We start from the raw sequence: 111,702 nt of genomic DNA, 5'->3' as shown, positions 1-111,702 counted from the left end.
AAATGATCAAACCCGCTTTTCTAGGCACGCTGATGGTACCGGCTTTCATGTTCGCAGCAAGCGCTAATGCGCAGTCGAACGACATGGACGCTACTTACATGACAGCCGCACCGCAGGGTACCTTTCATGCTGACTCGCTGACCGGCAATTCGGTACACAGCACCGTTGAAGACGACGATGAAATCGGCAGCATCAATGATCTGATCATTGATCAGGACGGACAGATCCAAGCGGTCGTAGTAGGTGTTGGCGGTTTCCTTGGTATGGGCGAGAAAGACGTCGCCATCGAATGGGATTCTCTTGACCTTACCCGTGAAGACGACGGCGACGATTACGTGATTCGCGTAAACGCTACTCAGGAAGCGCTCGAAGAAGCCGAAGAGTATGACCGCGACGCTAACCGTAACGATGGTATGAATAACGATACCAACACGAACGGCGATATGGATCGTGACACCGACACGGATAACGATCTGGACACCTAATAGTTATCTATTAGTGTGATCAAGGGCCCTGGTTTTTACCAGGGCTTTTTTGTGGCTATCGTTTGAGCGTTTAAACTCCATGGCATCTAATTAATTCAAACGGGCATGCAGTTCAGACAGGTATTGGTGGTCACCCCCTCACCTCTTGTTTCACTATCGCTTTTTCCTAATGCTTTCTCGTTAACGCTTTCCTCTTACTCTTACTCCTACTACTCTGCCTTTACCAGGCAGCATCTACCAATTAACATCGATGGCCGCTGCTACTTGAATGGATCCCAATAAAAAAGCGCTGTCGAAGACAGCGCTTTAATCAAACTATTCGATCAGACCGACCTTTAAGGCCGGGTAAAAGAACTAGCCCTTGAGCTTCGCCGACATGGTGATTTCGGCTTTCAATACCTTGGATACCGGGCAGTTGGCCTTGGCGGTTTCTGCAGCTTCTTTGAAAGTCGCTTCGTCGGCACCGCTAACGGTTGCTTCGACTTCAAGATGGATTTTAGAGATATCGAATCCACCGCTGCCTTGCGAAAGCGTTACCGTTGCCTGAGTGTCGATCGCATCGGCGGTATAGCCTTTATCGCCCAGGACCATTGAAAGCGCCATTGAAAAACAGCTGGCGTGAGCGGCGCCGATCAGCTCTTCCGGGTTGGTGCCCTTCTCGCCTTCAAAACGCTGCTTGAAGGAGTAGCCGGCGTCCAGCACACCGCTTTCCGTAGCGATTTTGCCCTTGCCGTCTTTTAAGCCGCCTTCCCAATGTGCATTCGCTTTACTATCCATGGAATACTCCTGTTGCAATCATTTGCCTGGTTACTCAAAGGGCTCGGAAGAGACCTCCCGATGCCACACCCACAAGCGTAGCTCATTTTTAAAACCGTGCCGAGCGCCTTAACACCCCGCTAGCGCTCATCGATGACCCGAACCTCATCACCCAAGGCCAGTGTCGCCCCCAGCCCCTGGGCAATCGTGACGTTTTGGCAAAAATAGGCCCCCTTGAGCGCAGGTTGCGTTTTAAGCTTGACCAGCGTCGCCAGTGGCTCGCCAGGCACAGGGATTTGCCCCGTTTGCTGGTCGGTGGTGACTATTTTACATCGCTGGCAGGGCTTGCACGGCGAAAGATGAATCACGTCATTAGCGGTACTGAGCGTGCGCCAGGCATTTTCCGCCCAAGGGGTGGGGCAGTCGATCACGATATTGGGCCGGAAGCGTTCCATGGGCACCGGCGTCTGCTGGTTCTCACGCAGCGCCTCGTTAAGCGCGTCAAGCGAGCCGGTGGTCCCAATGGTCAGCGGATAGCCATCCGCAAAGTACGTGGGCGCCGTTGCACCGTCGATAGCGCGAGCCGGGCGCTCGAACTCGGTAGCAAAGCGCATCAGCCGAACTCCGGCCGCCTGCTCGCCCACCGCGCTTACCAGCCAGCGGGTCACGTCTTCACTTTCGGGCAAGGCCTTGCAGGCATCTCCCCACACCGTGACCACACGCAACGGGCTTTGGGGCCTTTCGAGCGAAATCTCGATCGAGCCCGCCTCGGGATGGGAAAGCACCAGCGCGTGCTCGGTCAACGCCACCGAAATCAAGGCAAGCGCCGGGATCTCGCGCTGGGTGACAAATGATTGCTGCTCATTGACCAACATCCAGTGCCGGTCCCAGGCCAGCCCCTGACGGGTGAGCGTTGCCTGCTCCAGGTCGATGCCTTTGAACGACTTTACCGGGTAGACGGTTAATTTTGTAATCTTCAAAAAGAGCCCCGCTTTTTCCTGAATGGTGGCCGTCTACTTTAGCGAATACAGGAGTTTACCACCACGTTTTAAAGCGTTTGCCCCGTCTCGATGGTGTATCCCAAATCGATAACGCTGGCGGCGGACTCTTTTTGCCCCTGAATGCGCGCGATTAGCGCCTTCGCCGCCGTCTCGCCAATCGCCTGGCGTGGTGTGATCACGCTGGCGAGCCGGGGCGTCATCGCTTGGCCGACATCGTGACCGTGAAAGCCCGCGATCGCCAGCGCCTCGGGCACGCGAAGCCCCTGGCGCAGACACTCGAAGTAAGCGCCTACCGCCACGTCGTCGTTGGTGCAAAAAATGCCGTCGGCCTCGGGGTGTTGCGCGATGATGTCGCGCATTAGCTCGGCGCCTACGCTGTAAGAGGAACGCGTGGTACTTTGCAGCGTCACCGGCGCCAGGCCGTGGCGGGTCATGGCGTTGGTATAGCCCTGCTCGCGCTGGCGAGTGCGCTCATCGAGGCGAACCGCCAGGTAGATGACCCGACGCCGGCCCCGACGAATCATCTCGCTGACCATATCATCGGCGGCCTGCACGTTGTCGTAGCCTACCGCCAGTTCCAAAGGAGTGCGGTAGGTATCCATGATTTCGACGATGGGGATGCCCGCGGTTTCCAGCATACGCAGGCTTCTGGGGGTGTGCTCGTGGTCGGAAAGAATCACGCCGTCCACGTTATAGGAGAGCAGCGACGCTAGGCTCTGCTCCTCGAGCGCCGGGCTGTAGCCGTAGTGCGACAGCATCAGGTGAAAACCCGCCGGCTCGGCGCACGCCTCGATCCCCACGATGACGTCGGCAAACACCTGGTTGGTAAGCGAGGGCACCAGTACGCCGATCGAGTGGCTCCTGGCGCGGGATAAAAGCTCCGGGGCGCGGTTGGGTATATAGCCCACCTGCTCCGCGGCATGAAAAATACGTTCGCGAAGCCCCTCGGACACGGTTTGCGGATTGCGCAGGCAGCGGCTGACGGTCATTTTCGTGGCGCCAACGCGCTCGGCGATGTCCTGTAACGTAGGGCGTTTTTTCTTCACACTGGCGGGCCTTGTAAGCGTTGGTCTGGCGCGTTCACTGATCCAGCATACGACGCCACCCCGCGTGTGAAAACCGCCAATATCAGGCCGGCTCGACCAAACGGCTGATGAACCCCTCGACGATCGCCCCCGGCGCCAGCGTGATCGATAGGGTGACGGCTTCATCCTCTCCCGGCGCTTCCAAATCGGCCAGTTGGCTTGCCAGCATGTTATCACCCTTGAAGAAGTGGCCCTCGCGGGTTTCCAAGCGCTCGCGCAAAAGCGCTTGGCTGCCTTCCAAAAACAGAATGTTGAGCCCCGGGTCGCCCTCGCGTAAAAGCTCCCGGTAGCGCTTTTTGAGCCCGGAGCAGGCGATGACCACGCTTTCATCTTGCTGGCGATACTTGGCAAATAGCTTTGAAAGCGTCGTCAGCCACCCCTGACGGTCACTGTCATCGAGGGGCGTACCGTTGGACATCTTGGCCACGTTGGCAGGCGGATGATAGTCGTCGCCGTCGATAAACCGCGCCCCTAACGAGGCGGCTACGTGCTGGCCGACCAGGGACTTACCACACCCGGAGGCCCCCATGACCAGAATACGATACGAAGTAGCGGGCATTGGTTTCTCTCCAGGTGCACACTCCCTGCTTTAAAGCTCTACCGCTTCAAAGCCGGAGGAGTAGCGGATTGATGAATAGGGGATTCGGTGTATCGACGACAACTGTTACCGGTAACATCGGTTTTTTGAAAGGCTAACGACCCGGTTCGGCGGTGTCAAAGCAATAAAGGCCGCTTGCGACTAACGTCCAGGGCCTGGCGGTTTACTCTTCGAGCGCCCAGGCCACCGCTTTTTGCGCATGCAGTGCGGTCGTATCAAACAGCGGCACGGGGGTGTGCGTCTGGTCGACCAGCAGCGCAATCTCGGTACACCCCAGCACCACGGCCTCGGCACCCTGCGCCTTTAAAGTATCGATGATTTCGAGATAGCGTTGGCGGGACGCATCAAAGATCTTGCCGCGGCAGAGCTCTTCGAAAATCACCCGGTGAACGCTTTCGCGCTGACCTTCATCGGGAATCACCACGTCGATACCGTAGCGCTGTTTGAGGCGCGCCTTATAAAAATCCTGCTCCATGGTAAAGCGCGTGCCCAAAAGCCCTACGCGGCTGATGCCGCCCTTTTGACACTGCTCGCCGGTGGCGTCCGCTATGTGCAGAAGCGGAATTCGAATCGCCTGTTCGATAGCCGGGGCGACTTTGTGCATGGTGTTGGTGGCCAACAGCAAACAGCCTGCTCCGGCCCCCTCTACCCGTTTGGCCGCCTCGGCCAGGTGCTTGCCTGCACCGTCCCAATCGCCTGCGCGCTGAAGCGCCTCGATCTCGGCAAAGTCGACGCTCAACATGGCGATCGAGGCGGAGTGTAAGCCCCCAAGCGCCTCGTTGACCCCCTCGTTCAGCGCTTTGTAATAACTTTGGGTGGATTCCCAGCTCATACCGCCCAGCACACCGATCGTTCGCATATCGCCTCTCCCGCCGTTGAAATGGATCTGTTGTATTGGATCATTTGGCTGCAAATTAATTAAGCATATACGTCCTATAGCGGGTTTTCACTAGCTTCATGATGGGTGAGGGACTACGTTTAGAGCATGTTAATATTCGAGAGCGCCATTCCTTAAAAAGGTGGCGCTAAAGACGATTGTTAAGACCAGGAGCCGTTTTGATGAGCGATAGCTACACACCGCCACGTGTTTGGGAGTGGGAACCCGGTAACGGGGGCAAATTCGCGAATATCAACCGCCCGACGGCGGGCGCCCGGGAGGAAAAACCGCTGCCAGTTGGCAAGCATGCGCTCCAGCTTTATTCGCTGGCCACGCCCAACGGCGTCAAGGTGACCATTCTTCTCGAGGAGCTTCTAGAAAAGGGCATCAAGGCAGCCGATTATGACGCCCACCTCATTCAGATTGGCGAGGGCGATCAGTTCGGCAGCGGTTTCGTGGAGGTGAATCCGAACTCCAAGATTCCGGCGATGATGGATCACAGCGTTACCCCGCCCCAGCGGGTATTCGAGTCGGGCTCGATTTTGCTGTACCTGGCCGAGAAGTTCGGCGCCTTTTTGCCGACTGACCCGGCCAAGCGTACCGAAACACTCTCCTGGCTTTTCTGGCAGATGGGCAGCGCACCGCTTCTAGGCGGCGGCTTCGGCCACTTTTACGCCTACGCGCCGGAAAGCTATCAGTACCCGATCGACCGCTACACCATGGAAGTGAAGCGCCAGCTCGACGTACTCGACCGCCACCTGGCGGACAACCGCTACATGGCCGGTGACGAGTACACCATCGCCGACATGGCGATTTACCCCTGGTACGGGGCACTGGTGAAAAACCGGGTCTACGAAGCGGCGGAATTCCTCCAGGCGCACACTTACAAAAACGTGATTCGCTGGACCGAGGAGCTCGACGAGCGCCCGGCGGTCAAGCGTGGCCGCATGGTCAACAAGACCTGGGGCGATGAGAGCGAGCAGCTTCACGAGCGCCACGACGCCAGCGACTTCGAGCACAAGACCCAGGACAAAGTGTAAGGATCGACCGCTTACCCATCGCACAGCAAAACGGCCCTCGAGAGGGCCGTTTTGCGTTGAGAACCCACCAAAATGTTAGCGCCTTTAGTGCGGACCGCGAACGTCTTGAAGGCTCGTGCGCTCGCCGGGGCTTTGGCTAGTCACCACCGAGAGCGAACCATCGGTTTCCAGCACGACCGCCGCGGCCTCGTTCATGTGGGCAAGCCCACTTGCGCGCACCGCCGAGCGTACTTCGTCGGCGGTCACCCGGGCCTTGTAGAGCGCGTCTACCAAAAGCTCGCCTTGATAGAGCAGCATCAGCGGCTCGCCGGTCACCGCTCGCTTGACCCAGCCCACCCGCACGCTGAGCCAGGTAATCAGGTACTGAAGCGCAATCAGCAAGGCCAGGGCCAGCGTGCCTTCGGCCAGTGCCACGTCCTTGGAGAGCAGCACCGTGGCAAGGGTCGAACCCAGCGCGACCGTCACGATCATGTCGAAGGCGTTCATCTTGGAGAGCGTACGATTACCCGAAATACGCAAAAAGACGATCAGCACGAAGTAAGCCAGTACACCGACCACCAGCGTGCGTACCAGGCTTTCCCAACCGCTAAAAAACATCATGTCCATACGTAATACGCCGCCGTTTTCGATTCATGGACGTTGAGTGTAGTCACTCGATCCAGGACCGTCAGTGGGGATTACTTCGGACTCATTGTGGGTCGGCCTGGCGCTTTTGGTACTCACTCCACCACTCGGCGTAGGAACTGTTTTTAGGGGCGCACTCGTTCTCGTCCGGCGCACCGTCGTCCCACCAGACCGGGCCGCGTTCGCCCAGCGCCTCTTTGGCGCTTTGCACGTCGGCCCGGGCTTTTTTCAACGCCTGCTCGTCGTCCTGGTCCTTGGCGGTTTTGACCGCGCGACGCGCCTTCATCAAGGCGTTGACGTGCTTTTGCTCTTCGTCCTCGTCCAGGCGCGGGTCGGTACAGCGCCAAAGCCGGTTTTTGGCCACGAAGTAGCGGCCATCCGGGGTATGAGGAAACGGCGCTTTTGGCATACAACGGCCCTCGTCAGATACGGCGTTGGCGACGCTTCAACGACCTAGAAACGCTTGGTCAGCGTGATCGAACCAATGGTGTCGTGGCTGTCCTGCCCGTCGAACTCCCGGGTCCGCTTGAGCGCGGTGTAGTTGACCTGCCAATCGTCGTAAGCCAGCGCCAGCCCGGCGGAGGCGTCGGCTACCCACTCCTTGCGATCGACCGAGTGGCTCGACGAGAAAACGTTGCCGTCTAGGGTCAGGTTATGCGCCATGTAGTAGCCGTCCACGTTGGCGAACAGGTACCACTGCCAGCCGTGGGTGCTTTCAAACTGCCCGCGATTGCCGGGGTTAGGCGTAATCGTGGGCACGCCACTGGCATCATCGCCCCAGCGCACGCCGTAGCCCGCACTTGCATAGGTATAAAGGTTACCCAGCGCCGCGCCCAGGCTCGGGCCGTGGGCGAACTGTTTGCCGGCCAGCGGCATGTCGATCCACCACTGGCGACGCAGGGTCGCGTTGGCGATCGGCTCATCGCTTAGCTGGTTGTCCCAGCCCCGCGGCCGGTCGCTATCGGTGATGCTATGCACTTCGCGCTGAATGCTATCGGCCTGGGAGGACGGCCCTACCAGGCCTACGTCCAGGTGCAGATCCGTAGCCCGGGTAATGTTCTGGGTAATGGGTGTGTCTTCGTAAAACGACATGCCACCAAATACCAAACCGGCATAAGGCCGGTCATCCTCGATCAGCGTGGGTACTTCGATCAGTTCCGGCGTATAGATCTGATGCACCAGCCGAAACGCCACCTGGTCGGCCTGGCCGATGACGGCATCGGGCAAGGCGGTGGCCATGCGCTGAGTCCAGCTTTCGTTGCCCGGGGCGTAACCGTAGTTGAGCTCGAAACCGCTGGTAAAATGGTTGTCGTCGCTACTGGCGAGGCCGTCGTTTTCGATCTTGAGCGTTAAGGCGCTGTCGCTGGCCGCGGCGAGCGGTGAGAGCAGCAAAAGCGAACCGGCAATAGCAAAGGCGTTCCGCCGTTTGGCAGAAGATACGTTCATGTTTCGTTCCTTGAGGCGTTCGGGGACCCGGTAAGCGTAGACGCTTATATACATTTTTGGCTGTATGCTACTAAAAATTTATTTAGCGCGCGCACTTTTCCCTTCGACGGTTTCAGGCCCGCGTCAATCCATTGAGCATGATAGCGATACAAGCGGCGTCTTAGGCTCTGTCTGAAAAGTGCCTGCGCTCGTCGACTTTTCAGACAGACCCTAGCGCTCGCGAATCAGCCAGTTCGGGGTGACTTCGTGCTGCCCGGCATCGTTGGTCACAAATAGTGAGCCATCACTGATCATTATAGCCCAGTTGATCGCTCGGGGAAGGTCGGTGGCCACGGCCGCAAGGGCCGACTCGGGCAGGGTTGCCACGTGTAGATTCTTGAGCGAGGCGACGCCTGGCAGGACCTTTGCCTCCCACTGGTCCGTTCGCCCGTAGGCGAGTAGCGAAACGCGCTCGGCGCGGCGCGAACACCAGGTCAGGCGCTCGGCGTCGGGCTGGCCTACCTCGATCCAGTGAAGCACGCGGCCATCCAGACTTTTCTCCCAAAGCGCCGGTTCGTCTACGTCGGAAAGCCCGCGACCAAAACCGAGCGCTTCGCTATACCAGAGAACAAAGGCCAAAAGGCGCGCACACAGGCGCTCTTCGGTTTCGGAAGGATGCCGGGCCACGGTGAAACGCAGCGTTTCGAATACGTTGCGGTCCAGGTCGGTCAGGTTCAGATCCACTTTATAGGGGGTCGCGCTTAAAGCCATTGAGGTCGTCCGGTTTAATGTGGCCGTTAGTGTAACGGATTTGCGCCGCCCTCGCGCCGCTTCCAGGCATGGCGCGCGCAAACCATGGGTCGCTTTATACGGGAGGTATTAAACCAAGGTCGAGTGTTTCGTGTCCGGGGTCATGCTCTACCATGCAAACACCACAATGTTACCGATAACATTTACCTGCCGATGGCCCAATACAACTGACCCTGGAGCAAGCTCATGGATGGATGGACGCAAACGATGTCGGCGGGCCCCTTGCTGGGAATTGCCGCAGTAGCCGTTTTGCTGCTTCTGCTGCTGATCATCAGGTTCAAGGTACACGCCTTTTTGGCCTTGATCGTCATCAGCTTTCTCACCGCCCTTGCGACCAACATCCCATTTGATGCCATCGTGCCCACCCTGGTCGACAGCTTCGGGGGAACGCTTGGCGCCGTGGCGTTGCTGGTGGGCCTTGGCGCCATGCTTGGCAAGCTGGTGGAGCACTCTGGCGGGGCGCGCGTGCTGGCCGACAAGATGATCGAGCTGTTCGGCGAGCAGCGCGCTCCCTTGGCGCTGGGCGTCGCATCGCTGCTGATGGGGTTTCCGATTTTCTTCGATGCCGGCTTGATCGTCATGCTGCCAATCATCTTCGCCGTCGCGCGTAAACTGGGCGGTCCAATTCTACTTTACGCCATGCCCGCCGCCGCGGCGTTTTCGGTGATGCACGTGTTCCTCCCCCCGCACCCGGGCCCGGTCAGCGCCGCCGAGTACTACAACGCCAATCTGGGGCTTTTGATGCTTACCGGGGTGGTCATCGCCTTGCCGCTATGGTGGGTGTCCGGCTATATGTGGGGCAAAATCGTTGCCAAACGTCACCCTTTCCCGCTAGGCAAGGCGCTGTTTGGGGAGGTCAAGGATGAAGAGATCACCAACCCGCCGGCGGTAGGCACGATCCTCTTCATGCTGCTGCTGCCGCTACTGCTGATCTTCATGAATACCGGCCTCGACTTCCTGCGCTCACTCGGCGCGGTCGACAGCGGCCAGGCGTGGTTTCAGCTATTACGCGCCCTGGGCAGCACGCCCGTGGCGCTTTTGATCTCGACGCTGGTCGCCATGCTGGTACTGGGGCACCGCCGCGGCGTGGAGGGCAATGCGCTCGAAAAAGTGCTGGATTCGTCGCTGGGGCCGATCTGCTCGGTGGTGCTCATCACCGGGGCTGGCGGCATGTTCGGCGGCGTTCTGCGCGCCTCAGGCATTGGCGATGCGCTCTCCGGCTCGCTCAGTGACCTGGGGCTGCCGGTGATCGTGGCGGCCTACGTAATCGCCGTCATCATGCGCCTGGCGCAGGGCTCGGCCACGGTCGCACTGGTCACCGCGGCGGGTCTGATGGCCCCCGCTGTCATCGGAGGAGGCTTCACGGATATGCAGGTCGTCGCCATCACCATCGCCACCGCGGCGGGCTCGGTGTTTGCCGGCCACGTCAACGACTCGGGCTTCTGGCTGGTCGGTCGACTGCTGGGTATGGATGTCAAAACCACGCTCAAGACCTGGACGGTCCAGCAAGCACTTGAATCGCTGGTCGGCTTTATTCTCGCCTACCTGATTTTCCTGTTGTTTTAAAACCATTTGCCTACCAGAGGCGAGCCGCTGCCCGCCTCTTCATCATGTCTTGCTACGCTCATCGTTTAATAAAGTGGCGTTCGCAAGTGTGGCTTTCTCATGATTCGGCTCGCGCCAAGCTTCCGCTAACGCCCCTTCATACCAGGCCCGCATGGCGGGAAGCGCCAGCAATCGATCGACGTATCCGCGCGAGCGCTCGCTTAGCGGTAATCCGAATGTCTGTACGCGAAACGCGACCGGGGCGAAGAAAGCATCGACGCCGCTAAACTGCTCACTGGCTAAAAAGGGGCCGCCAAAACGCTCGAGTCCCTCTTGCCACAGCGCATCCAGGCGCGTCAGATCCTTTTCCAACGCCGCTGAAAAAACGTTTGGCTTAACGCGCACCCCACAGTTCATCGGGCACTCGCCGCGCAGCGCACCAAAGCCGCTGTGCATTTCAGCGCTTGCCGAACGTGCCCAGGCGCGGGCGGCGCGGTTTTCCGGCCACACGCCAGGATGAACCTCCGCCAAATACTCGATAATCGCCAGCGAGTCCCACACCGGGCCCGCCTCGTCATCAGCGGTCACCAGGCAAGGCACCATTGCCGAGGGCGAGAAGCGAATGAAACTGTCGTGGCTCTCCCCCGCACCGCCTTCAAACGGCGTAACGTGTTCGTTAAAGGGGATGTTCAGGGCCGTCATTAACACCCAAGGGCGAAGCGACCAGGAGGAGTAGTTTTTATTGGCGATATGAAGATCGTACATCGCAGCACCACGCATTTAATGAGAAAGCCTTCGAGCATAAAAGAGGGGTGACCCTTGGGCCACCCCTTAATAACGGTGCGAGCGTTAATGAAATTAAAACAGTGAAATTAGAACAATGTAATTAGAACTTTGCGGGGCGTTTTTCGACGAAGGCGCTCATGCCTTCTTGTTGCTCGGCGCCGGCAAAGCAGAGGGCGAACAGGCTGGTTTCCAGCGCCAGGGCGCTGTCCAGGTCCTGATCCATGCCGTCGTGCACCGCCTGTTTGGCGGCGCGCACCGCCTGGCGGCCGTTGCCCTTGAGCTGTTGGGTGAGCTCTTCGGCGTAGTTTGCAAGCTCCGCCTGGGGCATGACGCGATTGACCAGGCCGATACGCAGCGCTTCCTGGGCGTCGATCTTGCGCCCGGTGGTGACCAGGTCCATCGCCAGGGCGGGGCCGACCCGACGCGGCAGGCGCTGGGTGCCGCCAAAGCCTGGAATCACGCCCAGTAATACCTCGGGCTGGCCGAACACGGCGTTATCGCTTGCCACCGCCCAGTCGCAGGCCAGCGCCAACTCGCAGCCGCCGCCCAAACAGAACCCGTTGACCAGCGCCACGACCGGTACCGGCAGCGTTTCAAGGCGCTTGATGGTCCCCAGCGCCTGTTTGGCGAACGCGCGCGCCTGCTCCGGGTTCTTGTCGCGCATCTCGGTAATATCCGCCCCGGCTACGAAGGACTTCTCCCCGGCGCCGGTGAGCAGCACCAGGCGAAGGTTGGTCTGGCGCTCGAGGGCGTCAAGATGCGTTGCAAGCGCTTCGAGCACCTCGCCATTGAGCGCGTTCAGCGCCTTGGGCCGGTTGATCCTCAGCGTTACGACGCCGTCGTTGTCGTTTTTTTCAATTACCTGTTCGCTCATGTTGGCTCCTTTTTATTAGGGATCAGGATGGGTCGCCATCGACATCCATCAGGCAATCGAAACCCGCTTCGATCACCGCGCGCTGGGCCCGACCGACCGGCAGCCATTGGGTAATGACGAAATGCGCGCTGGCAAGTTTGGCCTTATAGAACGCATCGCTACTTTGCGCGCGGGTAGCAGCAAGCGCCGCCTCGCCCATCTGCCAGGCGCAGAAGACGTGCCCGGCCAGGTTCAGAAACGGCGTGGCGTAGGCCTGAACCGCATCGACACCGCGCTCAAAATCCTTGCCCTGCTCGAGCACGATGGCCATCGCCACGCGCAGATCCTGGGCGCCCTGGCCGAGCGCTTCACCCAGATGCGCCAGGCTCGCGTCATCGCCCAGGGCGCTGGCGGTTTGCTCGACGCGCTCGATCAGGCGCGTAAGCGCTGCGCCGTCGTCGCGCTGGAGCTTGCGCCCGGCCAGGTCCAGCGCCTGAATACCGTTGGTGCCTTCGTAAATGGGCGCGATGCGCACGTCGCGCAAAAGCTGGGCCGCCCCGGTCTCCTCCACGTAGCCCATGCCGCCGTGCACCTGAATGCCCAGGGAAGCGATATCCACCGCCTGGTCGGTCGAGAAGCTTTTGACGATGGGAATCAAAACGTCGATCAGCGCCTGGGCGGACTCGCGCTCGGCGGGCGTATCGCTGCGGCGTGCAATATCGAGCTGGCCGGCGCAGTAAAGTGCCAACGCCCTTAGCGCATCGGTACGCGCGCGCATGGAGAGCAGCATGCGCTTGACGTCCAGGTGCTCGCTAATCGTGGACTCCTTGCCGCCGCGGGCGCTGGAAAGGCGCCCCTGAACGCGTTCCTGGGCGTAATCCGCGGCGTGTTGGCAGGCACGTTCTGCCACGCCAATGCCCTGAATGCCGACCTTGTGGCGCGCTTCGTTCATCATGGTGAACATATGGTTGAGCCCGCGCCCCTCTTCACCCACCAGGTAGCCAATCGCCCCGCCCTGCTCGCCGAAGCTGAGCGTGCAGGTCGGCGAGCCGTGAATGCCGAGCTTGTGCTCGATGGAGGCGCAGGTGACGTCGTTACGCTCACCGAGCGAGCCATCGTCATTAACGAGAAATTTGGGCACCAAAAACAGTGAAATGCCCTTGTTGCCTTCCGGCGCATCGGGTTTGCGGGCCAGCACCAGGTGAATGATGTTTTCCGCGGCGTCGTGCTCACCCCAGGTGATGTAGATTTTCTGGCCGCTGATACGGTAGTGATCGCCTTCGGGAACGGCTTTGGTGCGCACCTTGGAAAGATCCGACCCGGCCTGGGACTCGGTCAGGTTCATCGTGCCGGTCCAGCGCCCTTCGACCAGGTGGGGCAGGTAGGTCACCTTGAGCGCGTCGCTTCCGTGGTGGGCCAGGGCCTCGATCGCGCCAGCGGTGAGCATGGGGCATAGACCCAGTGCCATATTGGCGCCGTGAAGCATTTCCTGCACCGCACTGGCCACGACTTCAGGCAGGTTCTGCCCGCCTAAAGCCTCGGAGACGCCGATGCCGTTCCAGCCACCTTCAACGTAGGCCTGGTAGGCGCTGGCAAAGCCTTCAGGCGTGGTGACACTGCCGTCCGATTGGCGCGTGGCGCCCTGCTGGTCGCCTACGCGATTTAGTGGGCCCCAGACATCGCCGGCCAGTTTAGCGGCCTCTTCGAGGACGGCTTCGACCAGATCCGGCGTGGCCTCTTCAAAGCCGGGCAACGCCAGCGAACGATGCGCCAGCATCTCTTCAAGTACAAAGCGCAGATCGCGAACCGGCGCGACATAATCCTTCATGGCAACCCCTCAACCCAGGTGAAGTAACGTTTGAAAACGCGTAATCGTTAATTACAGCATGGTAGTCAAACGAGCGTTTGCACACTATTCGCCCAAGGTATCACACACTCTGGATTCACCGGTGCCCTTTACTGGCTTAAAGCGTCGGCACCTGGGGGCGATGAACGCTCTCGACATCGTCGTAGTAGGTAATGTGCGCTTCGTCCTCGGCCGGCGGGCCCACCATCGGCTCCGCCACGCCCACCTCCGGAACGACCTGGGAGAGGTCCTCCAGGTGCTCGTGCTCCAGCGCCCCTTGAACCAACTCCTCGGTGACGATCAGCTCGGCGCCAGCGCTGGACATCGGCGCTGTTGCGGTAAACGGCGCCACCGGTAGCGGTGCCGGGCGCACGCTTCGCCGCCAGCCAAAGAACAGCAAAAAGAACAGGCTCATGGCGCCGAACGCCCAGAAAAGCCCGGCGTCGCCAACAGACGTCATCACCGGGGAAATCAGTAGCGGGCTCAAGGTCGCGCCGATGGAGTTGATCAGCAAAAGCCCTTGGCTCATACGCACCAAAGCGCCGGCGGGCGCCCGGTCGGCGGCGTGGCTCACGGCCACCGGGTAGAAGGCGAACACACCACCGCCGAGCAAAAACAACAATACGGCTAGCACAGGGGTCGAAAGCGTCAGCCAGAGCATCGCACCGGAAATCACGATACAGAACGCGCTGATACCGATCAGCACCATTTGCCGGTCGTGGCGGTCGGACCAGCGGCCAATGGGATATTGAAGCAGCATCGCTCCGAGGATCAACACGGCCATCATCTGGCCGACCTGGCCCACACTCATGCCGATGCGTTGCAGGTAAAGCGGTAAAAGCGAGTAGGCAGCGGCCACCACCATGCCCGAGCCAAGGCTACCCACCACGCCCGTGGGGGTCATGGTAATCAGCCGGTGCGGCGGCAGCGGTTCGGCGTGTTCGATCAAGGGGGAGACGCGGGGAATCATCGCCATGGGCAACACCGAAAGCGACGCCAGCATACCGATCACCATGAAGGGCGCAGTCACGCCCATGGCATTGGTCACACCTAACAGAAGCTGGCCCACTACCCCGGCGGCGTAGAGCGAAATCATATAAAGGGCGAGTAGCCGGCCGCGCACCTTTTGATCGCCAGCGGTCAAAAGCCAGCTCTCGATGACCAGATAGACGCCCACCGTGGCCCAGCCGCCGATCAAACGCAGTACGAACCATGCCCAGGGGTCGAAGAAAAGCCCTTGCAGCAAAACGGTCACGGCGACCAGCGAGGCGAAGCTGCCATAAGCGCGAATATGGCCAATGCGCACCAGCAGCCGGTCGTTGAACATGGCGCCAAACGCCAGGCCGATGAAGTAGGCCGACGACACGACACCGATCAGCGTCGCGGATTCGCCCGCCGCGTCCAGGCGAAGGGTGATCAGCGTGGCCAAAAAGCCGTTGCCGATCCCCAGAATGAAAAGCCCCAATAACGGCGCAAGCGCCATAGCCAACAGTTGCCGCGACATGCCCACCTCACCTTGCCTTGCCATAATGGTATTGAGTACCGTACCGGCCGTTTCTTTGCCGGTACACACACAGGGCAAGAAAACGGGCGCGCAATTATTGCGCTCGGCGCTTTAAAGTCAACGCTTTTTATATCGCATGTTAACTATCGGCTGAGAGAGCACGTCCTTTATCCACTCCGACGCGGCGTTTACGGTAATATTGCAAGGGTGCAAGTACTACCTGGCTCGCCGGCCAATGATTAACTGACACTCAGCGACCAGGCTGGCGTATCATCCTGGGTACTGATCAAGAAAGCCCTGGATCACGATAATCTTTTCAGGAACGTATTAAGGAAGGTGGCATGCTGACAGGCCTGGACCATTTAGTAGTAACCGTAACCGACATGGGCCGCGCCGTGGATTTCTACTCCCGCGTGCTCGGGCTCGACGTGCGCTACCGCGACGCCCAGCGGGTGGACCTGATGCTGGGCGATACCGCGCTTCGCCTGCATCAAACGGATACCGATATCGCGCCGATTTCCGCTACGCCCACGCCGGGCAGCCTGGACTTGTGCCTGCGCTGCCAACTGCCGCTGGAGGAGTTCATCGACCACCTCGAGGCGCTTTCCGTCGAGATAGAGCTTGGCCCGGTACAGCGCCAGGGAGCGAGTAGCACGATCGAGTCGGTGTATCTGCGCGATCCGGACGGCAACCTGCTGGAAATCTGCCGCCCGCTGGGACGTTGAACCGAGAAGGCTAAGAAAAAGTTACTCTCCACCGATGATACCGGTTGTCATTCGCGCTATCATAGCGCCTTCAAACCACATCGCCGAGATGCTGGACACCATTGTTTGTAACAACATTTGTAACAACAGGAGTACCCATGCAAGATGACAACACCCCACTGAACGGCGATGTCGTAGGCAGCGAAGCACAGACAGGCAGCGTCGCCAAGAAGCCCGACACCACCTTCGTCATGGTGAACTATGCCCTTTATCTCGCCGGTTACGTCACCGGTGGTTTTACGATGCTGGTGGGGCTGATCATCGCTTATGTCTATCGCGGCAAAGGCCCCGAATGGCTCGATGAACACTACCGCTATCAAATCCGTACCTTCTGGATCGGCATGGTTTACAGTGTCATCTCATTATTCTTGTTCTTATTTGTCATCGGCATACTCATGTTAGTACTACTCGCGGTCTGGATGATCGTCCGCATTGTCGTCGGTTTCAAGGCGCTGCAGGAAGGACGCGCGCCTTCCAATGTCGATACCTGGCTCATCTGATCCATGCAGGACGAGGATCGCGGTACGCGGCGCGGGGCGCTACAGGCGCGCGTGATCGCTTGGCTATGGAAGACTCTTTCCCGGCGGCGCTTGACGACGCTCTGGCGCGTGGCGTCGCTGCTCGGCCCTCAGGTTTACCGTTTTAGCAAGCGTGAGCGCCGCGTCACCGAGCTCAACCTCAACGAGGTCTACCCTTCTGCTACGGCCAAAGAGCAAAAGCACCTCGCCAAACAGAGTCTCAAGCACTCCACGGCCACCATGCTGGAGCTTGGCTTCGCGTGGATGGCCGCGCCGGAAAGAGTCGCCGCATCGATCGTCGAGGTGCACGGCCGCGACAAGCTGGACAGTGCCCGAGCCGAGGGGCGTGGCGTAATCGTACTCGCCCCCCACTTTGGCAACTGGGAAGTGCTCAACTTCTGGCTCTCCAGCCACTTTCCCTTCACTGCCATGTACGAGCCCCCCAAGATCAACGATCTGGAGCCGATCATTCGCCACGGCCGCGAGCGCATGGGCGCAAGCCTGGTACCCACTAACCCGCGCGGCGTGGCGGCCCTATTGAAGGCACTCAAACGCAGCGAGGCGATCGGTATCCTGCCCGACCAGGAGCCCAACTGGGGCAGCGGCGTTTTCGCGCCGTTTTTCGGCCGGCCGGCCTATACCGCGACCCTGCTACCCAAGCTCGTTGCCCGCACCCAAGCGCGCGTCGTCACCGGCGTAGCACTTCGCGTGCCGGGCAAGGGCTTCGTGATCCACTTTTTGGATGCCGACGAGCGCGTCTACAGTGAAGAGGACGTCACATCGGCCACCGGCGTCAACGCAAGTGTCGAAGCCTCGATTGCGCTCGCCCCGGAGCAGTACCAGTGGGAGTACAAGCGTTATCGCAAGGTCGTCGAAGAGGCCCAGGGCCTTAAAAACGTCAAACAATATCGCCTTTACTGATACCCGCCACACCCGCTAACCCTGCTCAAGGCGCCGGCGCGCCGAAATCTTCCTGCAACCAGTGACGCAGCTCGCTCATTCGCGGCGCGCTATGGGGATCGTCAAGTGGCGGAAGCGTGCCATCGATAAAGCCGCGGGCACGGAAGGCGTCCAGCAGCGCCGGATCCTTGCTGAAAACGTGCACCGGCACCGCCGCACTTGCCTCTTCACCGGTGATCAGCGGCGCCGGCTGGTGGTCACCGAGAACGATCAAGAGCGTGTCGTCGTCCACCACGCGCTCGGCAAAGCGCCCGGTGGTTTTGACCGAATAATCCACCGACCAGCCGTAGTGGTCGCGAATACGCTCCAGATCCTGCCAGAGCACCTCGGGCGGGTCGGCGGCCTTTTCCCAAGGGGTGAAAATCCCACCGTCGCCAATCATCGACCAGTTCTCGAGCACGGGTAGTATCGGCGTCCAGGGGGCATGGCTCGAAATGAGCGTGATCTGGGCAAAAAGCGGGGCATCGTCGAGCTGTGTGCGGGCAACGTAATCCAGGGTGAACTGATCGGGCATGGTCACCCAGTTGAGCATCGGCCCGGCGTAGGGAATATTGCGCGCGGTTTTGATCTCTTCGAACCCGTAGGCGACGCCCTCGGGCCAGGCAAGCGTAATGGCGGGCATGACGGTGAGCGAGCGCTGGCCGGTCGCGTGGAAATCGTCCACCAGGGTGGAGTGGCCGCTATCCAGCATGAGCCGGTACCAGAGCTGGTTATCGATCCACCGCCCGCTCAATACGCTGGCGTGAGCAAGCCAGGACTGGCCGCCACGGATCGGCGCCTCTAAAAGACCGGAGACCACGCCGATATCACCCGCCTGCAAGCGCTCCTCCATTTCCTCGAGCGTTGCTTGAATGAGCACGCCATAGCGCGGGTCGTCGAGCGCCGTCACCCCGTAGGATTCGATGAACGTTAGCAGCACGTTACGCCCGGAAAGACCCGGCAGTGGCTGCGCCTCGAGCGGCGCCTGCTCGAGCTGGTCTTCGAAGGCCTGCCGCGCCCGATGCGTGGCGGCTATCTGCTCGGCCTGAAAACGCGTGACATCGACCATCGGCAGCGCTGAATTCGCCAGCACCCGGTGGCCGTTATACGCCAATACGCCGAGCACGAGCGCGCCTGCCCCAACCCCCAGGACAAGAAGCCCCGGCAGGCGCCGTGACGTAAGCGAACGCCTGGGTGAAAGCAACCAGCCCACCAAAACGAGCACGCCCAAAAAGACGAACCCGCCCAGCAGCATTATGAAAACTGCGGCCAACTGGCCTACATTACCTACTAGCAGATGATAAATAGAGCGTAGCAGCGGAACATCGAGATACAGGTTGAGCGAGCGGCCAAACGCCGTATGGGTAGCGGCGCCGCCCAGGTTGGCAGCGCTGACAAGCCCCGCCCAGCCGACGATGAGCACCATCAGCAAGCGGCGCACGCGCCCTACCGGCATCAGCATCAGTAGCGGGGCCAGAACCCACGCTTCTAGCGCAATGAGCACTACGCCGGAAGCCTCGAAACGCCACCACAGGGGCGCGACGAGCAGAAAATTAAGCGCTAGAGCTGCGATTAAAAAGCGGAGCATGAATAGGTCGACACCCTGAAAAAACCTTTTAGGCGAGAAAGGCCGTAACACCGTATAGTTAACGCTGCGTTGACCGGACGGACATTAATCGTCAATCTAATATAGAGGTTTGAAATTCAAGGATAACGGAACTGTGCCTGGCAAAATAGTGGTAGTCAAAACACCAGGCCCTCCTATAGCAATAAAATACATTTAAAGCCTGGCTTTCGATTAATCAGGCCTTTATACGAAGGGAACTCACTCATGAAAGGTCGCCTTGGCGCGAAATGGATCGTGGCGTTGGGCGTGGTTAATGCCCCGCTTGTTCAAGCAAGCGACGCCCTGTTCGACGATGTGATCGCACGCGCTGAAACCCTGGCCGCAGCGCCTTACGAGCCGCCGAAGCCGCGCCTCTCCAGTGCCTTGAAGAACCTGAGCTACGATGCCTACCGCCAGATTCGCTTTGATCCCGAGCGTGCCTACTGGCGCGGAAACGATTCATTTTCACTACAGCTTTTTCATAGCGGATTTTTGTTTTTACATCCAGTGAAACTCAACGTCATCGACGGTGACAACGTCGAGCGGCTGCGCTTTACCAGTGACGATTATATCTACGAGGGTGAAGCTCAAGCACTGTTGGAAGACGACCTGTCCGGTAGCGACCACGCGGGGTTTCGCCTGCATTACCCGCTCAATAGCGAAGCGTATCACGATGAGGTCGCGGTCTTTTTGGGCGCCAGCTATTTTCGCCTGGCAGGGCGAGATCAGGCCTATGGGCTATCGGCGCGAGGGCTTGCCATCGATACCGGCGCCGGTGAACAGGAGGAGTTTCCCGAGTTTCGCGAATTCTGGTTCTTCAAACCCGATGACGGCGACACGACCCTGACCTTTTTAGCGCTGATGGATAGCCCTTCGCTAAGCGGCGCCTATCGCTTTACGCTCACCCCGGGGGAGCGCACGAACCTGGAGGTCGAGGCCGAGCTTTTCGCCCGCGACGATATCGATAAACTCGGCATTGCCCCGCTCACCAGCATGTTCGCCTTCGGCGACGTCACATCGAACCCGCCCGACGACTTTCGCCCCCAGGTACACGACTCCGATGGCCTTTTACTGCATACCGGGGGCGACGAGTGGATATGGCGCCCGCTCAGCAACCCGGACACGCTACGCCTTTCCCGGTTTAGCGACGAAGACCCGGAAGGCTTTGGCCTGATGCAGCGCGAGCGCGACTTCGACCGCTACCTGGACATGGAGACGCAGTACCACCGCCGCCCGAGCCAGTGGGTGGAGCCGCTGCAAGCGTGGGGCGCGGGCCACGTGGAGCTGGTCGAGATCTCGACCGAGGATGAAACCCACGACAATATCGTTGCTTACTGGGTGGCGGACGAAGCCTTGAACGCCGGGGAATCGCGAACGCTTCACTACCGCACCTACACCCTCGACGACGTCCCCGAAGCCAACACCCAAGCCCACGTGTTTCGCACCCGCCAGGGCCGGGTAGGGATCACAAGCGCTAGCGACTTGCGCGATGAACGCCAGTTCATCGTGGATTTCGAAGGCGGCGCGCTCGATGGCTTGAGTGAGGACGCAGACATCGACTTGACTATCGAGACCAGCACCGGCGATGTGCGTGAAGCGCACGTGTTGGCGCTGTCGGCTAACCGGTGGCGCGCCAGCTTCCGTATCCCGACCGATGCCGCCACCGACATCCGTTTACGGCTTGAATTGAACGGCGAACCGATTAGCGAAACCTGGAATTACGTGTGGTACCCCGATGTCTGAACAACTCAATACCGATGTTCGTATCCCCTGGCTTGGAAGCCGCCGCGCCTTTTACGCCTTCGCGGTGCTTGGCTCGAGTGCGCTAGGTTTTTTAGCGATGGCACGGGTCGTGGCCGATTTAGCCCTGGGCTGGCAAATCGCGCTGCTGACACTGTTCGTGCTCACCTTTGGCTGGATCGCGATGGCGTTTTGGGGGGCGGTGTGTGGCTTCGTCATCTGCGCGCTTCGCCTGGACCCGCTAACACTTCGCCGCCAGCGCCCGGCCCCGCCGAACGCCTACCGGCTGGTCAGTAAAACCGCCCTGGTGATGCCGATCTACGCCGAGCCGCCGATTCCGACCATTGCCGGTCTCGAGGCCACCTGTCGCTCGCTTTTGGGTCAAGCCAACGCCCAGGACGCAACACCTGATGAAAGCGGCGAAAACAAGCTTCATCCACACTTCGACGTCTTCATTTTAAGCGATACGCGAGATCCGTCCCAGGCCGAGGAAGAAGCGGCCCACGTTGCGGCGTTACAGCAACGCCTGGCCGGTCAAATCAACGTCTACTACCGCCGCCGCGAAAACAATGAAGGGCGCAAGGCGGGCAACATCGCCGAGTTCTGCCGGCGCTGGGGGCGACGCTATGACTTCATGGTGGTGCTCGATGCCGACAGCCTGATGAGTGGCGCCACGCTTTTGCACATGGTGCACCGCATGCAGCGTGAGCCCAATGTCGGGCTCATTCAGACGGTTCCCATTCCCGTTGGCCAGCACACGCTGTTTGGCCGATGCTTACAGTTGGCCTCGGCCCTTTACAGCCCGATGCTGGCCGCCGGACAAAGCTTTTGGCAAGGGGACGCGGCCAACTACTGGGGGCATAACGCCATCATCCGCACCCGCGCCTTCATGGCGCATGCGGGGCTGCCGGCCCTGCCGGGCAAGGCGCCCCTGGGGGGCGAGCTATTGAGCCACGATTTCGTGGAAGCCGCGCTTTTGAAGCGCGGCGGCTGGAAAGTACTGCTGGATACCGGCGCGACCACCGCCGTCTCGTCCCAGGCGCCGCCTACTGGTGCCAATCACAACAGCTTCGAGGCGATGCCCAGTAACCTTTTAGACTTTGCCAAACGCGACCGACGTTGGCTCCAGGGCAATTTGCAGCACCTTCGCCTGTTGACCGGCGCCGGCTTTCACCCGATCAGCCGCCTGCATTTTCTATTCGGCGCCTTCGCCTATCTCTCCTCGGTGGTGTGGTTGGGGCTTTTGGTGTGCACCAGCCTTTTGGTATGCGTTCAGGCCATGACCGCCACCCCGGGCCATGCCCTGCCCACGCCCCTCTCGCTCGGGCTTTTATCGGTCACGCTTTTCATGCTGCTCGCTCCCAAGCTTTTGGGATTACTGCTGACCCTCGTGCAGTCTCCCAGGGCCTTTGGTGGGCGCTTCAAGCTCGTCGCCAGCGTGCTGGTCGAGCTGCTCTTCGCCGCCCTCATCGCACCGCTAATGATGGCCTGGCACAGCCTTTTCATCTTCAATGTACTGCTGGGCCGCTCCGTTGACTGGCAAACCCAGCATCGGGGTGAGCGCTCACTAGCCTGGCGCGAGGCCTGGTGGCATACCGGCTGGATGACGGTATGCGGTGTCGCCTGGGCCGGGGTGATGTATCTCTTCTCGCCTCATGCGTTTGCCTGGCTGGCCCCGGCCTGGTTTGGCTTGATCGCCGCCGCGCCGATCGTCAAGTATTCAAGCAGCGGTACCTGGGGCGGGGTCATCAGCCACCGCCTGGGCCTTTTGAAAACCCCCAGCATTACCTTCAAGCCCGCGCTTTTGAACGACTTCGCCGCCCTAGGCGCGCGAAGCGGCGATGAGTACGCCCAAGAGACGCCGCTCGAGGGTGCCACGTATCCCCTGCCTGGCGAGCTTTTGGGGGATATGCCCCGCCAGTCGTTTCGTCGATTCGACAAGCAGCCAATCGTCGACGCCTCGGCCAAAGAGCCCCATTGATGGCGCACTCGCTGCTGCAAAGGCTCAAAAGCACCGGCGGCGTGGCGCGTTCACTAATCGTCTACTGGCGCCCTGGCCGTCAAAAAGGGCTAAGGCGCCTCTATCGCCCGTTCATAACGCCAGGCGAGGTGGCGTTTGATATCGGCGCGCACCTGGGGGATCGCAGCGCGGCGTTTCGAGCGCTGGGCGCCAGGGTCGTGGCCCTCGAGCCTCAGCCAGCACTGGCCAAGTGGTTTCGGCGCGTACTCAAACATGACGATATCACCTTGCTGTCGCTGGCCGCCGGCCCCGAGGCGGGCCACGCGGATATCGCGATCAGCGCCGCTAACCCCACGCTCTCTACCCTGGCCCATGAGTGGCGCAGCCAAATAGGCACGCATAACCCGGGCTTTCAGCGCATCGCCTGGGAGCAGACGCTGCGCGTCGAGGTGACCACGATGGACCAGCTCATCGCGCGTTTTGGGCTGCCCTGCTTTATCAAGATCGATGTCGAAGGCTTCGAAGCCGAGGTACTCAAAGGCCTTAACCACCCGGTGGCGGCGCTTTCGGTGGAATTCGTGGCCGGTGTATTGCAGGTCAGCCACGCCTGCGTCGGGGAGATCGAGCGCCTGGGGGACTACCGCTTCAATGCCGTGGCCGGCGAGCAGCGCGATTTTCGCTTTGCCGAGTGGCAAACGGCCGCAGCGGTGCGCCAATGGCTCGACGAAGGCGCCGACGGGCTCGCCTCTGGCGATCTATACGCCTGCCGAGCGGACCACCCATTGATGACCTCAAACGTCTAACAACACACAAGGAGCGGCATGATTGTTCACTGGCAGGCGCTTACCGCGCCAAAGCTCAAAGAGATCGCCGCCCGCGACCCGGTGGCGGTTTTGACCCTGGGCGCTATCGAGCAGCACGGCACGCACCTGCCGCTGGCCACCGACCTGATCATTGGCGAGGGACTTCAAAGCGCCATGCTGGACGTGCTGGATTCGGCCGTAGACGTCATTTGCCTGCCGCCGATCGCCGTGGGCGCCAGCGACGAGCATAGCCACTTTGCCGGCACGCTGAGCCTGCCCCACACGACGGCAATCGCCACCCTCGAAGCCTACGGGGAAAGCGTCGCGCGCGCGGGGATCAAGAAAATGGTCTGGATCAATAGTCACGGCGGTAACAAGGCGGTCATGGACCTGGCGGCGCTGACGCTGCGCAAGCGCTTTGCGATGCGCGTGGTGAAAGCCACCTATACGCGCCTTCCCCCGCTCGAGGCCGCCATCGACCCTGACGAGCTGCGCTACGGCTTGCACGGCGGCCTGCTGGAGACGGCCATGATGCTTTACCTGGCGCCGTCGCTCGTACATTTAGAAGACTACGCGCCCGCCCCGCCAGCGCAGCCTAAAGAGCCCGAGCATTTGCTCGGCCCCGAGGGGGCAGCGGCATTTGCCTGGCTGGGGGAGGATTTGAGCGAGCACGGCGTAGCCGGCGATGCTACCGGCGCCGAGGCGGCACTGGGTCAGCGCCTGGTGGAGCACTACGCGGCCAAACTCGCCCAGGTCGTCGCGGAAACCGCCACGCTTCCTGCTTTTCAAAAGGCGCATTAAAAAGCCGCCAGCGGTATTTACTGGCGGCCAGTGCAAGCGCTTACTTTCGTTAGCGGCCGCGGCCTTCCAGCACGTCGTCGAGCAAATGGCCCGCCCGGTTGGCCTTGGCGCTCAGGTAGCGGTGGTTTTGATCCGTCACGCTGCCGTAAAGGGCCTGGCGCGAGACGACTTCGACCCCGCCGTCCGTCAACGCCTGAATTTTAAGCGGGTTGTTGGTCAGAAGCTGTACCTTGTCGATCGAGAGCGCGCGGAGCATATCCACCGCCACGGCGTATTGGCGCTCGTCATCGCCAAAGCCGAGCACCTGGTCGGCGTCGACGGTGTCGAGCCCGCCATCCTGCAGGGTGTAGGCGCGCAGTTTGTTGGCAAGGCCAATGCCACGCCCTTCTTGCGCCAGGTACAAGAGCACTCCGCCGCCCATGGCCTCGATACCCGCCACGGCATTTCTGAGCTGCTCGCCGCAATCGCAGCGCAGGCTGCCGAACAGGTCGCCGGTCAGGCAGGCCGAGTGCAGGCGAAGTGGCACCGCGCCTTCGATTTTTTCGAGATCACCAATCACGACGGCCACGTGCTCGCGCAGCCCGTCCGGCTCGCGAAACAGCACGAAACGGCTCTCCACCGCATCCTCCAGAGGAATGTGCGCTTCACTGATCCGCTTGAGCATGCCCGGGGCGCCGGCCAGGCACTGTTCGGCTTCCTCGGCGTCGACCTCCAAAAGCTTGCCTTGCACGAGCTGCTCGTCGATGACGCTGGCCTGAGCCTCGCTCACCTCGGCGCAGAGCGCGGCGGGGATGAGCAGCGCCCGGCGCATCAGGTTGACCGCGGCGCGCTCGCCCACCCCGGCCGGCTTTAACCCGGTCAACAGGCTTGAAGCGCTCTCCTCGCCCTTGGCCACCGCAAGACGATGAAGATCCCTTTCGCTTACCTGCTCGGCCAGGGGCAGGCACGCCGCCTCGGCCTTGAGCGACATGCCCATGGCTTCGAGGCGGTGGCGCGTCAATATCATGGCCGGCCGCGAGCCGGAAAGCGTGGATAACGTATCGACTGAAACGCTGCCCTCCAGTGCCTGCACCAGCAAGCGTTGACCACCGGTCTTCAACACCACGGGCAAGCCGCGGCGAATGTCGAAAATAGCGCGTTCAATGTGATACATGTAGGCCTCCTGGTTGCCTGGTAATGCGAGCAAGGTACGCTTGCGTTGGGCGCGTGGCCCCGGCATGATTCAACGTTGATTTTTCCTGGGAGGCGTCATGCCCGACTCCGATGGTTTGATAGGCCTTGCGCCGGCTGGCCCCGTTATCGACGTCGATAACGCTTGGCAGTGGCTGCTCGCCACGCGTAACGACGCTACAAGTGACATCCCCATCATGCTTTCCGGCGAAGGCGGGTGGCACTGCCCGGACGGCGTTCGCGTCACCGCCGAGGCCGAAACGCTTCTGACCTGCCTGACGCCGCTGGCCAGGCAAAAGACATGGACGCTGGCCCAGCTGGGACAAAGCCTGGATGGGCGTATCGCCACCGAAAGCGGTCATTCGCACTATATCAATGGCTTCGAAAGCCTGGTTCACCTGCACCGGCTTCGGGCGCTGGCGGACGCCGTGGTCGTGGGCGCAGGCACCGCCGCCGCCGATAACCCCCAGCTCACCGTGCGCCACGTGAGCGGCGCGCACCCGGTACGCGTGATCATCGACCCGCGCGGGCGCGTGCCCGCGACGCTGGGTCTTCTGCAAAGCGAAGCGCCTCCCACGCTGCACATCATCGGCGCCGGGGGCGAGCGGCGCCCCACCCGTGCTACCCAGTGCGAGCTGCCCTTGAACGCGAACGGTCAGTTCGACCCCACGGATGTCGTGACGCTTCTGCGGGGGCAGGGCTATCGTCGCATTCTGGTCGAAGGCGGTGGCATCACCATTTCCAGATTCATCGAAGCCGGCACGATTGGCTATTTGCATCTTCTGGTGGCTCCCCTGTTGATTGGCTCGGGCCGGCCGGGTCTTCAAATGACGCCGATCGACACGTTGGAGAGCGCGCTGCGCCCGCGTATGCGCACCTTCCCCTGCGGGGACGACACGCTCTTTGACATCTGCCTGGCCAGCAGCGCTACCTGACGGCGTCGCCTGGCCGCGCTGACCAAGGGCCACCCAAATGCCTGGCAGGCTCGAAAGCAGGACCAGCACCCCGTAGGCCAGCGAAATGGCCACGCCCTGGGCCGAAGGCAGCCCGACCCACAGCCAGACCGCCGCCGCCGTTCCCTCGCGAAGCCCCCAGCCGGCGATGGAGAGCGGCACCAGCATGGCAAGCAGCAGCGGGGGCGTCAGGGCCAGAATGCTCCAGGTGCTCTGCTCGATACCGATCGCGCGTGCAGCGCACACCATGACCAAACCGTAGCTGATAACAATGGCAAGGGATGACGCCAGCTGCCAGTACCAAACGCCTCGTTTGAGCAAGCTGCGGCGCATATCGCGCCCGAAGGTAGCGCACCAGGCGGGCAGCTCGAAGGTGCGGGTTTGGCGCAGCCAAAACGCGCCCCCCCCTCCACCAAGCGCTATCGTGATCACGCCCCCCACCAACAGCAAAAACCCGGTGGCGCCCAGCGCCCGATGCCAAAGCGGCGAAGCGCACAGCGCCAGTATGACCAAAAGCGCCACAGCGCCCTGGCCCGAGGCGCGCTCGAGGAGCACCGCGCGCCAGGCGCCGCCTTTGGAGGCAGACTGGGTCGCGTGGCGGTGGGCACGCCCGGCGTCGCCCAGCACGCCGCCCGGCAGCAGCTGATTGACCAAAAGCGCCAGGTAGTACTCACGCAGCGCGTAACCATAGCGCAGCGGTACCCCCACCAAATCCGCGGTGAACTTCCAGCGCCAGGCGCTTAGCATGACCTGCAAAACGCTAATCGCCAGCGCCAGCGCCATCCACATCGGTGATAACCGCTGGACCTCCCGGGCCACCTCGCCCGGGTTTACCCAAAGCGCCACCGCGCCCAACAGTGCCGCGCTGATGAGCCCGCGCTGCACCCAAGGGGTTTTAAGCCACGCCATTACGCCCATGCGTTACGCCTTTACGGGCGGTAAGGCGAGCACATCCTGGTGCCCGACCCAGATACCCAGCTCACCAGCTCTGACCATGGCTAGGCGCGCATCGCGCCACTGCGCGATGCGGCTTGCCTCTACGGGGGCTTGCTCGGTCATCGCCTCGGCCCAGCCCTCGAGCAGCGAACACATCATGGGAGCGAATTCAGGGTCCCCGGCCCTAAGCTGCCAAGGGGTAGCGGCCTGCTCTACATGGAAGCCGTGGGCGTTCAAGGCCTCGACGAGCTCGGCCTGGGCCGCGCCACCCAGTGCGCTACCAAGGCCCTTGTCGCGAAGCTGGTGGGCGTTGAACAGCGCCAGCGCCCAGCGATCCTCATCGTTTTCGAGCATCTCGCCGGCCGGGTCGACGAAACACCACTGACCGGTGACGCTAAGCGCTACTAAAAGCGCTTGCTTTTGCGCCGCGCATCGCTTGGCCAGCGCTTCGATCCACTCTTTGGAGACCAGGTCCAAAAGCGCCGAGGCGGTGACGAGTTTTGCCGCCGCCAGCGCTTCGTGGTCCAGATCACTGAGCGAGGCACAGTGAATACACGCTTTGACGGCTTCGCCGCTAGCGCTCGTTAGCGCCTCGGCCCGACGTTGGGCCTCTCTTAACAGGCGCTCGTCGTGATCCAGTAATTGCCAGCTTTGCGCGCCGGGAAGCCGTGGCGCCAGAAACTGCATGCTGCTGCCGCGCCCGCAGCCCAGATCGGCTATCACCGGCTCGCCGGGTTGCTTCTGAAGCCACTGCCCCGCCTGGTTGGCAAGCTCGGCGCTGCGCGCCTTGAAATCCGCGCTTTCCCGAAGCGTGAGCCAATCGGCACCAAATTCGCTGCCCGCCGAAAGCGCAGCCGGGCGGCCAAGCGCGTCTGCAAAGGCCTGCCCCGCCGCCTGCCAGTCGCCAAGCGCATCCCGCGCGGCGAGTGCCCCCTGGCGCAGGCGCGCGCGCAGCTCTTCATCGCTTAAAAAGCCCTCGAGCGCTTCATTAAGCGCTGCGACATTGCCAGGTTCTACGCTCATACCCGCATTGGCGGGTAAGGTGTCGGCTAGCGCCCCGCCGGTAGTAGTGATCACGGGCAGGCCGTGGGCCAGGGCCTCGGTGACCACCATGCCGTAGCCTTCGTACCAGGAGGGCAGCACCAGGGCGTGGGCGTGCTGGTAGGCGGTCTCGAGGGTGGCGGCGTCGCACTCGCCGTGCAGGGTTATCTGGTTCAATCCGTGACGCTCGATCAGCGCCTCGACCTCGGCGGTAAAAGCCGAGTCGCGCTTGCCGCCATAAAGATCGCACTGCCACTGGGTAGCGCTGACGCCGGCCAGCGCCTTGACCAGTACGTCCTGGCCTTTGCGTGGGGTCAGGGTGGCCACGCACAAAAGGCGCAGCGGCTCACCGCTTGCAGGCGTCGGGCTAGCGGGAGCGGGCTCGACCCCGGGCTCGACGGCGGTAACGGGGGCGCGCAAGGGCAAATCGTATTCATCCGCCAGCGTTTCGAGACGGCGCTTTGTAAAGCGGCTGGTGACGATAATACGGGCCACGCTTTGCAGGCCCTGAAGCTCGCTCGCGTGTAGCCGCCTTTGCGCCGCGTCGTCCAGGCCCTGCTCATCGCCCAGCGGGTGGTGCACAAGGGCCGTGATATCCAGCCGTGCACCGTGGCTTGCCACGATATCCGGAAGGCTGCCCATCGCCAGGCCGTCGATAATCACCCGCTCGCCATCGCCCAGTGCACCCAGCGCTTGGGCGAGTTCGCCCGCGGCCTCGTCGCAGGCGTCCGGGAAGCGCCCGGCAAGCTCGGCCACGTTTACCTCGCAGCCCTGCTCGCGAAGCGCAGCTACCATTCGGGCGTCGTACATATAGCCCCCGGTACGCTGATCGAGCGAGCCCGCTACGACCAGGGTAAAGCGCTCTCTCATAAGGCGCCTTCGTAGCTTGCCCAGGCCACATGGGATTCGTGAAGCGTCACTTCCATATGGGTAATACCTTGGGCGGTAGTGCCCATCTTGCCCTCTTTGATGCTTTTGGCCAACGCATTGAAAATCACCCCGGCCATGAATTCGGTGGTGGTGTTTTTGCCTTTGAACTCGGGGACTTCGTCGAGGTTTTGCATGTTGTAAGCGGCCAGCACCTCTTTCACGGTGTCACTTGCCAGGCCGATATCGATCACCAGCCCGTCGCTATCCAGCTCCGGGCGCTTGAAGGCCACGTCGACCACGTAGGTAGCCCCGTGGGTGCGCTGGGCCGGGCCGAAAATCTCGCCCTTGAAGCTATGGGCAATCATGAAATGGTCGCGAACGCATAAACGGTACATGGAAGTTCCTTTTCTAAAATGTGCGGGCCAAGGATTGAACGCGTCAAGCGATCAATCGATTAGGTATAGTGAATACGGTGGCAAAGCGCCTGACTTTCGGGTCCGAAAAGTGTGGGCGCCAATGCGGGAAACTCCTCGAACGAGCATTCACCGCTGATCAGGTGGTCAAGCCGGGCATCCGCGAGCAGGGAAAGCGCAAGCGTTAGCCGCCGGCGATAATCCCAGCGCGGTTTGAGCGCAGCGGGTAGCTGCCCTACCTGGCTTGCCTTGATGGAAAGCCGCTGGGAGTGGAAGGCGCCGCCGAGGGCAAGCGATGTCTCACCTTCACCGAACCAACTCATTTCGATCAAGCGTCCTTCACTACCCAAAAGGCCAAGCCCCAAGCGCAATCCTTCGCCGTGCCCACTGGCATGAATCACGCAATCCTGGTCGGCCGGCGCGTCTTCCGGGGTGCAAAAATCGACACCCAGCGCCTTTGCAAGTACGCGGCGCTCCGGGTTGATGTCGATAAGGTGCACCGTCACACCCGGGATCTGCGCGCACAGATAAGCCACTAACGCCCCCACTACCCCTGCGCCCACGACGCAAAGCTTCTCGCCCAGCCGGGGGTTGGCATCCCACACCCCGTTGATGGCGGTTTCCATGTTCGAGGTGAGGACCGCGCGCGAAGGCGGGATGGCGTCGGGCAGGGGCAGGACCGCCTTTGAAGGCACGACATAACGGGTTTGGTGCGGGTAAAGGCAGAAGACGGTTTGATCCAGCAACGACTCGGGGCCCTTTTCGACCACGCCGATGTTGCAATAGCCATATTTGACCGGCGTTGGAAAATCCCCGGACTGGAAGGGCGCGCGCATCCGGGCGTATTCGCTCTCGGGCACCCGCGCGTTGAAGACCAACGACTCCGTTCCCCGGCTTACGCCGCTATAAAGCGTGCGCACCTGAACCTGGTCTTCGCTCAAGGGGGCGAGGTGTTCAGACTGAATTTGGCCCACGCCGGGGCGCTTGATCCAAAAGGCATCCGCCGTTTCCATCAGCGCCATAGATTCGATTCCCTGTGAAGAATGCGTTTTATCGTCCAACGCTTAAGCATTGCCAGGTTTTCATCACTTTTCAACGTCATGAGTTCTTTTCATTAACCTTAGCCTGGCTTAGTTTAGATGACGACAAGCCGGACAAATCACGCCGGTCTTTCATCAACATACCCTTTATACAGGTATAGACAAAGCCAAAAACTTATACAAAGATCATATTTTCAAAATATAAACATACAACATAGAACACAACATAGAACACAACATAGAACACAACATAGAACATAGATGCGGCCTTGCCCGCTTTGTGAGTTGCCATGCCACTTTTGACCGATACCCTCGCAGCAGGGCTATTCAAACGCCTTTACAGCGCGTTCGAACTGGCCCTGGGGGCATTACTTCTCGTCGTGATCGGTACGTGCTTCCCCCTTTTGTTGCCGTCGCTAGCAACCTGGGGGCTGACCGCAGCGATATATAGCGTGATCACCGGTTTGACCCTGTATTTCTGGCGGTGCGGACCGCTTGGCTGGGCCAATCGGGTCACACTGGTGCGGGGTGTTTTAGTGGCGATCATTGCCGGCGCGCTGGCGGGTGACGCCTTCATCGAGGCTATCTGGCTGTGGCTTGCGGTGGCCGTGGCCTCGTTGATGCTCGACGGTGTCGATGGGTTCGTGGCCCGCAAAACCGACAGCCACTCGCACTTTGGCGCCCGCTTTGACATGGAGCTCGATGCGCTTATGATTTTGCTGCTGTGCATCGGCCTTTTGCAGCTCGAATCCCTCGGCGCTTGGGTACTGCTCATTGGCGGTATGCGCTATCTGTTCGTGCTGGCAGGCCGAGGATTCGAGTGGCTCAAGGCGCCGCTTTTTGCGAGCTTTCGGCGTAAAGCGGTATGCGTTTGGCAGGTCCTGGCGCTGTTACTCGCGCTTACACCGCTCACCTCCCACGTGACGGCGAGCCTTCTGGCGCTCAGCGCGTTGATCGCCTCCGCCTACTCCTTCGGGTACGACACCTGGTGGCTTTATAGGCAGCCGCGCCACTAAGCCGCCTTGTTGGCAAGCCTACTCTACCCTGGCCCGGGCGGCTGCTACACTGGCGAGGTTGCGTTTTTCCGGAGCCGACTGTGACCCGCACCCACCACCCCGCCCCCACCTTTCAACTGCGCCTGGCGCTGCACCGCGATGTCATCATCGGGCCCGGCAAGGTGAGCCTTCTGGAGGCCGTCGACCAAACGGGGTCGATCTCCGCCGCCGGGCGCGAACTCGATATGAGCTATAAAAAAGCGTGGCAGTTGATCGATACCATGAACGCGCATTTTACCGGCCCTCTGGTGGCCACCCACGCCGGCGGTAGCGAGCGCGGGGGTGCCCAACTCACCGAGCTCGGCACGCTGGTGATTCGCCACTACCGCGCGCTCGAGCGGGCCACCGAGCACTGCGAAGATGCCCAGGCACTGCTGGCACTTCTAGCACCTCCCGGTGAGGAGGGCTAACCGATAGGGCGTGCTCTCGATCGAACGGACTGGCTTGATCCTGACCGTTATTGCCGCTACTCTCCGCTATATCCAAACGGAAATAGCGGGAGCAGATCACGATGAAACCTCTTCTTGCACGCCCGTCGCTGGCCGCGCCGCTGCTTCTCTTGTTTGCGCTGTCGGCCGAGGCGGCGGACAACGTTCATGTGGCCGCCGCGGCTTCGCTCACCGATGCCATGGATGAGGCCATCGCCGCCTTCGAGGCCGACCACGACATTACCGTCACCCCGGTCTACGCTTCATCGTCGACGCTGGCGCGCCAGATCGCCAACGGCAGTCCCGCCCAAGTGTTTCTCTCCGCCAACGTCGACTGGATGGACTGGCTGGAAGAGCAAGGCGTCGGCCTCACCGAGCGCCGGGACCTGCTGCACAACCGTTTGGCGCTGGTGACCGGCAACGAGAACCAGGCCGCCTTCACGCCCGGCGAGGATGGCACTATCGATACCCTGCTGGCGGACAACGAGCGGTTATCCGTCGGCGACCCGGATCACGTACCCGCGGGTATCTATACTCGGCAGGCCCTCGAAGCGCTGGGTGAATGGGAAGCGCTGGCGCCCCGGCTGGCGCGGGGAAGCGACGTACGCGCCGCGCTTGCTCTGGTGGAGCGCCAGGAGGCGCCGGTGGGCGTGGTGTACCAGACGGATGCGCTGGCAAGCCCCCGGGTACATACCCTGGGACTGTTTCCCGCCGATACCCACGAGCCCATCACCTACCCCGTCGCGCTCATCGGCGCCGACGATGCCTCGAAAGACGCGACCGCCGCGCAAACGCTACGGACCTGGCTCGAAAGCGACGAGGCGCTGGCCATCTTTGGCGAATACGGTTTCGCGACCGACACCGACACGCCATGAGCCTGACGCCCGCCGAGTGGGAAGCGATACGGCTTAGCCTGTTGATCGGCGGGGCGGCGGTGGCGTGGATTTTGCCGCCGGGTATCGCCGTGGCCTGGTGGCTGGCCCGCTTCGAGTTCCGCGGCAAGGCGTTAGTGGATGGTCTCATTCACCTCCCCCTGGTGCTGCCCCCCGTGGTAGTGGGTTACCTGCTGCTGGTCACGCTGGGCCGCCAAGGGGTGGTCGGCGCGTGGTTATATGCCACGCTGGGGGTGTCGCTGCCGTTCACCTGGCAAGGAGCCGCCGTGGCCAGCGGCGTCATGGCGTTTCCCCTGCTGGTCCGGGCGCTCAGGCTCTCCCTTGAGGCGGTAGACCCCAAGCTCGAGGCCGCCGCCAGCACGCTGGGCGCCAGCCGCCTGCGGGTTTTCAGCACCATTACGCTGCCGCTGGCCGTGCCGGGGCTTCTGACCGGCACCGTGCTGGCCTTCGCTCGGGCGCTTTCCGAGTTCGGCGCCACGATCACCTTCGCCTCGAACATTCCCGGCGAAACGCGCACGTTGCCGCTGGCGCTCTATACGCTGATTCAATCCGCCGGCCAGGAGGGCGCCGCGGCGCGGCTCTGCCTGATCTCGATCGTGATCGCCCTGGCCTCATTGATCGCCTCGGAGTGGCTGGCCCGGCGCACCCGACAACGCTTGCAACAACGTGATGGCTAATCCGATGTCCACGAACCCCGCCAGGCGGCTAAGGCTCAGCGTCGCCAAAACGCTGGGCGAATTCGAGCTCGACGCCACCCTGGACTTACCTGCCAACGGGGTCAGCGGCATTTTTGGCCCCTCTGGCAGCGGCAAAACCAGCCTGCTACGCCTGATCGCGGGGCTGGACCGCCCCAGGTCGGGAACGATCACCCTGGGCGAGCAGACACTGCTGGATACCCGGCAACGCCGCTGTACGCCCGTTCACCGACGGCGTATCGGCGTGGTGTTTCAGGAAGCGCGGCTTTTCCCCCACTACCGGGTGCGGGGCAACCTCACCTACGCCATGCCCCGCTCGGCGCCGGAGCGCTTCGATGACGTCGTCGAGCTTCTGGGCATCGAGGCGCTGTTGGAGCGTATGCCCGGCACGCTCTCCGGTGGCGAGGCGCGCCGGGTTGCTATCGGCCGGGCGCTTCTGAGCGAGCCGCAGCTTCTATTGATGGACGAGCCGCTGACCGGGCTCGACGGCGCGCGCAAGGACGAGCTTCTGCGCTATATCGCTAGGCTCACCCGCCAGGTCGACATTCCGGTGGTCTACGTTAGCCACGACGCCGATGAGATCGCCGCCATTGCCGACCACCTGGTGGTCATGAACGCCGGGCGCGTGGTGGCAAGCGACACGCTGGACACGCTGCTACAGCGCTTCGATTTGACCTCGCTACTCGGCGGCTTCGATGCGGCCTCGCTGCTGGAAGGTACCGTCGAATCCGTCGATCATGCTTACGGCTTGACCTGCCTGGCACTGGACGAACAGCACCGCTTGATGCTGCCCGGCGACGCCGCCCCGGTGGGTAGCCGCGTGCGCGTGCGCATTCCCGCCCGCGACATCGCCCTGGCCCTGACGCCGCCGGCCGACACCAGCTTTCGCAACCAGCTGCCAGCCATCATCGAGGACACCGCGACGCTACCCGAGACGCCCCACTCGGTCGAGCTTCTCTTGCGCCTTGGCCGCTTTGGCCTGCGCGCCCGGCTCACCCGCCACGCCTTCGAGGCGCTTGGGTTGAAAAAAGGCATGGCGGTGACGGCGCTCATTCGTAGCGTCTCCTTCAATGCGCTCCAGCGCTAAGCCCAGTTGCTGCCGTGAGGAGCACATTAGAACGCACTGGCTATGGTTGCGCTTCCCAATTACCCCGTCCATCCCTTTGTCGATAAACCCGACACGATGGACCCAGCGCTGACCGAGCCCGCGAGCGTTGGACTGGCGGCTTGCGCCAGGCTTAATTGCCGCTGCCGCCGTCCGCACCACCGCCTCCTCCGTCGCCACTGTCGAATGAACCGACGTCGCCCATCGCGCCACCGCTAAAGCTTGCGCTGGCAGCAATAATGCTCGAGCAGTTGAAATCCGTGCTACCGGATAAGTAATCGTTCCCTACCTCCGCCCGCAGGGTTTCGTAACTTGCGTCCCCCCGGTCGTGGTCTCGAAAAGCCATAAACTCTGGCTCTCGGGTATACATCGCCATGGCATACTGCTGGTAATGATTATTAAGCCCTGACCGCTCGATACTGCGCTGTACCTGGAGATGGGTATAGTACGGCTGACGCCCATAATCATTGGCCAGGGTCGTCGGTAATCGCTGAATATAGGATTCAATGGCCCTCTTTTTTCTGATCCTCTCGAAAAATCGCATAATCAAGCTCTCTTAAGATAACGCTCGAAGACAGGATGCCCCACCGCCCGCTAGCCAAGCACCATGTGTAGTAGCGGGTAAGGTTTGCCCAGCCCATCAACCGGTGAGCGCCCCACCACCTCAAAGCCCAGCCGCTGGTAAAACCCCAGCGCCTGCACGTTCTGCTCATTTACATCGACCTTGTCGACGCCCTGCTCTTGAACGGCGTGCTCGACCAGCGCTTTGCCGATGCCCTGGCCTCGCGCGTCGGGGGCGATGAACAGCATTTCGAGCTTGCCATCGCTTACGCCGCTGAATCCCAGGATCTCGCCGCCGGGCGCGCGTGTCATTTGCAGCGTTACCGTATCGAAAAACTGCTCGAAAATGAGCGGTTTGAGCATCAACAGATCGTCTTCGGCGAGAAAATCATGGGTGGCGCGCACGGAGGCTTCCCACACGGCAATCAGCGCCGAGTAGTGGGCTTTATCGGCTTTTTCTATCTTCATCGTTTTTCTCGATTAACGGCGTAGTGTTTACGGCGGCGTTACCTCGATAAACCATGCCGGGTGCATGGCCTCGAAGTCGGTGCGTACATTGGTGGGCAGGTAGCTGGCGGAATCCAGCACCACGGCTTGGCCCTCTTCACGCTTGAACACGACCCAGTGCCAGAAGGGCTTGCCGCCCCTTTGGTGCGGTTTAACCGCCAATAACGCCAAATCCGGTAATGCTTGCCAGCAATCAAACGGGATTTCCTGCGGCGAGGTCGTAACCCCCGCTTGCGCCAGCATTCGCCGAACGTACTGAGTGTCGGACCAGAGCGACTCGTCTTCGGCGTGAATGCCCATCGCATTGGCGGTGGCTTTCATCTCCGGGTAGGTTTTGCCCAAAATGTTAGCAACGGAGGCAATGCCGCAGCCGGTAGTTTCTTCCTGTATGACAGACGTTATCAAACTCGTATTCCTTTTACTTACATGCGATGAACACGCTTTACCAAAACCGCCGCCCAGGTAGCGCTGCGTTGGGAGCATCAACTGGGCGATATACCGCTGACGCGCTCCACCAAAACGACGCGCATTCCTGAAAACCTGTCGCCCAAGTGGGATTGAGCCGCGAAGCGGGCGTTTGAATATTACTCGCCTAATCCAACGCTTTAAGTCGCTATAGGGTGCCGGCAACGCGCGTGGGTTTAGGCCCGACGTCGGCCATCGCTAAAATCTCATTGGTGGGTACGCTCACCAGTGCCGCCGCGGATTTACCGCTGGCGCGAATCGCGCGTTCGGCAATCCAGGTGCCCGCGCGATAGCCGATCCAGCGCCGGCCGTCATCGTGTTGAATCATCCACTGGAAATAGGGCGCGGTCACGGGCAGTGCCAGCAGTTCCTCGACCCACACGTTGACGTTAGCCGGGTAGTCGCCCCAGGGCGTGCGCCGCCCGCCTACGTCACGCTCGAACACGGTGGCCAGCCCTTCGCTGACCACGCCCTCCATGAACGTCGTGCGCGGCTCGTCACGATGGATCACCCAGCCCCGGGCCAAGTGATGAAGCTCATGAAACAACGTATAGCCAAGCTCTTGGCGGGCGATATCGGCCACGCCTTGCGGGCGCTCACCATCGACGGTCCAGCCGACTCGCGTGGCAGAAATCGCCAGCCCCATTTCGCCGGTCTCGGGAATCACCGCCTTGCCGGTCTGGCAGGCGAGCTCGATGTCATCGACAAGCACCGGTAAGTGCGCCCGAACCTTGGGCTCGACCTCGAAGCAAACCCGCTCGATAGCGTCGCGGGCGTCGATTGAAAAATGGCGGCCATCGCGGGTATCGAGGAATAGCGGGGTAATCATTAACTCTCTCCACTGACATTTTGCCCAGGTGGCATTACTTTCGTCGCATCGCCATCTCGTGGTAATTCATCCTATAAGTCATGAAGGCAAGAAGAATCGCCCCCACCGCATCAACAACGATCGCTACTGGCGAAAAGCCCGCTACGATAAAATTTTGATCCTGAATTCAAGATCTAAGGGCCATGAATACCGTATGACACCGCAAAGAGCGCATAAAGCGGTATCACGACCGCTATCGTCGCTGCATCGAAGGCTATGGCGACAGGTGTTGCAATCACACGGCCGGCAGTATCGAGGGGAGTAGTGGGCATTTTCATGTGCACCGGGTACTCGTTTTCGAGTTTTTGAAGTGGTAAATCACCTTCAATGATATACCTTTCGCCTTTTAACGAACTCATCAACTGATAGTGATCGCCCGCCTCATCCAGCGTAAAGCCAATCGCAGTCAATTGATCGATAAGCTCATCTGAGGGGATCTCTTCGCGAAGCGTAAGCGCTACGCTGCCGGTAACCGCGTTTGAACTCGTAAGGGTGAAATAGCTGAATCCGGGTTCAAACTCGACCTCTCGACTGAGCAGCAGCGCCTGGCCAAGCTGTTGTTGTCCGGAAAACAAATAGGCTTCTCGACGAGTCGTGATCACCACATCGTTCGTTTCCGTGTTCACGTAGAAGCCGTTGACATTAACGACCCGCTCCGGTTCTTCATTCCAGAGCTTCGCGGTACAACCCGCAAGTAACATACAAACGAGTACTATCAGCCACCGATACATGGTCCACTCCCACATTTAAAGTATAATTTAAACAGACCATACACGAACAGTGTTCGATAATTCTAGAGGACAGGCTCAAAAATGGACATATCACCTTACATTTGCCCAATCGTCATCGTCTAAAGTGATGTAGCGATCGTTACCAAGCCCCTACCTTTTGCGTAGGTAAAGCGACATTGAATCAGCCGCCACTCAAGGGCCGGAACCGCCATTACCTCCGCCACCGCACCCCTCTCCCATATCGCTACCGCCGTCGCTTCCTCCCGCAACACTGCTGTCGTCATTCGAATAGAACTTCGCGATATCGCTGGCGCTAAAATCGGCATTGCCGTTGAAGTAGCGGTCACCGACTTCCTGACGTAACGTGTGGTAATCAAACCCTATCGCCATCGCAGGCTGACCATGCCAGAACTTGAACGGATCTGCGTATATGGCAAGCGCATAGTGCACGTATTGAGCGTTCAATCCCGAGCGCTCGATACTGCGTCTGATCTGCTCTGGGTTGCACCCTCCAGAGCGGCCATAATCATTCAACAGTATGTTGGGCAGCTGCTTGATGTACGAATCGAGAGCGCGCTTTTTCCTGAATTTTTCCCATATCCACACAGAAACCTCCCAGTTTTGGGTTAACGCTTGATAGCATGTGCAACGTACGGAGAAATGAGCAATAGAACGAAGCAGGCTCGTCCAGGCATCACTCCCCTCAATGAGATTATGCGTCTTTTGACGAAGCTCGTAATACTCTTGATCCGCCCCAAGGTATTCCTCGCTTTGCCACTGTTCGCCTGAGCATGGCTGAAAGGGACGAGCGCTAGCGCGTCAGCGCAATACGAGGCGAGGCGTCAGATACTTCATGAAGATTGTGTGTATGACATCAGCGACATTTTGTATAAACCGTTTTAAATGCAGGGTTGCCCTCGATACATGAAATCTTGTTAATATAATCTTCTGCGCAGTTCATAAGCACTATCAGTTTCAAACCACTATCAGCTTCAAACCACAATATCAAGGTAATACCCATGGATGAGAATCAGGACAAATACTCGATAGATGCCTTTCCTATAGAATTCGAAGCAACTGATGAAAGCGCTTCGCTCTCCGCTGCGGCTAATACGATCTTCATCATAGCGGGATGCGTATTTGCCATCGCAGCGTGTATTATCATTTTCGGGCCGAGCTCCATCAAAGTCTCCTATTCCGGACCTACTTTTACGCAGTTCTGGCTCCTGTACCCCGGACCGATCGCGACCCTGGCCGGCTTGGCGATCTTTGGTGGCCAGCAGTTAAAAAACAAGGCGATCAATGAAAGAAATACAACGCTCGAACGCCATATCACTGAGATTGCGGGAGCCAATCTGGAAAAACTACCGGATGGCTATACTTTGAGCCTGAATAAACAAGGTAGCGACACTTATCAGCTGAATGTAGTACCGGTAGAAGAGATGCCCGACTCGACACAGGAAGAACATCTTTCGCAAGCACCTGACACGTCCGCGAAAAGAGAAGAAAACGTATAATCCACGTACGGTTATCCGTCAACACTAGACAACCACCACTCCATGACATCTATCGAGCCGAGCCCACCATGTTTCACATCTTGAAAGAACTCTATTGGCTGCGCTCATCACACGAGCCCCGCCTTGATAGACACCGTTACTGGCTGGCTGTTTATCTACTCTTGTTATTGCAGTATGGCAGCATCATGGTTAACGCATTAATAGTCATATTTTACAACAATATCAACACAGCCACTGGGCCAGAGTGGATATTAGACATTTATTTAGCGCCACAGATGCTGGAGGGCCTCGTAGTAATGCTCCTGCATCTACTAGTAGGGATCAATGCATTTGGTCGTTTCTATGGCGTCTTGGCTGGCATAGGCACCTATTCTCTGGGCGTTCTTGGCAGACTACTATTGGCACTCGCGAATTCATACGACCCATCACGACTCATTGGGCATACTACGTTCGTGCTGCTGGGACTAGCCGCTATCGGTATCCTGGCGTTGGCGATGGGTTGCAAGCTCCGTCCTCTGCGCGATATCGCTCCGGAACATGCACTCCTGCGCAAGCGAGAAACACTACCTTACGTCAAGCAACTGGATTGCATCGAATTTCTAGGTCGTTTTCTACGCGCTCAATTGGTCCTGCTCATAGTGGCTGTACTGCTTGCCTGGCCTTTTAGCTGGAGCCTTGATCATCCAGACAAGATCGCGAAAATGCTCACGAGCGATAAATTCCATTTCTGGCTGCGAACTGCTGGAATTATTATGGTGATTGGCGGTTTATGGTGGATAAAACGCCTCGTAGTCTACCTTGATGAAATCAAGAAAGGCGGCTTGGCACTGTGCTACTGTCTACTCACGCTCCTCATTGGCGTCGCTGTTGCCGTCGCAGTACGCCTGATGGTTTGGTCTTCTACCAGAACAAACCACTCATTTTACATCAGTTATGCAGACGCAACTCAATATACACTGATGGCCGGTGGTTTTTGCCTGCTATTGCTTACATTTGGCGGGGCCATCTGGCTAACCGTCCTGATCGCCAAGCGGCTCAATACACTTACCAATGTCGCCATTCCCATTGTTTTAGGCGGACTGGCGCTGATGGCTGTCATCGCATTCGGCTCCCTATTTCTGGCCAAGCACGATTTTTACGACAATGCCTGGCTATATGTACTGGCCAAGTCAGCGATCACCAATCTGGTGATAGCCAGCATTGGCGCACAAATTTACCTGATCACCCAACCTGCGGCCAAACCCTCTAAAGATAAGGCGGAAAAACCGACTCTAGAGCCTCAGCCTACCGCAGCAGCCGACACTTGATTTTCACCCCATGTTCGATAGTAAGCCGTACATGGGGCAACAAGCGTCATCAAGGAGAGATTCCTGAGTCGCTCTTCTTGCAGACTTCAGACTACGGTTGACGCAGCCCCTCAAGCAGCACTTCATGGTAGCGCTCGGGCGCCTGAATCTACGGCGAGTGGCCAAGCTCGGGAAACGCGATCAGCGTGGCCTGGGGAATCGCATCGCGGGTTTGCTCGCCCAACTCGTCGTAGTGGCCCAGGGCCTCCTGCACGTCTTCCGGCGCGCGGCCTTTACCAATGGCGGTATTGTCCTGCTCGCCGATCAACAGCAGCGTGGGCACCTCGAGCTCGCCGAACTCTTGCACCACCGGCTGGGTGAAAACCATGTCCGAGGTCAGCGCTTGGTTCCAGGCGACCAACTCGCCGTCTTCGCCTTCGTACATGCCCGCCAGCATTTCGACCCAGCGGTCGTACTCCGGCTCCCAATTGTCCACGTAGTAGGTGCTTTGCTGGTAGTCGCGAATGCCCTCCGCAGTGGTTTCGAGCTCGCTTTCATAGCCCTCATCGATGCTTTGATACGGTACGCCCAGCGCTTTCCAGTCTTCCAGGCCAATCGAGTTTACAAGCACCAGCTGCTCGGTTTGATACGGGCACATCAGCGCAAAGCGCGTAGCCAGCATGCCGCCTATGGAGTGGCCCCTGACGATGACGGTCTTGCCACCTCGTTCATAGAGCAGTGCCCGGGTCTTGTGCGCCAACTGCTGAGAGCTGAACTCGAACCGAACTACCGGGTAGGCGTTATTGATGTCAGAGAGCTCACCATCAAATACCGGTATTTCCTCGGCGGCGGCGCTGCCAACCGCGCTGATGGCGAGTGCCGTGCCAATAGCGCTTGTCAGCAGCGTGAGGGAAAATGTGCCGCTTGCCCCCGGATGAACAAGGCGTTTCAGGAAGACAAAAAGCCCTCTTTATCACTCAAGAGGGCTTTTGCGTTTAAATCCATTTTGGAGCGTTACAACGGCCCATCAAGGTGGCTTGAATGGGTCATGCTCAGAAATTATACAACCGAATAACCGCCATCGACCGGAATGATGGCGCCTGATACAAAAGAGGCGGCGGGCGAGCACAAAAAGGCTACCACTTGCGCAATCTCTTCGGGCTCACCAAAGCGATGCATCGGCGTACGTGCTTTCGTCGATTTCTGCGCTTCCTCGGGTAGCGCGTTCATCAGTGAGGTTGCCACCTACCCCGGCGCAACCGCGTTGACGCGAATGCCGTCCTGGGCGTATTTCGCCGCCAGCGACTTGGTGACCTGATCCACGGCGCCTTTACTGGCGCTATAGGCAGGGAACGCATCCGAGCCGAATATCGCATACATGGAGGAGGTATTGACGATACTCCCCAGGTCAGAGGCCTTCAAAAGCGGCTGGGCGAGCGTGCTGAGATGAAACGCCGAGTTGACGTTGATGTCCATGATCTTCTTGTACAGCGCATAATCGTATTGCTCGGACGGGCAAATACCCGCCGCATTGAACAGGATATCCAACTGATCCAGCTTGGCGAAGAAGCTTTCTACTTTCTCTTCATCGGTCACATCCATTTCAAAGGCGGAAACATCCAGCCCGGCGGGCACCTCGAGCTTGTCGGCCTCCAGTCCCAGCGCGTACACCTTCGCGCCCAGGTTCGCCAGGTAGAAGGCGGATGCGGCGCCCAGTCCTTCGTTGGTGGTGGCACCGGTCACCACGGCGACGCGGCCTTTTAACAGGTCACTTTGAAACGTTGCTGCCATTTTGATTACCTCTCGATTTACCAGACGACTCCACTTTGACTTGTTTATTACAAACTAAAGAAAATCATCGACAATGAATTAAAACAAGCCGTTACCACGCTTCAAACGTATACCTTTTAGCTGAAAAATCCAATTCATGAGGGCACGTTCATAGATCTATTACCCTTGTGACCTTTTAGTTCCGACCCTTCACATGATGTTATTTCAGCAAGATAAAGGGGTCGGTATCCAGAAGTAGAGCATGAGCAAAAGTCGCTCCCAGTAAGGCGTGGGAGGCTGATAACTTCGTCGGCAACGCGCGGCGGTAATACAACAGTGCCCAGCGCCTCGATTTCAACGACCCAAGCCAGTGGACCATCTAACGATAACCCGCCTTCTATGCGTTCGCTTTTTCTCCTGTTTTGCTCTTTGCCCTTCCATGGCGACAACCCACACACCCCAAACTCGCTCGTCATTCAATCGTCACATTGGCGGGGCACTCTTATTGAACCTTATATCATAAAACCCTTACATATAGAGACCCTTGCCATGTTACCGACTCCTTTACGCCTTGCTGTCGCCAGTGCCACGCTTCTCCTTTCCAACGCGGGTTTCGCCCAGGCGTCGGATTCACCAGCGGAGGCTTCCGCGCTGATGCAGCGCCAAGCGCAGGGCGAGCTGAACCAGCACGGCGGCGCTCGCCGCCTAAGCGGCGATATCACCGACGAGCTGCGCGACGCGATTGCTGGCGGTACGGCCAAGAATGTCATTCTGCTGATTGGCGACGGCATGGGCGATTCCGAAATCACCGTCGCGCGTAACTACGCGCTCGGCGCCGGCGGCTTTTTCGAGGGCATCGACGCCCTGCCCTTCACCGGCCAGTACACCCACTACGCGCTGGATAGAGACACCGGCAAGCCGGACTACGTAACCGACTCGGCGGCCTCCGGCAGCGCCTGGGCGACCGGCACCAAAACCTATAACGGCGCGATCAGTGTCGATATCGACGGCAACCCGCAGACCACACTGCTGGAACTTGCCAAGCGTGCGGGCAAGGCCACCGGCGATGTCTCGAGCGCCGAAATACAGGATGCCACGCCGGCGGTGCTCTTCGCCCATGTGAGCGCGCGCAAATGCTATGGCCCGGTCCGTACACTGGAAGAGTGCCCCGATAACGCCCTGGAAAATGGCGGCGCGGGGTCGATCACCGAGCAGCTACTCGACACCCGCCCGGACGTAACCCTGGGCGGCGGCGCCGAAACCTTCGACGAAGTGGCCGGCGCCGGCGAGTGGGAAGGACAAACCCTGCGCGAGCAGGCCGAAGCCCGCGGCTACCAAATGGTCAGTAACATGGAGGAGCTTTCCGCCGTCAGCGCCGCCAACCAGGATCAGCCGCTGCTGGGCCTGTTTGCCCCGGGCAATATGCCGGTGCGCTGGACTGGCCCCCAAGCGAGCTACCACGGCAACCTCGACAACCCGGCGGTGATCTGCGAGGTCAACCCGGAGCGTAACGATACGATCCCGACACTTGCGAACATGACCGCCATGGCCATTGACCTGCTCAAGGAGAACGACGAAGGCTTTTTCCTGCAGGTAGAAGGCGCGTCGATCGACAAAGAGGCGCATGCGGCCAACCCTTGCGGCCAGATTGGTGAAACCGTGGATCTCGACGAAGCCGTGCAACAAGCGCTGGCCTTTGCCCGCGAAGACGGCAACACGCTGGTCGTGGTCACCGCCGACCACGCCCACTCCAGCCAGATCGTCTACCCGGACGCCGAAGCGCCTGGCCTGACGCTGGCGCTTAATACCGAAGACGACGCGGTGATGGCCGTCAGCTACGGCAACTCCGAACTCGACTCCCAGGGCCACACCGGCGCGCAGCTGCGTATTGCCGCCTACGGCCCGCAAGCTGCCAACGTGACCGGACTAACGGATCAGACCGATCTGTTCTTCACGCTGCGTAATGCCATGGAGCTCGAGGCTGAAGGCGAGGTTGAATAACCCCATATAGCACCCCCCCAACACGGCTTTAGCGCCGTGTTGGGGGATGTCCGTTTTCCATGCCTTCGTTAGCGGTATCCAAGCCGCCTCGACAAGCAATGGCCCACCAGTAGACGCCGCTAGCCCTCTTTATCCTGGCAGCCGAGCGCTTTTGTAAAGACCTTCTGCTCCTTGGCCACGGTGAAGTTTGCCGAAAGATAGAAGCCGTGGGCTTCGTGTCGAGTGACATTGGCGCGAATGCGCATTGTGTTGACCCGCTCACTCAGCCACTCCTGAGCATGCGCTAACAGTTGGTGGCCAACTCCCTGCCCGCGATGATCAGCGGAGACCACCAAACTCGCCACCTCGCCGCATTTCCCCTCCGCCAGCCGCACATCCACGATGACATTGATACAGCCGACGACCGTGCCGTGCGTTACCGCGACAAACACTTCACCCTCCCGACTGCGTATCTCGGCGATCATGGGTACCAGGGCCGACTCATCGAAGGAATAGCCCAGTTGCGCCAACAGTAAACATACTGCGGGGATATCGCTTGAGCTGGCAGGCCGACACTGAATCGTCATGGTTCAAGCTCCTCGATGGGATAAAGCTTTACAGAGACTCGAAGCGCCAGCGCATGTCAGCACTGGCGCCAACGCTAACGGTTACGGTTACGGTTACGGCTGATTCAACCCTTCGAGCAGCGCGTCATGAAAGCGCTCGGGCGCCTGAATCTGGGGCGAATGGCCAAGCTCGGGGAATTCGACCAGGGTTGCCTGCGGGATCGCATCGCGGGCCTGCTCGCCCAGCACGTCGTAATGGCCCAGTGTTTCCTGAACCTCTTCAGTGGCGCGTCCTTTACCAATGGCGGTGTTGTCCTGCTCGCCGATCAGCAAAAGCGTGGGCACCTCGAGTTCGCCAAATTCGTGCACGACCGGCTGGGTGAAGACCATGTCCGACGTCAGTGCCTGGTTCCAGGCGACCAATTCGCCGTCTTCGCCTTCGTACATGCCCGCCAGCATCTCGACCCAGCGGTCGTATTCCGGCTCCCAGGTATCCACGTAGTAGGTGCTTTGCTGATACTCACGAATACCCTCCGCAGTGGTTTCGAGCTCGCTTTCATACCCGTCATCGATGCTTTGATACGGCACGCCGAGGGCTTTCCAGTCTTCCAGACCAATCGGGTTGACCAGCACCAGCTGCTCGGTTTGATCCGGATACATCAGCGCAAAGCGCGTCGCCAGCATGCCGCCCATGGAGTGCCCCATGGCGGTGGCTTTATCTACGCCCAGCTCTTCAAGCAGTGCATGGGTATTGGCCGCTAGCTGATGAAAGCTGAACTGGTAGTGTTCGGGCTTGGTCGATTTGCAAAAGCCGACCTGGTCCGGGGCGATAACCCGATACCCTTCGTCCACCAGCGCTTCGATGGTGGCCTCCCACGTACCCGCGCAGAAGTTCTTGCCGTGCATCAGCACCATGGTGCGACCGTTGGCGCTGCCCTCTTCAGGCTGAACATCGAGGTAGGCCATTTGCATCTCCTGGCCCTGGGATTCGAACTCGAACCGCTCGACCGGGTAGGCGTATTCGAAACCGGAGAGCTCGCCGTCGAATTTCGGTGCGTCCTCGGCGGCGGCACTGCCTATCGTGCCAATGGCCAATGCCGTGCCAATGGCGCTTGCCAGCAGCGTGCGTGTAAATAGTGGGCGTACCATTGTGTCGCTCCTCTCGTCCATGGATTCAGTGACCCGGAAGAGTATGGCAGCAATTTTCGGGCATACTACTTCAAGCCAGTACTTTAAAGAGACGTTGTGTGAGTGCAATTGTTACGCACCTTATCCATCAACGCTTCATAGCACGAGTTTGAACCCTTCATGGGTGGCTTTAAAGCCAATCTTCTCATAGAACCGGATGGCATCAGGGCGCTGCTTGTCGCTGGCGAGCTGAAGGACATGACAACCCTTCTCTTTGGCCAGCGCGATGGCATGCGCGAACATCTTCTCGCCGTACCCTTGCCCCCTAAACGCTTCATGAATTCTGACGCCTTCGATTGAAGCGCGCCAACCGCCTTGATGCGTCAGATAGGGAGTAAACGTCAGTTGGAGCATACCGGCCAACCGCCCGTCGAGCTCCGCTATGAGCAGAAGATTGTTTGGATCGGCCTCAATGGCCTTGAACGCCTCGATGTAAGACTCGTTCAGGGGCATGGATACATCTTCTCGCTGGCTTCCCAACGGGTCGGCAGCGAGCAAGGCGACTAGACCTTCCAGATCATCGAGACTTGCCAAGCGGTAATGCAATGCCATTGACGGCTCCTTGTTTTGATCGTTACCTCATACTTGCACCAACAGGACTGGCAACCTTAAATCACCCAGAAACTCAGCCCACCGGTTTATGTCACGATTACGCCTGGTTCAGAACATAACAGAGCGTATTACCCCCTGAACGTATCGATATACAGCGCTTCCACTTTATCGCGTGCCCACTGCGTTTTACGTAGAAACTTGAGTGAGGACTTGATGGAGGGATCATTATAAAAGCAGTTGATACGGATTTTTTCGTACAGGCCTTCCCAGCCGTAGCGCTCGACCAAGCGGGTCACTATCGTTTCAAGGGTCAAGCCGTGCAAGGGGTTGTTGGGTTGCGGATGGTTCATCAAATCATTCCCAGTGTTTATTCCAAACGCCTTATCCGAAGCTGCCACAGGCGACCAATAACCTATTTTAACAGAGTAGCCTTTCGAACTTACGAAAGCTGAGCTTGTTGATTAATGCGAAGCGTTGCCGGTGAATGGTAGGCGACAAAGCCACGCGTTATTGACCATGGCCGAGCCCCGCCCCGCTGCATTACCATTGGAGCCGTTTCTCCAACTTCAGCAGGCAATTCCATGCGCGCACTTACCCGCAATCAACAGATCAAGGGCCTCATCGGCTGGCTGGTACTGGCGTATATCGCTGCGGCCATCGCCGCCGTAGCCTCTATCAATGCGGCCGACTTTTACGAATCGCTCCAGCAACCCGCCTGGGCGCCGCCGGCCTGGCTGTTCGGACCGATGTGGACGACGCTTTACGGCCTGATGGGCATCGCCGCCTGGCTTGCCTGGCGCGAACCCCGCCACCGCCCGGCCCTAACGATGTTCCTGGTACAACTGGCGCTCAACGCCCTTTGGACCTGGCTCTACTTCGTGTGGCAGTTGGGCATGATCGCGTTTATTGGCGTCGTGGCGCTGTGGGTACTGATTTTGATCACGCTGGTAAAGTTCTGGCGCCTTCAGCCACTGGCCGGGGTGTTGCTGGTGCCTTATCTGGCTTGGGTGGGGCTCGCCTGCGCCTTGACCTGGAGTACCTGGCAGTTGAATCCGCAGATTTTGGGATAATCGCCGGCGGGGCCTGGGCCGCTCACTTCAGTGGTAGTGATTCTTTCTACGCTGTCGGTTTGGCCCTACCTGGTTCCAAAAGCTATCCTGAAGGCTGATTCACAAACGCATAGCCCTGACTGGCCAAGCCTCTTACGCGCGCCATTAATGCGGCGGTGTTTTAATGCGTCAATGCATTCCCGTATGCGTTATTCGTCTGTATCACGCCGTTCAGCATGCGGGTCACGTATTTCGTAGCCAAGGCTCTACCTTCTCTACTGCGTTCCAACAATATCGCTACTTGGTAAACCATCGTTATGGCTCACCTCCTGCAAACTCCGATACAATAGTGGGTATTTTCAAACGAATACAAAATTAAAAACGATATTCCTTTTCATTCACTTTCCCAACGGTACTCTCGCGCATCCTCCTGTTTGCCATTGAGAACAGTATAATTATCAAGATATAAAGCAGGACGAAATGAATTATTTTCGAGCGCTTTCGCCGAACCTGGGTTGACCATTAAAACGATTGCTTTTAATGACGTTATAGCCTTATTCGAGGAAACGTACTGCTGCATTATTTTTATAGCCTGGGTCGCCACGCCCCGACGAGTAAACGCTTTTCCTACCCTATACCCGATAAACCCTGCTTCGGGTTCATCATCGTCGATACGCAGATTCACGCGGCCACATATTCGACCGTCGGGTGTTTTTAGCAACATGGGAACCATGGTGTCACTTTGATACTTGATCAAAAACTCTGTTATTTGAGACTGCACCCCCGATAATGAATAGAACTCATTTTCTCGGGGTGCGATGAACTGCTCAAACCACGCTCTATTGTCCAGCTCGAATTCCAGCAACTCACGGGCGTCCGATAGTTTGAGTATTTCTGCCTGTACTTCCACACTCCCTCCAAAACCATACTACACAAGCTCGTTTCTATACTGAGCGACGCATAACGAGAGCCAAGGTGATGATTATGGACACACACCCTAATGAACGTACACGCTTTACCATCGAGGCTATAAAGCCATCTAAAATAAACCTACCCCAGGAATTCATCAGCGCGCAAAGAAAACATTGGCAGCCTATTCTGTGCTCCCGTGCCAGGTGATTTTTATTTCAAGTACTGCCGAGAATCTCGTGTTTCAGGCGCAACGCCACTCAAGAGTGCTTGGACCGGCGGTGGCTTGCCTGAATTCCTCGGTGGACGCTTCAACAGCCTGGGTCAAGCCATGGTGAGATGCAGGGAGCGTGGCGCGACACCTCATCGAGCTTGTCGCTGAAGCCGACAACCGCCGCTGGGTGCACACGCTAGCTTTCTTGTCTCTGTCCAATCATGAATCGGTAACGGTAAACATCTCTGTATTCCCCAGCCAACTGCGGCGCCTTGTAAACGCTCTCGTCGCTTTCAGTAAACACGAACCCGGCTTTAACCAAAGCGCGTTGTGCGGCAGCGTTTTCCATGTCCGTAAAAGAAGTAATGCTTTTTGCCTGCCCGGTCATGAGAAAGTAGCGAGCGGCGAGTGACAGCGTCTGTGTTGCATACCCCTTGCTTCTGAACGGGGCGCCGATACCGAAGTGAAGTTCCATACTCTCATCACGCTGTATGGCCGTTAACAATCCTATCGGCTTTTCTTCTTCGGCCTCCTCGATCACCCAAATACATTTACCTGTCAACGTCAGGCTCTGCGGGGTTGAAAGCCGCTGCAGCATTTGTTCGGTTTGCTCGGGACTAGCATGGGGCTGCCTCGCAAGATATTTTGCTGACTCAGGGTCGCCCGTATAGTTTGCGAAAATCGAAGCGATATCTTCGGGACCAAAGTGTCGCAATATCAGCTTTTCTGAAGCAGTTATCCTCGTCATGCTCAGCCCAGGTTGCACCATTTTTTTCGGTCATGCTTATTTCTATTAAGTATGTTAACACTGGAGGCAAAACCTGCGCGAAGCAAAGCTTCTGGCATACCGATCAAACTGCACGACACTCAACCATTAAAACAGCGATAGAGATTCCTCGCTTTTGTGCGGCCACCTTCAGCTTTGCAAACATCATGCTTTGCGTGCTAACAATAAAAAGAAGTACAACGACAGGACGCTATCGCATGGACGCCCTCATTTCGCTACTCCCACCCATTGCTGCCGTGGCGTTGGCCCTCGCTACCCGCCGGGTGAATGTTTCGCTGTTCGTTAGTATCTGGATTGGCGGCTGGCTGGTGGCGGGCAACCCCATCGCCGCCGTGGGCCAGACCTTCGACTGGTTCGCCGAGGTGATGACCGACGAATGGAACGCCCGCTTTCTGGTGCTGGTCGCCCTGCTGGGAGCCGGTGCGGCGTTTATGCACCGCACTGGCGGCTCCCAGGCGCTGGCCCGCGCGCTTGCCAAGCGCATTCACTCCGGCCGTGCCTCACTGCTGCTCACCTGGGCGCTGGGCGTGGTGATATTTTTCAACGATTACGTGAACTCGGTGATCGTGGGCAACGCCACCCGGGATTTGACCGCGCGCCAGCGCCAGTCCCGGGAGAAGCTCGCTTGGGTGATGGACGCGACCTCCGCCCCCATGGCCACCCTGGGCCCGGTGTCTGACTGGATTGGTTATCAGGTCTCACTAATTGCCGGTGCTTTGGTGGGCTTGAGCTTTGCCTCGGCGGAGCCCTACCGCCTCTTTCTACTGTCGATTCCCTGGAATTTCTACGCCCTGCTCTGCCTGGCCTCCGTGCCGATGATTCTGCTGGCCGGGGATTTCGGCCCCATGGCGAAAGCCCAGCGCCGCGCCGAGGAGACCGGTGATTTGGTCGCCCCCGGCGATACGCCGCTTTCCAACGTGGATGCGGACCTGGGCGAGGTGCCGGAAGGCCGCGGGCGGCTCTGGCACTTTCTGCTGTCGCTGGTGGTGCTGATTAGCGTTGCCTGCTGGGGGCTTTGGTACACCGGCGGCGGCGCCGAAGGCGCCACACTCATGGACGCGCTGGAAGAGACCGACGTGAGCGTGGCGCTTTCCTGGGCGGCGTTCGCCATGGTAATGACCGGTATGATCATGGCGCTTTTCCAGCGCCAGACGCTAAAAGACTGCGAAGAGACGCTGCTGGCCGGGTTTCGTACCATGCTGCCGGCGCTGGTGATCATGGTACTGGCCTGGAGCATCGGCACCGTGACCGGGGCGCTGGGCACCGGCGAGCATGTGATAGACGCGACTCGCGACTGGCTATCGCCCGCGCTGCTGCCGCTATTGATTTTCTTGATCGCTATGGTGATCTCGTTCGCGACCGGTAGCTCCTGGGGCGCGATGGCGATTCTCACGCCGATTGCCGTGCCCTTGGCGTTCGAGCTTTCCGGCGGCGACGTGGCGCTGGTCAGCATGGCCATCGGCGCGATCTTCTCCGGCTCGATCTTCGGCGACCACTGCTCGCCCATTTCCGATACCACGGTGATGGCCTCGATCTTCGCGGGCTCGGATCATATCGCCCACGTGCGCACGCAAATTCCCTACGCACTGGTACCTGCCAGCATCAGCGGGCTGCTTTATGTAGCCTCGATGATGGTGGAATCGGTGTGGGTCCTGTTGGTCGCGGGGCTGGTGGTGCAGTTTGGAGTGTTGATGATGTTGGGGCGGTTGGGACAGCGCCAGTACAGAGGATAACCCCTACTCCGGGCGTTTGTGGATCAAACGCCCGGAGCAAGATCCAATCTGTAAAAGCCGCAAAGCGTTAGAGAAATATTCGGCAACATCGTCTGATGATTCATTATTCGTAGTGGCTCCAAAGCCTTAGCACTTTGATCACTCGCTCATCTTCAAGCACCTGGTAGACCAAACGATGCTGAATATTAATGCGGCGCGAATACGCCCCAGCAAGATCACCAACGAGTTTCTCGAATGGGGGCGGTTTGCGGTAGGGATCTTCCGCTATCAATGCTAGAAGTTCCTGGGCTTTAGGCTTGAGGCCGCTAGAAGCCAGCTTTTTGGCATCCTTCTGCGCCTGCTTGGTGTAAACCAACCTCCATGTCACAAGTTCAGTTCCTCATCGCATTCATCCACCGGAGTGTCCATCCCCTCACGAATCGACTCCCGCATACCCGGCACGGAGAGCAGGTACAGTGTTTCCTGAATGGCCGACCAATCCTCTTCCGATACCAGCACGGCATTGTTTCGCTTACCCGTAATCGCGATGGGCTGGTGGGACTCGGCGGTCTCGTCGATCAACCGGTAAAGATTACTGCGCGCCTCAGTGGCGGTAATTGCGGTCATGACGCACCTCCTAATATGTTGCCTCATGGGAAGTGTACGCCTTAAAGTACGTACGTCAAGACGAACGCTCCGTATAATGCCTCAAACACCGGCTTGGTGAAGTTGGCGGATTTTTTGCGCAAGCGAAAAAGGTGACAGCTTTACCAAGTCCGCGTGCTTTGACTTGTTACATGTTTTCTTGTTGATAGGCCACAAAGCGCTTAGCATCTTCTCGCAAGCTATTTGGAAAAGCAGTATTAGTTGCTATTTCTTTAAGTATTTCCAATACCGGCCTACCATCAATTGCTTGAATGCCGCCGTTTAACATCCGATTGAGCATAAGCACGCTCATTTCATGAGGCTTACTTAATACAGAGGCTGCCAGTTCAGTTTCGTAACCACCCAAGCCTTCTAGCCCATGAACAATTGACCAAAATACACCGTAGCCATCATGATCTTGGTTGCGCTCAAACAACCCAAGTAAAGGCTTAAAAACCCTTCGATCATTTGCATTGCAGGCTTCATCTATCAGCTCATCAAGAGACTCCCACTCGTCATTGACTGGTGCATACTCTTCGATGTCTTTAATTATTGCTTCGATATTTCTCATGATTCGCACATGTAACGCCCAACTCAGCGGGCAAATTAAGCGCAGCGAAATTTGATCCGCTGCAGTTGTTTGTTATATGAGCTGTTTTGCGAGTCGTCGGATAAACTGAATACCTTCACTATTTATACCATTATCGAAAAAACCATGACGTTCCAAATCCTCTATATATTGGTGTGGAGCCTTGTTCAAAATGTCATCTACCATTCTACGGATTCGGCTAGGAGGTGATCTAACTATTCGATCAGGCTCTAATTCACGAATGATAAAATCTTTTGTAAACTCTTCCATTCCGGAGTCGATTTCGCGCTCTTCTCTCTTCCTCAGTCGCTCGATAAATAACTTCCTATTCATTCTGGATAGTTCTTTCTGCGAAGCTTCAAGTTCTTGCTCTTTTTCTGCTAACTGTAGCGCTACAGCTTCTTTTTCTTCTTCTTGTAATTGAGATTGCTCAAGAAGTTTTCGGAAGATTTGGTTTCTTTCTTCTACAACCTTTTCGATTTCTTGCTTTTCACCCGCGATCTTTTGCTTGGTATCATCAATATCATTAGAGGAGGAAGAGCTATTTTGTATATAATCCCGAACTGATGAATAACCTTCATCTAAGTTTCTTAATTTTTCTCCAAATCCACTTTCAATTTTGGCTAATAGCTGCGCGATATCTTTGGTGAAATTGTAAGTGTTGTCATAAAAGGTATTGCTAGTCTCAGTGGCTTTAAAGTAGAAAAGGGCTGCTAACCCGACTGAAAACAATGCCAGAAGTAAAGATAGTAAAGTTGGGAAATCAACTGTTAAGGCTATTGGTGTTAAATATATTTTGTAGCAAGTAACGCCTACAACAACAAGTGTACATATAGCTTTTACCCAATCCCACAATGTGGCTTTCTCAATTTTCTTTGAATTATCTGACAATGTAAGATCCTCTATTGCTCATATAACGCTTGCAGTTGCGGCAGGTACGGAGCGCAGCGTAGTACCTGTCCGACAACCTGCACTTGTTAACTATTATTTCCAGAACTGCCACCATCTTTGAGTTTCTAGTTTTCTGGAAGCTCATTGTTACCAAAGTATGCTTTATCTGCTTGGGGATCAAATACGATAAGCTCATGCCGCTCGAGCAAGGCCCAGATAAAGTTACCTACTTCTGATGCACGGCTGAAAACCATGCTCACGATAATATGCCCATCGCTTTTATCAAAACCGCACGACCAAGGACTATTATCAACCTCGTCATCACTAAGCTTATCGATGCAAGGATACTGACCTTCTAAGGTCGAGATAAATGACTTTAGTGCTTCTGACGAAGGCCATGAGGGGTCTACTCTTTCGCAACTATTGAGGTATGCCGCTCTCACTTCTGCCGTTGTGGCTCCTTGCTTGACGGAGAAGAAGCCTAAATCATGACTCATACTCGGACTCCATTATGGAGAGTTAACAGTGATTATATAGCCGGCTGCATAACCTTAATGAACGTGCCGGCACGTTCATTGGGGTTATCTAGCCGCTCTGATCAAATCTACCTCATTGATTCTATTACTAGCAAAGCAAATTTTGGCTGGTTATCCAAAATTCGCGTGCTGGCGAGATTTGCCATTCTCAATAATACTGTATATAAATACATATAAAATATTCATACAAAAGGATGCCGCCATGAAGTTAATGGATAGGGTCCGGGCTACCCTGCGGGTGAAACGCTATAGCCTTCGCACTGAGAAGACGTATTGCTACTGGATTCGCTTCTTCATTCGTTTTCATGGAATACGCCACCCAGCCACGATGGCAGGTCAAGAAGTCAGGCAGTTTCTGGAGTATCTCGCAACTGAGCGGCGCGTGGCCGCTGCCACACAAAATCAGGCGCTTAATGCCATCGTATTCCTGTATCGGCACGTACTTGAACAACCACTGGGTGACATTGGCACTTTTAGCCGAGCCAAGCGCCCTCAGCGTTTACCGGTCGTGCTTTCCCATCAAGAGGTGATGCGTGTTTTCGAGCACCTGACAGGCTCCATGCACCTCATCGCTTCGCTTATGTATGGCTCCGGGCTACGTGTTTCTGAAGCCTGCCGTCTGCGGGTCAAGGATCTCGATTTTTCACGACAAGTCATCACCATACGTTCCGGCAAGGGCGATAAGGACCGTACGACGCTCTTACCCCCGTCTTGTATAGCGTCATTGCAATCCCAGGTTTACCAGGCAGAGCAGCAACTGGCCAAGCGGCTTGGAACCGGCGCGATCCCCGTGTCACTCCCTTACGCGCTAGACCGAAAGTATCCCAATGCCGGAACGTCACTTGCGTGGCAGTGGCTTTTTCCTTCAACCAGGCCCTGTTTCGACGTTGATAACCGGGTGGTGCTCCATCACATTCACACGTCTGCCGTCCAAAAAGCGGTGAAACACGCCATGCGCGCGGCGTCTTTAACGCGCCCTGGGTCATGCCATTCTTTGCGCCATAGCTTTGCGACTCAATTGCTTAGCCAAGGGACAGACATACGCACGTTGCAAGCGTTGCTGGGGCATAAAAGCGTCGAAACCACTCAAATATATACGCATGTGCTGGGTAACGACTTTGCAGGGGTGAAAAGCCCGTTGGGTTAACGGCGCCGCTTGGCTCATCTGGCATTGTTCGGCTATCTCACCTTGCATCTCCCCCCGCCCAGCCCTAGACTCGCCAAGACAACTGCTTGACGGGGTGCCGGTGATATCCGGCTGAGATGGCGCAGGGCGAGCTTAAAGCTTCCAAGCGCGGGTCCCGCTGAACCTGATCCGGCTAATGCGCTTATTGGAAAAGCGCGGGTACCGGCGTAGGGATCAAGCGATGGCGCCGGCTGGCTCTACCATGATCGCAAGCCCCCTTCCCCGCCATTTCCTCGATCTTCTCGCCTGCCCTTCGGATCTCTACCCCCGGAGGAAACATGGGCTACTGCTTTAACGATCTCACCACCGCTTGCCATAACGACTGGCGCGCTTACATCGAGCACGACTTCGTGCGCCAATTAGGCAACGCCACGCTCCCTGAAGCATCCTTTCGCCACTACCTGAAGCAGGATTACCTGTTTCTGATCCACTTCGCCCGCGCCTACGCGCTGGCCGCCTATAAAAGCCCCACCCTTGCCGACCTGCGCCAGGCTCATGAGGGCATGAAAGCTATCGTGGATGTAGAGCTCGATCTGCACATCGGTTTTTGCCGCGAGTGGGGCATTAGTGAAGACGATCTGGCTAAGCTGCCCGAGGCGCGGGCGACGATGGCCTACACCCGCTACGTGCTGGATACCGGCAGCCGCGGCGATCTTTTGGATCTGCACGTCGCACTCGCCCCGTGCCTGGTGGGTTACGGCGAGATCGCCAACTGGCTAAACGCTCAGGGTTCTACGCTGCGCGGCGGCGATAACGCGTATGACGCCTGGATCGCCATGTACGAAAGCGAGGAATTTCAAACCGCGATGCACGCGGAGCTTGAATGGCTGAACGCCCGCCTGGCGGAGGTATCGCCGACTCGCTTTGAAGAACTGACCAAAATCTTCCGCGATGCCACGCGCCTGGAGATCGACTTCTGGCAGATGGGTCTGGACCTGACCGACTAACCGCCACTACAACCACAAAAAAGAGACCACGACCATGAGCCGCACCCAACACTTTCTGGCCGAGACCGCCCAGGTCGATGCCGCCGCCATCGCGCCGCTGCCCGCCTCCACCAAGCACTATGTGGAAGGCTCGCGGCCGGACATTCGCGTGCCGTTTCGCGAAATCACCCTGTCGCCGACTACCACCAGCGGGGTAGATGAAGAAAACCCGCCTCTGCTGGTCTACGACACCTCCGGCCCTTACACCGACCCCGACGCCCAAATTGATTTACGCCAGGGCCTGGCGGAGCTTCGCCGGGCGTGGATCGAGGAGCGCGGCGACACCGAGTTTCAGGAAGGATTGACCTCGGAGTACGGCAACCGCCGCGCCAACGACCCCACCCTTGCCCAGCTGCGCTTCAATTTGAAGCGCACGCCGCGCCGGGCGAAAGCCGGCAAAAACGTGACCCAACTGCACTACGCCCGCCAAGGCATTGTGACGCCGGAGATGGAGTTTATCGCCATTCGCGAAAACCAGCGCCGCCAAGCGTTGGGCGATGCCGAGGTCGAGCGTATTTTAGGCCGCCAGCACCGGGGCCAGAACTTCGGCGCCAGCATCCCCGAAGAGATCACCCCGGAATTCGTGCGCGACGAGGTGGCCCGCGGCCGGGCGATCATTCCCAACAACATCAACCACCCGGAAAGCGAGCCGATGATCATCGGGCGCAACTTCCTGGTGAAGATCAACGGCAACCTGGGTAATTCGGCGGTGACCTCCTCCATCGAGGAGGAAGTCGACAAGATGACCTGGGGCATCCGCTGGGGCGCGGATACCATCATGGACCTCTCCACCGGGCAGAACATTCACGAAACCCGCGAGTGGATCCTGCGCAACTCGCCGGTGCCCATCGGCACGGTGCCGATCTACCAGGCGCTGGAGAAGGTCAAGGGCGTGGCGGAAGACCTCACCTGGGAGGTGTTTCGCGACACGCTGATCGAGCAGGCGGAACAGGGCGTGGACTACTTCACCATTCACGCAGGCGTGCTTCTGCGCTATGTGCCGCTGACGGCCAATCGGGTCACCGGGATCGTCTCCCGCGGCGGCTCCATCATGGCGAAGTGGTGCCTGTACCATCATCAGGAGAGCTTTCTGTACACCCACTTCGAGGAGATCTGCGAGATCTGCAAGCAGTACGACGTGGCGTTTTCCCTCGGCGACGGCCTGCGCCCGGGCTCGGTTGCCGATGCCAACGACGAAGCGCAGATGGCGGAGCTGAAGACCCTGGGGGAGCTGACCCATATTGCCTGGAAGCACGACGTGCAGGTGATGATCGAAGGCCCCGGCCACGTGCCCATGCACCTGGTGAAAGAGAACATGGACAAGCAGTTGGAGTACTGCGACGAGGCGCCCTTCTATACCCTGGGGCCGCTGGTGACGGATATCGCGCCGGGGTACGACCATATTACCTCCGGCATCGGCGCGGCGATGATCGGTTGGTTCGGCTGTGCGATGCTTTGTTATGTGACGCCCAAGGAGCACCTGGGGCTGCCCAACAAGGAGGACGTGAAGACCGGCATCATCACCTACAAGATTGCCGCCCACGCGGCGGATCTGGCCAAGGGCCACCCGGCGTCCCAGCGCCGCGACAACGCGCTATCGAAGGCGCGCTTCGAGTTCCGCTGGGAAGACCAGTTCAACCTGGGGCTGGATCCGGACACCGCGCGCAGCTACCACGACGAAACCCTGCCCAAGGATTCGGCGAAAGTGGCGCACTTTTGCTCCATGTGCGGGCCGAAGTTCTGTTCGATGAAAATAAGCCAGGAAGTGCGTGATACCTACCGTGACACCGCCTCGGGAAGTGACGCGGCGCGGGGCATGCAGGAACAGGCCGAGAAGTTTCGCGAGGAAGGCGGCGAGCTTTACCAGAAGGTGTAACGCGCCAATACGTTGTCGCTTCGCTGCCATGGCCTCGATGGCCCGCGCTTGATGCCAGCGGGGATCGAGGCCGTTTTTTTAAAGGTGCGCGGTGTCGATCGAAAAACCCGGTTCAACGTCAAGGGACAATAGTGTTGTTAACCCAAGTTATGTATTCTTTGGGTTTTCCTGTCAGAGAGCGACCCGACGATGAATAGAAAAACCTACCTGGCGGCCTCCCTTGCTCTGTTGGGCGGTAGCGTACTCAGCGGCTGCGGCGACGACAGCGACTCGACCGACGATACGTCGATGCTGCGCTACATCCCGGCGGACTCCCCGTACTTCATGGCCACCCGGGAGACAATGCCGGAGCAGGAGGTGTTCGATTTCTACAAACGCACGATGCTCTTCGATGAAGGTCTCGAACAGGATATGGAGGAGCTGCGCGAGCTCCAGCGCCATGAAACCGATGCGCAATCCCAGGCGTTCATTTCGCTGATCCTCGCTCTCGGAGAAGAGGTCAAAAGCGTAGAGACCCTGGACGACCTGCATGAGCGAGGTATCAAGGCCGCGCCCCAGGCCGCATTTTACGGCCTGGGCATCCTGCCGGTGCTGCGCTTTGAACTGGAAGATAGCGCGGCGTTTCGCGAAACCCTCGAGCGCGTGCTGGCCAATGCTGATATAACGCCGCGCACGGGCACTACGGACGGCACCGACTACTGGGTGCTGACCCCGGAAGACGATGTCGAGATCATCCTGGCCCTCGTCGACGGGCAGGCGTTGCTGTCGCTGGTACCCGATGATGCCAGCGATTCCTTGCTGGCCGAGGTACTGGGTAAGAATCTGCCGGAAGAGAGCCTCGATGACACCGGCGCCCTCGCCGATCTCGAAAGCCGCTACGGCTTCACCCCCTACGGGGCGGGCCAGATTCGCACCGCCCGCGTACTGGATGAGTTGAGCTCGCCCGACCACGCAGGCACCGAGGCCCTGTTGGCTTTGGCCGGCGAAGAGCCGCTGGACTTTTCCGCCTGCCAGGCGGATCTCGACCGTATCACGGACCGCTTCCCCGGTATCGCGATGGGCTCGCGGGAGCAGGACCTAAACGGCCGCTCGGAGATGAACCTGATCGTGGAAACCGACGACGCGATCGTTAGCGACCTGCGCCGCCTCGTTACCGACGTGCCGGGTCTGGGAAGCAAAGAAGGGCTGGCGAGCTTTGGCATGGGCCTGAGCCTGCCGGTGCTACTTGAAACCGTGCAGACCTACTCGCGCCAACTACGCGAGAACCCCTTCGGCTGCGCCGAGCTTCAGGAGCTAAACGGCGTCTGGGACGATGCCAACAAAACGTTGAGCCATCCGCTCATGATGATGGTTGGGCCATCGCTTTCGGGCCTCTACACCCGAGTCGACAGTTTCTACGTCGAAAAAGGCATGCCAGCGGGCACCGGGCTTTTGACACTGGCCTCCCCCAACCCCATGACACTGCTCCAGAGCGCCAGCAACTTCCTGCCGGGGTTTGGCGAGCTAAGGCTGACGCCAGGCGGCGACGCCCAGCGCGTCGAGAGTATTCTGCTGCCCCCGAACGCGCCCGAGCTTTACGCCGCCATGTCCGAGTCCGCTCTGGCACTGGGCCTTGGCAGCGACGACCCCTCGTCACTGCAGGATGACCTGCAGGCCTCGTCCGCCGATGAGAACCTGCTGATGCACGGGTTCATGGCCGGCGACTTCTTTCATGCGATGGCAAACGTCGCCGCGCAGTCCCCCGGCGACGACTTCTCCAAGGCCGATATCGAGGTGTTCCGCCACTACGGGGACATCTACGATCAGATGGAGTGGTGGGTCACGGTCGGCGACGGGGGCCTGGAGATGGGCTTCTCGGTCGAGATGGCCGAAGAGTAGGTATGACCACGCGTCAGCGTAGCGCCGGCCGGGCGCTACGCTGAACGACAATCTGCTCTCAAAAACAAACGATCTGCTCTCAAAAACAAAACAGGGGCCCGAAGGCCCCTGCTCACTATTCTAAAACTGAATTACTTTTTGGCGGCGTCTTTTAGATCGCCCTTACCTTTTTGCACTTCGCCTTTGGCTTGCTGGGCTTTGCCCTTGGCTTCGGTCTTGTCGCTACCGGTTACTTTGCCAGCGGCTTCTTTCACTTTGCCCGCAGCTTTGTTGGCGTTACCGTTTGCTTTATCTTCGTTTGCACCAGACATAGTCATATACCTCTAATCCGTTAGTAGGGAACGTGCATCCTGCAAGGAGACAATCACTGTCTTTCGCTTTACAGGTATCTATTAGAGTAGCCGGTGCTGAAAAAGTTGCGTTAATTTCTTTCGGGCAATGCCGTGGCCTTCCACTTATTGAGCAGCCAGTGCAGGCAGGCCATGACCATCAGCGTGATCGACAGCGCCACGAACATCGATGAAAACCGGTAAAGCGCACTGTAAACAAGGTCCTGGCTTGGCCCAAGCGACTGGCCAAACAGAATGCCTAGCGTGGTCATACCGCCAAACCCGACGCCGGAGCCCCCCGCCTCGCGAACGTGTTCGCGGGCAAAAAGCATCAAACCCAGCCAGTAAATCATGATCGCCAGCAAGAAGTGATTGCTCTGGGTATAAAGCAGCATCTGCATCACCAGCGCCATGTTGCACCCTAAAAGCGTACCGATAATCCGCCGGATGGACGAGGCCTGGGCGCCGGCGTAGCCCATGGCGAACAGCACCAGCACCGTCGCCATTTGGGCCGAGAGCGAATCGCGCAAATCAAAGGTTTGAAACACCACGAAAGAGAGGGTGGCGGTAATTCCGCCGATCAACGTCTCGTGACGGATTTGCACGGCCGGCTTCTCCGCCCGCGGGGGCGGCTGGCGGGGCGTGACGTCGGGGAAAAGCGTGTGCATGAGCATGGCGATCAGCACCGCCAGCAAACTCGCCAGCATGTTGGCGGTTAAAAGCTCGCCCAGGTCCACCCCAGGGTAGCTTGCAAAGTGCAGCAGAACACTCAGGGTCACCACGCCGTTGGCGGCGTATAAAAAAAGCGGACCTTTCGCCATCAAATTGAAGCGGAAAAGAAAAATGCCGAGCACCACCAGCGTCATCACCACCGGCATATGCTGTAACAAGCCGATGATCAGGCTGACCTCCACCACATTGAAGGTGGCGTTGCCCAGAAACTGGCGAACGATGCTGGCATTCAGCAAAGGCACCATGCCCAACAAAAACATGGGAAAGACGGTGAAGAACACACCGTAGTTCCAGCCCATTATCTTGCTGATGACGAACCCGATCGTCGCGCCCCCGGCCACGCGCAGGCACTGGCGCAGGCCGTTTTCGTCCAGTATCTTCTCCCGCGCCGGGCCGCCAAACACGTACGTCATGAACGCCTTGATGGGTCTGGCGTGAGTCAACCGGTGTTGAATCGACCCTGTGTTAGTAGACCGGATCTTAGTAGACATAATGTAGCCAGCTGATCAAATGCGCCTGCAGCCACGCGAACGGGTGCGCCAGTGCATGCTCGCCGGGCAGCAGTTGAACGCTCGCCCGGGCGCCGCTGGGCGGCATAGCCGCGAGCGGGTTTTCTAATGTAACGTGCAAGCGCAGGCGCTGGGCATCGCGCACCCACCGGTTCGAAGTGGGAATATCGGCCAGTTGGCCGTTGGCGCTGATCTGGCCTTCGCTCACGCCGGCGTCCAGTGCCGTCACGCGGCCTTCGAAGATATGCCCAGGCAGCGCATCCAGTATCACTTTCGCTTCGTCGCCGACGTGCACGTGGCGCAGGCTCTTCTCGCGAAAGTCCGCCACGATATCCACGCCACCCGCCACCAGCGCCAGCACCGGCTGGCCCGCCTGCACGTAATCGCCGGGTTGAAGTTGCAGGTTGGTCACCTGCCCCGCTTCTTTGGCGCGCACCTCGGTACGGTCCAGATCGAGCTGCGCATTGGCCAGCGCATTGCGGGCCTGGCGTAGCCGAAGATTGGTATCGCCTTCTTCACCCAACTGCGCCTCGAGGCTTTTGATTTGTGCCTCGGCCGCGCGCACGTCGGAATTGGCGGTATTCGCCGCCGCGACCCGCTGTTCGTACTGCTGGCGGGAAATGCTCTGACGTCCCACCAACGACTCCGCCCGCTGGCGTTCACCGCTGAGCTCGGTTGCGGTCGCCCGGGCGGCGCTCAACGAGGCGCGCGCCGCGGCCAGGTCGGCCTGCAAGCGCTCGTTCTCCTGGGCGGCCTGCTCGACATTCAGCTCCGCCTTGGCAAGCGCGATCTCGTAAGGCTCGGGGTCAAGGCGAAACAGTACATCGCCCTTGGCCACTTGCTGATGATCGCGTACCACCACCTCACTGACCGGCGCACTCAACTGCGGCGCTATACGAGTGACCGGGCGCATGATGCGCGCCTCGGGGGTAAGCGGCATGAAGCTGTCGGCTATCAGAAAGTAGACAAACAAAAGGGCAAAGGCAGCCAAAGCCACCCTTACCCATCGGGTAAAGCGCTGATCGGGGGACATCGTATTTACTCTTTCAAACCCTGGCAGGGGCCCAGGTCGATTCAAATTAATACGTTAGTCTACCAAATAATTAGCAAGCTAACAATATAACCCCTTTTAAGGTTCCATATACCCACAAAAAACCCCACCGCGGGGGTGGGGTTTTGAAACGCGGCTACGAGCTCGCTTTAGAAGCGGTAGCGTAGACCGACACTGGCCGCGTCGAAATCGTAGGCGGATTTATCGAGATAGCGCATGTAGTCGGCGTTGATCGCAATGTTCGGGGCGATATCGAACTCGGCGCCGCCGCCGTAGGAGAAGCCGCTTTCACGGTCGAGATCGAAATCAACTTCCGTCATACCCGCCAGGCCGTAAAGGCGAACGTTGGGGGCGATCGGGGCGATACCCTTGGCGTAGACACCGGCCAGGTAATCCAGCTTGGCGCCACCGTCGGAGCCGCCGGTACCCAGGTGGCCTTCCACGGCGAAGTAGTCGTTGAACTGAGCGCCGCCGCGCAGGCGCAGGCCTACGTCATCGCGCGAGGAGCCGCGGTCCGGGTCCAGGCTCCAGAACATGGCATCGGCACCGATATAACCTTCCGGGTAGCCAAAGGATTGCTGCGCCTGGGCCGATGCCGCGAAAGCACTTGCGCCGAGAACGACAGCGGCAGAGGTGAGTGATAATACGGTCATCTTCATAGGAGGTACCTCAGTTAAAAAACAGTGTTTCCTTACGTTTTTTAAGTTTGCCCCAGAATGGCGCTCAACGCAACTCCTCAGCGTACCTTCGAAAGACTCAGCACCACGATCCCGCCGACCACGACCGCCCCACCCAGCAGTTGAACCGGGCCAAGCATCTGACCTAAAACGAAATATCCAAACACCAACGAGGCCACGGGCTCGAGATTCATGACCGGGGCATTGCGTGCCATATCCAGGCGCGGCACAGAAATAAACAGCGTCGAAAACCCGGTGCCGTATAACAGTGCCAGCAGCACAAGCCCGGTCCAGCCGGCGCCGTTGCCGGGCAGGTCCATGCCGCCGGGCACCGCACCAGTAACCGCCCCTATCACCATGGCAAAAAAAACGGTTTGCATGGTCAACAGGGTGCGCAAGGTACTGCCTACACTGGCCAGGCGGTGCTCGGTAATCCATAGCGCGTTGGCAAAGACGAAACCGGCGAGCAAACCAAAGCCGATACCCGCCATCCATTCGGGGCCCATGCTTTGCGGCGTTGCAAGCCAGGAGGGGATATCCAGCACGACCAGCAGGCCGATCAAAATAGTGCCCATTATCAGACACTGTCGAAGTGTCGGCCGCGGCCCACCGAGCGCCCAGCTCAGCAGTGCCAGTTGAATGGGAAAGGTGTTGACCAATAAAAGAGCCACGACGACGGGAAGTCGCGCCACCGCGGAGTAGAGGCTCAGGCTTTGAACGGTGATCAAAAGCCCCACCGCCAGTTGCCAGGGCCAGGCCCCCCTGGGCAGCCAAAGACTTTTCCTTTGTACCCACACCAGCGTGATCAGGATCAAACAGGCGACGCCGGAGCGGGTTAAAATAGCCAGCAGTAAGCCGGTCCCATTATCGAAGGCGAGCCGTGCCGAAACGTGATTGGCCGCGAACATACTGGCCACCGTTACCAGCAACATGATGGCTAAATGGCGCGGAAGCGGCGAAGTAGATAAAGCTGACATAGCGACAGATCGGCTCATATTGGATAAATAAGGGGCAAGAACTAGCCATATTACATGGATGGCCCGCGCGCTTCAGCGCTGATTGCGTCAGAGCCGTCATGCTACACTAAAGTCGATTCCCCGCTTTAACTTAACCCCACCCAAGAGAAGGCTTGTATGAATGCACCGGTGCTGGTGATCAACTGTGGCTCCTCCTCCATCAAGTACGCGCTGATCGATTCGACCCCCGATACACCACGTCTTTCAGGGCTTGCCGAGCGGCTGGGCAGCGCCGAGGCCTGCTTGAAAGGGAAAACCAGCGCGGGGGAACGTTTTACCCAGGCGCTGCCCCACGCCGACCACGCTCAGGCGCTTAACGCCATACTGGATCGCCTGGAGGGCCGCTTGCCCGTGGCGGTCGGTCACCGCATCGTTCATGGCGGCGAGCACTTCACCCAAGCCGCGCTGATTACCGAGGACGTCATTGCCGCCATTGAAACCACCGCCGCTTTGGCGCCGCTTCATAACCCAGCGAACCTGGCCGGCATCACCGCCACCCGCAGCGTGTTTGCGGCGTTGCCCCAGGTCGCGGTGTTCGATACCGCCTTTCACCAGACCCTGCCCGAGCGCGCCTACCGCTACGCGCTACCCGAGACGCTTTACACCCAGCACGGCATCCGCCGCTACGGTTTTCACGGCACCAGTCACGCCTTCGTAAGCCGCCGCGCCGCCGAACTCAGCACCCAAGGCGAAGGTGGCTGGCTGACCGCGCACTTGGGCAATGGCTGCTCCACCGCGGCGGTGTGGCACGGCCAAAGCATGGATACCAGCATGGGGTTGACGCCCCTCGAAGGGCTGGTCATGGGGTCGCGCAGCGGGGATGTCGACCCGGGCCTTCACGCCCACCTGCACCGCCAGTTGGGCTGGTCACTGGATAAAATCGATGAGGTGCTCAACAAGCAAAGCGGGCTTTTGGGGCTTTCCGGCTTGACCAACGATATGCGCGAAATCGAAGAGCAAGCGCTTGCCGGCCACCCCAGGGCGTCGCTTGCGCTGGAGGTTTTTTGCTACCGAATCGCCAAATCGTTGGCCGCGCTCTCCTGCGCACTGCCCTCTTTGGACGGTGTCATTTTCACCGGCGGTATCGGTGAAAACTCGCCGATCGTACGCGCGCGGGTGCTCGGCCTGATGCCCCACTTCGGTTTTACGCTCAGCGATAAGGTGAACGAGGCCACCATCCGTGGCCAGGAGGGCCTTATCAGCCAACCCCACCACGGCCCGGAAGCCTGGGTCATTCCCACCGATGAAGAGGGGCGTATCGCCCTGGAAACTCGCCAGTGCCTGGAGACCTTGATATGAGCACACCGGACGACCAACCCCAGGCCATTTTGCTGGTACCTACCAGCGCGGGTGCGGGCCTGACTTCGGCCTGTTTGGGTCTTATTCAGGCGCTGGATACCATCGGCCTAAAAGCGGGTTTTTTGAAACCCTTCATGCAAAACGAGCTCAACGGCCCGGGCCTCGACCGCTCGACGGCGCTGGTATCGCGTACGCTAAACCTGCGCCCACCCTCGCCCATCTCCCAGGCGCGGCTGGAGCGGCTGTTACGCGATGATCATACCGATGAACTGATGGAAGATGCCGTCGAGCTCTTCGATCAGGTGCTCCAGCAAGCCAAGCGTGACGACACTGCGCTGGATTTAGTGGTCGTCGAAGGCGTCGTCCCCACTCAGTACACCACCTACGCCACACAGACCAACGCCCAGCTTGCCCACGCGCTGAACGCGCGAATCATTTTGGTCGGCACCGGTGATTTGAACGAGCCCCAGCGGCTGGCCGAAGAGCTCGATATGCACGCACGAAGCTTTGGCGGTGTAGGGTCCAAGCGCACCCTGGGCGGTATTTTGATGCGCATGAAAAACCTGCCCTACGGCGGCCACGAAGACGAGCTCTCCGCCGCACCGGGCACGGTCAAACCTCAGCTAGAAGAACCAGTCCTGGCGGAGCTGCGTCGCTACTCGCCCTTTTTGGCCACCGAAAGCTTCCACCTGATCGGCATCGTGCCGCAGAGTAAAACACTCAACGCCCCCCGCACGCTGGATGTTGCCCGGGCGCTGAATGCCACCGTACTCAACGAAGGCGACGCCGCCTCGCGCCGGGTCCTCTCTACCAGCCTGTGCGCGCGCAGCGCCGCCAACGCTCTGCACATCTTTACACCGGGCAGCCTGGTCGTGGCCTCCGGCGACCGGGACGATGTCGTGCTCGCCTCGGCCCTGGCCACCATGAACGGCACCCAGCTTGCCGGGGTGCTACTCACCAACGGCTTCATGCCCAACGACAACATGATCGAAATGTGCCGCCCGGCGCTGAAAACGGGCCTGCCGGTACTGGCGGTCGAAACCGACAGCCTGACCACCGCCCAGAACCTGACCATGGTCAGCCGCGAAATCCCCATGGACGACTTCGAGCGTGCCGAGCAGGTGGCCCGCTACGTGGCCGCGCACATGGACCTGGAATGGCTAAAAGCCAACCTGAGCCGTGGCTATACCCGGCGCTTGTCGCCCTCGGCGTTTCGCTACCAGCTGGTCAAACAGGCCCAATCGGTCAAAAAGCGTATCGTGTTGCCGGAGGGCAACGAACCCCGCACCGTGGAGGCGGCCATTATTTGCCAGCGCCGCGGCATTGCCGACTGCGTGCTTTTGGGCCAGCGCGAGGAGATCGAAAGCGTGGCCCGCCACCGCGGGCTAACCGTGCCCGAGGCGCTGACCATCATCGACCCGGAGAGCACTCGCGCCCACTATATCGCACCGATGGTCGAGCGCCGCCGTGGCAAGCTCAACGAGTTGACCGCCGAAGCCCAGCTTCAGGACAACGTCGTGCTCGGCACCATGATGCTCGCCCTCGATGAAGTGGACGGCCTGGTCTCCGGCGCTATTCATACCACCGCCAATACCGTGCGCCCGGCATTTCAGTTGATCAAGACGGCACCGGCGTACAGCCAGGTGTCGTCGATCTTTTTCATGCTGCTGCCGGAGCAGGTCGTCGTCTACGGTGACTGCGCGGTGAACCCGGACCCGGACGCCGAGACCCTGGCCGAGATCGCGCTGCAAAGCGCCCGCTCCGCAGAGGCCTTCGGGATCGAACCGCGGGTCGCCATGATCAGCTACTCTACCGGCGACTCAGGCACCGGGGTGGATGTCGACAAGGTGCGCGAAGCCACGCGTATCGCTAAAGAGCGCGCCCCCCACCTGGCGATCGACGGCCCGCTTCAGTACGACGCCGCGGCCATCGAAAGTGTCGGCAAGCAGAAAGCACCGGACTCCCCCGTGGCCGGTAAAGCCACGGTGTTCGTTTTCCCGGATTTGAATACCGGCAACACGACCTACAAGGCGGTACAGCGTAGCGCTCGGGTGGTCAGCGTGGGCCCGATGCTGCAGGGTTTGAACAAACCGGTGAATGATCTTTCCCGCGGGGCGCTGGTCGACGACATCGTCTACACCATCGCGCTCACGGCGATTCAGGCCAGCCAGCGCTAGCGTTGTTTTTTGGTACGTGGCCATAAACGAAAAACGCCCCGAGGTGACCCTCGGGGCGTTTTCATTTACTTACCGCGATCACCTCTTTAGGCGAGCGGTACCACGGCTTCCAGCACCATGATGATACTCAGCGCGGTAATGGTGAGAATCGATACACCGAATACCTGCCGCGCCCAGCGCACATCGTCTTCCAGGCGGTAGCCGCGCAGCGCCAGGTAGAGCCAATAAAAGCCCATCACCAGTGCCACGCACAAATAGCCGATCCCCGCTTTGCTCGCCAATACCAGCGCAAGCGAGGCGGGAATGAACGCCACGATATAGCCCAGAATGTGATGCTTGGCAGTCTTGATGCCACGCACCACCGGTAGAACCGGAATGGAGGCGCGCTGATAGTCCGCGTAGCGGAAGATCGCGATGGCATAAGAGTGCGGCATCTGCCACAGGCAGAAAATCACCAGCAGCGCGATCGCACCGCTATCGAACGTGCCGGTGACCGCGCAGTAGCCAACGACCGGCGGCATCGCACCGGAAAGGCTGCCTACCAGCGTGCCGTATTCGGAGCTGCGCTTCATGTAAAGGCTATAGATGCCCACATAAACGCCCCAGCCGATCACCGCGAGCGCCACGGTCAAGCCGTTGGTGCCCAGCGCCAGACATACCACACCGCAAACCCCCAGCAGCGCTGAAAGGCCCAGCGCCATGGTGATCGAGACGCTACCGCGTACCAGCGGGCGATGGCGCGTGCGCGCCATCAATGCATCGATATCGCGGTCGATGACGTTATTGCAGGCACAGGCTGAACCGATAATCAGCGCAATGCCCAGTAAGACGGCGGCGAAGGTGATGCCATCGAACTGCCCTTGGGCGGCCAAAAAATAGCCGCCGATGGCGGCAATCAGATTGCCGCCGATAATACCGGGTTTAGTCAGTTCGAGGAGATCCTGCCGCCGGCTGGGCATCGTGGTTAGCCGATCATCATGTTGAGGTGCAGATGATGCATGATCCACAAAGAGCCTCCTACCACGAGGGCGAGAATCGAGACGGTGAACACGAAGGACATCATGTTCCAACCTTCGTCGGCCTTGGTATTCAGGTGCATGAACATCACAAGCTGAACAAGCATCTGTAGCACCGCGGTAATCACGATAATCCAGACCGTCACGGGCGTGCTGAACAAGCCCATCATGACCGCGCCAAATGGAATGATCGTCAGTACCAGCGAGAGTACCAGCCCCAGTACGTAGGATTTCGTCGAGCCGTGAGCGGACGGTTGGCTAGAAGAATGACTCATCTCAAAGCACTCCCATCAGGTAAACGAAGGAGAATACGCAGATCCAGACGATATCCAGGAAGTGCCAGAACAAGCTAAGGCACAGCATGCGCGGACGCGTTTGGGCGTTGATCCCCTTGGTGGACAGCTGAACCAGCATGACCAGAATCCAGATCATACCGAAGGTAACGTGTAGACCGTGGGTACCTACCAGCGTAAAGAACGATGACAGGAACGCGCTACGATCAGGCCCGAAACCTTCGTGAATCAGGTGCTGGAATTCGTAAATCTCCATCCCCAAAAACATCAGACCCAGAACGAAGGTCACACCGAGCCACATTTTCACCTGGCCGACGCGGTTGGCGTTCATCGCCAACACGCCCATGCCGAAGGTGAAACTACTGATCAAAAGGGCAAAGGTGCCAAAAAGAATCAGCGGCAGTTCGAATATATCGGCGCCGGTTGGGCCGCCCGCCGTGCCCCTCATGAGCACGGCGTAGGTGGCAAACAGCGTACCGAAGATCACCAGGTCACTCATCAGGTAGACCCAAAAGCCGAAGACTTTGGTACCTTCTACATCATGATGATCGTGGTCGTGATGCTCGTCAGCATGGGCGCCGTGGTGCGTTGTATCTGTCGCCATTACCCTTGTGCCTCCACACGCTTTTGATGAGCCCGCTCGATCCGCTCAACCTCGGCGGCCGGGACATAGTAGTCGATGTCGTCGTTAAAGACGCGCGCCAAGAAGCTCACCAGCGTACCCACTGCGCCAACGATCGCCAGCCACCAGATATGCCAGATCATCGCGAAGCCAAAGATCATCGCAAACAAGCTGATAATCGGGCCCGCCACGGTGTTTCTGGGCATATGAATATCACTGAAGGTCTTCTCTTCTGCCTGCTCCAAACCGCGCTGCTTTTGCGTCCAGAAGCTATCGATGTCACCGACTTCCGGCTCGTGCGCGAAGTTATAGAACGGCGCGGGCGAAGAAGTGGACCACTCGAGTGTACGGGCATCCCAGGGGTCGCCGGTCACGTCCTGATTTTGCTTACGATCACGAATACTGACGTAGAACTGGACCAGCGTACAGGCGATGCCCAGCGCAATCAGTACCGAGCCTACCCAGGCAACGATCATCCAGGGCTGCCATTCAGCGTTGGGGTAGGACTGCATGCGGCGCGCCGCACCGTAGAAGCTCAGCACGTAAAGCGGCATGAACGCGGTGTAGAAGCCGGTGATCCAGAACCAGAAGGCACGCTTGCCCCACTTCTCGTTCAGCGTGAAGCCGAACGCTTTCGGGAACCAATAGGTCAGACCTGCCAGCATGGCGAATACGACGCCGCCGATGATGACGTTATGGAAGTGCGCGATAACGAACAGGCTGTTGTGCAGCACGAAGTTCGCCGCCGGCAGCGCCAGCATCACACCGGTCATACCACCAATCGTAAAGGTGATGATAAAGCCAAGTGTCCACAGTACCGGCGAGGTCATTTCCAGGCGACCGCGGAAGATAGTGAAGATCCAGTTAAAGACCTTAACCCCGGTCGGGATGGCGATGATCATCGTCATGATGCCGAAGAAGGCGTTGACGTTGGCCCCGGCCCCCATGGTGAAGAAGTGGTGCAACCAAACGATGAACGACAAAACAGTGATCGCAACGGTGGCCCATACCATGGTGTGGTAACCGAACAGACGCTTGCGGGCGAAGGTTGCGATAACTTCCGAGAAGACACCGAATGCCGGCAGCACCAGAATGTAAACTTCCGGGTGGCCCCAGGCCCAAATCAAGTTGACGTACATCATTACGTTGCCGCCAAGCTCGTTGGTAAAGAAGTTCATACCGAAGTAGCGGTCAAGCGTCAGCAGGGCAATGGTTGCCGTCAGAATCGGGAACGACGCGATGATCAGCACGTTGGCGCACAAGGACGTCCAGGTGAAGATCGGCATGCGGAACATGGTCATGCCTTTGGTACGCATCTTCAAGATGGTGACGAAGAAGTTGATACCCGTCAGCGTCGTACCGATACCGGATATCTGCAGTGCCCATATCCAGTAATCCACCCCGACCCCGGGACTGTACTCTATCCCCGACAGTGGCGCGTAGGCGAGCCAACCGGTCTTGGCGAACTCACCCAGTACCAACGATACGTTGATCAACACAGCGGAAACCGCGAACAGCCAAAAGCTCAGGTTGTTCAAGAACGGGAAGGCGACGTCGCGCGCACCGATCTGTAGCGGCACCACCAGGTTCATCAGGCCGATAACCATCGGCATCGCCACGAAGAAGATCATGATAACGCCGTGGGCGGTAAAGATCTGGTCGTAGTGATCCGGTGGCAAAAAGCCCATCGAGCCGCCAGCGGCCAGGGCCTGCTGACTACGCATCATGATGGCGTCGGCGAAACCACGCAGCAGCATGACAAGCGCCACCGCGAAGTACATGATACCGAGTTTCTTGTGGTCGACCGAAGTGAACCACTCATTCCATAGCCAGCCCCACTTACGGAAGTAAGTAAGCGCGCCCAAAAGGGCGATGGCACCGACAATCATCCCAATACCCACGATCACGATAATCGGATCGTGTAAGGGGATTGCTTCTAAGCTTAGTTTACCGAACACGGCTTACCCTCCCGCCTCATTGCTGATGAGCTGGTCGTCGTCAGACCCCTCACCCTCTTGGTTTTCGGTCGTTTGATAGGCTTCATTCGTATCAACGGCCGGTGCACGGTCTGCGTCCTGCGTTTCCGTCTCAGGATCTGTACCCGTATGGAAACTGCTTACTAGCCGCTCGTAGAGTTCCGGCGTTACGTCAGAGAAGTGCTCGACCGGGACGAACGAAGAACGCTCGGCAAGTTCGGAGTAACCTTCCGGGTAAGTCAGGGTGTTGGGTGACGCGGCGACTTCCGCGACCCACGCATCGAAGTTCTCTTGCGATGTCACGTGAGCGTCGAAGACCATACCGGCGAAGCCTGCACCGCTATAGTTAGTGGAGCGCCCCCAGTAGGTACCGATTTCGTTACCCATGAGATGGACATCGTTGTCCATACCCGCCATTGCGTAGATCTGTGTGCCCAGACGCGGTATGAACAGCGAGTTCATGACCGAGCCGGAGCTTACCCGAAAGCGCACCGGTGTATTGACCGGCATGGCGACTTCGTTGATCGTGGCGATGCCCTGTTCGGGATAGATGAACAGCCATTTCCAGTCCAGCGAGACCGCCTGGATTTCAAGCGTCGGCTCGTCGCTCTCGAGGGGGCGGTGCGGGTCGAGCTCGTGAGAAGAGCGCCAGGTAATCACCGCCAAAATACCGACGATGACAACGGGCACCAGCCACACGATACCTTCGATCACGTTGGAGTGCGCCCAGTCCGGCAGGTACTGCGCGACGGTGTTGTTGCGCCGATAGTGCCAACCGAAAGCGATCGTAAGCACGATGACCGGGATCACCACGATCATCATCAAGCCAAAGGCACTGAGAATCAGCGAACGCTGTGCTTCACCAATATCGCCCTTGGGGTCCATCAGGGCCGAGCTACAGCCTGCAAGGAGCAAGCACAGCGCGAGGAGCACGAAGAAAGTGCCACGCCTGCGCCATTTGGAGGGTTGTTGCATGGTGCGATCTCGTCAGAGTTGCGTTTCAAAACTAGCCGCCAGACAGCAAGCCAAACGATATGCCATATAGCAGACCAACTAGCACCCCATACTTTTCCTGGCGCACCAGGCGCGGGCCTCATAACACCGGGAAAAATATGCGCTACCGCATGGGGTTGGTAGCGAACCTGGCGTGCGTTTCACGCACGAATGAAGGCGGAGGTATTTTCTATTGATTACGCGCGCGCAGAAAGCGACGCATTGCCGCACCCTGCCCGTTCAAAACCCATGAATACCACCTTTCGGCCAAGTCACTGCGATGCTCGGCTCTCGGTTCGAGCGTCTCTCAAATCGCTTTGAAATCTGCTCGTCATCGGAGACCATTACATCGAGGCTGCCAAGAGTAGCAAAATAGACTGGCCGAGCAACACCCAATTTGCGCACATTGACCGGTAAAGTTCGCTTTTCGCGCGATCAAACCCACGCGGCGCTTTTTTGAAGGCTCGAAGAGGGCGGGCAAAGCGGTATTAAACAAATAAAACTAAATGTTATAATCTAAAGTCATGCCAGCCCGCGTCCACGTACCCCGGCGCACTACTTGAACCGCCCTACTAATAACACCAGATGGCGGCCGTGCCACGTTAACCTTGAGGCTTTATGACTGTTCTACCTATTAACCGACTTCCGCACGCATCCATTTTCTGCGGGGCGGGCGCCTTGCTGGTAGGCGCGCTGCTCACGCCCCAGGCATTGGCCAACGAACCCGAGCCGCAAAACCTCGACCGGCTCTGGTCATTTGCCAATGTCTCGGTCAACTACCTGGACTGGTCCAGCGGCACCGAGCGGCGCACCGCCGACAACGCAGCCAAGAGCGACTTCACCTACGTGGAGCTCGAAGGTGGCGTTGGTTTTAGCTGGGGCGAGTTCTACGGCTTCTTCGACTTCGAAAACCCGACCAACGATCAGTTCGATGAATCGAGCAACGGCCAGGATAACTTTCGTACCGCGGGCAAGGTCACCTCGCACATCTATCTGGGCGATACGCCTTTCTCGCTCTACGCCCACGTCTATGATTTCCGCGACTACGGCTTCGACAGCCGCGAACAGGATCAGATTCTGGGCCTTGGTTACCGCACCACCTTCGATAACGGCCTGTGGTTCAAACCCTTCATTGGTCCGGCGCGGGTACAAAGTGACGGCTACACTGGCATGAATGGTTATATGGCCGGCTGGGTCGCGGGTTACGAATTCACGGCCTTCGATCAGGGCTTTAGCGTGACCAACTGGCACGAGCAAACTTTTGATCGCGACAGCGATTACATCGAACAGAACTACGTGGGCGGCACGGCCAGCCGTACCGGCACCAACGGTGCGATCGGTCTTTGGTGGCATCCGGCGGATTTGATCACCACCGGCGTTCAGTACCGCTACTCGGATAACAAGCTAGGCGCACCGAATCAGTACCAAAACGCGATGATCTACTCGGTCAAGCTCAACTTCTTCTAAACCGAGGCGAGCCTCGCGAACTCAAAGGATCTCCCTATGACACTCCTTATGAGCCTGGTCGGCATGGCGACGCTGGTCGCTATTGCTCTACTTTTCTCCTACGACCGTAAGGCCATACGTCTGCGCACCGTACTGGGGGCCTTCGTCATTCAGGCGAGCATTGGTGCGTTCGTGCTTTACATTCCCTTCGGCCAGGTCTTTCTGGGAACGATTTCGGCCGGTGTGAGCCAGGTACTGGTGTTTGCCAACGACGGTATCGACTTCCTGTTTGGTGGCCTGGCGGATGTCGAAAGCATCGGCTTCGTTTTTGCGGTTCGGGTTCTACCGGTCATCATCTTCTTCTCCTCCTTGATTGCCGTGCTCTACTATTTGGGCATCATGCAGTGGGTCATCCGCATTTTGGGTGGCGCACTTCAAAAGGCGCTAGGCACCTCGCGCACCGAGTCGCTTTCGGCCACGGCCAACATCTTCGTGGGTCAAACCGAGGCGCCGCTGGTGGTGCGCCCGTTCATCGCACGCATGACCCCGTCGCAGCTTTTCGCCGTAATGTGCGGTGGCCTGGCCTCGGTGGCGGGCTCGGTGTTGGCCGGCTATGCGCAGTTGGGTATTCCCATGGAGTATCTGGTGGCCGCCTCGTTCATGGCCGCCCCGGGCGGGCTGCTGTTCGCCAAGCTGATCATGCCGGAAACCCAGGACAACGCGGATAGCGATAGCATTTCCAAAGTGGACGAAGAGCTCAAGGACCAGGACGACAAGTCGGTCAACGTGCTGGACGCCGCGGCCTCCGGCGCGACCTCCGGGATGATGCTGGCTGCCAACGTGGGCGCCATGCTATTGGCGTTCATCGGCTTGATCGCGCTGATCAACGGCATTTTGGGCGGTGTCGGCGGCTGGTTCGGCTTCGAGACGTTGAGCCTGGAAATGATCCTTGGCTGGCTTTTCGCGCCGCTGGCGTTTTTGCTCGGTGTGCCCTGGTCGGAAGCGACCCTGGCCGGGTCGTTCATCGGCCAAAAGATCGTCGTCAACGAGTTCGTTGCCTTTATTAACCTCGCCCCTTACATCGATGGGGAACAGGTAGTGGCCGCGACGGGTCAGATGATGACGCCGCATACCGCAGCGATTCTGTCTTTTGCACTTTGTGGCTTTGCCAACCTGTCCTCCATTGCGATCTTGCTGGGCGGGCTTGGCAGTATCGCGCCGACTCGGCGCAATGAAATCGCCCGGTACGGGGTCAAAGCCGTACTGGCCGGCACGCTGTCCAACTTGATGTCGGCCTCGATCGCAGGCTTTTTCATCGCGTTGGGAAGCGTCGCGGCGTAGCCCTTTTTTTAAATGCGCCAAAAAACGGGCACGCCACGCGCGATGCCCGTTTGTTTTTTACACTGAAAATATCGATACCAACGCGAGAATGCCATGACTGCCTCACCCGACCTCATTCAAGCCGCTAAACAAGCGCTCGCCCTGATGGACGTCACCAGCCTCAACGACGACGACACCGACGCGCGCATCGAGTCGCTATGCCAGATGGTCAAAACCCCGGTCGGCACGCCCGCCGCAGTCTGCATCTATCCGCAGTTCATCGTGACCGCTCAGCGCGCCCTGAGCGCCCACAACCTGGCAGGCCAGGTAAAAATCGCCTCGGTGACCAACTTCCCCGAGGGGGGCGAGGACATCATGGGCGCGGCCCGGGCCACCCGCGAAGCCGTTGCCTCCGGCGCCGACGAAGTCGACGTGGTTTTCCCCTATCGCGCGCTGATGGCCGGCGATGAAGAAACCGGCCGGGAGCTGGTCGAAATGTGTAAGGCCGCCTGCGGCGGCCAGGCGCTTTTGAAAGTGATTCTGGAGACCGGCGAGCTGAAAACGCCCGCGCTGATCAAGCGGGCAAGCGAGCTTGCCATCGAAGGCGGCGCCGACTTCATCAAGACCTCGACGGGCAAGGTCGAAACCAACGCCACGTTAGAAGCCGCCGACGTGATGCTCAACGCCATCAAGGCAAGCGGCCAGGAAGTGGGCTTCAAAGCCTCCGGCGGCGTACGCACCGTCGAAGAAGCGATCGAGTACATGAAACTCGCCGCCAGCATCATGGGCCCACACTGGGTCACGCCCCAGCATTTCCGTTTTGGCGCCTCGAGCCTTTTGGGTGACGTGCTCATGACCTTGAACGCCACCGACACCGCGCCGGAAGAAGGAGAATACTAATGTCTTCCCAGCACGCCCTGCTCCCCCAGGAATTCATCCGCTTGAAGCGCGACGGCCAAACGCTGCCGTTTGAGGAGATCAAGCACTTCGTTCAAGGCGTAGCCGACGATCGCATCAGCGATGCCCAGATCGGTGCTTTCACCATGGCGGTCTATTTGAACGGCATGAGCCGCGAAGAAGTCGTGGCGCTGACCACCGCCACGCGTGACTCCGGCCACGTCATGGAGTGGGGCTCGATGAACCTGCCCGGCCCCATCGTCGACAAGCACTCCACCGGCGGCGTGGGTGATCTGGTGTCGCTGGTGCTTGGCCCCTGGGTCGCCGCCTGCGGCGCATACGTACCGATGATTTCCGGGCGCGGGCTAGGCCATACCGGCGGTACGCTTGATAAGCTCGAGTCGATCCCCGGCTACGACCCCTACCCCGCTCCGGAGCGCTTCGGCCAGGTGGTGAAATCCTCGGGCGTGGCGATCATCGGCCAGACCGGCAACCTGGCGCCGGCGGACAAGCGCATCTACGGCGTGCGCGACATTACCGCCACCGTGGAGTCGATCCCGCTGATTACCGCCTCTATCCTTGGCAAGAAGCTCGCCTCCGGGCTCGACGCGCTGGTCATGGATGTCAAAGTCGGTAGCGGCGCCTTCATGCCCACGCCGGAAAAATCCCGGGAGCTTGCCGAAAGCATTGCCAACGTGGCAACCCAGGCAGGCACCCCGACCACCGCGCTATTGACCGACATGAGCCAGCCGCTGGCCCCCAGTGCCGGTAACGCGGTCGAAATCGTCGACACCTTGGCCCTGCTGCGCGGCGAGCGCCCGCAGAGCCGCGTGATGCAGGTCACCCGTGAGCTTGCCGTCGAGATGCTGATGGCCGGCAAGCTGGCCGCTAATCGCGAGGAGGCCCTTGCGAAGCTCGACAAAGCGCTGACGTCCGGCGCGGCCGCCGAAATCTTCGCCCGTATGGTGTCGGAACTTGGCGGACCGAGCGACTTCATGGAGAAATCGGACAGCTACCTGCCCAAGGCGGCGGTAGTGAAGCCGGTCTACGCGTCCGAGTCTGGTATCGTCAGCCGTATCGACACCCGTGCAGTCGGCATGAGCGTGGTTGAGCTTGGCGGCGGGCGCCTTCGCAACGACGCCACCGTCGATCACAGCGTCGGCTTTAGCGAGATTGCCGAAATCGGTGACCGGGTCGATGGCGAAAAGCCGCTGGCCATGGTTCACGCCCAGAGCGAAGAAGCCGCCAACCGCGCCGCCGAGCAGCTCAAGGCCGCCATCACCCTGGGGCAATCAGCCGTCAACGCCGATACGCTGATACAGGACACCTTTAGAGGAGAAGCCTAATGCGCCGCGCGATCGTAGTAGTACTGGATTCGTTTGGTATTGGCTCGGCGCCGGACGCCGCGGCCTTCGGCGATGAAGGCGCCGACACCCTGGGCCATATCGCAACCGCCTGCGCCCGCGGCGAGGCCGACACCGAATTTCGCAGTGGGCCCTTGAAGCTGCCCAATATGGCCAAGCTCGGGCTTTTTCACGCCCACCGCGATGCCACCGGCCAAGTGGCCGAAGGCGTCGAACTCCCCGAAGAGCTCAAGGGCGCCTACGCCCACGCCCAGGAAATTTCCAGCGGCAAGGACACGCCGTCCGGCCACTGGGAAATCGCCGGGGTCCCGGTGCGTTTCGACTGGGGCTACTTCTCGAACAAAGAGGGCAGCTTCCCGCCGGCCCTTTTGGACAAGATCGTCGAGCAGGCCGGGCTTCCCGGCACGCTTGGCGACTGCCACGCCTCGGGCACCGAGATCATCGCGCGGCTGGGCGAGGAGCACGTCGAAACCGGCAAGCCGATCGTTTACACCTCGGCGGACTCTGTTTTTCAAATCGCCGCCCACGAAGAGCATTTCGGCCTCGAGCGCCTCTACGCGCTGTGTGAAACCGTGCGCGAACTGCTCGAGCCCTACAACATCGGCCGGGTCATCGCCCGCCCGTTCGTCGGCGATGACGCCTCAAGCTTCACGCGTACCGGCAACCGCCGCGACTACAGCATCGAGCCGCCGACGCCCACGGTGCTACAAAAGCTCGCGGAAGCCGGTGGCGACGTGGTCTCGATTGGCAAGATCGCCGACATCTACGCCCACTGCGGCATTACCCATAAGGTGAAAGCCAGCGGCCACGACGCGCTAATGGACGCCACCCTGGGGGAAATCGCGCGCACCGAGGCCCGCGAGAAGCCGACGTTCATCATGGCCAACTTCGTCGATTTCGACTCGCTTTACGGCCACCGTCGCGACGTGCCCGGCTACGCCGCCGCTCTCGAGGATTTCGACGCCCGCCTGCCGGAGTTGATGGGCGCGCTCGACAAGGACGACCTAGTGATACTGACCGCGGACCACGGCTGCGACCCGAGCTGGAAAGGCACCGAGCACACCCGCGAGTACGTGCCGATTCTAGTGAGCGGCGCAAGCTTTACCCCAGGGCCGCTTGGCAAACGCGACACCTTCGCCGATATCGGCCAGACGCTTGCCGACTTCTTCGTGCTGCGCGCAATGGACGACGGCGAAAGCTTTCTGCCCGCCTTCGTCTGATTCGTTTTTGACCGCTCAAGGTTTGATCGTTTAAGGAGCATTTATGGCAACGCCCCACATCAACGCAGAATCTGGCGACTTCGCCGATACCGTTTTAATGCCCGGCGACCCGCTGCGCGCTCAGTACATTGCCGACACCTTCCTCGAGAACGTGCGCCAGGTAAACGACGTGCGCGGCATGCTCGGCTTTACCGGCACCTACCAGGGTGTCGAGGTCTCGGTGATGGGCCACGGCATGGGTATCCCCTCGGTTTCCATCTATGCCAAGGAGCTGATCACCGAGTTTGGGGTGAAATCGATCATTCGCGTGGGCTCCTGTGGGGCGGTGCGCGACGACGTCAACCTGCGCGATGTAGTCATCGGCCTGGGCGCGAGCACCGACTCAAAGGTCAATCGCATGCGCTTCAACGACCACGATTTCGCCGCCCTTGCGGATTTCGAGTGGGCGAGCCACGCCGTGGCCGCCGCCAAGGCGCACAGTGTGCCGGTGAAAGTGGGCAACATCTTCTCCGCGGACCTGTTCTACAACCCCCAGGAGCAGATGGCCGAGCTAATGAAGCGCTTCAACATCGTCGGCGTCGAGATGGAAGCGGCCGGGCTTTACGGCGTGGCCGCCGAGTTCGGCGCCCGGGCGCTGACGATCTGCACCGTGTCGGATCATATCCTGAAAGGCGATTCGCTCTCGAGCGCCGATCGCCAAACCACCTTCAACGACATGATGACCATCGCCCTCGACGCCGTGCTGCGCGACAAGGGCGTCAACGCCTGAACCGGAGATTGCGATGAATCAGGTAGATCCTGCGCTGGTAGAACGCCTTACCGGCGCCCTGGCTAACGCCTACGTGCCCTACTCCGCCCACCCGGTCGCCGCCATCATGGAGACGCCGGATGGCCAGCAGTTCGTTGGCTGCAACGTCGAGGTGGCCCATTACAAGGGCATCTGCGCCGAGGGCTCGGCGATTTCGGCCATGGTTACCGCCGGTCACCATACGCTTTCGAAAGTGTACGTAATGGGCCCGGGCGAGCACCTTTGTACGCCCTGCGGTGACTGCCGCCAGCGCATTCGCGAGTTCGCCACCCCCGACACCGAGATCCACGTGGTCTCCCGTGCCGGCGAACGGCTCAAGAGCTACACCATCGAGACGCTGCTGCCCGATGCCTTCGGCCCCGAGCAGTTGCCTGCGCGCCCTTAACTCCAGGAGAAGCCCATGGCGGCCCTTTTGCCCGACGTCGACCCTAACGGTTTGCTCGAATATTCGGTGGTCTACACCGACCGTTCGCTCAACCACATGTCCGCGCGTTTCCAGCACGTGATGCGCGACATTTCCGCCACGCTCAAGGAGGTCTATAACGCCCAGGCCAGCGTTATCGTGCCGGGTAGCGGCACTTTTGGCATGGAGGCCGTGGCCCGCCAGTTCGCGAAGGACGAGAAGGTGCTGGTGATTCGCAACGGCTGGTTCAGCTACCGCTGGACCCAGATCATCGAGATGGGTCGTTTGACCGAGGATCACACCGCGCTCAAGGCGCGCCGGGTAGAGGAAAACGACCCCCAGGCGCCTTTCGCGCCGATGCCGGCAAGCGAAGTCGCCGAGCGTATTCGCGCCGAAAAGCCGGCGGTCGTCTTTGCCCCCCAGGTGGAAACCTCGGCGGGTATTTTGCTGCCGGACGACTATATTCGCGAAGTGGCCGCGGCGGCCCGGGAAGTAGACGCATTGTTCGTACTCGACGCGATCGCCGCGGGTACGCTCTGGGTGGACATGCAGGACTTGGGTATCGACGTGGTGGTCAGCGCGCCGCAAAAAGGCTGGAGCGGCCAGCCCTGCTGCGCCATGGTCATGCTGTCTAGCCGCGCCGTCAAGCGCCTGGAAAACACCCAGAGCGACAGCTTCGCCTGCGATTTGGGCAAGTGGCACGGCATCATGCAGGCGTATGAAAACGGTGGTCACGCCTACCACGCCACCATGCCCACCGATGCTCTGCGCGCGCTTTGTGCCATCATGCAGGAGACCCGCGAGTACGGCTTCGACAAGGTGAAGCAGGAGCAGATCGAACTCGGCCGCGCGGTGCGCGATATGCTGACACGCCAAGGCTTCAAAAGCGTGGCCGCCGAGGGCTTCGAGGCGCCGGGGGTGGTCGTGAGCTACACAAGCGATGCCGCACTGGTCGGCAAGTTAGGCCAGGCGGGGGTGCAGGTCGCCGGTGGCGTGCCGTTGATGTGTGACGAAGGCGATCACTTCCAGACCTTTCGTATCGGCCTTTTCGGGCTGGACAAGCTTCACCATACCCAGCGCAGCGTCGATCAGCTGGAAAAGGCGATCGAAGCGGTGAATCGTGAATCGTGAATCGTGAATCGTGAATCGTGAATCGTGAATCGTGAATCGTGAATCGGTAAGTAGAGTGGATGAGGGATAAGCGGTCAATCGTCAAAGCGCCCCAAACGGCGCTTTACGTTACCGGGATGCGCTTTTCTGCTCGACCCGCTCGACATCGACGATCCCTGAGCGGCTGACCACGACCTTCCAGCGCACCAGCTGCGGCGTGTCTTCACTGCCGGTTTCGCGGATCACCAGGTTGAACAGGTGGCGGCGCTCGACGCTTTCGCGCACCGCCTGGCCCTCTTTCAGCCGGTAGATATGGTGCTTGCCCTTGTTCATTAGCCGGGTGAGGAGCGAAATATCCAGCGTCAACGTTTCCCGGGTGTGCTCGTAGCCACTCAAAAAGCGCGTGGGGGACATACGCGAACGCGAGCGATAATGCAGCACCATCTCCTCGCGCTGGGCAACGCTTCGGTGGCGAAGTTTTTGTATCTCTTCGTCCAGTGATGAAAAGCGCTTGTAGTTGAACCATTCGAGCTGCTTGCCGACCAGCACGTTGCGCGTCGGGTCCAGATACCGGCGGCGCCACTTGGGCCGTCCCTTGCGCAGAAGCCGCCACAGCGTATTGCGCAGGTCATCCTTGAACACCTCGCGCATGGCGTACAGGATCGCCATCACCAGTACGAACAGCGCAGTAATGTCCCCCACCACATCCCGCGCCTGCAAAACCCCCAGCGTCACAAACGACATGACCACCGCCGTTGCCAGCGCCTTCACCGCCCGCTGCTCGCCATGACCCAGCTCGAGCGAAGCCTGTTTGAGGGTAATTGGGTGCTCGATCAAGCGGCGCATCAAACGCATCTTGTTGGACATGCGGGTGGGGTCGGCCATGACCCGTTCGGCGTTGTACTGCCGCTCGCGGCGGTAGCCGTTCTCGAGCTCGCAAAGCGCGACCAGCTGTTTACGCACCGGGTTGAACACCCCGCCCCGCGGCAGGTGTGCCACTAGCGTCAGGCGCTGCTGCTCGGTGAACCAGGAAAGATAGTTGTCGATATTGGCGAAATACTTGTAAAGCGCCTCGTCGCTTGGCTCGTTACGCCGCAGGCGTCTAAGTATGCCCTCGCTCAGGTCATTCATTTCATCGACCTTATCCAGAAGCGCCTGCTGGCTTTCGCGCTCGGCCTCGGAAAGCGCCTCTTTTTTCTCGACGCGTAGCGCTCGGGCATCGGTGAGTACCGACTGAGTGGCCTGCTCCAAAGCAATAACGTACTGGTAGGCGTAAAGGCTCAAGCCAAGCCGGTAGGACTCGCTGCCCAGCCGGTTGCGGCTCGCCAAGCGGCTATGCACCAGCGGCAGGTGGTACTGGTCACTGTAGTAGGTGCGCGATACCTGAACGGCGCTATGAAAGAAGGCCTCTTCGGTGACCAGCTGCGTGCTAAGCCCCAACTCACCGGGAACAAACAAGTAAACATCCAGCGTGTGCGACGTCTCCTCTTTCAGCCGCCGGGTAAGCCTTAGCTGAAAGCTGTTTTTACGCTCGACGTTAATCACCTGCCTGCTATCTCCTTAAGGTAAAATGTTTCATCATGTGCCTTCGAGCGCTACTCGAACACGCTGGCCTTGAAGACTCTCCCCAAGCGTAGCCCAGGATGGGCTTGCTATCGTGCAGTACGCGGGCGAGTATTGCCCGCTAATCTTTCATCGCTTTTGGAGCCAGGGGATGCCCACCGCCCGTTTTTCTACCTTTGAGCGTGTGCTTGTTAAAAGCCGCAGCCAAGTGGATACGGCGGTGCTTCTTTTGCTGGCCTGGGTGCTGACCAAGCGCCAGCATATTTCCGAAGGCCAGCGCCGCCGCCGCCTGGCCCAGGTCACCGCGCAGTTTCGTCACGGCCACGCGCAGGGCGTAATGTTCGATATTGCCCGCCAGCAGGATCTCAAGGCGCTACAGCTGGCCGCCGAGGTAGTGCGCAGCGAGTGCGACGAGCCGCGCCGTTTGGCCATCATGCATCAGGCCATTGCGCTGGCCACCGACGACGGCAAGCTCTCCCCCGCCAACCATTACGTGCTGCGCTTTCTGGCCGACGTGCTCACCATTGCGCCGGCAACCCTGGTCTCGCTTTTTCAAGAACTCACCGGCAGCGCGCTAGAGCTACCCGAGGATATCAGCCGCCGCGGCTATTGGCTGCACCACGACGCCGCCTACCGCGAAGAGAAAGCCCGCCAGGCCCAAAAAGCTCAGGAGCAAGCCGAACGCGAAAAGGCCGAGCGTGAAAAGGCAGAGCGCGAGCACGCCGAACGGGAAAAAGCACGCCATGAACAGGCCGAACGAGCACGCGCCGAACGAGAGCGCGCCCGCGAAGAAAAAACGCGCCGGGAGCGAGGGCGCCAGGAAAGTGCCCGCCGCGAACGGGCGCGGCGCGAAAACGCCCAGCACGAACAGCGCCGCGAGCACGAGCGACAACACCGCAACCACCGCGAGCAGCATACCCGCGTCGAGCCCGCCGGGGGTTACCAGACCCGCCGGGCGCTGGCGGTGCTGGAGCTTTCCCCCGGGGCCAGTCGCGCGGAGATTCGCCGCGCCTACCGGCGCATGGCGCAGTTGCACCACCCGGACCGCTTCTACACCAAAAGCGAGCACCACATAGCGCTGGCCTCTCAACGGTTTCAGCGTATAAAAAATGCCTACGACTATCTGATCAAAGCGACGCTTTAACGAAGGGTTCTGACATGCGCGATCTTTACAAACGGCTGGCACTTTCCCCCGAGGTGGACGAGCAGACGCTTAACACCGCGCTGGAAAAGTGCGCCAACAGCGCACTGCGCGAGGACGCCGAGGCAACCCTGGCCGAGGCCCGCCACCGCGCCCATTACGATGCGATGCACCATACGCTAAGCGATATCGGTCGTCTGCGCGCAGGGCTTGGGTTAAGTCACGCCCCGCACTGGCAGGGCGACGCCGCCAACGACTTCTCGATGCCGCCAGACAACACCGCGCCCCGGCTGGACGAACTTTCCCAGCGCCTTGGCGAAGCGGTGACGTTTTACGACCGCTGGAAGCGCTTTCGCGGCGGCTGGCTACTCGTCGCCGTGTTCGCCGTTGGTGCTAGCGTAGGCCTCGCTTTGGGGCTCGCCCTGCTCGTTCGGTTTGGGGTGGGTTCGGTCTGACTGGCGCTCGCGCTCGTCCTTGCGCGTTTCGGCGTTCGTAGGCCGTGGCGCGGGTTTGGGCGGTGCGGGTCGCTGACGCGGCCCCTCGGGGTCGTCACCGCTGGTTTCGATAAAGAAATCGGTCCCCGCGCTCTCCTCCACCTCTGACTGGGAACGAGGCTCCATGCTGACGCTAAGCCGCGGCACGCCCAGGTCGATGTTTTGCGCTTCCATGCGCTGCTTGAGCAGCAAGTTGAACGCCCTGGAGACGTCCCACTGCATCTCCGGGGCGGTACGAAAGCGCATCCGCAGCACCGGACAGCCATCTTCGAAGCCCTGAACCCCCTGCATCTCGAGAGGCGACCAGATGTAGTGGCGCATCATCGGGTCCTTACGCAGCTCCTGGGCGGTCTCCTGCATCAGCGTGATGGCGTCGTCGATGTGCATATCAAACGGAATTCGAATACGCATCAGGGCGATACCGAACTGGCGCGACATGTTATGAATCGATTCGATGCGGCTGAAGGTGATGATGTGCACCACGCCGTCCAAATCGCGCAGCTTCACCGTGCGCAGGGTCAGCCCCTCGACGGTGCCCATGTGGGTGTTGATCTGAACGAAGTCGTCCACGGCCAGCGAGTCTTCGATCAAAATAAAAATACCGGTGATCAAATCCTGCACCAGGGTTTGCGCGCCAAAACCGATCGCCAGACCGATGACACCGGCACCGGCCAGCAGCGGCGTCACGTTAACCCCGATATTGGCAAGCCCGACGATCACCGCGATGATCAAAATAGCGACGAAAATCACGTTGCGAATCATGGGCGTAATGGTTTGCGCCCGGGCCTGGTTGACCCGGCGCCCGCGCGAGCGTGCCGACGAGGTCAGCGCCCGCTGGATGGCGGTATCGGCAAAGATCCACACAAGCCAGGCCAGCAAGACAGTCGCGCCCAAGCTCACCAGCGCTTGGCCTATTCGTGCGCTGGCCACGGCCTGCTGGCCCAGGCCGAACAGCGAGCCACCCCATACCTGCATGGAAAGCTCGGCAAATACCATCCACGCGCACAGGTGCGCCAGCACGAAACCAAAGCGTTCCAGGCGCTTGCGGTACTGGCTATGGCGCCGGCGGTGACGGCGCTTGGTGAGCCGCTCGGCCTGGCGGCGCAGAAGCCCCGTGGCTACAAGCGTCAGCACCAAAAGGCTTGCGGAGATGATCGAACGGGCAAGTGCGGTGGCCACGTCGCCCACGGTGATGAAGATCGCCAAAAGCGAGCCGCCCACCATTAAAAGCGCTGGAATGTGCCAAAGCCCGCCCAGCGTACGGACCATTTCGACCGCCGCACTGGCATCGCGGCGCTGTTTATAAGGCCGATTACAGATCAGGTGGCGCACCGGGCGCTTGAACTTGAAGATAAACCGCGCTGCCAGCACCGCCGCCAGCATATTGGCCAGCACCGACGTAAGACTTGCAAGCTCGGCGCCCAGCAGATCGACCAGCCGGGTGGAGTTTACTGCATCGCCCAGGGCGATCAACGCGCCGATCACGAACAGCCCGCGCAGCGCCTGGTTCTGCATCAGCTGTACCGCGGTAAAGCGGTGGCCGCGGCTGAAAAACGCAATGACCGTCTCGAACACCACCGAAAGCGCCCGCCCACACAGGCAGACGTAGGCAATCACCAGTATCAGCGTGCGCCCGGCGCTGTAAGGCAGAAGCTGGCCGATCCCTAGAATGACCGCAAACGAGAGCGTCCAGGGCAGCATGCGGCGAAAGAAGTGCGCGACCAAAAGCCAAGCCTTGGGATCCCGCGGAAGATCGAGCGGCCACTCGCGCCGGGTGGCAATAAGCCGCCCAAAGGCGATCAGCGCGATCAATAGGGATACCCATATCGCCGCCAGAATGGCGCCGTCCACGACCTCGCGGATCGCTTCGCCCTGGTTGGTGTCTTCATTGAGCGCACGCAGATCCTGGGCGCCCTGCAAAAGCTGGCGAGACCACTCGTCGACCGGGGAATTACCCGATTGCGCCTGGTCCCCCAGGTCACTCAACGTATCGGCAAGCGCGCCCAAAAGCCCCTGGCGGGCAACGCCCTCCTCTTCGGCGGCTTCGCTCGTGGTCTGCAGCTCGCGCAGCGAGTTGAGAAGGGCCCGGCGCTGCTCATCGTTTTCCAACAATGTAATGACGTCGGACAGCGAGTTTTGAAACTCACTGCTACTCACCGACTCCTCTTCGGCCGTATCGTCGCTGCTGGTAAGGCTGGGCAGCCCCACGCTTTGTGCCTGCGCCAAAGACGCCGCGCCCACCATTACCCATAGCGCGACACTCAAAAAGACAGTGATCAACCAGTGCTGTCGCACATGCTCCTCCAGGCTCGACCGATGCGTGTCGGTCTCATTGATGAACGACCCAATAACGGTGGTGGGTAACGAGGCAAAATAACCAGACCACGATGAATATCGCTTAGCCTACCGCCTGACTATGATAGGGTGAAGGCCTAAACGTTCACCTCAAGGATGTAGAGATGACGCTCCAGGCGCCCCCCCATCGTTTGAACCATCACGGCCAAACGCGACGCGTCGGCGTGGAGATCGAATTTGCAGGACTTCCCCCTCACGACACCGCCCAACTGGTGAGCGAACTCTTCGGGGGCGAGCTTAACGTGGTAAGCCCACACAGGCTACTGGTACATCATACCCGCTGGGGCAGCTTTGGTATCGAGCTCGATACACAGTATGCCCACCCGGACCAGACACTGCTGGATGACCAACGCGATGACGACAGCGAATGGGCGCGCCAGCAGCATCTTCGCCGCGTGGAGTTTCACCGCAAAACCCGCGAACTGATCGGCGATATGGTCACCGGCCTGGTGCCTACCGAAATCGTCTGTCCGCCGGTGCCCTGGGATGAACTGGACGAGCTGGACACGCTGTTCAAGGCGCTGCGCGAAAAAGGCGCCAAAGGGACCGATGCCAGCCTGCTCTATGGGTTCGGCCTGCATCTCAATCCGGAAGCCGGGGCGATGGATGCCGAATCTCTTTTAGCGATGCTGCGCGCTTACATGTTGTTGGCCCAGTGGCTGCGCGATGAAATCAAGGTCGATATCACTCGCGAGGTGCTCCCCCACGCCAACCCGTTTCCCAAGGAGTACGCGCTGAAGGTACTGGACCGGCGCTACGCCCCGGCGCTCGATCAATTGATCGACGACTACCTTCATTATAACCCGACGCGTAATCGCGAGCTGGACCTTCTTCCGCTGTTTGCCCATCTGCGCCCGGATCATCCCCACGCGCTTTTGCACAGCCAGCTCACCAAGCCGCGCCCTACTTTTCACTACCGGCTGCCCAACGCGCAGATCTCCCAGCCAGGCTGGGGCTCGGCGGTGGAGTGGAACCGCTGGGTCGAGGTCGAAAAACTCGCCGCTAACCATGAGACCTTGAATGCCCGGTGCGATGAGTACATCGCCTACAACACCCAGGCCTGGACGACCCGCTTGAAAAACAAACTGCTGCGTTCGTTCAAGCGTCGCTGAAATTTTTAAGAGACTTCGTTTTATGACCCGCCCGCTCATCGGTATCACGACGTCCGATTACAAGAGTCACCTGGCCTGGTGGTTCGACTGGTTCGCCGTTTGGCGCCATGGTGGAAAGCCGCTGCGCCTTTCGCCTTCGCGCCCGCTGCCCGATACCCTGGACGGCTTGATCGTTGGCGGCGGCGACGACATCCAGGCGCACCTGTACGGTGGCGAAGTGCAGCTCAACGTGCGTCTCGACCCGGCCCGGGACGAGCTCGAGCTCGAGCTACTTGAACGCTTCATTCCCGGCCACACGCCGGTGCTGGGTATTTGCCGCGGTGCCCAACTCATCAATGTACATCTGGGCGGCACCCTGGACCCGGACATCTATACCACCCACGAAGGTTTGAAACGCCGCCGCACGGTACTGCCGCGCAAAACCGTGGATATCGTCACAGGGAGTAAACTCCACAGCCTGCTCGACGTAAGTTGGTGTCGTGTGAATAGCCTGCACCACCAGGCGGTGCACGAGGCCGGCGACGGCATCAAGATCGTCGCCCGCGACCGCGATGGCCTGGTGCAGGGTATCGAGTCGCAACATCACGACTTCGTGATCGGCGTTCAGTGGCACCCGGAGTGGCTGATTTTCAACCGCCCTCAGCAGCGTCTGATTAGCGCGCTGGTGAAGGCGGCGAAAAAGCGGCGTAGCGCCGAGCCTTTTGAGCGTTAGGCGCCCAGTACGGCCAGCGCGGCGTCGTAGTCGGGCTCGTCTTTAAGCTCGCTGACCAATTCGCTATGTAGCACGGTGTTGTCACGATCGAGCACGACCACCGCACGGGCGCAGAGGCCTTCCATGGCGCTATTGGTCAGCGCCACGCCCCACTCCTTGAGAAACGCCTGATGGCGAAACGTAGAGAGGGTATCGACGTTATCCAGACCCTCGGCGCCACAAAAGCGCACCGCCGCGAACGGCAAATCCGCCGACACCACCATCACCACCGTATCGGGCAAGTTGGAAGCCAGCTCATTGAAGCGCCGGGTTGACGTAGCACAGGTCGGCGTATCGACACTGGGGATGATATTGAGCACCTTGCGCTTACCGGCGTAGTCGTCGAGAGTGACGTCGCTCAGTTCCCGGTTGGTCAACGTAAGGCCGGGGGCTTTCTCGCCCACTTTCGGTATGACGCCGTCAACGTCCATCGGGGTACCGCCTCGGGTAATTTGCTGCATAGAATAGTAGTCCCATGTTATAGGTAGACGCGCAGTGATTAGGCAAATCCGGCATTCGCCGAGACCTACCCTAACCCCAAACCGCGCCGTTTGGATACACCCCGGGGCCTGTCAGCGACAGCGCCCCGTCGCACCGCCACGAGTATGCCATGCCCTTAGTACTGATCGTAAAAACCGGCGACGCTTTTCCCGAAGTGACCGACAAGCACGGCGATTTCGATGCGCTGTTCGAGGAGCCCATGAAGCGGGTAGTCCCCAACACGACGATTAACGTATGGGATCCGCGCGCAGAGCCCGATGCCCCCTCATTGGATGCGCTGGATGCTATCGTGATAACCGGCTCCAACAGCATGGTGAGCGACGCCGAGCCCTGGAGCGAGGCACTGAAGCCCTGGCTTAACGCGGCGCGCGCGCGCGACATTCCCATGCTGGGCGTCTGCTACGGACACCAGCTGATGGCCGAAGCCTTTGGCGGCCAAGCCGGTAATCACCCAAACGGCCGCGAGGCGGGTACCTTCGAGATCGAACGCACCGACGCCTCCCATAGCGACCCGCTCTTTAGTCAGCTACCCACGCGTTTCATGGCGCACCTGACCCACGGCCAGACGGTGCTCGAAGCACCCAATGATGCGCTCATTCTCGCGTTCAACGACCACGACAGCCACCAGGCGGTTCGCTACGGCACCCGCCAGTGGAGCGTACAGTTTCACCCGGAGTTCAACGCCGACATCCTGCGCGCCTATATCGAACGCGTGGAACCTGCGCTGATCGAACAGGGCGAAGACGTCGGTGCCCTGATCAACCGCATCAAGGAAACGCCCCAGGCGACCAGCCTGCTCGAGCGCTTCATTCGCCTTTTGTAGCCTTTTTGGCCGCCGCCCTGGCGGCGCGCTTTTCGACGCGTTGGGAGGCGAGCCGGTCGGCCAGCCGCGTCGGTTCGGGCAGCTTGGTACGCCCAAGGCACTGCATGACCCACTGAAGCGACGTAGCCAGCGATATACGGTGGCCCGGGGATACGAACACGGGTTTCACGTTCACTCGCGAACGCAGCACCGCGCCCAGGGTTTCCCCTTTGGCGGTGAGCGCGCTCCAGTCGCCGCGTTCACCGCCCACCTCTTCAAAGCGCCCGTAAAGGCGCGATTTGGCAATCCCGATCGTCGGCAGGTCGAGCCAGAGCCCCAGGTGCGCCGCCACACCCAGCTTGCGCGGGTGGGCAATGCCCTGGCCGTCGACCATCACCAACTGAGGCATTTGGGAGAGCTTGGCAAAGGCACCGAGCGCGGCGGGTATCTCACGAAACGATAAAAGCCCCGGCACATAGGGCATACGCGTTGGCTCGCGGTGAACGACCTGTTCGATCTGCTCGAGATAAGGCGCCTTCTGGGGGTCCCACTTCAGTAGCACGACCGCAGCGCGGGTAGTTTCGCCCTCGTCTTCGAAACCGATATCCACCCCGGCGATGAGCTTCACCTCGTCGAGGCGATCACTAAGCTCCAGCCGCCCGGCAAGCTCGGTTTGCAGCGCGATCGCGTCTTTGGGCTCGAGATTCCAGTCGTGTAACGGCGCATCCATGGCAGTTTTCTCCCTTTGAAACGTTAAGCGTAGAGCATCGAGCAGCCAATAAAAAACCCCGCTCGAAAGCGGGGTTTTGCTTGGCCTGGCTCGCGATTAAGCGCGTTCGCGGCGACGGACCGGCGCATCGCCGCCTTCGTCACGACGGCGACGCGGTGCGCGCTCCGGAGTGCTGCTGTCTTCGCTGATCTCAAGCGGCCGACCGGCCACACGGGCGCGCGCCATCTTGGTCAGGATGGTAGACGGCAGGTTACTGGGCAGCTCGACCACCGAGAAGGCGTTGCGAATATCGATACGCCCGATACGCGCGCCTTCGATACCACCTTCATTGGCCAAGGCGCCGACCAACTGGCCGGGCTTGACGCCATCCTTGTGACCCACGGAAACGCGGTAGCGAGTCATGCCTTCGCTGGGCGCGCTCGAACGCTCGCGACGGTTAGCGGGCTTGCCGCTGTCCTTGCCGCCTTCACGCGGGGCACGCTCTTTGCGCGGGGCCTGCAAGCGGCCGATGGGTGCTTCGTCGGCGCGGGCCATGGCGGCAAAGGCACAGGCCAGCTCGACCGGGTCGTGACCCTCTTCGACCAGACGCTCGACCAGCGCACGCTGCTCTTCAGCGCCCTTGGTCAGCGCGGCCACGACGCGCTGATGGAACACCTCGTCCCGGTGAGCGCGAATGGCGCTTTCGTCGGGCAGCGGCATTTCGGCCATTTTCTGACCGGTTGCCTGCTCCATCCAGCCCACTTTACGACCTTCGCGGAAACCGGCGAAGGTGATCGCGATACCGCTACGCCCGGCACGACCGGTACGGCCGATACGGTGGGTATAGGCTTCGGCGTCCTGGGGCAGGTCATAGTTGATGACGTGGGTGATACGCGAAACGTCCAGACCGCGTGCGGCGACGTCGGTGGCGATCAGCACGTCGACCTTGCTGCGCTTCAAGCGCGTGATGGTGCGCTCACGCAGGCTCTGATCGAGATCGCCCGACAGGCCAGCAGCGTTGACACCACGGGCGGTCAGTTGCTCGACCAGGGTGGTGCACGCGGCACGCGTACGTACGAAAACGATGGCCGCATCGACGGGCTCGACTTCGAGAATACGCGACAGCGCTTCGAGCTTGGCGCCACCATCGACGCGCACGATGCGCTGCTCGATGTTTTCGCCGGTGGTGGTTTTCGATTCGATCGCCACTTTCACCGGGTCAACGAGGTAACGATTAACGATACGCTCGATTTCGGCGGGCAAGGTCGCGGAGAAGAAGACACGCTGAGCATCTTTCGGGGTATCGGCGACCACGCGTTTTACGTCGTCGATAAAGCCCATGCGCAGCATTTCGTCGGCTTCGTCCAGCACCAGCGCCTGAAGGTCACCAAGTTTCAAGCTGCCGCGGTCCAGGTGGTCGATAATACGACCCGGGGTACCGACGACGACCTGAGCACCGCGCTTGAGCGCGCCCAGCTGCTCGCGATACTCCTGACCGCCGCACAGCGTGGCCACTTCCAGGCCTTTGAGATTCTGACCGTACTTGGTGAACGAAACCGCTACCTGTTGGGCCAGTTCGCGCGTCGGCGCCATCACCAGCACCTGAGGCGCATGGCGGTCGAGATCGATACGCGAGAGTAACGGTAATGCAAACGCCGCGGTTTTACCGGTACCTGTTTGGGCCTGGCCCAACATGTCACGGCCTTCCAGCAGCGCGGGAATGGTTTTCGCCTGAATGGGCGAAGGGGTCTGGTAGCCCTGTGCTTCAACAGCAGAAAGAACGGCAGGCAACAGAGCAAGATCGCCGAAGCTCGGCGAGGCGACAGAAGTCGAGGTCATTAATCACACCTTGGTAGACCGGCGTGGCCGGCAAAAAACATCGTAAGCGTCTTCGACACGTTGGTCAGCGTACTCGCGCTGAACACAAACGCCGCTTGGCGGATCGCTTGATAAAGGAGTCAAAGACGCCGGTCGCACCTGGCATCCAGTTGGCAGAAACATGAATAACGCGCCAACCGTTGTGGCGACCTTCTGCGTCGATTTCACCCGGTTGGTGAAATGCTAAAGACGCGCCATCTTCACAGCAATGAACATCTCAAAGGGATGTTCCCGCAAGCGCCACTACGCAATGAGTGCTACGCAGTCTAACGCTTACCGTCGTGATGGAGGGGTCAACACATGCGAGGAGGGCGAATACTAGCACTTCAAAAATTATCTGGCTAGCTTTTTTGCTTTACCCAACTTGAACAAGCGACCTTGCGCTTGTCGACATATGGTCTAAAATTTTAACTGCAATAACGTTTTATGCAGTCAAGGAGAGAGACGATGAATTGGGATCAAATCGAAGGCAAATGGACCGAAGTCAAAGGCAAGGCGCGTTCGAGCTGGGGTGAGTTCACCGATGATGAACTCGACCAGATCGGCGGCAAAAAGGAACAGCTCGTCGGTAAGCTTCAGCAGAAATACGGTCTAGAGCGCGAAGAAGCCGAAAAGCGCGCCGATGACTGGGCGGACAGCCTGTAAGAAAGCCAACAGTTAAAACGTAGTGAACACGTCAACGGCGTTATGAGCGGTTTTTAGAAAGCCGCTCATAAAACGCCACAGGAAGTTAAAGGAGTAACGCGATGCGTAAATCACTGCTACTGGCTGCAATGAGCACCACCCTGCTGGCTGGCATGGCCTTCAATGCGCAGGCATCCCAAGAGCCTCAAGGCGTCTACTCCGCCGAAGACATACTGGATGCCGAGGTTTATTTCTCTAACGGCTCCGGTGAAGAAGTCGGCGATGTCGACGATATTTTATTCGACGATGACATGCGCATCACTGGCCTTGTGATCGAAAGCGGCGCCGTTCTAGGCCTTGGTGGTCGTGAAATCGTGGTCGGCACAGACTACTTTACGCTTGAAACCAGCACGGAAGGCGATGGCGAGACCGAACACCGCATCATGTTGACCGCTACTCCTGAAGAAGTGGAAAGCTTCCCCGCCTACAACCGCGACTGGTGGGAGCAGACTCAAAACAACGCGCGCAGCGCTTGGCAAAGCACTCGCGACGGCGCCCAGAGCGCCTGGCAATCGACTCGCGAAGCGTTCGATGACGACGAGAACCAGCCCCAGCAATAAGCGGCTCGTCTAAACGCGCATAAAAAGGCCGCCCATCGGGTGGCCTTTCGTTTTGTCAGATGCCCCTTTTTAAAAAAGGGCCTCGACGGTTTGCGGTTACTTTTTTGCCGTTACTTGTTTCGTTACTTCCGATGCGTACGAATGCCTTTACCTTCTAGCCGCTCACGATCGTGAGGGCGCTCAAAATCGAGTAGCGGACCGGCGGGGACGATCCGAGTCGGATTGATCGTTTCGTGGCTGTAATAGTAGTGGCGCTTGATGTGGTCCATATTCACCGTCTCGGCAACACCTGGCCACTGGTACAGCTCACGCAGATAGTTCGAGAGATTGGGGTAATCCTCGATACGCTTATAGTTGCACTTGAAGTGGCCGAAATAGACCGCGTCGAAACGCACCAGGGTCGTAAACAAGCGAATATCAGCTTCGGTCAGCCACGCTCCTGCCAGGTAGCGGTTTTCTGCCAAACGCGCTTCCAGCCGGTCGAGCGCGTCGAACAGTGCCTTGACATGCTTCTCGTAAACATCCTGCTCGGTGGCAAACCCCGACTTGTAGACCCCGTTGTTCACGTTGTCGTACACATCGTCGTTGACTTCATCGATGGTTTCACGCAGATCCTCGGGGTAGAAGTCGAGATCGTTGCCGGTCAGTTCATCGAAAGCACCGTTGAGCATGCGCAGCAAATCAGCGGACTCGTTATTGACGATGGCGCTGCGCGTTTTGTCCCAAAGCACCGGCACCGTGACGCGCCCGGTATAGGCCGGGTCGGTCATGGTATAGAGCTCGTAATGGTAATTCACCCGGTTGATGGGATCGCCACTCGAGCCTTCCTCTTCGTTATAGGTCCAGCCCTTATCGAGCATCAAGGGACTAACGTGGGAAACGCCAATCAATGGCTCTAACCCCTTGAGCTTGCGCATGATGAGTGCTCGGTGCGCCCAGGGGCAGGCCAGGGATACGTAAAGGTGATAACGGTCTTTTTCGGCGGGAAAACTTTGTCCCTGCTGCTGACCACTTCCTTCTACCCAATCGCGTAACTGGGCCGACTCGCGCACGAACTCGCCGCCATGCTTTTTGGTGTCATACCACTGATCGACCCACTCGCCTTCTACTAATAGTCCCATCGGGCGCCTCCTGTAATTTGCGTCTCTGCTTATGTTTTTAGAGCATAGCGCGCTTTACGATGCACTCAAGCGGATGTTTTACCCTGTTTCATTCGAGTAAATTGAATCCTCCGGGCACTGCTCGATCACCGCCTCGCGAAGCACTTGGGCCATGGCGTGAGTGGCCGGGCCTGCATGGTCGCGATCCTTGAAAATCAGTTGAAAAGGCGCTTCGCGAATTCCCCCGGCAGTAAGGGGTAGCGGCTTCAGGTCCCCGCGCTCGAGCTCCTCGGCGATCCGGGTGACCGGCATCCAGGCAAAGCCCAGGCCGCGCTTTATCATATCAAGCGATGTATTGAGGTGGCTGACCGTCCAGCGCTGTTCGGCCTTGAGCCACCCCGCATTGGCGGACTGGCGGTTGGCCGAGTCGCGCACGACCAGCTGGCGATATTGCGCCAGGTCGCGCAGATCAAGGTCACGCCCCAGCCCGTGCAGCGGGTGATCCGGATGCGCCACCGCGATAAAGCGCACGTTGGCTAACGGCTCGCCCAGAAACCCCGGCACTTCCATGCCGGAAATCACCAGATCCACTTGCCCATCGAACAGCATCTCTACCCCGCCATTGAGTACGCTTTCATAAAGCTGGACCCGGACCTGCGGGTAGGCCTCGGAGAAGCGCTCGAGCGCTTTGGCCTGAGCATCCGCGGGAAACACCTGATCGATGGCGACCGCCACTTCCGTTTCGAGCCCTTCGGCAAGCCGTGTGGCAATGTCCTCTATCGAGGCGGCGCTCTCGATGAGCTGACGCGCCCGGCGCAGCAATAGCTCACCGGCCTCGGTCAGGCGGACCTGGCGGCCGACCGGCTCGAGCACCTGAACGCCAAGCTGCTCCTCCAGCTTGTGCACCGCATGATTGAGCGTAGAAGGGCTTTTATGAATAGCCTGCGCGGCGCGCGCAAAGCCACCGTAATCTACAACGGCAGCGAGCATGTGCCACTGAGCAAGTGTTACCCGAGACATTTCGATTTCCTCGACGCTAAAAGCGTATTAGTGCGCTTGGTCTTCGAAAAAACTTTAACAGAATGCTGGCGGCGGCGAATAGCTAACTTGTGCGGCGGCTCATGCTGCTTCAACGAAAACACTAAAAAACAGGGAACTTTTTGAAAATATTGTATAACATCGCCTTTGCTTCTACTTTGCTATAAGACAAATGAGCTATTGCTCTTTAGTTACAAAAAAATACAAAGACGCAGAGACTAAAGTACTCTTTACAATCACTGCATTAACTAGCGGGCTAACAATTTCCGGAAACACCGTTTTATTCCAAAGGCGCTTTCTCTGTACCCAGCCAATCCTTGTACAAACACATGGTGCCGGTAGCCGCTCAAAACGCCGTAGAAAAAGCGTTTTTGGAAACGGCTCTCGATGTTCGCGGGCAGCCAGCGCGATAAACCATTGATCCTTGCTATAGGGAAGGCTTTACAACAAACCACTATTGTCTATATTCATACGCTTGAACCGATACAACTACATTTAGGTGTACAAGCTATTGGCAGGTTTAAAAACTCAGTTTTCGTATCACCAACGCTATTAGCAAACACTGTTTCTTAACAAGTCTCTTCCTGTCCGGTTTTTTCGCTAACGCGAAACCCCTCGCTATGTATGTAAATACAGTCTATTCACCCCTACCCCCATGGGGTATTGTTCCCGTGCTTGTTCACTTTCACGTTCATTTTCACCACGAACTCGGCGGTCAATTTACCCATGTTGCGAATCCTTCATTCGCTGCCCCGCGCACATAAATTATTACTTTTACCCGTGGCTACAATGGTCACCGTGCTGGGCACACAAAAGCTTATAACGACGTACCAGGATCTCAATAAACCCCATACGTCCCTGGAGAGCGTGCTTGTACCGCTACCCAGCGACTCTTTTACTACCGTTCCCTCCTTGCATCAGGAGCGTCAACCGGTAGCCAAAGCGATCGACCGCGCCTCCCGCGCCATCGACGCCACCCGCGAGCAGATCCCGCTAAGTGATCTCGCCGCTTCAGAGATTATCGATCTCGATGTCATCGCCACTGCCGAGGCATCAATCGCCAGCGAAATCGATGCAAAGCCCGTACTGGACGACGGCGCCATTCACATGGCGGTGGTGTTTGGCACCCTGACCAGTGGCATGCTCAATATCGACGAACCGGGCACCCCGGGGCCGGTCGAGATTGCCGATGCTACTTCTTCCGTGGATAGCGCCACCTCTTACGAGGATTATGGCATTGAGCTATTCGACGACATCTCCTTTCTCGAGCTCGAACTGGCCGCTGAAGAGCCCTTCGTTCCCGAGTGGGCTACCCATATCGTAGAGCCGGGTGAAACCTTTGCCGTACTGGCGCAAAACGAGCTGGGGCTTGGCTACAGCGAAGTGCTGGCCCTTTTGGACGACATGCCGAACCCGCGCATTCTCACCAACTGGCGCGCCGGTAACAGCTTCGATTACCAGTTGGACGAAAACGGCAACTTGCTCGCGCTGCGCATGATGAAAGACATCCGCGACGGCGTGCTGCTCGAGCGCAATGAAGACACCTCGTTCGCGGCAACCGTCATCGAACGTCAGGGCGAGCCGGTTCAGCGTCTGTTCGCCGGTACCGTTAGCGGTAGCTTTGCGCGCTCAGCCCAGGCAACGGGGCTTTCAAGCAGCTCGGTGACCGAGCTGACACGCCTTCTCGAGAAAAAGCTCGACTTCCGGCGGGATAGCCGTCGCGGTGACAGTTTCAACGTGCTGGTCGAATCCGACATGATCGACGGCGAGACACTGGATTCGCGCGTACTGGCGGTCGAGTACGACGGCGAGCGCATGGATTTGACGATGGTGCGTAACGCGGCGGATGACAACTTCTATACGCCGGAAGGCAGCGGCCTGGAGCCGGGCTTTGCGCGTCATCCCTTCGAAGGCAGCTACCGTTTGAGCTCTAACTTCAACCCGAACCGCAAGCACCCGGTCACCGGCCGTATCAGCCCGCATAACGGCACCGACTTTGCCATGCCGATCGGCACCCCCGTCACCGCCCCGGCGGACGGCCGGGTCGAGCGGGTGACCAATCACGCAGCAGCCGGCCGCTACATAGTGATTCGCCATGATAACGGCTACCGCACGCGTTATCTGCACCTGTCAAAACCGCTGGTCAATGCCGGCGATCGCGTGACCATGGGCGAGCGCATCGCGCTTTCCGGCAACACCGGGCGTAGCACCGGCCCGCACCTGCATTACGAAGTCATCGTCAATAACTCACCGGTTAACGCCATGACCGTAGAGCTTCCCGAGTCCTCGAGCCTGACCGGCGATACGTTGATCGCGTTCAAGAACCAGGCCGAACCGATGCTGGCTGCCCTCAACAGCGGCGAGACCGGTACGATCAATGTAGCCAACTACCAGCGCGACGAATAAAGAGCCTGCTCACTTGCGCTAAAAAAAGCCGCCCAATCGGGCGGCTTTTTTGCGTCTTTAGACCACACGCCCCATCAAACCGGGCGGCTTAGCGCATCGAGCAGCGCATCGTCGTGACGGTAGATATCGTCGCGGAACTCGATCTCGCCCTCGGCATTGGGCCAGGCGGTCAGGTAGTGCAACATGACCGGAATGCGCTGCGGCAAATTCACGTTTTGATCGCTGCTGCCTCGGCCAATGAGCGTATTGACCCGGTGTTGGCTGCCGCTGTCGCGCAAAAGCATCTGGGCAAGTTCGCTAATGCCTTCCACGCGGATACAGCCGGAGCTGAGCGCGCGCTGTGTGCGACCGAACGCGCCCTGGGCGGGCGTATCGTGCAGATAAATCATGTCGTCGTTGGGAAAACGAACCACGATTCGCCCTAGCGGGTTGCCACTGCCCGCCGTTTGCCGAAGCATGACGCCACCGGGGCGCTGCCAGTCGACGCTTTCCGGATCCAACCGCTCGCCGGCGGGGCTTAGCACCTGAATATTGCGCGAGGAAAGATAGCCTGTATGGCTACGCACCCGGGGCAGCACGTCTTCGCGCATGATGGTGGGCGGAATCGTCCAGCTCGGATTGATGGTGAGATGGCTGATCGCCGAATGGATCATCGGCGTGGCCCGCTGGGGCGAACCGACCACGACCCGGGCATCCCACTGCTCGCCGTTGGGGCGCACGTAGTGAAGCTTGTAACCGGCCACATCGACCCATACACGGGAAGGCTCGCTTTCGAAGTGTTCGAGCCAGCGTGCCCGCTCAAGATTGATACGCAGTTGATCGATCCGACGGGACAGCGGCGTATTGAGTGCCCGCCGCGTTTTGTCGCCGACCACGCCGTCCGCCTGGAGCTGGTGGCGGCGCTGGAAACGCTGGACGGCGCGCTCAACGGTGGTGTCGAAGCGACGTTGATCACCGTTTCGTTTAACGGCCTCCACCATCGGGTAGGCGCCGTCGTCAGCGGCGACTAACCCGCTTTCGCCCCAGAGCGCCAAACGCTCGCGCAGCGTCACCACATCGGCGTCGGTATCGCCCACGCGCAGCGCGTCGTCACGCCCGGCCAGGTACGCCACGCTGGCACTGCCTCGGCGCTCGAGGGCACGGTAATCGCTCAGCATCTGGCGAAGTTCGCGGTACGCATTCGACTGGGGCCTGGCGACCTCGAAAGCCGCCTCGACGTCGCCCTGGGCGAGGGCCTGACGCACCTGAACCATGCTGTATCCCCGCGCCGGGCGCTCGCCGCTCCACTGTGTATTCAGCGCTTTGGGGTCCACCTTGCCCCGCGAGAGGTGATCCAGCGCCAGCAGCAGGGTTTGCGTGGCCTTGAGGTCGAAACGCGCCTGAGCGCTGGCATCGCCCTGTTGGCTCACACGGAAATCATCGAGCAGCCGGCTTCCCTGATAGTCACTGGGGGTCAAGCCATCCTGGTCGAGACGCGCCAAAGCCTCGGCCAGCGACTCGACACGCTCGGCGTCTTGCCAGACCAGTTGATCTTCACGGGCCTGGTAGAACGCGGCCACGGGTAGATCGCTTACGTAGGCGTTTAACTGCTGAGCCAATGCCGGTTGAGCCGGGGCGTCGGCATGGGCATGATGGATAGCATACGGAAGGGGTAGCAGGGCGGCGGTCAACACGGCACCCAAGGCCCATTTCTGAATTGGCGGTTTCTCGTTCATAACCCCTCCATGGGTTACTATGCGGTGTCGCATGCCAACCCCATAAAGATAAAACATGCGCACGCTTGTCATGATGTTATCGCTTTGCGTACCACTAATTATAGTAGGTCTTACACTATGCGGCTCGGATTAAGCTTTTTTAGCAAATTTTTCTTTCTCCCGACACTGCTGGCAAGCGCCCCCCTTCAGGCCGCACCACCCGCGCCATTTTTTTCCCAGATGACCGCCTTACCGCCAGCCGGCGTCTCACCGCTTCACCAGCAACTTCAGTTGCTCGCCCCTTCCGCGACCCCTAAAGCGCTGCAACTCGCCGCTCAGGCACTTAGCTGCGCCGACCCCGGCGCCGAGCGCCTGGCGGTGATCGACTACTCACTGCCGTCGACCGAACAGCGCCTGTGGGTGTTCGATCTTCACCAAAACCGGCTGCTGTTCAAAGAGCTGGTCTCCCACGGGCGCGGCTCCGGGGACGCCAACGCCGAGGTGTTCTCCAATACCCCGGAAAGCTATCAGTCGAGCATCGGACTTTTTCGCACTATGAACAGCTACTACGGGCGCAACGGCTACTCGCTGCGCCTCGACGGGCTGGAGGCGAACGTCAACGACCAGGCCTTCGATCGCGCAATCGTCATTCACGGCGCCCACTACGTTAGCGACGACTTCATTACCCAGACCGGCCGGCTGGGTCGCAGCCACGGCTGCCCGGCGGTTCGCGAAGAGATCACTTACCCCTTGATCGACAGCTTGAAAGAGAGCCAGTACGTTTTCGCCTACTATCCGGATGCCGAATGGATGGCGAATTCAGCGTTTTTGCGCTGCTCCGAAGGCGGTATTTACCAACTCGCGGCCGCCGCCTACTAAAGCGCCACCCACCGCCGCCTCTCTCCCAGGCAGGCTTCGTTGAAGCCCTTGCTTTCGCGGCACGCGTTTTATGCCATGCTTAGGCTTTCCTACTTGAAGTGAGGAAGTTGGCATGGCAAAGGTAAAAACGCTGGATCTGGCCCTTCAGGGCGGTGGCGCCCACGGCGGCTACACCTGGGGCGTGATCGACCGCCTGCTTGAAGATGAGCGCATCGAAATCGAAGGCATCAGCGGGACCAGCGCCGGCGCCATGAACGGGGTCGTGATGGCCGACGCGCTGACCCGCGGTGATAAAGAGACCGCCCGCGAGGCGCTACGCGGCTTCTGGCAGGCGGTTAGCCGAGCCGGTATGGCAAGCCCCATTCGCCGCTCGCCGCTTGACGTGCTCACCGGCAACTGGAGCCTTGATCAGTCACCAGGCTACATCGCCATGGACCTGATGAGCCGGCTCGTCTCCCCTTACCAGCTCAACCCTTTGAACATCAACCCGCTGCGCAGCATCGTGGACGAGCACATCGATTTCGAGCGGGTGCGCCGCTGCGACCGGCTAAAGCTATTCGTTGCCGCCACCAACGTGCGCACCGGCAAGCAGCGGGTGTTCCGCCGCGAAGAGATGAGCCTGGACGCAGTCATGGCCTCGGCCTGTTTACCCTTCGTGTTTCAGGCCGTGGAAATCGACGGCGAAGCCTACTGGGACGGTGGCTACATGGGCAACCCGGCGCTCTTCCCGCTCATGGAGGAGTGCAGCGCCCGGGACATATTGCTGGTGCAAATCAACCCCATCAGCCGCGACACCCTGCCCACCAGCGCCTCGGGGATCATGAACCGTCTAAACGAAATCACCTTCAATGCCGCGTTGATCAAGGAGATCCGGATGATCGCCCTGCTCAAGCACGCGCTTGACGAGCAGGGGATCGAGAACTGCTACCAGCAGACGCTCTTTCACCGCATCAGCGGCGAACACGCGCTGGAGAGCCTGTCGGTATCGAGCAAAATGAACGCTGAGTGGCCGTTTTTGTGCCACCTGTTCGACCTGGGCCGCGCCGCCGCCGAACGCTGGCTCCAGGAGAACTTCGAGGCGCTGGGCGAGCGCTCGACTCTGGACATCGACACCGTCTACATGAATGAGTGACCCGTTTGGAAAAGGGGGCCGCTTGGAACGTAAAGCGCTCTGAACGACGCTCTTTGCCGATACGAGAGGTTTGCAACATCCCGCACCATTAGCCATTCTGAGGGTTCCCCTATTAATAATGGCAAGGAGCGCATCCCATGCAAGACCGTGTATTACTCATCACCGGGGCCTCGAGCGGCATCGGCGCGGCTACTGCCCGGGCCGCCGCGCGTGAGGGCTATAAACTGGTGCTTGCCGCACGCTCGACGGACAAGCTCGAAGCCCTCGCCCAAGAGCTTGGCCAGGAAAACTTGCTCACCGTCGAGCTGGATGTGACCGATATGGCACAACAGCACGCCATGGTGGAGCAGGCAATGGAAACCTTTGGCCGCATTGACGGCGTCTTTGCCAACGCCGGACGGGGCGGCTCGCCGGGCGGGTTTAGCGGCGCCGACCACGAGACCTGGCGCGAGATGATTCTCACCAACGTGTACGGCGTGGGGCTGACGCTGCAGGCCTGCCTGCCAGCGCTCAAGCGCAGTGCCGGCCACGTGCTGCTCACAGGCTCCGCGGCTGGCCGGGCGACTATCCCCGGCTCGATGTACAGCGCCACCAAATGGGCGGTGACCGGCATGGGCTATAATCTGCGCGAAGAACTTCGCGGTAGTGGCGTTCGCGTCACCTTGATCGAGCCTGGCATGGTCGATACACCCTTTTTCGATGAACCCCCGGAGCATGCCCTGGAAGACAAGGATATCGCCAACGCGGTGGTCTACGCGCTGAATCAGCCTCCCCACGTCGACGTCAACGAGATACTGATTCGGCCCACGCCGCCCCGTGAATAGCGCCTTTAGCCCTTCCCCGCTTCGGCCCTGATGCTTTTGAACCGTGAGCATCAGGCCGTGGCCTTGTTTTATCTCCCTCCCGCCCGCATTACATAGTATTAACAAGCGTGCTAATGACTTCATCGGGATCGTCATTGGCCGCCACACTCCCAATGTGCAGGTGAACCATGAGCCAACTCGCCGAGACCGCCTTATCGGTGCTGGATCTAGCCCCCATCCGCGAGGGCGGCAGTGCCGCTGAAACCTTCGCCAACAGTGTAGAGCTCGCCCAGCGCACCGAGCAGCTGGGCTACACCCGTTTTTGGCTGGCCGAGCACCACAATATTGCGGGTATCGCCAGCGCTGCCACGTCCGTTTTGATCGGCCACGTGGCCGGGCATACCTCACGCATTCGCGTAGGTAGCGGTGGCATCATGCTACCCAACCACGCGCCGCTGGTGATCGCCGAGCAGTTCGGCACGCTGGAAACGCTCTATCCTGGGCGCATCGACCTGGGCCTCGGCCGGGCCCCGGGTTCGGACGGCGCGACCATGCGCGCCATGCGGCGAAGCGCCCAGGCTGGCGTCGACGACTTCCCCGCCCAGCTCGACGAGCTGACCCGCTACTTAAGCGATGAAGCGCCGGGCCAGCAGGTCAAGGCCGTTCCCGGCCAGGGGACTCACGTACCCACCTGGCTTTTGGGCTCCAGCGGCTACAGCGCGCAGCTTGCCGCGCGCCTTGGCCTGCCGTTCGCGTTTGCCGCCCAGTTCGCCCCGGGGTACCTGTTCGAGGCGTTACGGCTCTATCGCGATAATTTCCGCCCCTCCGAGGTGCTTTCCAAACCGCACGCCATGGTGGGGCTTCCGGTCATGGCCGCCGAAAGCGATGAAATGGCGCGCTACCTAGCCACCACCGCGCAGCAGAAGTTTCTCAACCTGATCCGCGGCAAGCCTACCCAGTCAAGGCCGCCGGTCGAGCAGCTCGACTGGACGCCCATGGAGCAGGCCCAGGTCAGCCAGTTTTTGGGCGCCGCGATCATTGGCGGCCCACAGACGGTCAAGGAAGGGCTCGAGGCGTTCCAGGCGCAAACCGGCGCCGACGAGCTGATGATCAATAGCGACTTTTTCAATCAGGAAGACCGGCTGAAAAGTTACGAGATCGTCGCCGAGGTCGCGCGTTAACGCCCTCGAGACATCGTGTTTTACCCTTTAACGTTTAGCGAGCGGACAGCCCATGACCGATATGACGATCGCGCCGATGACGAAGGACGACTTTCGGGCTTTTTGGCCTACCTTTAGCGCCATTGTAGAGGCCCAAGAGACCTACGCCATCGCGCCGGATATCTCGTTTGACGCCGCTTACGCGCTCTGGTGCGAGGCGCCCGCGGCCACGCTGGTGGTCAAGGATAGTCAGGGCGCGGTGTTGGGCTCGTACTATCTAAAAGCCAACGCGGCGGGTCCGGGCCAACATGTGTGCAACTGCGGCTACATGGTAGCCCAGGCTGCCCGCGGCCGCGGGCTTGCCCGTACCCTGTGCGAGCACTCGCAAACGCTTGCCAAAGAGCACGGCTTTCTCGCCATGCAGTTCAACGCCGTGGTCAGCACCAACGAAATCGCCGTAGCGCTCTGGCAGAAGCTTGGGTTCAGCTTTGCCGGCACCGTGCCAGGCGCATTTCGCCACCCCACCCAAGGGCTGGTGGACACCTACGTCATGCATAAATTTCTATAACGGCGCATTTCCCGCTAAATTTCCCGCCCCTTTTGCCGATAACGCTACTAACGCAGTGAACCCAACGGATCGCTGCGTTGGCATTCCCTGCTACCAGCGTAACGCCTTATCGGATCGCGACGCTGGCTTTTCCTGCTATTGCTCTGCTTGAGTGAGATCCTAAAGTACATGAAGAATATATCCGTAAAATATGCCTTGGCCGGGGCATTGGGATTGCTGGTGGTCATGTTATTGATCGTGGCCGCATTAGGAATACGCGCCGAGAATAGCGCCGTTAATAGTCTCTCGGCCCTCGATGAAGTCGCCGCTCGTCAAACGGCGTACATCAATCGCACCGAAGTCAACCTGATGGAACTCAGAGTACGCTTAGAGCATTATCAGGAATATTCCGAAGGCGGCAATACCGCGTTGGCCGACCTGACACTGGAGCGTGCCCGGGCCGCCCTGACGCGGGCCGATGAGCGCTTTGCCGAATTCAGCGCCATCCAGGTGCCGGCGGACTCGCCACGCGCGTCACTGATCAACTCGTTGAACAGCGAGTACGCGCGGCTGGTAAGCCCGGCACTGCTGAGCGCCTTGACGCAGGGGGGCTATGATGCCCTGATGGTCCAACGTAGCCGGCTCAACGAGCAGTTCGATACGTTTACCCAAAACGTACGCGACTTTAACGAATACACGCGCAACTTTGCTCAAAGGACTACCGCCGCCGCCGAGGCGTCACGTAACCGCGATACCCTCATTTTTGGGGTCTTGATTGCGCTTGCGTTAATCGCCTATGCAGTCGTGCAAGTCGGTATCAACCGGCTGGTCGTGGCACCGTTACAAGGCGCCGTCAAACTTTGCGAACGTATCGCCCAGGGGGATCTAACCCAAAGTGTCGAGGCGCGCGGGCGTAACGAGATCGGGCGGCTTTACAGCGCCATGAGCGATATGCAGACCCAGCTACAGCAAATGATGACGACGCTTGGGAAAAGCAGCCGTACCGTGGCCGCCAACTCCCGCGAGATCGCCGGCGGAAGCCAGGACCTTGCCTCGCGTACCGAGCAGCAAGCCGCCGCCATTCAGCAAACGGCGGCCAGCATGGACGAGATCTCCTCGATCGTTCGCCAAAACGCCGACACGGCGGGCCAGGCCGAAAAACTAACGGTCAGCGCCGCGCAAAAAGCCCAACAGGGTCAAACCGAGGCCGAGCGCTCCGGCGAATGGATGCGCGATCTCGAGAAGGACTCCCAGAAGGTTCACGACATCGTTCAGGTCATCGACTCGATCGCCTTCCAGACCAACATTCTCGCGCTTAACGCCTCGGTGGAAGCCGCCCGCGCCGGCGAACACGGTCGCGGCTTTGCCGTAGTGGCCAGCGAAGTACGCTCGCTGGCTACCAAGACGACGAACTCTTCGAAAGAGATCCGCACGATGATCGAGGATATCGCCCAGCGTATCGCCGAGGGCGCCAATCAGGCGATCCATAACGGCCAGAGCATGGGCGAGGTCAACAAGGCCGTTCGCCACGTGACCGACATGATGCAGGAGCTGGCCCTGGCGGCCAAGGAGCAAGAGTCGGGCATCGCGCAGATCAGTACGGCCATTGCGCAGATGGACTCCGCAACCCAGGAAAACGTCTCGTTGGTAGAGGCGACCAGTACGGCGTCCGCCTCGCTTGAAGATGAAGCCACGCGCCTGGCATCGATCGTGGAGACCTTTAAACTGCCAAGCGGTGGGCAAGCAGCGACACGCACCCTGGCGCCTGCGCAAAAGCCTGCCCTTTCACTTCCTTCACGCAAGCCCGCCCCCGCCAAATCCCCCAGCGCGGAACCCGAATGGGAGGCGTTTTAACCTCGCAATAAGTCGCCGGGCAGCCTCTGGCTGCCCGGTCCTTTCTGCACGGCGGTTGAAACACCGCAGCCAAAATCAGCTCATCATTCACACGCCGAAGGATTAGCCGGGGGTCTGCTCGGCCAGGGCGTCCTGCAAATAGCGCTCGGCCTGGCCGCTTCCCATGGCGGTGAGGTGTTCGATGTTACGTTCGGGAATGGCCTGGGTATCGCCATAAAACGCGATGGCTTTCTCGACGCTTGCCTCGCGCAGCAGGTGCACCATGGCGTAGGGCGAACGGTTGGTGTAATTCGAGGCCTCCTCGGGTGCCACACCATCGAAGCAGTAGTCCGGGTGGAAGGTCGCCAACTGGTAAACCCCTTCGTAACCCTGATCAATAAGAATGCTTTCGGCCAGTTCGACGTAGTCCAGATAGTGTTCGAAATGCTTGAACAGCGTCGGGAAGACCAGCAACGTGGTCTCGGTGTCCGGATGTTCATCCAGCCACGCGACTTCGTTCATCAGCTCTTCCAGCGCTACTTCGACTTTCTTCGAGCGCACCACGGCGACGCGGATGGCCGCCCTCTCCAGCTCACGCTGGGCAAAAGGGCATATATTCTGTGCCACGATAAAATTGCGCACCCAGCTCAACGTTTGCCCGGCGACTACCTCGTCTGAATATTGCATTACGCTTTACGCCCATCTTCGCATGTCGATGCGCGCCAGTTTACACCAGTGCGCGCAACAATTATGCGTCCAAGGTGTTTGGGTTCCGAATCTGGAAACACTGTAGCGCCGCGTCGTAGGATCTAGTGATGTGCTCATCGAGCAGCTGGCGTGCCGCCTGGGCGTTGCGTTCAAGCGCCAGCACCACGAGCTGGTGGTGTTCCTCGTCGAGTTGCTGGCGAACCGCTGGCATTTCGGGGCCCTGACGGCGGTAGCGGTCGAACTGGTCATGAAGCTGCTCGATGAAGCGCAGTAGCCAGACAGAGCCGCAGGGAGCGACCAGGGTGCGATGAAACCGGGTATGCAACCGCTCCCACTCATCCTCTTTCTCGGGGGCCATATCCGCGCACTTCAAACGATGCTCGGCGGCCAGCAAATCTGCCTCCCAGGTCGCATCACCGTGGGCAATGGCTTGTTCGAACGCCATTGCCTCCAGCGCCAGGCGCGTTTTGGCAATATCGTCCAGCTCGGTACGTGTCAGAGTTGGCACACGAAATCCACGCTGATTCTCCTGAATCAATAGGCCATAGGCCGCCAGCTTATTCAACGCCTCGCGTAGCGGGCTCAACCCCACCTGATAGCGCTCTTTCAAGGCATTGATGGCCAACTTCTCGCCCGCGGCAAAGCGGCCATCGACGAGGTCCCTGCGCAGAATTTCGTAGATCCGGCTGGAGGCCGTAGCATTGGCCGGCGGGCATGGCGTATTCATCATGGCTTCCTTGTGGCGTAGAGCAGCGAACTGCCCGTCACACGTAATGGTTGAAGGTGCGCTGTTGACGCTGCACAAGCCGCTACATTATATTCAGCGTCATTAATAATCGATTTTAAAAAAATAAACGATTTTACCGACGACTTTACCACGGCGCGGTAATCGCGATGAAGCCATCTTAGCGAGCAATACTCCAATGAAACACACCGCACTGTTCTGGGCTTTCTTTCGGGTCGGCATCTTCGGTTTTGGCGGCGGGCCTTCGATGATCCCGTTGGTACACGCCGAAGTGGTCAAACGCTACGAGTGGCTTACCGACGAAGAGTTTGCCGACATTTTGGCCATTGGCAACACCCTGCCCGGGCCCATTGCCACCAAAATGCCGGGTTACATCGGCTATCGGGTAGGCGGCACTCTCGGTTGCATCACGGCGGTTTTGGCCGTTACCGGCCCCATGATCGTCGCCATGATCGTCATGCTGGGAGTGTTCAGCCGCTATCGCGATGTCGCTTGGATCAGTGGCATGGGCCAAGCGGTCATTCCGGTGGTCATGGTGATGATGGGGCAACTGACCTGGGACTTTCTGGAGAAATCCAAAGCGTCGCTTGGCTGGCTCGTCAGTAGTGTGATCGCGCTGGTTGCCGGTGCGCTGATCTACTGGCTCGGCGTTCACCCGGGCCTGATCATCGGCGCCATTCTGGCGGCCGCCCTCTTGAAGCCCAAGCCTAAAAAGCCCGTGGAGACCTCGCCATGATTTACTGGGAGCTGTTTCTGGCCTTTTTCATTCCCAATATCATCGGCTACGGCGGCGGCCCGGCCATCATTCCACTGCTCGAGGCAGAGGTCGTTGGCCGCTACGGCTGGATGACCTCTCAAGGGTTTGCGGAGACGCTGGCGCTGGGTAACGCCCTGCCAAGCCCGATCGCCACCAAAATGGCCGGCTACATCGGCTATGAGGTTGCCGGCATCGCCGGGGCATCGGTCGCCATCCTGGCCACCGTCGTTCCCTCGCTGCTGCTCATGCTGGGCGCGCTTGGCATTCTCTATCGCCACCGCGAATCCCCCCAGGTCAAGCGCATGAGTCAGTGGGTACGCCCGGTTATCGCGGTCATGATGGCGTGGCTAACGCTCGGCTTTTTTCTGGAAGGCATGGAAAGCGCCGGCCTCATCCATACATTGATCATTGGCGCTTTCGCCACCGCGGCGCTGGTGTGGTGGAAGATACACCCGGCCTTCGTGGTCATTGGCGCGCTCATTTACGGGGCCACGCTGCTCGGCTGATGCCCTTATCGTGGCCCGGGCGCTTGAGCCCGACACTGATTACGAGCGTTCACCTGGTAGTAACGGCCAAAGCGTTGCATCATGGCGCTTTTGATACGTTAAAGGTGCCCTGCGCTTTATGGCCTTGTTGAGCCCCTCCTCTTCGATTACCGGCTTTGTCAGCGTGTTCCGCTACAGCCGGCGCGCGCTGGCGCTGGTTTGGGGCACCTCCCGCTGGATGATGCTGGGCCTTGCCCTTTGCACGCTGGTGGCCGGTGTTTTGCCCGCGCTGGCAGCCTGGGTGGGCCAGTTGATCGTCGATGGCGTGGTCAGCGCCATGAATACCTTCGAGGCCGCCGAAGAACCGGTGCTTTTGATCATCATCGCGCCGGTGCTGCAGCTGGTGGCGCTCGAGGCGCTGATCATCGCGCTGATTGCGCTGGCCCAGCGCGGGCTCGCCGCCCAGCAGTCGCTTTTACGCGCGATGCTGGGCCAAAAGGTCAATGTGCTGATTCTCGAGAAAGCCGGCACGCTTTCCCTGGGCCAATTCGAGGACTCCGAGCTTTACGACAAGCTGACCCGCGCCCGGCGCGAGGCCTCTACCCGGCCGCTGGCGCTGGTCACTAAAACCTTTGGGTTCATTCAAAATGCGATTTCGCTGGGTAGCTTCAGTGTACTGCTCATTCAGTTCTCCCCCTGGGCGCTGTTGATTTTGGCCGTCGGGGCGGTGCCGGTGTTCATCTCCGAGGCGAAGTTTTCCGGCGACGCCTTCCGGCTTTTCCGCCGCCGCTCGCCACAAACGCGTATGCAGAGCTACCTGGAAACCGTGCTGGCGCGGGAAGACAGTATCAAGGAGGTCAAACTCTTTGGTCTCGAGCCGCTCTTTTTACGTCGCTACCGAGCCATTTTCGATCGTCTCTTCGCCGAGGATCGCCTGCTGACACTTAAGCGCGAGGGCTGGGGGTTCGTACTCGGCCTACTGGGCACGCTCACGTTTTATATCGCCTACGGCTGGGTGGTGCTCGAGACGATCGTCGGCGCGATCACTCTGGGCCAGATGACCATGTATCTAATGGTCTTCAAGCAAGGCCAGTCGGCGCTTTCCGCCATTCTGACCGCGATTAGCGGCATGTATGAAGATAACCTGTATCTCTCCAATCTTTACGACTACCTGGAGCACCCCACCGAACAGGAAGGCGGCACGCTGACCGTGGGCGCAGCACCCGGCGACGGGCTTCGCTTCGAGAACGTGAGCTTCGCCTACCCAGGCGGTGGCCAGGCGCTCGTGGATATCTCGTTGCATCTATTACCCGGGCAGAGCCTAGCGCTGGTAGGCGAAAACGGTTCGGGCAAAACGACGCTCATCAAACTGCTGACCCGGCTTTACCAACCCAGCGAAGGGCGTATTTTGCTGGATGGCAGCGACCTGCGGGATTGGGACGCGGATACGCTGCGCAAACGCGTGGGCGTCATTTTTCAGGACTTCGTGCGCTACCAGCTCCCGGTAGGCGAGAACCTCGGCGTGGGCGATATCCACGCCTTCGAGGACCAGGCGCGCTGGCAGCAGGCGGCGCACTTCGGCCTCGCCGACCACTTCATCGAGCGCATGCCCAAGGGGTATCACACCCAGCTTGGCCGATGGTTCAAGGATGGTCAGGAGCTTTCCGGCGGCCAGTGGCAAAAAATCGCGCTCTCGCGGGCCTACATGCGCAAGGACGCGGATATTTTAGTGCTCGACGAGCCCACCGCCGCCATGGACGCTGCCGCCGAAGCCGATGTATTCGCGCGCTTTCGCCAACACAGCCGCGACAAGATGACGATTTTGATCTCGCACCGGTTCTCGACCGTGCGAAGCGCCGGATTGATTCTGGTGATCGACCAAGGGCGTATTATCGAACAAGGTAGCCACGCATCGCTCATGGAACTCGAAGGCCGCTACGCACAGCTTTTTCAGTTACAGGCGGCGGGCTACCAGTAAGCGCCTAAAAGCGGCGCTCCTGCCTTACGGGGGAGGCCTTGTGGCCCACCCCGCTAAATGCCCCAAGCGAGCATTTACTCATCCCAGGCCGGCGCCATGTCCGAGTTGGCAATGCGTTCGCCGCGGTCGAGGGTCGCGATATCCGCCATTTCGGCCTCGGTCAAGGTGAGCCCGAAGGCCTTGATGTTGCTCTCGATATTACGCGCCTTGGTGGAGGACGGAATGGTGACGATGCCGCGGCCCTTGAGCCATGCCATGGCGATCCAGGCTATCAGCGTTGAAAAAAACACCACACCTGATATATTGAACCAGTGTTTCTATTTTCTAACAACATCGATCCGGAGATAACATGGAATCTCGCCAAGCTATCCATAGCGAACATGCCAAGCAATTAGACACTCAAGGGCTCCGTGAC

The 111,702-nt window shown here is 59.4% G+C and carries 111 protein-coding genes, 2 pseudogenes and 1 riboswitch (2 of these 114 running past the window's edge); of the genes and pseudogenes, 54 read left to right on the top strand and 59 right to left on the bottom strand.

All coding sequences use genetic code 11. The features are described 5' to 3' along the window. A protein-coding gene (locus ACWHRL_RS04620; protein WP_447895436.1) for a PRC-barrel domain-containing protein crosses the window boundary here: on the top strand, nt 1-485 show its 3' portion. 4 nt of this gene lie to the left of the window's left edge; the window shows 485 of its 489 coding nt (coding positions 5-489); its start codon lies off the left edge, out of view; the stop codon is at nt 483-485. Nucleotides 486-839: 354 nt separating this feature from the next. Here ACWHRL_RS04620 and ACWHRL_RS04615 read toward each other — a convergent pair whose 3' ends face one another. From ACWHRL_RS04615 to ACWHRL_RS04595, 5 genes are all read right to left on the bottom strand, one after another. Beyond that, nucleotides 840-1,262 carry an OsmC family protein gene (locus ACWHRL_RS04615; protein WP_447895435.1) on the bottom strand — a complete coding sequence of 141 codons (423 nt, stop codon included), beginning with the start codon at nt 1,260-1,262 and terminating at the stop codon, nt 840-842. Between the two features lie 119 nt (nt 1,263-1,381). Further along, nucleotides 1,382-2,221 carry an MOSC domain-containing protein gene (locus ACWHRL_RS04610; RefSeq protein WP_447895434.1) on the bottom strand — a complete coding sequence of 280 codons (840 nt, stop codon included), beginning with the start codon at nt 2,219-2,221 and terminating at the stop codon, nt 1,382-1,384. 68 nt (nt 2,222-2,289) lie between these two features. After that, entirely contained in the window at nt 2,290-3,288 is a 999-nt protein-coding gene (locus ACWHRL_RS04605; protein ID WP_447895433.1) for a substrate-binding domain-containing protein, read from the bottom strand. 82 nt (nt 3,289-3,370) lie between these two features. Continuing rightward, on the bottom strand, nt 3,371-3,886 hold the full coding sequence (locus ACWHRL_RS04600; protein ID WP_447895432.1) for a gluconokinase: 516 nt from the start codon (nt 3,884-3,886) through the stop codon (nt 3,371-3,373). A 202-nt stretch (nt 3,887-4,088) separates the two neighbouring features. Next, complete coding sequence (locus ACWHRL_RS04595) at nt 4,089-4,784, bottom strand: aspartate/glutamate racemase family protein (protein WP_447895431.1); 696 nt, start codon at nt 4,782-4,784, stop codon at nt 4,089-4,091. A 200-nt stretch (nt 4,785-4,984) separates the two neighbouring features. Between ACWHRL_RS04595 and yghU the strand changes: the two genes are divergently transcribed. Continuing rightward, nucleotides 4,985-5,842 (top strand): glutathione-dependent disulfide-bond oxidoreductase, encoded by an 858-nt coding sequence (yghU, locus tag ACWHRL_RS04590; RefSeq protein ID WP_447895430.1) that lies wholly within the window; start codon nt 4,985-4,987, stop codon nt 5,840-5,842. An 84-nt stretch (nt 5,843-5,926) separates the two neighbouring features. Here yghU and ACWHRL_RS04585 read toward each other — a convergent pair whose 3' ends face one another. The 4 genes from ACWHRL_RS04585 to ACWHRL_RS04570 form a co-directional block, all read right to left on the bottom strand. Further along, entirely contained in the window at nt 5,927-6,448 is a 522-nt protein-coding gene (locus ACWHRL_RS04585) for a DUF421 domain-containing protein (protein WP_447895429.1), read from the bottom strand. A gap of 82 nt (nt 6,449-6,530) precedes the next feature. Next, entirely contained in the window at nt 6,531-6,875 is a 345-nt protein-coding gene (locus tag ACWHRL_RS04580; protein ID WP_447895428.1) for a hypothetical protein, read from the bottom strand. A 44-nt stretch (nt 6,876-6,919) separates the two neighbouring features. Beyond that, a complete protein-coding gene (locus tag ACWHRL_RS04575) occupies nt 6,920-7,912 on the bottom strand; it encodes a lipid A deacylase LpxR family protein (RefSeq protein WP_447895427.1) in 993 nt (330 codons plus the stop codon). A gap of 210 nt (nt 7,913-8,122) precedes the next feature. Beyond that, nucleotides 8,123-8,662, bottom strand: coding sequence for a YaeQ family protein (locus ACWHRL_RS04570; protein WP_447895426.1), 540 nt, complete (start codon nt 8,660-8,662; stop codon nt 8,123-8,125). Nucleotides 8,663-8,887: 225 nt separating this feature from the next. Here ACWHRL_RS04570 and ACWHRL_RS04565 point away from each other — a divergent pair, with 225 nt between their 5' ends. Next, a complete protein-coding gene (locus ACWHRL_RS04565) occupies nt 8,888-10,267 on the top strand; it encodes a GntP family permease (RefSeq protein WP_447895425.1) in 1,380 nt (459 codons plus the stop codon). Nucleotides 10,268-10,309: 42 nt separating this feature from the next. Here ACWHRL_RS04565 and ACWHRL_RS04560 read toward each other — a convergent pair whose 3' ends face one another. From ACWHRL_RS04560 to ACWHRL_RS04545, 4 genes are all read right to left on the bottom strand, one after another. After that, a complete protein-coding gene (locus ACWHRL_RS04560) occupies nt 10,310-11,011 on the bottom strand; it encodes a glutathione S-transferase family protein (RefSeq protein WP_447895424.1) in 702 nt (233 codons plus the stop codon). Between the two features lie 121 nt (nt 11,012-11,132). Then, the gene (locus ACWHRL_RS04555; protein WP_447895423.1) at nt 11,133-11,906 is read right to left on the bottom strand and encodes an enoyl-CoA hydratase/isomerase family protein; all 774 of its coding nucleotides are present in this window, start codon (nt 11,904-11,906) and stop codon (nt 11,133-11,135) included. 22 nt (nt 11,907-11,928) lie between these two features. Beyond that, entirely contained in the window at nt 11,929-13,713 is a 1,785-nt protein-coding gene (locus tag ACWHRL_RS04550) for an acyl-CoA dehydrogenase (RefSeq protein ID WP_447895422.1), read from the bottom strand. Between the two features lie 136 nt (nt 13,714-13,849). Further along, the gene (locus ACWHRL_RS04545) at nt 13,850-15,235 is read right to left on the bottom strand and encodes an MFS transporter (RefSeq protein WP_447895421.1); all 1,386 of its coding nucleotides are present in this window, start codon (nt 15,233-15,235) and stop codon (nt 13,850-13,852) included. A gap of 341 nt (nt 15,236-15,576) precedes the next feature. On the opposite strand from ACWHRL_RS04545, the gene ACWHRL_RS04540 reads away from it, so the two are divergent. The 3 genes from ACWHRL_RS04540 (at nt 15,577) to ACWHRL_RS04530 (ending at nt 17,438) form a co-directional block, all read left to right on the top strand. Next, nucleotides 15,577-15,960 carry a VOC family protein gene (locus ACWHRL_RS04540; RefSeq protein ID WP_447528082.1) on the top strand — a complete coding sequence of 128 codons (384 nt, stop codon included), beginning with the start codon at nt 15,577-15,579 and terminating at the stop codon, nt 15,958-15,960. A gap of 137 nt (nt 15,961-16,097) precedes the next feature. Further along, nucleotides 16,098-16,499, top strand: coding sequence for a DUF4870 family protein (locus tag ACWHRL_RS04535; RefSeq protein ID WP_447528081.1), 402 nt, complete (start codon nt 16,098-16,100; stop codon nt 16,497-16,499). A 3-nt stretch (nt 16,500-16,502) separates the two neighbouring features. Next, the gene (locus tag ACWHRL_RS04530; protein WP_447895420.1) at nt 16,503-17,438 is read left to right on the top strand and encodes a lysophospholipid acyltransferase family protein; all 936 of its coding nucleotides are present in this window, start codon (nt 16,503-16,505) and stop codon (nt 17,436-17,438) included. A 25-nt stretch (nt 17,439-17,463) separates the two neighbouring features. Here ACWHRL_RS04530 and ACWHRL_RS04525 read toward each other — a convergent pair whose 3' ends face one another. Further along, nucleotides 17,464-19,044, bottom strand: a complete 1,581-nt coding sequence (locus tag ACWHRL_RS04525) for an alkaline phosphatase (protein ID WP_447895419.1) — start codon at nt 19,042-19,044, stop codon at nt 17,464-17,466. A 243-nt stretch (nt 19,045-19,287) separates the two neighbouring features. On the opposite strand from ACWHRL_RS04525, the gene ACWHRL_RS04520 reads away from it, so the two are divergent. From ACWHRL_RS04520 to ACWHRL_RS04505, 4 genes are read left to right on the top strand one after another with little or no spacing between them, the layout of a single operon-like run. Continuing rightward, entirely contained in the window at nt 19,288-20,805 is a 1,518-nt protein-coding gene (locus tag ACWHRL_RS04520; RefSeq protein WP_447895418.1) for a glucan biosynthesis protein, read from the top strand. After that, entirely contained in the window at nt 20,798-22,783 is a 1,986-nt protein-coding gene (gene mdoH, locus ACWHRL_RS04515) for a glucans biosynthesis glucosyltransferase MdoH (RefSeq protein ID WP_447895417.1), read from the top strand. Before ACWHRL_RS04520 ends, mdoH begins: the two co-directional genes overlap by 8 nt. After that, entirely contained in the window at nt 22,783-23,565 is a 783-nt protein-coding gene (locus ACWHRL_RS04510; protein ID WP_447895416.1) for an FkbM family methyltransferase, read from the top strand. The genes mdoH and ACWHRL_RS04510 overlap by 1 nt, the downstream gene beginning before the upstream one ends. An 18-nt stretch (nt 23,566-23,583) precedes the next feature. Beyond that, a complete protein-coding gene (locus ACWHRL_RS04505) occupies nt 23,584-24,366 on the top strand; it encodes a creatininase family protein (RefSeq protein ID WP_447895414.1) in 783 nt (260 codons plus the stop codon). 49 nt (nt 24,367-24,415) lie between these two features. Here the strand turns inward: ACWHRL_RS04505 and ribA are convergent, their stop codons facing one another. Further along, the gene (gene ribA / locus ACWHRL_RS04500) at nt 24,416-25,519 is read right to left on the bottom strand and encodes a GTP cyclohydrolase II RibA (RefSeq protein WP_447895413.1); all 1,104 of its coding nucleotides are present in this window, start codon (nt 25,517-25,519) and stop codon (nt 24,416-24,418) included. 97 nt (nt 25,520-25,616) lie between these two features. On the opposite strand from ribA, the gene ACWHRL_RS04495 reads away from it, so the two are divergent. Further along, nucleotides 25,617-26,471, top strand: coding sequence for a RibD family protein (locus ACWHRL_RS04495; protein ID WP_447896146.1), 855 nt, complete (start codon nt 25,617-25,619; stop codon nt 26,469-26,471). A 63-nt stretch (nt 26,472-26,534) separates the two neighbouring features. On the opposite strand, the pseudogene ACWHRL_RS04490 reads toward ACWHRL_RS04495, so the two are convergent. The 4 genes and pseudogenes from ACWHRL_RS04490 to ACWHRL_RS04475 form a co-directional block, all read right to left on the bottom strand. After that, nucleotides 26,535-27,398 (bottom strand): annotated as a pseudogene (locus tag ACWHRL_RS04490) (lysylphosphatidylglycerol synthase transmembrane domain-containing protein); the annotation flags it as partial. A gap of 12 nt (nt 27,399-27,410) precedes the next feature. After that, on the bottom strand, nt 27,411-29,336 hold the full coding sequence (locus ACWHRL_RS04485) for a glycosyltransferase (RefSeq protein ID WP_447895412.1): 1,926 nt from the start codon (nt 29,334-29,336) through the stop codon (nt 27,411-27,413). Beyond that, nucleotides 29,333-29,731, bottom strand: a complete 399-nt coding sequence (locus ACWHRL_RS04480; protein WP_447895411.1) for a 6-pyruvoyl trahydropterin synthase family protein — start codon at nt 29,729-29,731, stop codon at nt 29,333-29,335. Before ACWHRL_RS04480 ends, ACWHRL_RS04485 begins: the two co-directional genes overlap by 4 nt. 59 nt (nt 29,732-29,790) lie before the next feature. Further along, nucleotides 29,791-30,771 (bottom strand): zinc-dependent alcohol dehydrogenase, encoded by a 981-nt coding sequence (locus tag ACWHRL_RS04475; RefSeq protein ID WP_447895410.1) that lies wholly within the window; start codon nt 30,769-30,771, stop codon nt 29,791-29,793. Nucleotides 30,772-31,079: 308 nt separating this feature from the next. On the opposite strand from ACWHRL_RS04475, the gene ACWHRL_RS04470 reads away from it, so the two are divergent. The 5 genes from ACWHRL_RS04470 to modC all read left to right on the top strand — a co-directional run bounded on the left by ACWHRL_RS04470 (nt 31,080) and on the right by modC (nt 34,947). Beyond that, the gene (locus tag ACWHRL_RS04470; protein WP_447895409.1) at nt 31,080-31,805 is read left to right on the top strand and encodes a CDP-alcohol phosphatidyltransferase family protein; all 726 of its coding nucleotides are present in this window, start codon (nt 31,080-31,082) and stop codon (nt 31,803-31,805) included. 80 nt (nt 31,806-31,885) lie between these two features. Continuing rightward, entirely contained in the window at nt 31,886-32,254 is a 369-nt protein-coding gene (locus tag ACWHRL_RS04465; RefSeq protein ID WP_447895408.1) for a winged helix-turn-helix domain-containing protein, read from the top strand. 101 nt (nt 32,255-32,355) lie between these two features. After that, complete coding sequence (gene modA / locus ACWHRL_RS04460; protein WP_447895407.1) at nt 32,356-33,147, top strand: molybdate ABC transporter substrate-binding protein; 792 nt, start codon at nt 32,356-32,358, stop codon at nt 33,145-33,147. After that, entirely contained in the window at nt 33,144-33,842 is a 699-nt protein-coding gene (modB, locus tag ACWHRL_RS04455; protein WP_447895406.1) for a molybdate ABC transporter permease subunit, read from the top strand. The genes modA and modB overlap by 4 nt, the downstream gene beginning before the upstream one ends. A 4-nt stretch (nt 33,843-33,846) precedes the next feature. Beyond that, nucleotides 33,847-34,947 (top strand): molybdenum ABC transporter ATP-binding protein, encoded by a 1,101-nt coding sequence (gene modC, locus ACWHRL_RS04450; protein WP_447895405.1) that lies wholly within the window; start codon nt 33,847-33,849, stop codon nt 34,945-34,947. Between the two features lie 151 nt (nt 34,948-35,098). Here modC and ACWHRL_RS04445 read toward each other — a convergent pair whose 3' ends face one another. The 6 genes from ACWHRL_RS04445 to ACWHRL_RS04420 form a co-directional block, all read right to left on the bottom strand. Continuing rightward, nucleotides 35,099-35,509, bottom strand: coding sequence for a DUF6559 family protein (locus ACWHRL_RS04445; RefSeq protein ID WP_447895404.1), 411 nt, complete (start codon nt 35,507-35,509; stop codon nt 35,099-35,101). A gap of 50 nt (nt 35,510-35,559) precedes the next feature. After that, nucleotides 35,560-35,994, bottom strand: a complete 435-nt coding sequence (locus ACWHRL_RS04440; RefSeq protein WP_447895403.1) for an acetyltransferase — start codon at nt 35,992-35,994, stop codon at nt 35,560-35,562. 27 nt (nt 35,995-36,021) lie between these two features. After that, a complete protein-coding gene (locus ACWHRL_RS04435) occupies nt 36,022-36,438 on the bottom strand; it encodes a hypothetical protein (protein ID WP_447895402.1) in 417 nt (138 codons plus the stop codon). A 208-nt stretch (nt 36,439-36,646) separates the two neighbouring features. Continuing rightward, nucleotides 36,647-37,327: a DUF2268 domain-containing putative Zn-dependent protease gene (locus ACWHRL_RS04430; protein ID WP_447895401.1), complete on the bottom strand. Its 681-nt coding sequence runs from the start codon at nt 37,325-37,327 to the stop codon at nt 36,647-36,649. Nucleotides 37,328-37,500: 173 nt separating this feature from the next. Further along, nucleotides 37,501-38,097 carry a hypothetical protein gene (locus tag ACWHRL_RS04425; RefSeq protein WP_447895400.1) on the bottom strand — a complete coding sequence of 199 codons (597 nt, stop codon included), beginning with the start codon at nt 38,095-38,097 and terminating at the stop codon, nt 37,501-37,503. A gap of 192 nt (nt 38,098-38,289) precedes the next feature. Next, nucleotides 38,290-38,703, bottom strand: a complete 414-nt coding sequence (locus tag ACWHRL_RS04420; protein ID WP_447895399.1) for a DUF6559 family protein — start codon at nt 38,701-38,703, stop codon at nt 38,290-38,292. Between the two features lie 413 nt (nt 38,704-39,116). Between ACWHRL_RS04420 and ACWHRL_RS04415 the strand changes: the two genes are divergently transcribed. Next, nucleotides 39,117-39,614 carry a hypothetical protein gene (locus ACWHRL_RS04415; RefSeq protein ID WP_447895398.1) on the top strand — a complete coding sequence of 166 codons (498 nt, stop codon included), beginning with the start codon at nt 39,117-39,119 and terminating at the stop codon, nt 39,612-39,614. A gap of 68 nt (nt 39,615-39,682) precedes the next feature. Further along, on the top strand, nt 39,683-40,921 hold the full coding sequence (locus tag ACWHRL_RS04410) for a hypothetical protein (RefSeq protein ID WP_447895397.1): 1,239 nt from the start codon (nt 39,683-39,685) through the stop codon (nt 40,919-40,921). Between the two features lie 148 nt (nt 40,922-41,069). On the opposite strand, the gene ACWHRL_RS04405 is transcribed toward ACWHRL_RS04410, so the two are convergent. Then, the gene (locus tag ACWHRL_RS04405) at nt 41,070-41,660 is read right to left on the bottom strand and encodes an alpha/beta fold hydrolase (RefSeq protein WP_447895395.1); all 591 of its coding nucleotides are present in this window, start codon (nt 41,658-41,660) and stop codon (nt 41,070-41,072) included. On the opposite strand from ACWHRL_RS04405, the gene ACWHRL_RS04400 reads away from it, so the two are divergent. After that, nucleotides 41,652-41,975: a hypothetical protein gene (locus ACWHRL_RS04400; protein ID WP_447895394.1), complete on the top strand. Its 324-nt coding sequence runs from the start codon at nt 41,652-41,654 to the stop codon at nt 41,973-41,975. The genes ACWHRL_RS04405 and ACWHRL_RS04400 overlap by 9 nt on opposite strands. Here the strand turns inward: ACWHRL_RS04400 and ACWHRL_RS04395 are convergent. Beyond that, nucleotides 41,960-42,691: pseudogene (locus tag ACWHRL_RS04395) on the bottom strand (SDR family NAD(P)-dependent oxidoreductase). The gene ACWHRL_RS04400 and the pseudogene ACWHRL_RS04395 sit on opposite strands and share 16 nt — an antisense overlap. A 528-nt stretch (nt 42,692-43,219) precedes the next feature. On the opposite strand from ACWHRL_RS04395, the gene phoA reads away from it, so the two are divergent. Further along, nucleotides 43,220-44,671, top strand: coding sequence for an alkaline phosphatase (gene phoA / locus ACWHRL_RS04390; RefSeq protein WP_447895393.1), 1,452 nt, complete (start codon nt 43,220-43,222; stop codon nt 44,669-44,671). Nucleotides 44,672-44,790: 119 nt separating this feature from the next. On the opposite strand, the gene ACWHRL_RS04385 is transcribed toward phoA, so the two are convergent. The 4 genes from ACWHRL_RS04385 to ACWHRL_RS04370 form a co-directional block, all read right to left on the bottom strand. After that, complete coding sequence (locus tag ACWHRL_RS04385) at nt 44,791-45,237, bottom strand: GNAT family N-acetyltransferase (protein WP_447895392.1); 447 nt, start codon at nt 45,235-45,237, stop codon at nt 44,791-44,793. Between the two features lie 93 nt (nt 45,238-45,330). Then, nucleotides 45,331-46,365: an alpha/beta fold hydrolase gene (locus ACWHRL_RS04380; protein WP_447895391.1), complete on the bottom strand. Its 1,035-nt coding sequence runs from the start codon at nt 46,363-46,365 to the stop codon at nt 45,331-45,333. A 135-nt stretch (nt 46,366-46,500) separates the two neighbouring features. After that, a complete protein-coding gene (locus ACWHRL_RS04375) occupies nt 46,501-46,956 on the bottom strand; it encodes an N-acetyltransferase family protein (protein ID WP_447895390.1) in 456 nt (151 codons plus the stop codon). Nucleotides 46,957-47,084: 128 nt separating this feature from the next. Continuing rightward, complete coding sequence (locus tag ACWHRL_RS04370) at nt 47,085-47,306, bottom strand: VF530 family protein (RefSeq protein WP_447895389.1); 222 nt, start codon at nt 47,304-47,306, stop codon at nt 47,085-47,087. A gap of 231 nt (nt 47,307-47,537) precedes the next feature. Between ACWHRL_RS04370 and ACWHRL_RS04365 the strand changes: the two genes are divergently transcribed. Further along, a complete protein-coding gene (locus ACWHRL_RS04365) occupies nt 47,538-48,026 on the top strand; it encodes a TspO/MBR family protein (protein WP_447895388.1) in 489 nt (162 codons plus the stop codon). A gap of 373 nt (nt 48,027-48,399) precedes the next feature. Here ACWHRL_RS04365 and ACWHRL_RS04360 read toward each other — a convergent pair whose 3' ends face one another. Continuing rightward, nucleotides 48,400-48,915 carry a GNAT family N-acetyltransferase gene (locus ACWHRL_RS04360; protein WP_447895387.1) on the bottom strand — a complete coding sequence of 172 codons (516 nt, stop codon included), beginning with the start codon at nt 48,913-48,915 and terminating at the stop codon, nt 48,400-48,402. A 409-nt stretch (nt 48,916-49,324) separates the two neighbouring features. After that, a complete protein-coding gene (locus ACWHRL_RS04355) occupies nt 49,325-49,876 on the bottom strand; it encodes a GNAT family N-acetyltransferase (protein ID WP_447895386.1) in 552 nt (183 codons plus the stop codon). 236 nt (nt 49,877-50,112) lie between these two features. Here ACWHRL_RS04355 and ACWHRL_RS04350 point away from each other — a divergent pair, with 236 nt between their 5' ends. Next, complete coding sequence (locus tag ACWHRL_RS04350; protein ID WP_447895385.1) at nt 50,113-51,648, top strand: Na+/H+ antiporter NhaC family protein; 1,536 nt, start codon at nt 50,113-50,115, stop codon at nt 51,646-51,648. Nucleotides 51,649-51,751: 103 nt separating this feature from the next. On the opposite strand, the gene ACWHRL_RS04345 is transcribed toward ACWHRL_RS04350, so the two are convergent. The 5 genes from ACWHRL_RS04345 to ACWHRL_RS04325 form a co-directional block, all read right to left on the bottom strand. Continuing rightward, entirely contained in the window at nt 51,752-52,015 is a 264-nt protein-coding gene (locus ACWHRL_RS04345; protein ID WP_447895384.1) for a Txe/YoeB family addiction module toxin, read from the bottom strand. After that, a complete protein-coding gene (locus ACWHRL_RS04340; protein ID WP_447895383.1) occupies nt 52,012-52,254 on the bottom strand; it encodes a type II toxin-antitoxin system Phd/YefM family antitoxin in 243 nt (80 codons plus the stop codon). Before ACWHRL_RS04340 ends, ACWHRL_RS04345 begins: the two co-directional genes overlap by 4 nt. Before the next feature lie 166 nt (nt 52,255-52,420). Then, a complete protein-coding gene (locus ACWHRL_RS04335) occupies nt 52,421-52,843 on the bottom strand; it encodes a hypothetical protein (RefSeq protein ID WP_447895382.1) in 423 nt (140 codons plus the stop codon). Nucleotides 52,844-52,915: 72 nt separating this feature from the next. Then, a complete protein-coding gene (locus ACWHRL_RS04330; RefSeq protein ID WP_447895381.1) occupies nt 52,916-53,752 on the bottom strand; it encodes a hypothetical protein in 837 nt (278 codons plus the stop codon). Between the two features lie 125 nt (nt 53,753-53,877). Continuing rightward, complete coding sequence (locus tag ACWHRL_RS04325) at nt 53,878-54,249, bottom strand: hypothetical protein (protein ID WP_447895380.1); 372 nt, start codon at nt 54,247-54,249, stop codon at nt 53,878-53,880. A gap of 241 nt (nt 54,250-54,490) precedes the next feature. Between ACWHRL_RS04325 and ACWHRL_RS04320 the strand changes: the two genes are divergently transcribed. The 4 genes from ACWHRL_RS04320 to ACWHRL_RS04305 all read left to right on the top strand — a co-directional run bounded on the left by ACWHRL_RS04320 (nt 54,491) and on the right by ACWHRL_RS04305 (nt 60,214). Beyond that, nucleotides 54,491-55,435 (top strand): integron integrase, encoded by a 945-nt coding sequence (locus ACWHRL_RS04320; RefSeq protein WP_447895379.1) that lies wholly within the window; start codon nt 54,491-54,493, stop codon nt 55,433-55,435. 80 nt (nt 55,436-55,515) lie between these two features. After that, a riboswitch (TPP riboswitch) is annotated at nt 55,516-55,665 on the top strand. A gap of 87 nt (nt 55,666-55,752) precedes the next feature. Next, nucleotides 55,753-56,421 (top strand): thiaminase II, encoded by a 669-nt coding sequence (gene tenA / locus ACWHRL_RS04315; RefSeq protein WP_447895378.1) that lies wholly within the window; start codon nt 55,753-55,755, stop codon nt 56,419-56,421. 34 nt (nt 56,422-56,455) lie between these two features. After that, entirely contained in the window at nt 56,456-58,336 is a 1,881-nt protein-coding gene (gene thiC, locus ACWHRL_RS04310; protein ID WP_447895377.1) for a phosphomethylpyrimidine synthase ThiC, read from the top strand. Nucleotides 58,337-58,525: 189 nt separating this feature from the next. Beyond that, on the top strand, nt 58,526-60,214 hold the full coding sequence (locus tag ACWHRL_RS04305) for a hypothetical protein (protein ID WP_447895376.1): 1,689 nt from the start codon (nt 58,526-58,528) through the stop codon (nt 60,212-60,214). A gap of 131 nt (nt 60,215-60,345) precedes the next feature. Here the strand turns inward: ACWHRL_RS04305 and ACWHRL_RS04300 are convergent, their stop codons facing one another. The 5 genes from ACWHRL_RS04300 to ACWHRL_RS04280 form a co-directional block, all read right to left on the bottom strand. Continuing rightward, nucleotides 60,346-60,525, bottom strand: coding sequence for a CsbD family protein (locus ACWHRL_RS04300; protein ID WP_447895375.1), 180 nt, complete (start codon nt 60,523-60,525; stop codon nt 60,346-60,348). A 110-nt stretch (nt 60,526-60,635) separates the two neighbouring features. Beyond that, complete coding sequence (locus ACWHRL_RS04295; protein WP_447895374.1) at nt 60,636-61,688, bottom strand: DUF2955 domain-containing protein; 1,053 nt, start codon at nt 61,686-61,688, stop codon at nt 60,636-60,638. 67 nt (nt 61,689-61,755) lie between these two features. Further along, on the bottom strand, nt 61,756-62,817 hold the full coding sequence (locus ACWHRL_RS04290) for an HlyD family secretion protein (RefSeq protein WP_447895373.1): 1,062 nt from the start codon (nt 62,815-62,817) through the stop codon (nt 61,756-61,758). 167 nt (nt 62,818-62,984) lie between these two features. Then, nucleotides 62,985-63,494: a porin family protein gene (locus tag ACWHRL_RS04285; RefSeq protein ID WP_447895372.1), complete on the bottom strand. Its 510-nt coding sequence runs from the start codon at nt 63,492-63,494 to the stop codon at nt 62,985-62,987. A 77-nt stretch (nt 63,495-63,571) separates the two neighbouring features. Then, nucleotides 63,572-64,489 (bottom strand): EamA family transporter, encoded by a 918-nt coding sequence (locus ACWHRL_RS04280; protein ID WP_447895371.1) that lies wholly within the window; start codon nt 64,487-64,489, stop codon nt 63,572-63,574. Between the two features lie 156 nt (nt 64,490-64,645). On the opposite strand from ACWHRL_RS04280, the gene ACWHRL_RS04275 reads away from it, so the two are divergent. Together ACWHRL_RS04275 and pta are read left to right on the top strand one after the other, a co-directional pair. Further along, nucleotides 64,646-65,827 (top strand): acetate/propionate family kinase, encoded by a 1,182-nt coding sequence (locus tag ACWHRL_RS04275; RefSeq protein WP_447895370.1) that lies wholly within the window; start codon nt 64,646-64,648, stop codon nt 65,825-65,827. Beyond that, a complete protein-coding gene (pta, locus tag ACWHRL_RS04270) occupies nt 65,824-68,004 on the top strand; it encodes a phosphate acetyltransferase (protein WP_447528032.1) in 2,181 nt (726 codons plus the stop codon). The genes ACWHRL_RS04275 and pta overlap by 4 nt, the downstream gene beginning before the upstream one ends. Before the next feature lie 86 nt (nt 68,005-68,090). Here pta and cyoE read toward each other — a convergent pair whose 3' ends face one another. From cyoE to cyoA, 5 genes are read right to left on the bottom strand one after another with little or no spacing between them, the layout of a single operon-like run. Continuing rightward, a complete protein-coding gene (cyoE, locus tag ACWHRL_RS04265) occupies nt 68,091-69,011 on the bottom strand; it encodes a heme o synthase (protein ID WP_447895369.1) in 921 nt (306 codons plus the stop codon). After that, complete coding sequence (gene cyoD / locus ACWHRL_RS04260) at nt 68,969-69,295, bottom strand: cytochrome o ubiquinol oxidase subunit IV (RefSeq protein ID WP_447528030.1); 327 nt, start codon at nt 69,293-69,295, stop codon at nt 68,969-68,971. The genes cyoE and cyoD overlap by 43 nt, the downstream gene beginning before the upstream one ends. Before the next feature lies 1 nt (nt 69,296). After that, entirely contained in the window at nt 69,297-69,917 is a 621-nt protein-coding gene (gene cyoC / locus ACWHRL_RS04255; protein ID WP_447528029.1) for a cytochrome o ubiquinol oxidase subunit III, read from the bottom strand. Continuing rightward, nucleotides 69,917-71,893, bottom strand: a complete 1,977-nt coding sequence (cyoB, locus tag ACWHRL_RS04250; protein ID WP_447528028.1) for a cytochrome o ubiquinol oxidase subunit I — start codon at nt 71,891-71,893, stop codon at nt 69,917-69,919. The genes cyoC and cyoB overlap by 1 nt, the downstream gene beginning before the upstream one ends. Before the next feature lie 3 nt (nt 71,894-71,896). After that, entirely contained in the window at nt 71,897-72,886 is a 990-nt protein-coding gene (gene cyoA / locus ACWHRL_RS04245) for a ubiquinol oxidase subunit II (protein WP_447895368.1), read from the bottom strand. A 636-nt stretch (nt 72,887-73,522) separates the two neighbouring features. On the opposite strand from cyoA, the gene ACWHRL_RS04240 reads away from it, so the two are divergent. From ACWHRL_RS04240 to ACWHRL_RS04205, 8 genes are all read left to right on the top strand, one after another. Continuing rightward, nucleotides 73,523-74,371 (top strand): outer membrane protein OmpK, encoded by an 849-nt coding sequence (locus ACWHRL_RS04240; protein WP_447528026.1) that lies wholly within the window; start codon nt 73,523-73,525, stop codon nt 74,369-74,371. Between the two features lie 36 nt (nt 74,372-74,407). Next, nucleotides 74,408-75,691, top strand: coding sequence for a NupC/NupG family nucleoside CNT transporter (locus ACWHRL_RS04235; RefSeq protein WP_447895367.1), 1,284 nt, complete (start codon nt 74,408-74,410; stop codon nt 75,689-75,691). A gap of 93 nt (nt 75,692-75,784) precedes the next feature. Beyond that, nucleotides 75,785-76,570, top strand: coding sequence for a deoxyribose-phosphate aldolase (deoC, locus tag ACWHRL_RS04230; protein WP_447895366.1), 786 nt, complete (start codon nt 75,785-75,787; stop codon nt 76,568-76,570). After that, nucleotides 76,570-77,913, top strand: coding sequence for a thymidine phosphorylase (gene deoA, locus ACWHRL_RS04225; protein ID WP_447895365.1), 1,344 nt, complete (start codon nt 76,570-76,572; stop codon nt 77,911-77,913). Before deoC ends, deoA begins: the two co-directional genes overlap by 1 nt. After that, nucleotides 77,913-79,151: a phosphopentomutase gene (locus ACWHRL_RS04220; protein WP_447895364.1), complete on the top strand. Its 1,239-nt coding sequence runs from the start codon at nt 77,913-77,915 to the stop codon at nt 79,149-79,151. Before deoA ends, ACWHRL_RS04220 begins: the two co-directional genes overlap by 1 nt. A 43-nt stretch (nt 79,152-79,194) precedes the next feature. Continuing rightward, nucleotides 79,195-79,920 carry a purine-nucleoside phosphorylase gene (gene deoD / locus ACWHRL_RS04215; RefSeq protein WP_447528021.1) on the top strand — a complete coding sequence of 242 codons (726 nt, stop codon included), beginning with the start codon at nt 79,195-79,197 and terminating at the stop codon, nt 79,918-79,920. Nucleotides 79,921-79,933: 13 nt separating this feature from the next. After that, entirely contained in the window at nt 79,934-80,344 is a 411-nt protein-coding gene (cdd, locus tag ACWHRL_RS04210; protein WP_447528020.1) for a cytidine deaminase, read from the top strand. A 15-nt stretch (nt 80,345-80,359) separates the two neighbouring features. Continuing rightward, nucleotides 80,360-81,493, top strand: coding sequence for an aminotransferase class V-fold PLP-dependent enzyme (locus ACWHRL_RS04205; RefSeq protein ID WP_447895363.1), 1,134 nt, complete (start codon nt 80,360-80,362; stop codon nt 81,491-81,493). Nucleotides 81,494-81,601: 108 nt separating this feature from the next. On the opposite strand, the gene ACWHRL_RS04200 is transcribed toward ACWHRL_RS04205, so the two are convergent. Beyond that, nucleotides 81,602-83,017, bottom strand: a complete 1,416-nt coding sequence (locus ACWHRL_RS04200) for a hypothetical protein (protein ID WP_447895362.1) — start codon at nt 83,015-83,017, stop codon at nt 81,602-81,604. Between the two features lie 169 nt (nt 83,018-83,186). Between ACWHRL_RS04200 and ACWHRL_RS04195 the strand changes: the two genes are divergently transcribed. Both ACWHRL_RS04195 and ACWHRL_RS04190 read left to right on the top strand, forming a co-directional pair. Further along, nucleotides 83,187-84,179 (top strand): DnaJ domain-containing protein, encoded by a 993-nt coding sequence (locus ACWHRL_RS04195; protein ID WP_447895361.1) that lies wholly within the window; start codon nt 83,187-83,189, stop codon nt 84,177-84,179. 14 nt (nt 84,180-84,193) lie between these two features. Next, complete coding sequence (locus tag ACWHRL_RS04190; RefSeq protein ID WP_447895360.1) at nt 84,194-84,631, top strand: hypothetical protein; 438 nt, start codon at nt 84,194-84,196, stop codon at nt 84,629-84,631. On the opposite strand, the gene ACWHRL_RS04185 is transcribed toward ACWHRL_RS04190, so the two are convergent. Beyond that, nucleotides 84,542-86,965 (bottom strand): mechanosensitive ion channel family protein, encoded by a 2,424-nt coding sequence (locus ACWHRL_RS04185; protein ID WP_447895359.1) that lies wholly within the window; start codon nt 86,963-86,965, stop codon nt 84,542-84,544. The genes ACWHRL_RS04190 and ACWHRL_RS04185 overlap by 90 nt on opposite strands. 164 nt (nt 86,966-87,129) lie before the next feature. On the opposite strand from ACWHRL_RS04185, the gene ACWHRL_RS04180 reads away from it, so the two are divergent. Together ACWHRL_RS04180 and ACWHRL_RS04175 are read left to right on the top strand one after the other, a co-directional pair. Then, a complete protein-coding gene (locus ACWHRL_RS04180) occupies nt 87,130-88,137 on the top strand; it encodes an amidoligase family protein (protein WP_447895358.1) in 1,008 nt (335 codons plus the stop codon). A gap of 22 nt (nt 88,138-88,159) precedes the next feature. Then, nucleotides 88,160-88,849, top strand: coding sequence for a gamma-glutamyl-gamma-aminobutyrate hydrolase family protein (locus ACWHRL_RS04175; RefSeq protein ID WP_447895357.1), 690 nt, complete (start codon nt 88,160-88,162; stop codon nt 88,847-88,849). Here ACWHRL_RS04175 and tpx read toward each other — a convergent pair. Next, nucleotides 88,846-89,349 carry a thiol peroxidase gene (gene tpx / locus ACWHRL_RS04170; RefSeq protein WP_447895356.1) on the bottom strand — a complete coding sequence of 168 codons (504 nt, stop codon included), beginning with the start codon at nt 89,347-89,349 and terminating at the stop codon, nt 88,846-88,848. The genes ACWHRL_RS04175 and tpx overlap by 4 nt on opposite strands. 149 nt (nt 89,350-89,498) lie before the next feature. Between tpx and ACWHRL_RS04165 the strand changes: the two genes are divergently transcribed. Next, nucleotides 89,499-90,212: a glutamine amidotransferase gene (locus tag ACWHRL_RS04165; protein WP_447895355.1), complete on the top strand. Its 714-nt coding sequence runs from the start codon at nt 89,499-89,501 to the stop codon at nt 90,210-90,212. Here the strand turns inward: ACWHRL_RS04165 and nfi are convergent. Continuing rightward, a complete protein-coding gene (gene nfi, locus ACWHRL_RS04160) occupies nt 90,196-90,921 on the bottom strand; it encodes a deoxyribonuclease V (RefSeq protein WP_447895354.1) in 726 nt (241 codons plus the stop codon). The two genes, ACWHRL_RS04165 and nfi, sit on opposite strands and share 17 nt — an antisense overlap. A 96-nt stretch (nt 90,922-91,017) precedes the next feature. Next, entirely contained in the window at nt 91,018-92,739 is a 1,722-nt protein-coding gene (locus ACWHRL_RS04155; protein WP_447528009.1) for a DEAD/DEAH box helicase, read from the bottom strand. Between the two features lie 486 nt (nt 92,740-93,225). On the opposite strand from ACWHRL_RS04155, the gene ACWHRL_RS04150 reads away from it, so the two are divergent. Both ACWHRL_RS04150 and ACWHRL_RS04145 read left to right on the top strand, forming a co-directional pair. Beyond that, the gene (locus ACWHRL_RS04150) at nt 93,226-93,423 is read left to right on the top strand and encodes a CsbD family protein (RefSeq protein WP_447528008.1); all 198 of its coding nucleotides are present in this window, start codon (nt 93,226-93,228) and stop codon (nt 93,421-93,423) included. Nucleotides 93,424-93,524: 101 nt separating this feature from the next. Then, nucleotides 93,525-94,022, top strand: coding sequence for a PRC-barrel domain-containing protein (locus ACWHRL_RS04145; protein WP_447895353.1), 498 nt, complete (start codon nt 93,525-93,527; stop codon nt 94,020-94,022). Nucleotides 94,023-94,144: 122 nt separating this feature from the next. Here the strand turns inward: ACWHRL_RS04145 and ACWHRL_RS04140 are convergent, their stop codons facing one another. Both ACWHRL_RS04140 and ACWHRL_RS04135 read right to left on the bottom strand, forming a co-directional pair. Continuing rightward, nucleotides 94,145-95,143: a glutathione S-transferase family protein gene (locus ACWHRL_RS04140; protein ID WP_447895352.1), complete on the bottom strand. Its 999-nt coding sequence runs from the start codon at nt 95,141-95,143 to the stop codon at nt 94,145-94,147. A 78-nt stretch (nt 95,144-95,221) separates the two neighbouring features. Next, nucleotides 95,222-96,142, bottom strand: a complete 921-nt coding sequence (locus ACWHRL_RS04135; protein ID WP_447895351.1) for a LysR family transcriptional regulator — start codon at nt 96,140-96,142, stop codon at nt 95,222-95,224. 744 nt (nt 96,143-96,886) lie between these two features. Between ACWHRL_RS04135 and ACWHRL_RS04130 the strand changes: the two genes are divergently transcribed. Beyond that, nucleotides 96,887-98,566: a peptidoglycan DD-metalloendopeptidase family protein gene (locus tag ACWHRL_RS04130; RefSeq protein ID WP_447895350.1), complete on the top strand. Its 1,680-nt coding sequence runs from the start codon at nt 96,887-96,889 to the stop codon at nt 98,564-98,566. A gap of 74 nt (nt 98,567-98,640) precedes the next feature. Here the strand turns inward: ACWHRL_RS04130 and ACWHRL_RS04125 are convergent, their stop codons facing one another. Then, the gene (locus tag ACWHRL_RS04125) at nt 98,641-100,281 is read right to left on the bottom strand and encodes a L,D-transpeptidase family protein (RefSeq protein WP_447895349.1); all 1,641 of its coding nucleotides are present in this window, start codon (nt 100,279-100,281) and stop codon (nt 98,641-98,643) included. 117 nt (nt 100,282-100,398) lie between these two features. Between ACWHRL_RS04125 and ACWHRL_RS04120 the strand changes: the two genes are divergently transcribed. From ACWHRL_RS04120 to ACWHRL_RS04095, 6 genes are all read left to right on the top strand, one after another. Next, on the top strand, nt 100,399-101,139 hold the full coding sequence (locus ACWHRL_RS04120; RefSeq protein WP_447528002.1) for a murein L,D-transpeptidase catalytic domain family protein: 741 nt from the start codon (nt 100,399-100,401) through the stop codon (nt 101,137-101,139). 112 nt (nt 101,140-101,251) lie between these two features. After that, nucleotides 101,252-102,271 carry a patatin-like phospholipase family protein gene (locus ACWHRL_RS04115; RefSeq protein ID WP_447528001.1) on the top strand — a complete coding sequence of 340 codons (1,020 nt, stop codon included), beginning with the start codon at nt 101,252-101,254 and terminating at the stop codon, nt 102,269-102,271. 137 nt (nt 102,272-102,408) lie between these two features. Further along, nucleotides 102,409-103,095 (top strand): SDR family oxidoreductase, encoded by a 687-nt coding sequence (locus ACWHRL_RS04110; RefSeq protein WP_447895348.1) that lies wholly within the window; start codon nt 102,409-102,411, stop codon nt 103,093-103,095. 167 nt (nt 103,096-103,262) lie between these two features. Further along, nucleotides 103,263-104,255 (top strand): LLM class flavin-dependent oxidoreductase, encoded by a 993-nt coding sequence (locus ACWHRL_RS04105; RefSeq protein ID WP_447527999.1) that lies wholly within the window; start codon nt 103,263-103,265, stop codon nt 104,253-104,255. A gap of 52 nt (nt 104,256-104,307) precedes the next feature. Beyond that, a complete protein-coding gene (locus ACWHRL_RS04100; RefSeq protein ID WP_447895347.1) occupies nt 104,308-104,802 on the top strand; it encodes an N-acetyltransferase family protein in 495 nt (164 codons plus the stop codon). Nucleotides 104,803-104,970: 168 nt separating this feature from the next. Next, nucleotides 104,971-106,635 carry a methyl-accepting chemotaxis protein gene (locus tag ACWHRL_RS04095; protein ID WP_447895346.1) on the top strand — a complete coding sequence of 555 codons (1,665 nt, stop codon included), beginning with the start codon at nt 104,971-104,973 and terminating at the stop codon, nt 106,633-106,635. A 102-nt stretch (nt 106,636-106,737) separates the two neighbouring features. Here the strand turns inward: ACWHRL_RS04095 and ACWHRL_RS04090 are convergent, their stop codons facing one another. Both ACWHRL_RS04090 and ACWHRL_RS04085 read right to left on the bottom strand, forming a co-directional pair. After that, entirely contained in the window at nt 106,738-107,301 is a 564-nt protein-coding gene (locus tag ACWHRL_RS04090; protein WP_447527996.1) for a DUF1415 domain-containing protein, read from the bottom strand. A gap of 61 nt (nt 107,302-107,362) precedes the next feature. After that, nucleotides 107,363-108,049: a GntR family transcriptional regulator gene (locus ACWHRL_RS04085; protein WP_447895345.1), complete on the bottom strand. Its 687-nt coding sequence runs from the start codon at nt 108,047-108,049 to the stop codon at nt 107,363-107,365. A 196-nt stretch (nt 108,050-108,245) separates the two neighbouring features. On the opposite strand from ACWHRL_RS04085, the gene ACWHRL_RS04080 reads away from it, so the two are divergent. From ACWHRL_RS04080 to ACWHRL_RS04070, 3 genes are all read left to right on the top strand, one after another. Continuing rightward, nucleotides 108,246-108,803 (top strand): chromate transporter, encoded by a 558-nt coding sequence (locus tag ACWHRL_RS04080; RefSeq protein ID WP_447527994.1) that lies wholly within the window; start codon nt 108,246-108,248, stop codon nt 108,801-108,803. Beyond that, nucleotides 108,800-109,330, top strand: a complete 531-nt coding sequence (locus ACWHRL_RS04075) for a chromate transporter (RefSeq protein WP_447895344.1) — start codon at nt 108,800-108,802, stop codon at nt 109,328-109,330. The genes ACWHRL_RS04080 and ACWHRL_RS04075 overlap by 4 nt, the downstream gene beginning before the upstream one ends. Before the next feature lie 118 nt (nt 109,331-109,448). Beyond that, nucleotides 109,449-111,287: an ABC transporter ATP-binding protein gene (locus ACWHRL_RS04070; RefSeq protein ID WP_447895342.1), complete on the top strand. Its 1,839-nt coding sequence runs from the start codon at nt 109,449-109,451 to the stop codon at nt 111,285-111,287. A 74-nt stretch (nt 111,288-111,361) separates the two neighbouring features. Here the strand turns inward: ACWHRL_RS04070 and ACWHRL_RS04065 are convergent, their stop codons facing one another. Beyond that, nucleotides 111,362-111,577 carry an aldo/keto reductase gene (locus ACWHRL_RS04065; protein WP_447895341.1) on the bottom strand — a complete coding sequence of 72 codons (216 nt, stop codon included), beginning with the start codon at nt 111,575-111,577 and terminating at the stop codon, nt 111,362-111,364. A 59-nt stretch (nt 111,578-111,636) separates the two neighbouring features. Between ACWHRL_RS04065 and kduI the strand changes: the two genes are divergently transcribed. Next, nucleotides 111,637-111,702 carry the 5' portion of a 5-dehydro-4-deoxy-D-glucuronate isomerase gene (gene kduI, locus ACWHRL_RS04060; protein ID WP_447895340.1) on the top strand. It continues 771 nt past the right edge of the window, so 66 of the gene's 837 nt are visible here — the first part of the coding sequence; the start codon lies at nt 111,637-111,639; its stop codon lies beyond the right edge, outside the window.

The sequence above is a fragment of the Vreelandella sp. GE22 genome, assembly GCF_968212445.1.
This window is presented reverse-complemented; position numbering and strand designations above follow the sequence as displayed.

Excerpts from the sequence above, each read along its gene's own strand:
- ACWHRL_RS04615 (WP_447895435.1), bottom strand. The coding sequence starts at position 1,262 with ATGGATAGTAAAGCGAATGCACATTGGGAAGGCGGCTTAAAAGACGGC.
- ACWHRL_RS04600 (WP_447895432.1), bottom strand. The coding sequence starts at position 3,886 with ATGCCCGCTACTTCGTATCGTATTCTGGTCATGGGGGCCTCCGGGTGT.
- ACWHRL_RS04595 (WP_447895431.1), bottom strand. The coding sequence starts at position 4,784 with ATGCGAACGATCGGTGTGCTGGGCGGTATGAGCTGGGAATCCACCCAA.
- yghU (WP_447895430.1), top strand. The coding sequence starts at position 4,985 with ATGAGCGATAGCTACACACCGCCACGTGTTTGGGAGTGGGAACCCGGT.
- ACWHRL_RS04585 (WP_447895429.1), bottom strand. The coding sequence starts at position 6,448 with ATGGACATGATGTTTTTTAGCGGTTGGGAAAGCCTGGTACGCACGCTG.
- ACWHRL_RS04580 (WP_447895428.1), bottom strand. The coding sequence starts at position 6,875 with ATGCCAAAAGCGCCGTTTCCTCATACCCCGGATGGCCGCTACTTCGTG.
- ACWHRL_RS04575 (WP_447895427.1), bottom strand. The coding sequence starts at position 7,912 with ATGAACGTATCTTCTGCCAAACGGCGGAACGCCTTTGCTATTGCCGGT.
- ACWHRL_RS04570 (WP_447895426.1), bottom strand. The coding sequence starts at position 8,662 with ATGGCTTTAAGCGCGACCCCCTATAAAGTGGATCTGAACCTGACCGAC.
- ACWHRL_RS04565 (WP_447895425.1), top strand. The coding sequence starts at position 8,888 with ATGGATGGATGGACGCAAACGATGTCGGCGGGCCCCTTGCTGGGAATT.
- ACWHRL_RS04560 (WP_447895424.1), bottom strand. The coding sequence starts at position 11,011 with ATGTACGATCTTCATATCGCCAATAAAAACTACTCCTCCTGGTCGCTT.
- ACWHRL_RS04555 (WP_447895423.1), bottom strand. The coding sequence starts at position 11,906 with ATGAGCGAACAGGTAATTGAAAAAAACGACAACGACGGCGTCGTAACG.
- ACWHRL_RS04550 (WP_447895422.1), bottom strand. The coding sequence starts at position 13,713 with ATGAAGGATTATGTCGCGCCGGTTCGCGATCTGCGCTTTGTACTTGAA.
- ACWHRL_RS04545 (WP_447895421.1), bottom strand. The coding sequence starts at position 15,235 with ATGTCGCGGCAACTGTTGGCTATGGCGCTTGCGCCGTTATTGGGGCTT.
- ACWHRL_RS04540 (WP_447528082.1), top strand. The coding sequence starts at position 15,577 with ATGCTGACAGGCCTGGACCATTTAGTAGTAACCGTAACCGACATGGGC.
- ACWHRL_RS04535 (WP_447528081.1), top strand. The coding sequence starts at position 16,098 with ATGCAAGATGACAACACCCCACTGAACGGCGATGTCGTAGGCAGCGAA.
- ACWHRL_RS04530 (WP_447895420.1), top strand. The coding sequence starts at position 16,503 with ATGCAGGACGAGGATCGCGGTACGCGGCGCGGGGCGCTACAGGCGCGC.
- ACWHRL_RS04525 (WP_447895419.1), bottom strand. The coding sequence starts at position 19,044 with ATGCTCCGCTTTTTAATCGCAGCTCTAGCGCTTAATTTTCTGCTCGTC.
- ACWHRL_RS04520 (WP_447895418.1), top strand. The coding sequence starts at position 19,288 with ATGAAAGGTCGCCTTGGCGCGAAATGGATCGTGGCGTTGGGCGTGGTT.
- mdoH (WP_447895417.1), top strand. The coding sequence starts at position 20,798 with ATGTCTGAACAACTCAATACCGATGTTCGTATCCCCTGGCTTGGAAGC.
- ACWHRL_RS04510 (WP_447895416.1), top strand. The coding sequence starts at position 22,783 with ATGGCGCACTCGCTGCTGCAAAGGCTCAAAAGCACCGGCGGCGTGGCG.
- ACWHRL_RS04505 (WP_447895414.1), top strand. The coding sequence starts at position 23,584 with ATGATTGTTCACTGGCAGGCGCTTACCGCGCCAAAGCTCAAAGAGATC.
- ribA (WP_447895413.1), bottom strand. The coding sequence starts at position 25,519 with ATGTATCACATTGAACGCGCTATTTTCGACATTCGCCGCGGCTTGCCC.
- ACWHRL_RS04495 (WP_447896146.1), top strand. The coding sequence starts at position 25,617 with ATGCCCGACTCCGATGGTTTGATAGGCCTTGCGCCGGCTGGCCCCGTT.
- ACWHRL_RS04485 (WP_447895412.1), bottom strand. The coding sequence starts at position 29,336 with ATGAGAGAGCGCTTTACCCTGGTCGTAGCGGGCTCGCTCGATCAGCGT.
- ACWHRL_RS04480 (WP_447895411.1), bottom strand. The coding sequence starts at position 29,731 with ATGTACCGTTTATGCGTTCGCGACCATTTCATGATTGCCCATAGCTTC.
- ACWHRL_RS04475 (WP_447895410.1), bottom strand. The coding sequence starts at position 30,771 with ATGGCGCTGATGGAAACGGCGGATGCCTTTTGGATCAAGCGCCCCGGC.
- ACWHRL_RS04470 (WP_447895409.1), top strand. The coding sequence starts at position 31,080 with ATGCCACTTTTGACCGATACCCTCGCAGCAGGGCTATTCAAACGCCTT.
- modA (WP_447895407.1), top strand. The coding sequence starts at position 32,356 with ATGAAACCTCTTCTTGCACGCCCGTCGCTGGCCGCGCCGCTGCTTCTC.
- modB (WP_447895406.1), top strand. The coding sequence starts at position 33,144 with ATGAGCCTGACGCCCGCCGAGTGGGAAGCGATACGGCTTAGCCTGTTG.
- modC (WP_447895405.1), top strand. The coding sequence starts at position 33,847 with ATGTCCACGAACCCCGCCAGGCGGCTAAGGCTCAGCGTCGCCAAAACG.
- ACWHRL_RS04445 (WP_447895404.1), bottom strand. The coding sequence starts at position 35,509 with ATGCGATTTTTCGAGAGGATCAGAAAAAAGAGGGCCATTGAATCCTAT.
- ACWHRL_RS04440 (WP_447895403.1), bottom strand. The coding sequence starts at position 35,994 with ATGAAGATAGAAAAAGCCGATAAAGCCCACTACTCGGCGCTGATTGCC.
- ACWHRL_RS04430 (WP_447895401.1), bottom strand. The coding sequence starts at position 37,327 with ATGATTACCCCGCTATTCCTCGATACCCGCGATGGCCGCCATTTTTCA.
- ACWHRL_RS04425 (WP_447895400.1), bottom strand. The coding sequence starts at position 38,097 with ATGTATCGGTGGCTGATAGTACTCGTTTGTATGTTACTTGCGGGTTGT.
- ACWHRL_RS04415 (WP_447895398.1), top strand. The coding sequence starts at position 39,117 with ATGGATGAGAATCAGGACAAATACTCGATAGATGCCTTTCCTATAGAA.
- ACWHRL_RS04410 (WP_447895397.1), top strand. The coding sequence starts at position 39,683 with ATGTTTCACATCTTGAAAGAACTCTATTGGCTGCGCTCATCACACGAG.
- phoA (WP_447895393.1), top strand. The coding sequence starts at position 43,220 with ATGTTACCGACTCCTTTACGCCTTGCTGTCGCCAGTGCCACGCTTCTC.
- ACWHRL_RS04385 (WP_447895392.1), bottom strand. The coding sequence starts at position 45,237 with ATGACGATTCAGTGTCGGCCTGCCAGCTCAAGCGATATCCCCGCAGTA.
- ACWHRL_RS04380 (WP_447895391.1), bottom strand. The coding sequence starts at position 46,365 with ATGGTACGCCCACTATTTACACGCACGCTGCTGGCAAGCGCCATTGGC.
- ACWHRL_RS04375 (WP_447895390.1), bottom strand. The coding sequence starts at position 46,956 with ATGGCATTGCATTACCGCTTGGCAAGTCTCGATGATCTGGAAGGTCTA.
- ACWHRL_RS04370 (WP_447895389.1), bottom strand. The coding sequence starts at position 47,306 with ATGAACCATCCGCAACCCAACAACCCCTTGCACGGCTTGACCCTTGAA.
- ACWHRL_RS04365 (WP_447895388.1), top strand. The coding sequence starts at position 47,538 with ATGCGCGCACTTACCCGCAATCAACAGATCAAGGGCCTCATCGGCTGG.
- ACWHRL_RS04355 (WP_447895386.1), bottom strand. The coding sequence starts at position 49,876 with ATGACGAGGATAACTGCTTCAGAAAAGCTGATATTGCGACACTTTGGT.
- ACWHRL_RS04350 (WP_447895385.1), top strand. The coding sequence starts at position 50,113 with ATGGACGCCCTCATTTCGCTACTCCCACCCATTGCTGCCGTGGCGTTG.
- ACWHRL_RS04340 (WP_447895383.1), bottom strand. The coding sequence starts at position 52,254 with ATGACCGCAATTACCGCCACTGAGGCGCGCAGTAATCTTTACCGGTTG.
- ACWHRL_RS04335 (WP_447895382.1), bottom strand. The coding sequence starts at position 52,843 with ATGAGAAATATCGAAGCAATAATTAAAGACATCGAAGAGTATGCACCA.
- ACWHRL_RS04325 (WP_447895380.1), bottom strand. The coding sequence starts at position 54,249 with ATGAGTCATGATTTAGGCTTCTTCTCCGTCAAGCAAGGAGCCACAACG.
- ACWHRL_RS04320 (WP_447895379.1), top strand. The coding sequence starts at position 54,491 with ATGAAGTTAATGGATAGGGTCCGGGCTACCCTGCGGGTGAAACGCTAT.
- tenA (WP_447895378.1), top strand. The coding sequence starts at position 55,753 with ATGGGCTACTGCTTTAACGATCTCACCACCGCTTGCCATAACGACTGG.
- thiC (WP_447895377.1), top strand. The coding sequence starts at position 56,456 with ATGAGCCGCACCCAACACTTTCTGGCCGAGACCGCCCAGGTCGATGCC.
- ACWHRL_RS04305 (WP_447895376.1), top strand. The coding sequence starts at position 58,526 with ATGAATAGAAAAACCTACCTGGCGGCCTCCCTTGCTCTGTTGGGCGGT.
- ACWHRL_RS04300 (WP_447895375.1), bottom strand. The coding sequence starts at position 60,525 with ATGTCTGGTGCAAACGAAGATAAAGCAAACGGTAACGCCAACAAAGCT.
- ACWHRL_RS04295 (WP_447895374.1), bottom strand. The coding sequence starts at position 61,688 with ATGACGTACGTGTTTGGCGGCCCGGCGCGGGAGAAGATACTGGACGAA.
- ACWHRL_RS04290 (WP_447895373.1), bottom strand. The coding sequence starts at position 62,817 with ATGTCCCCCGATCAGCGCTTTACCCGATGGGTAAGGGTGGCTTTGGCT.
- ACWHRL_RS04285 (WP_447895372.1), bottom strand. The coding sequence starts at position 63,494 with ATGAAGATGACCGTATTATCACTCACCTCTGCCGCTGTCGTTCTCGGC.
- ACWHRL_RS04280 (WP_447895371.1), bottom strand. The coding sequence starts at position 64,489 with ATGTCAGCTTTATCTACTTCGCCGCTTCCGCGCCATTTAGCCATCATG.
- ACWHRL_RS04275 (WP_447895370.1), top strand. The coding sequence starts at position 64,646 with ATGAATGCACCGGTGCTGGTGATCAACTGTGGCTCCTCCTCCATCAAG.
- pta (WP_447528032.1), top strand. The coding sequence starts at position 65,824 with ATGAGCACACCGGACGACCAACCCCAGGCCATTTTGCTGGTACCTACC.
- cyoD (WP_447528030.1), bottom strand. The coding sequence starts at position 69,295 with ATGAGTCATTCTTCTAGCCAACCGTCCGCTCACGGCTCGACGAAATCC.
- cyoC (WP_447528029.1), bottom strand. The coding sequence starts at position 69,917 with ATGGCGACAGATACAACGCACCACGGCGCCCATGCTGACGAGCATCAC.
- cyoA (WP_447895368.1), bottom strand. The coding sequence starts at position 72,886 with ATGCAACAACCCTCCAAATGGCGCAGGCGTGGCACTTTCTTCGTGCTC.
- ACWHRL_RS04240 (WP_447528026.1), top strand. The coding sequence starts at position 73,523 with ATGACTGTTCTACCTATTAACCGACTTCCGCACGCATCCATTTTCTGC.
- ACWHRL_RS04235 (WP_447895367.1), top strand. The coding sequence starts at position 74,408 with ATGACACTCCTTATGAGCCTGGTCGGCATGGCGACGCTGGTCGCTATT.
- deoC (WP_447895366.1), top strand. The coding sequence starts at position 75,785 with ATGACTGCCTCACCCGACCTCATTCAAGCCGCTAAACAAGCGCTCGCC.
- deoA (WP_447895365.1), top strand. The coding sequence starts at position 76,570 with ATGTCTTCCCAGCACGCCCTGCTCCCCCAGGAATTCATCCGCTTGAAG.
- ACWHRL_RS04220 (WP_447895364.1), top strand. The coding sequence starts at position 77,913 with ATGCGCCGCGCGATCGTAGTAGTACTGGATTCGTTTGGTATTGGCTCG.
- deoD (WP_447528021.1), top strand. The coding sequence starts at position 79,195 with ATGGCAACGCCCCACATCAACGCAGAATCTGGCGACTTCGCCGATACC.
- cdd (WP_447528020.1), top strand. The coding sequence starts at position 79,934 with ATGAATCAGGTAGATCCTGCGCTGGTAGAACGCCTTACCGGCGCCCTG.
- ACWHRL_RS04205 (WP_447895363.1), top strand. The coding sequence starts at position 80,360 with ATGGCGGCCCTTTTGCCCGACGTCGACCCTAACGGTTTGCTCGAATAT.
- ACWHRL_RS04195 (WP_447895361.1), top strand. The coding sequence starts at position 83,187 with ATGCCCACCGCCCGTTTTTCTACCTTTGAGCGTGTGCTTGTTAAAAGC.
- ACWHRL_RS04190 (WP_447895360.1), top strand. The coding sequence starts at position 84,194 with ATGCGCGATCTTTACAAACGGCTGGCACTTTCCCCCGAGGTGGACGAG.
- ACWHRL_RS04180 (WP_447895358.1), top strand. The coding sequence starts at position 87,130 with ATGACGCTCCAGGCGCCCCCCCATCGTTTGAACCATCACGGCCAAACG.
- ACWHRL_RS04175 (WP_447895357.1), top strand. The coding sequence starts at position 88,160 with ATGACCCGCCCGCTCATCGGTATCACGACGTCCGATTACAAGAGTCAC.
- tpx (WP_447895356.1), bottom strand. The coding sequence starts at position 89,349 with ATGCAGCAAATTACCCGAGGCGGTACCCCGATGGACGTTGACGGCGTC.
- ACWHRL_RS04165 (WP_447895355.1), top strand. The coding sequence starts at position 89,499 with ATGCCCTTAGTACTGATCGTAAAAACCGGCGACGCTTTTCCCGAAGTG.
- nfi (WP_447895354.1), bottom strand. The coding sequence starts at position 90,921 with ATGGATGCGCCGTTACACGACTGGAATCTCGAGCCCAAAGACGCGATC.
- ACWHRL_RS04155 (WP_447528009.1), bottom strand. The coding sequence starts at position 92,739 with ATGACCTCGACTTCTGTCGCCTCGCCGAGCTTCGGCGATCTTGCTCTG.
- ACWHRL_RS04150 (WP_447528008.1), top strand. The coding sequence starts at position 93,226 with ATGAATTGGGATCAAATCGAAGGCAAATGGACCGAAGTCAAAGGCAAG.
- ACWHRL_RS04145 (WP_447895353.1), top strand. The coding sequence starts at position 93,525 with ATGCGTAAATCACTGCTACTGGCTGCAATGAGCACCACCCTGCTGGCT.
- ACWHRL_RS04140 (WP_447895352.1), bottom strand. The coding sequence starts at position 95,143 with ATGGGACTATTAGTAGAAGGCGAGTGGGTCGATCAGTGGTATGACACC.
- ACWHRL_RS04135 (WP_447895351.1), bottom strand. The coding sequence starts at position 96,142 with ATGTCTCGGGTAACACTTGCTCAGTGGCACATGCTCGCTGCCGTTGTA.
- ACWHRL_RS04130 (WP_447895350.1), top strand. The coding sequence starts at position 96,887 with ATGTTGCGAATCCTTCATTCGCTGCCCCGCGCACATAAATTATTACTT.
- ACWHRL_RS04125 (WP_447895349.1), bottom strand. The coding sequence starts at position 100,281 with ATGAACGAGAAACCGCCAATTCAGAAATGGGCCTTGGGTGCCGTGTTG.
- ACWHRL_RS04120 (WP_447528002.1), top strand. The coding sequence starts at position 100,399 with ATGCGGCTCGGATTAAGCTTTTTTAGCAAATTTTTCTTTCTCCCGACA.
- ACWHRL_RS04115 (WP_447528001.1), top strand. The coding sequence starts at position 101,252 with ATGGCAAAGGTAAAAACGCTGGATCTGGCCCTTCAGGGCGGTGGCGCC.
- ACWHRL_RS04110 (WP_447895348.1), top strand. The coding sequence starts at position 102,409 with ATGCAAGACCGTGTATTACTCATCACCGGGGCCTCGAGCGGCATCGGC.
- ACWHRL_RS04105 (WP_447527999.1), top strand. The coding sequence starts at position 103,263 with ATGAGCCAACTCGCCGAGACCGCCTTATCGGTGCTGGATCTAGCCCCC.
- ACWHRL_RS04100 (WP_447895347.1), top strand. The coding sequence starts at position 104,308 with ATGACCGATATGACGATCGCGCCGATGACGAAGGACGACTTTCGGGCT.
- ACWHRL_RS04095 (WP_447895346.1), top strand. The coding sequence starts at position 104,971 with ATGAAGAATATATCCGTAAAATATGCCTTGGCCGGGGCATTGGGATTG.
- ACWHRL_RS04090 (WP_447527996.1), bottom strand. The coding sequence starts at position 107,301 with ATGCAATATTCAGACGAGGTAGTCGCCGGGCAAACGTTGAGCTGGGTG.
- ACWHRL_RS04085 (WP_447895345.1), bottom strand. The coding sequence starts at position 108,049 with ATGAATACGCCATGCCCGCCGGCCAATGCTACGGCCTCCAGCCGGATC.
- ACWHRL_RS04080 (WP_447527994.1), top strand. The coding sequence starts at position 108,246 with ATGAAACACACCGCACTGTTCTGGGCTTTCTTTCGGGTCGGCATCTTC.
- ACWHRL_RS04075 (WP_447895344.1), top strand. The coding sequence starts at position 108,800 with ATGATTTACTGGGAGCTGTTTCTGGCCTTTTTCATTCCCAATATCATC.
- ACWHRL_RS04070 (WP_447895342.1), top strand. The coding sequence starts at position 109,449 with ATGGCCTTGTTGAGCCCCTCCTCTTCGATTACCGGCTTTGTCAGCGTG.